General features: G+C 60.2%; 94 protein-coding genes (2 of these 94 only partly in view). 46 read left to right on the forward strand and 48 right to left on the reverse strand.

The window, feature by feature from the left end; genetic code table 11:
• Together AC1RMX_RS11250 and AC1RMX_RS11255 are read left to right on the forward strand one after the other, a co-directional pair.
• On the forward strand, window positions 1-928 hold the 3' portion of the coding sequence (locus AC1RMX_RS11250; RefSeq protein WP_102622216.1) for a low temperature requirement protein A. The gene continues 281 nt to the left of window position 1, outside the view; only the last 928 of its 1209 coding nucleotides appear in the window; the start codon falls outside the window, past its left edge; the stop codon is at window positions 926-928.
• A 53-nt stretch (window positions 929-981) separates the two neighbouring features.
• Window positions 982-1347: a 5-carboxymethyl-2-hydroxymuconate Delta-isomerase gene (locus AC1RMX_RS11255; RefSeq protein WP_192553054.1), complete on the forward strand. Its 366-nt coding sequence runs from the start codon at window positions 982-984 to the stop codon at window positions 1345-1347.
• A 3-nt stretch (window positions 1348-1350) separates the two neighbouring features.
• Here AC1RMX_RS11255 and AC1RMX_RS11260 read toward each other — a convergent pair whose 3' ends face one another.
• Window positions 1351-2286 carry a LysR family transcriptional regulator gene (locus tag AC1RMX_RS11260; RefSeq protein WP_096819391.1) on the reverse strand — a complete coding sequence of 312 codons (936 nt, stop codon included), beginning with the start codon at window positions 2284-2286 and terminating at the stop codon, window positions 1351-1353.
• A 212-nt stretch (window positions 2287-2498) separates the two neighbouring features.
• Entirely contained in the window at window positions 2499-3683 is a 1185-nt protein-coding gene (locus AC1RMX_RS11265; RefSeq protein WP_493071878.1) for a cyanate transporter, read from the reverse strand.
• A gap of 309 nt (window positions 3684-3992) precedes the next feature.
• Between AC1RMX_RS11265 and AC1RMX_RS11270 the strand changes: the two genes are divergently transcribed.
• From AC1RMX_RS11270 to AC1RMX_RS11285, 4 genes are all read left to right on the forward strand, one after another.
• Window positions 3993-5642 carry a phosphoethanolamine transferase gene (locus tag AC1RMX_RS11270; protein ID WP_096819389.1) on the forward strand — a complete coding sequence of 550 codons (1650 nt, stop codon included), beginning with the start codon at window positions 3993-3995 and terminating at the stop codon, window positions 5640-5642.
• A gap of 131 nt (window positions 5643-5773) precedes the next feature.
• A complete protein-coding gene (gene rnd, locus AC1RMX_RS11275; protein ID WP_096819388.1) occupies window positions 5774-6907 on the forward strand; it encodes a ribonuclease D in 1134 nt (377 codons plus the stop codon).
• Window positions 6904-7197, forward strand: a complete 294-nt coding sequence (locus AC1RMX_RS11280) for a YcgL domain-containing protein (RefSeq protein WP_096819387.1) — start codon at window positions 6904-6906, stop codon at window positions 7195-7197. The genes rnd and AC1RMX_RS11280 overlap by 4 nt, the downstream gene beginning before the upstream one ends.
• A gap of 106 nt (window positions 7198-7303) precedes the next feature.
• Window positions 7304-8236 carry a D-2-hydroxyacid dehydrogenase gene (locus AC1RMX_RS11285; RefSeq protein WP_102622219.1) on the forward strand — a complete coding sequence of 311 codons (933 nt, stop codon included), beginning with the start codon at window positions 7304-7306 and terminating at the stop codon, window positions 8234-8236.
• Between the two features lie 48 nt (window positions 8237-8284).
• Here AC1RMX_RS11285 and AC1RMX_RS11290 read toward each other — a convergent pair whose 3' ends face one another.
• Entirely contained in the window at window positions 8285-8878 is a 594-nt protein-coding gene (locus tag AC1RMX_RS11290; protein WP_085605592.1) for a nitroreductase family protein, read from the reverse strand.
• Between the two features lie 282 nt (window positions 8879-9160).
• Here AC1RMX_RS11290 and AC1RMX_RS11295 point away from each other — a divergent pair, with 282 nt between their 5' ends.
• Together AC1RMX_RS11295 and AC1RMX_RS11300 are read left to right on the forward strand one after the other, a co-directional pair.
• Window positions 9161-9610: a YcgN family cysteine cluster protein gene (locus AC1RMX_RS11295; RefSeq protein ID WP_025110643.1), complete on the forward strand. Its 450-nt coding sequence runs from the start codon at window positions 9161-9163 to the stop codon at window positions 9608-9610.
• Window positions 9611-9691: 81 nt separating this feature from the next.
• A complete protein-coding gene (locus AC1RMX_RS11300) occupies window positions 9692-10921 on the forward strand; it encodes a hypothetical protein (protein ID WP_493065445.1) in 1230 nt (409 codons plus the stop codon).
• Window positions 10922-10924: 3 nt separating this feature from the next.
• On the opposite strand, the gene AC1RMX_RS11305 is transcribed toward AC1RMX_RS11300, so the two are convergent.
• The 4 genes from AC1RMX_RS11305 to AC1RMX_RS11320 form a co-directional block, all read right to left on the reverse strand.
• Window positions 10925-11302, reverse strand: coding sequence for a YgaP family membrane protein (locus AC1RMX_RS11305; protein WP_493071881.1), 378 nt, complete (start codon window positions 11300-11302; stop codon window positions 10925-10927).
• Window positions 11303-11383: 81 nt separating this feature from the next.
• A complete protein-coding gene (locus tag AC1RMX_RS11310) occupies window positions 11384-11854 on the reverse strand; it encodes an RNA methyltransferase (protein WP_007958066.1) in 471 nt (156 codons plus the stop codon).
• A 125-nt stretch (window positions 11855-11979) separates the two neighbouring features.
• Entirely contained in the window at window positions 11980-12351 is a 372-nt protein-coding gene (locus AC1RMX_RS11315) for a YajD family HNH nuclease (RefSeq protein WP_007944009.1), read from the reverse strand.
• Window positions 12352-12401: 50 nt separating this feature from the next.
• The gene (locus AC1RMX_RS11320; RefSeq protein ID WP_493071883.1) at window positions 12402-13088 is read right to left on the reverse strand and encodes a spermine/spermidine synthase domain-containing protein; all 687 of its coding nucleotides are present in this window, start codon (window positions 13086-13088) and stop codon (window positions 12402-12404) included.
• 79 nt (window positions 13089-13167) lie between these two features.
• On the opposite strand from AC1RMX_RS11320, the gene AC1RMX_RS11325 reads away from it, so the two are divergent.
• A complete protein-coding gene (locus AC1RMX_RS11325; RefSeq protein ID WP_096819383.1) occupies window positions 13168-13452 on the forward strand; it encodes a hypothetical protein in 285 nt (94 codons plus the stop codon).
• On the opposite strand, the gene AC1RMX_RS11330 is transcribed toward AC1RMX_RS11325, so the two are convergent.
• Together AC1RMX_RS11330 and AC1RMX_RS11335 are read right to left on the reverse strand one after the other, a co-directional pair.
• Window positions 13449-13922, reverse strand: a complete 474-nt coding sequence (locus AC1RMX_RS11330; RefSeq protein WP_096819382.1) for a cyclic nucleotide-binding domain-containing protein — start codon at window positions 13920-13922, stop codon at window positions 13449-13451. The two genes, AC1RMX_RS11325 and AC1RMX_RS11330, sit on opposite strands and share 4 nt — an antisense overlap.
• 108 nt (window positions 13923-14030) lie before the next feature.
• Window positions 14031-16085, reverse strand: coding sequence for a S9 family peptidase (locus AC1RMX_RS11335; RefSeq protein WP_493071885.1), 2055 nt, complete (start codon window positions 16083-16085; stop codon window positions 14031-14033).
• Between the two features lie 99 nt (window positions 16086-16184).
• Here AC1RMX_RS11335 and AC1RMX_RS11340 point away from each other — a divergent pair, with 99 nt between their 5' ends.
• The 3 genes from AC1RMX_RS11340 to AC1RMX_RS11350 are packed head-to-tail and all read left to right on the forward strand — an operon-like array spanning window position 16185 to window position 18035.
• On the forward strand, window positions 16185-16685 hold the full coding sequence (locus AC1RMX_RS11340) for an MFS transporter (RefSeq protein WP_493071887.1): 501 nt from the start codon (window positions 16185-16187) through the stop codon (window positions 16683-16685).
• Between the two features lie 16 nt (window positions 16686-16701).
• Window positions 16702-17478 (forward strand): class II glutamine amidotransferase, encoded by a 777-nt coding sequence (locus tag AC1RMX_RS11345; RefSeq protein WP_003222625.1) that lies wholly within the window; start codon window positions 16702-16704, stop codon window positions 17476-17478.
• Between the two features lie 14 nt (window positions 17479-17492).
• Window positions 17493-18035 (forward strand): DUF2937 family protein, encoded by a 543-nt coding sequence (locus AC1RMX_RS11350; RefSeq protein ID WP_493071889.1) that lies wholly within the window; start codon window positions 17493-17495, stop codon window positions 18033-18035.
• Window positions 18036-18069: 34 nt separating this feature from the next.
• Here AC1RMX_RS11350 and AC1RMX_RS11355 read toward each other — a convergent pair whose 3' ends face one another.
• Window positions 18070-18981 (reverse strand): LysR family transcriptional regulator, encoded by a 912-nt coding sequence (locus AC1RMX_RS11355; protein ID WP_493071891.1) that lies wholly within the window; start codon window positions 18979-18981, stop codon window positions 18070-18072.
• Window positions 18982-19125: 144 nt separating this feature from the next.
• Between AC1RMX_RS11355 and AC1RMX_RS11360 the strand changes: the two genes are divergently transcribed.
• The 4 genes from AC1RMX_RS11360 (at window position 19126) to AC1RMX_RS11375 (ending at window position 22838) form a co-directional block, all read left to right on the forward strand.
• A complete protein-coding gene (locus AC1RMX_RS11360) occupies window positions 19126-20412 on the forward strand; it encodes an MFS transporter (RefSeq protein ID WP_096819377.1) in 1287 nt (428 codons plus the stop codon).
• Window positions 20413-20473: 61 nt separating this feature from the next.
• Window positions 20474-21226: a 5-oxoprolinase subunit PxpA gene (locus tag AC1RMX_RS11365; RefSeq protein WP_493071893.1), complete on the forward strand. Its 753-nt coding sequence runs from the start codon at window positions 20474-20476 to the stop codon at window positions 21224-21226.
• Window positions 21223-21927 carry a 5-oxoprolinase subunit PxpB gene (pxpB, locus tag AC1RMX_RS11370; protein ID WP_493071895.1) on the forward strand — a complete coding sequence of 235 codons (705 nt, stop codon included), beginning with the start codon at window positions 21223-21225 and terminating at the stop codon, window positions 21925-21927. The genes AC1RMX_RS11365 and pxpB overlap by 4 nt, the downstream gene beginning before the upstream one ends.
• Window positions 21924-22838, forward strand: a complete 915-nt coding sequence (locus tag AC1RMX_RS11375; RefSeq protein WP_493071897.1) for a 5-oxoprolinase subunit C family protein — start codon at window positions 21924-21926, stop codon at window positions 22836-22838. The genes pxpB and AC1RMX_RS11375 overlap by 4 nt, the downstream gene beginning before the upstream one ends.
• Before the next feature lie 37 nt (window positions 22839-22875).
• Here AC1RMX_RS11375 and AC1RMX_RS11380 read toward each other — a convergent pair whose 3' ends face one another.
• From AC1RMX_RS11380 to AC1RMX_RS11390, 3 genes are all read right to left on the reverse strand, one after another.
• The gene (locus AC1RMX_RS11380) at window positions 22876-24054 is read right to left on the reverse strand and encodes a vWA domain-containing protein (RefSeq protein ID WP_007956512.1); all 1179 of its coding nucleotides are present in this window, start codon (window positions 24052-24054) and stop codon (window positions 22876-22878) included.
• Between the two features lie 12 nt (window positions 24055-24066).
• Window positions 24067-24912, reverse strand: coding sequence for an AAA family ATPase (locus AC1RMX_RS11385; protein ID WP_007911294.1), 846 nt, complete (start codon window positions 24910-24912; stop codon window positions 24067-24069).
• Window positions 24913-25054: 142 nt separating this feature from the next.
• On the reverse strand, window positions 25055-26131 hold the full coding sequence (locus tag AC1RMX_RS11390; RefSeq protein ID WP_493071900.1) for a DUF748 domain-containing protein: 1077 nt from the start codon (window positions 26129-26131) through the stop codon (window positions 25055-25057).
• 128 nt (window positions 26132-26259) lie between these two features.
• Between AC1RMX_RS11390 and cysK the strand changes: the two genes are divergently transcribed.
• On the forward strand, window positions 26260-27234 hold the full coding sequence (gene cysK / locus AC1RMX_RS11395) for a cysteine synthase A (protein WP_493071902.1): 975 nt from the start codon (window positions 26260-26262) through the stop codon (window positions 27232-27234).
• A gap of 187 nt (window positions 27235-27421) precedes the next feature.
• Window positions 27422-28360: an aspartyl/asparaginyl beta-hydroxylase domain-containing protein gene (locus AC1RMX_RS11400; protein WP_096819371.1), complete on the forward strand. Its 939-nt coding sequence runs from the start codon at window positions 27422-27424 to the stop codon at window positions 28358-28360.
• A 251-nt stretch (window positions 28361-28611) separates the two neighbouring features.
• Here the strand turns inward: AC1RMX_RS11400 and AC1RMX_RS11405 are convergent, their stop codons facing one another.
• Complete coding sequence (locus tag AC1RMX_RS11405) at window positions 28612-29157, reverse strand: hypothetical protein (RefSeq protein ID WP_493072060.1); 546 nt, start codon at window positions 29155-29157, stop codon at window positions 28612-28614.
• 448 nt (window positions 29158-29605) lie between these two features.
• Here AC1RMX_RS11405 and AC1RMX_RS11410 point away from each other — a divergent pair, with 448 nt between their 5' ends.
• Window positions 29606-30469: a DMT family transporter gene (locus AC1RMX_RS11410; RefSeq protein ID WP_493071904.1), complete on the forward strand. Its 864-nt coding sequence runs from the start codon at window positions 29606-29608 to the stop codon at window positions 30467-30469.
• A 57-nt stretch (window positions 30470-30526) separates the two neighbouring features.
• Here the strand turns inward: AC1RMX_RS11410 and AC1RMX_RS11415 are convergent, their stop codons facing one another.
• Window positions 30527-31435 (reverse strand): DMT family transporter, encoded by a 909-nt coding sequence (locus AC1RMX_RS11415; RefSeq protein ID WP_493071906.1) that lies wholly within the window; start codon window positions 31433-31435, stop codon window positions 30527-30529.
• Window positions 31436-31519: 84 nt separating this feature from the next.
• The gene (locus AC1RMX_RS11420; protein WP_493071908.1) at window positions 31520-33145 is read right to left on the reverse strand and encodes a methyl-accepting chemotaxis protein; all 1626 of its coding nucleotides are present in this window, start codon (window positions 33143-33145) and stop codon (window positions 31520-31522) included.
• A 416-nt stretch (window positions 33146-33561) separates the two neighbouring features.
• Between AC1RMX_RS11420 and aceK the strand changes: the two genes are divergently transcribed.
• The 5 genes from aceK (at window position 33562) to AC1RMX_RS11445 (ending at window position 41643) form a co-directional block, all read left to right on the forward strand.
• On the forward strand, window positions 33562-35283 hold the full coding sequence (gene aceK / locus AC1RMX_RS11425; RefSeq protein ID WP_102620238.1) for a bifunctional isocitrate dehydrogenase kinase/phosphatase: 1722 nt from the start codon (window positions 33562-33564) through the stop codon (window positions 35281-35283).
• Between the two features lie 189 nt (window positions 35284-35472).
• The gene (gene hrpA / locus AC1RMX_RS11430; RefSeq protein ID WP_096819364.1) at window positions 35473-39384 is read left to right on the forward strand and encodes an ATP-dependent RNA helicase HrpA; all 3912 of its coding nucleotides are present in this window, start codon (window positions 35473-35475) and stop codon (window positions 39382-39384) included.
• Window positions 39385-39596: 212 nt separating this feature from the next.
• Window positions 39597-40718, forward strand: coding sequence for a beta-ketoacyl-ACP synthase III (locus tag AC1RMX_RS11435; RefSeq protein WP_096819363.1), 1122 nt, complete (start codon window positions 39597-39599; stop codon window positions 40716-40718).
• An 80-nt stretch (window positions 40719-40798) separates the two neighbouring features.
• Window positions 40799-41413: an RNA polymerase sigma factor gene (locus AC1RMX_RS11440; protein WP_102620240.1), complete on the forward strand. Its 615-nt coding sequence runs from the start codon at window positions 40799-40801 to the stop codon at window positions 41411-41413.
• Window positions 41407-41643: an anti-sigma factor family protein gene (locus AC1RMX_RS11445; protein ID WP_096819361.1), complete on the forward strand. Its 237-nt coding sequence runs from the start codon at window positions 41407-41409 to the stop codon at window positions 41641-41643. The genes AC1RMX_RS11440 and AC1RMX_RS11445 overlap by 7 nt, the downstream gene beginning before the upstream one ends.
• A gap of 135 nt (window positions 41644-41778) precedes the next feature.
• On the opposite strand, the gene AC1RMX_RS11450 is transcribed toward AC1RMX_RS11445, so the two are convergent.
• Window positions 41779-43110 carry a putative porin gene (locus AC1RMX_RS11450; protein ID WP_096819360.1) on the reverse strand — a complete coding sequence of 444 codons (1332 nt, stop codon included), beginning with the start codon at window positions 43108-43110 and terminating at the stop codon, window positions 41779-41781.
• 280 nt (window positions 43111-43390) lie between these two features.
• Between AC1RMX_RS11450 and AC1RMX_RS11455 the strand changes: the two genes are divergently transcribed.
• Window positions 43391-44515 carry a GNAT family N-acetyltransferase gene (locus tag AC1RMX_RS11455; protein ID WP_493071916.1) on the forward strand — a complete coding sequence of 375 codons (1125 nt, stop codon included), beginning with the start codon at window positions 43391-43393 and terminating at the stop codon, window positions 44513-44515.
• Window positions 44516-44530: 15 nt separating this feature from the next.
• Here the strand turns inward: AC1RMX_RS11455 and aqpZ are convergent, their stop codons facing one another.
• From aqpZ to AC1RMX_RS11480, 5 genes are all read right to left on the reverse strand, one after another.
• Window positions 44531-45226, reverse strand: coding sequence for an aquaporin Z (aqpZ, locus tag AC1RMX_RS11460; RefSeq protein ID WP_096819358.1), 696 nt, complete (start codon window positions 45224-45226; stop codon window positions 44531-44533).
• A 187-nt stretch (window positions 45227-45413) separates the two neighbouring features.
• Window positions 45414-47246 carry an ABC transporter ATP-binding protein gene (locus tag AC1RMX_RS11465; RefSeq protein ID WP_096819357.1) on the reverse strand — a complete coding sequence of 611 codons (1833 nt, stop codon included), beginning with the start codon at window positions 47244-47246 and terminating at the stop codon, window positions 45414-45416.
• An 88-nt stretch (window positions 47247-47334) separates the two neighbouring features.
• Complete coding sequence (locus AC1RMX_RS11470; RefSeq protein ID WP_096819356.1) at window positions 47335-47898, reverse strand: peptidylprolyl isomerase; 564 nt, start codon at window positions 47896-47898, stop codon at window positions 47335-47337.
• Between the two features lie 3 nt (window positions 47899-47901).
• A complete protein-coding gene (locus AC1RMX_RS11475) occupies window positions 47902-48705 on the reverse strand; it encodes an alpha/beta fold hydrolase (RefSeq protein ID WP_096819355.1) in 804 nt (267 codons plus the stop codon).
• A 14-nt stretch (window positions 48706-48719) separates the two neighbouring features.
• On the reverse strand, window positions 48720-49643 hold the full coding sequence (locus AC1RMX_RS11480) for a PA3225 family LysR-type transcriptional regulator (RefSeq protein WP_007956543.1): 924 nt from the start codon (window positions 49641-49643) through the stop codon (window positions 48720-48722).
• 49 nt (window positions 49644-49692) lie between these two features.
• On the opposite strand from AC1RMX_RS11480, the gene AC1RMX_RS11485 reads away from it, so the two are divergent.
• The 3 genes from AC1RMX_RS11485 (at window position 49693) to AC1RMX_RS11495 (ending at window position 51866) form a co-directional block, all read left to right on the forward strand.
• Window positions 49693-50007, forward strand: a complete 315-nt coding sequence (locus AC1RMX_RS11485) for a 3-phosphoglycerate kinase (RefSeq protein WP_085710332.1) — start codon at window positions 49693-49695, stop codon at window positions 50005-50007.
• A gap of 165 nt (window positions 50008-50172) precedes the next feature.
• Entirely contained in the window at window positions 50173-50772 is a 600-nt protein-coding gene (locus AC1RMX_RS11490; RefSeq protein WP_096819354.1) for an FMN-dependent NADH-azoreductase, read from the forward strand.
• 212 nt (window positions 50773-50984) lie between these two features.
• Window positions 50985-51866, forward strand: coding sequence for a carboxylate/amino acid/amine transporter (locus AC1RMX_RS11495; protein WP_102620243.1), 882 nt, complete (start codon window positions 50985-50987; stop codon window positions 51864-51866).
• Here the strand turns inward: AC1RMX_RS11495 and AC1RMX_RS11500 are convergent.
• Window positions 51811-52716, reverse strand: a complete 906-nt coding sequence (locus AC1RMX_RS11500; protein WP_102620244.1) for a LysR family transcriptional regulator — start codon at window positions 52714-52716, stop codon at window positions 51811-51813. The genes AC1RMX_RS11495 and AC1RMX_RS11500 overlap by 56 nt on opposite strands.
• A 169-nt stretch (window positions 52717-52885) precedes the next feature.
• On the opposite strand from AC1RMX_RS11500, the gene AC1RMX_RS11505 reads away from it, so the two are divergent.
• Window positions 52886-53530, forward strand: a complete 645-nt coding sequence (locus AC1RMX_RS11505; protein WP_085648570.1) for a hydrolase — start codon at window positions 52886-52888, stop codon at window positions 53528-53530.
• 62 nt (window positions 53531-53592) lie between these two features.
• Here AC1RMX_RS11505 and AC1RMX_RS11510 read toward each other — a convergent pair whose 3' ends face one another.
• Window positions 53593-54891, reverse strand: coding sequence for a mechanosensitive ion channel family protein (locus AC1RMX_RS11510; protein ID WP_096819351.1), 1299 nt, complete (start codon window positions 54889-54891; stop codon window positions 53593-53595).
• A gap of 191 nt (window positions 54892-55082) precedes the next feature.
• On the opposite strand from AC1RMX_RS11510, the gene AC1RMX_RS11515 reads away from it, so the two are divergent.
• Entirely contained in the window at window positions 55083-56423 is a 1341-nt protein-coding gene (locus AC1RMX_RS11515; protein ID WP_096819350.1) for a DEAD/DEAH box helicase, read from the forward strand.
• A gap of 63 nt (window positions 56424-56486) precedes the next feature.
• Here AC1RMX_RS11515 and AC1RMX_RS11520 read toward each other — a convergent pair whose 3' ends face one another.
• From AC1RMX_RS11520 to AC1RMX_RS11535, 4 genes are all read right to left on the reverse strand, one after another.
• A complete protein-coding gene (locus AC1RMX_RS11520; protein ID WP_096819349.1) occupies window positions 56487-57086 on the reverse strand; it encodes a hypothetical protein in 600 nt (199 codons plus the stop codon).
• Between the two features lie 12 nt (window positions 57087-57098).
• On the reverse strand, window positions 57099-57683 hold the full coding sequence (locus AC1RMX_RS11525; RefSeq protein WP_102620291.1) for a C39 family peptidase: 585 nt from the start codon (window positions 57681-57683) through the stop codon (window positions 57099-57101).
• A gap of 239 nt (window positions 57684-57922) precedes the next feature.
• Entirely contained in the window at window positions 57923-58198 is a 276-nt protein-coding gene (locus AC1RMX_RS11530) for a hypothetical protein (RefSeq protein ID WP_493071922.1), read from the reverse strand.
• A gap of 81 nt (window positions 58199-58279) precedes the next feature.
• Window positions 58280-59014: a DUF899 domain-containing protein gene (locus tag AC1RMX_RS11535; protein ID WP_493071924.1), complete on the reverse strand. Its 735-nt coding sequence runs from the start codon at window positions 59012-59014 to the stop codon at window positions 58280-58282.
• Window positions 59015-59190: 176 nt separating this feature from the next.
• Between AC1RMX_RS11535 and AC1RMX_RS11540 the strand changes: the two genes are divergently transcribed.
• Complete coding sequence (locus tag AC1RMX_RS11540; protein WP_096819344.1) at window positions 59191-59583, forward strand: transcriptional regulator; 393 nt, start codon at window positions 59191-59193, stop codon at window positions 59581-59583.
• Window positions 59584-59640: 57 nt separating this feature from the next.
• On the opposite strand, the gene AC1RMX_RS11545 is transcribed toward AC1RMX_RS11540, so the two are convergent.
• From AC1RMX_RS11545 to AC1RMX_RS11555, 3 genes are all read right to left on the reverse strand, one after another.
• Window positions 59641-60510, reverse strand: a complete 870-nt coding sequence (locus tag AC1RMX_RS11545; RefSeq protein WP_273536867.1) for a DUF6279 family lipoprotein — start codon at window positions 60508-60510, stop codon at window positions 59641-59643.
• Window positions 60511-60587: 77 nt separating this feature from the next.
• Window positions 60588-61304, reverse strand: coding sequence for a TorF family putative porin (locus tag AC1RMX_RS11550; protein WP_192560058.1), 717 nt, complete (start codon window positions 61302-61304; stop codon window positions 60588-60590).
• Between the two features lie 217 nt (window positions 61305-61521).
• On the reverse strand, window positions 61522-61710 hold the full coding sequence (locus tag AC1RMX_RS11555) for a PFL_1563 family small protein (RefSeq protein WP_016985943.1): 189 nt from the start codon (window positions 61708-61710) through the stop codon (window positions 61522-61524).
• Window positions 61711-62060: 350 nt separating this feature from the next.
• Between AC1RMX_RS11555 and AC1RMX_RS11560 the strand changes: the two genes are divergently transcribed.
• From AC1RMX_RS11560 to AC1RMX_RS11570, 3 genes are all read left to right on the forward strand, one after another.
• Complete coding sequence (locus tag AC1RMX_RS11560) at window positions 62061-62897, forward strand: CvfB family protein (RefSeq protein ID WP_493071926.1); 837 nt, start codon at window positions 62061-62063, stop codon at window positions 62895-62897.
• A 45-nt stretch (window positions 62898-62942) separates the two neighbouring features.
• Window positions 62943-63353 carry a DUF2177 family protein gene (locus AC1RMX_RS11565; RefSeq protein WP_493071928.1) on the forward strand — a complete coding sequence of 137 codons (411 nt, stop codon included), beginning with the start codon at window positions 62943-62945 and terminating at the stop codon, window positions 63351-63353.
• A gap of 151 nt (window positions 63354-63504) precedes the next feature.
• A complete protein-coding gene (locus tag AC1RMX_RS11570; protein WP_096819339.1) occupies window positions 63505-64437 on the forward strand; it encodes a DMT family transporter in 933 nt (310 codons plus the stop codon).
• On the opposite strand, the gene AC1RMX_RS11575 is transcribed toward AC1RMX_RS11570, so the two are convergent.
• Entirely contained in the window at window positions 64382-65563 is a 1182-nt protein-coding gene (locus AC1RMX_RS11575) for an MFS transporter (protein WP_493071931.1), read from the reverse strand. The two genes, AC1RMX_RS11570 and AC1RMX_RS11575, sit on opposite strands and share 56 nt — an antisense overlap.
• A gap of 104 nt (window positions 65564-65667) precedes the next feature.
• Between AC1RMX_RS11575 and ptrR the strand changes: the two genes are divergently transcribed.
• Together ptrR and AC1RMX_RS11585 are read left to right on the forward strand one after the other, a co-directional pair.
• A complete protein-coding gene (gene ptrR, locus AC1RMX_RS11580) occupies window positions 65668-66561 on the forward strand; it encodes a putrescine utilization regulator PtrR (protein WP_096819670.1) in 894 nt (297 codons plus the stop codon).
• Window positions 66562-66703: 142 nt separating this feature from the next.
• The gene (locus AC1RMX_RS11585) at window positions 66704-66832 is read left to right on the forward strand and encodes a PA1414 family protein (RefSeq protein ID WP_007914492.1); all 129 of its coding nucleotides are present in this window, start codon (window positions 66704-66706) and stop codon (window positions 66830-66832) included.
• Between the two features lie 106 nt (window positions 66833-66938).
• Here the strand turns inward: AC1RMX_RS11585 and AC1RMX_RS11590 are convergent, their stop codons facing one another.
• The 6 genes from AC1RMX_RS11590 to speB all read right to left on the reverse strand — a co-directional run bounded on the left by AC1RMX_RS11590 (window position 66939) and on the right by speB (window position 72454).
• Window positions 66939-67187: a phosphopantetheine-containing protein gene (locus AC1RMX_RS11590; protein ID WP_096819337.1), complete on the reverse strand. Its 249-nt coding sequence runs from the start codon at window positions 67185-67187 to the stop codon at window positions 66939-66941.
• 45 nt (window positions 67188-67232) lie between these two features.
• The gene (locus AC1RMX_RS11595) at window positions 67233-67958 is read right to left on the reverse strand and encodes an MBL fold metallo-hydrolase (RefSeq protein WP_096819336.1); all 726 of its coding nucleotides are present in this window, start codon (window positions 67956-67958) and stop codon (window positions 67233-67235) included.
• Between the two features lie 86 nt (window positions 67959-68044).
• Window positions 68045-69424 carry a sodium:solute symporter family protein gene (locus tag AC1RMX_RS11600; RefSeq protein ID WP_096819335.1) on the reverse strand — a complete coding sequence of 460 codons (1380 nt, stop codon included), beginning with the start codon at window positions 69422-69424 and terminating at the stop codon, window positions 68045-68047.
• Window positions 69425-69503: 79 nt separating this feature from the next.
• Entirely contained in the window at window positions 69504-71015 is a 1512-nt protein-coding gene (locus AC1RMX_RS11605; RefSeq protein ID WP_493071933.1) for a purine-cytosine permease family protein, read from the reverse strand.
• Window positions 71016-71070: 55 nt separating this feature from the next.
• Window positions 71071-71493: a YybH family protein gene (locus tag AC1RMX_RS11610; protein ID WP_493071935.1), complete on the reverse strand. Its 423-nt coding sequence runs from the start codon at window positions 71491-71493 to the stop codon at window positions 71071-71073.
• Between the two features lie 10 nt (window positions 71494-71503).
• A complete protein-coding gene (gene speB, locus AC1RMX_RS11615) occupies window positions 71504-72454 on the reverse strand; it encodes an agmatinase (RefSeq protein WP_003222717.1) in 951 nt (316 codons plus the stop codon).
• Between the two features lie 206 nt (window positions 72455-72660).
• Between speB and AC1RMX_RS11620 the strand changes: the two genes are divergently transcribed.
• Both AC1RMX_RS11620 and AC1RMX_RS11625 read left to right on the forward strand, forming a co-directional pair.
• Entirely contained in the window at window positions 72661-73554 is an 894-nt protein-coding gene (locus AC1RMX_RS11620; RefSeq protein ID WP_039772530.1) for a LysR family transcriptional regulator, read from the forward strand.
• 18 nt (window positions 73555-73572) lie between these two features.
• On the forward strand, window positions 73573-74166 hold the full coding sequence (locus AC1RMX_RS11625; protein WP_493071937.1) for a tRNA-uridine aminocarboxypropyltransferase: 594 nt from the start codon (window positions 73573-73575) through the stop codon (window positions 74164-74166).
• Between the two features lie 29 nt (window positions 74167-74195).
• On the opposite strand, the gene AC1RMX_RS11630 is transcribed toward AC1RMX_RS11625, so the two are convergent.
• From AC1RMX_RS11630 to AC1RMX_RS11640, 3 genes are read right to left on the reverse strand one after another with little or no spacing between them, the layout of a single operon-like run.
• Window positions 74196-75557 (reverse strand): HlyD family type I secretion periplasmic adaptor subunit, encoded by a 1362-nt coding sequence (locus tag AC1RMX_RS11630; RefSeq protein WP_096819331.1) that lies wholly within the window; start codon window positions 75555-75557, stop codon window positions 74196-74198.
• A 9-nt stretch (window positions 75558-75566) separates the two neighbouring features.
• The gene (locus AC1RMX_RS11635; RefSeq protein WP_493071939.1) at window positions 75567-77726 is read right to left on the reverse strand and encodes a type I secretion system permease/ATPase; all 2160 of its coding nucleotides are present in this window, start codon (window positions 77724-77726) and stop codon (window positions 75567-75569) included.
• Window positions 77727-77756: 30 nt separating this feature from the next.
• A complete protein-coding gene (locus AC1RMX_RS11640) occupies window positions 77757-79115 on the reverse strand; it encodes a TolC family outer membrane protein (RefSeq protein WP_096819329.1) in 1359 nt (452 codons plus the stop codon).
• A gap of 533 nt (window positions 79116-79648) precedes the next feature.
• On the opposite strand from AC1RMX_RS11640, the gene AC1RMX_RS11645 reads away from it, so the two are divergent.
• Window positions 79649-89830: a retention module-containing protein gene (locus AC1RMX_RS11645; RefSeq protein WP_493071941.1), complete on the forward strand. Its 10182-nt coding sequence runs from the start codon at window positions 79649-79651 to the stop codon at window positions 89828-89830.
• 67 nt (window positions 89831-89897) lie between these two features.
• On the opposite strand, the gene AC1RMX_RS11650 is transcribed toward AC1RMX_RS11645, so the two are convergent.
• Window positions 89898-90269, reverse strand: a complete 372-nt coding sequence (locus AC1RMX_RS11650) for a DUF6124 family protein (RefSeq protein ID WP_192560067.1) — start codon at window positions 90267-90269, stop codon at window positions 89898-89900.
• A gap of 476 nt (window positions 90270-90745) precedes the next feature.
• Window positions 90746-94834 (reverse strand): YncE family protein, encoded by a 4089-nt coding sequence (locus tag AC1RMX_RS11655; protein WP_493071944.1) that lies wholly within the window; start codon window positions 94832-94834, stop codon window positions 90746-90748.
• 416 nt (window positions 94835-95250) lie between these two features.
• Between AC1RMX_RS11655 and AC1RMX_RS11660 the strand changes: the two genes are divergently transcribed.
• The 3 genes from AC1RMX_RS11660 to AC1RMX_RS11670 all read left to right on the forward strand — a co-directional run bounded on the left by AC1RMX_RS11660 (window position 95251) and on the right by AC1RMX_RS11670 (window position 101750).
• Window positions 95251-97176 carry a hypothetical protein gene (locus tag AC1RMX_RS11660; RefSeq protein WP_096822246.1) on the forward strand — a complete coding sequence of 642 codons (1926 nt, stop codon included), beginning with the start codon at window positions 95251-95253 and terminating at the stop codon, window positions 97174-97176.
• Window positions 97177-97343: 167 nt separating this feature from the next.
• Window positions 97344-99272, forward strand: coding sequence for a hypothetical protein (locus AC1RMX_RS11665; protein ID WP_493071950.1), 1929 nt, complete (start codon window positions 97344-97346; stop codon window positions 99270-99272).
• 243 nt (window positions 99273-99515) lie between these two features.
• The gene (locus AC1RMX_RS11670) at window positions 99516-101750 is read left to right on the forward strand and encodes an autotransporter outer membrane beta-barrel domain-containing protein (RefSeq protein ID WP_493071952.1); all 2235 of its coding nucleotides are present in this window, start codon (window positions 99516-99518) and stop codon (window positions 101748-101750) included.
• 69 nt (window positions 101751-101819) lie between these two features.
• On the opposite strand, the gene AC1RMX_RS11675 is transcribed toward AC1RMX_RS11670, so the two are convergent.
• From AC1RMX_RS11675 to AC1RMX_RS11685, 3 genes are all read right to left on the reverse strand, one after another.
• Window positions 101820-106334, reverse strand: a complete 4515-nt coding sequence (locus AC1RMX_RS11675) for an Ig-like domain-containing protein (RefSeq protein WP_493071955.1) — start codon at window positions 106332-106334, stop codon at window positions 101820-101822.
• A 128-nt stretch (window positions 106335-106462) separates the two neighbouring features.
• Entirely contained in the window at window positions 106463-106858 is a 396-nt protein-coding gene (locus tag AC1RMX_RS11680) for a YbaN family protein (RefSeq protein WP_085710384.1), read from the reverse strand.
• Between the two features lie 10 nt (window positions 106859-106868).
• Window positions 106869-107456, reverse strand: coding sequence for a UPF0149 family protein (locus tag AC1RMX_RS11685; protein WP_096822240.1), 588 nt, complete (start codon window positions 107454-107456; stop codon window positions 106869-106871).
• A 277-nt stretch (window positions 107457-107733) separates the two neighbouring features.
• Here AC1RMX_RS11685 and recQ point away from each other — a divergent pair, with 277 nt between their 5' ends.
• From recQ to AC1RMX_RS11700, 3 genes are all read left to right on the forward strand, one after another.
• A complete protein-coding gene (gene recQ, locus AC1RMX_RS11690; protein WP_096822239.1) occupies window positions 107734-109863 on the forward strand; it encodes a DNA helicase RecQ in 2130 nt (709 codons plus the stop codon).
• A 134-nt stretch (window positions 109864-109997) separates the two neighbouring features.
• On the forward strand, window positions 109998-110432 hold the full coding sequence (locus AC1RMX_RS11695; RefSeq protein ID WP_007962151.1) for a MarR family transcriptional regulator: 435 nt from the start codon (window positions 109998-110000) through the stop codon (window positions 110430-110432).
• 127 nt (window positions 110433-110559) lie between these two features.
• Entirely contained in the window at window positions 110560-112356 is a 1797-nt protein-coding gene (locus tag AC1RMX_RS11700) for a motility hub landmark protein FimV (protein ID WP_493071963.1), read from the forward strand.
• A gap of 6 nt (window positions 112357-112362) precedes the next feature.
• Here the strand turns inward: AC1RMX_RS11700 and AC1RMX_RS11705 are convergent, their stop codons facing one another.
• Window positions 112363-114552, reverse strand: coding sequence for a patatin-like phospholipase family protein (locus AC1RMX_RS11705; protein WP_493071965.1), 2190 nt, complete (start codon window positions 114550-114552; stop codon window positions 112363-112365).
• Between the two features lie 71 nt (window positions 114553-114623).
• On the opposite strand from AC1RMX_RS11705, the gene AC1RMX_RS11710 reads away from it, so the two are divergent.
• Window positions 114624-114911, forward strand: coding sequence for an Rdx family protein (locus tag AC1RMX_RS11710; RefSeq protein ID WP_096822237.1), 288 nt, complete (start codon window positions 114624-114626; stop codon window positions 114909-114911).
• Here the strand turns inward: AC1RMX_RS11710 and AC1RMX_RS11715 are convergent.
• Window positions 114905-115343 carry the end of a DMT family transporter gene (locus tag AC1RMX_RS11715; RefSeq protein ID WP_493071967.1) on the reverse strand. Its footprint extends 455 nt past the window's final position, so 439 of the gene's 894 nt are visible here — the last part of the coding sequence; its start codon lies off the right edge, out of view; its stop codon occupies window positions 114905-114907. The two genes, AC1RMX_RS11710 and AC1RMX_RS11715, sit on opposite strands and share 7 nt — an antisense overlap.

Genomic DNA, 115343 nt, shown 5'->3' on the forward strand with positions numbered 1-115343 from the left:
GCTCTCTTCTTCGATCCCCAAGGCGTTCACCGAGCGCGGTCTGATGTTCGCGGCCGCGTTCGTGTTCATGCAGGTCGGGCGCACGCTGTTCGCGATCTGGGCGGTTCGCGGGGAGTCATTGAACATGACCCGCAACTTTCAGCGCATCCTCGCGTGGCTGACGTTGTCCGGGGTGTTCTGGATCGGCGGAGCGTTTGTCGAAGGCGAACAGCGGCTGTTCTGCTGGGCGCTGGCACTGCTGATCGAACTGATTTCGCCGTCGCTGTATTTCTGGGTGCCGGGACTGGGCCGATCGTCTTTGAGTGACTGGAACGTCGAAGGCAATCACATGGCCGAGCGTTGCGCGCTGTTCGTGATCATTGCCTTGGGTGAATCGTTGCTGGTGACTGGCGCGACCTTCGCCGAGCTGACCCCGGGCCGCGATGGACTGCTGGCGTTTCTGGTGGCGGTACTGGGTAGCATCGCCATGTGGTGGGTGTACTTCGACAGCGGTGCGGAGCGCGCGCACCACCGTATCGCCCATTCCGCCGACCCCGGGCGACAGGCGCGAATCGCCTACACCTACCTGCATGTGCTGATCGTCGCCGGGGTCATCGTCAGCGCGGTGGCCGATGAACTGGTGCTGGTGCATCCGGATCATGCCAGCGACGCCGGCATCGTCGTGATCGTTGCCGGGCCGTGGTTGTTCCTGCTCGGCAATGCATTGTTCAAGTGGGTCATGGCTGACCGACCGTTTCCACCGTTATCGCATGTGGTCGGGCTGATAGCGCTCACGCTGCTGCTGCCCCTGGCATTGAATCACTGGTTTTCGGCGCTGGCGCTCGGTGCGTTGACCACGGCAGCCGTGGTGCTGGTGGCGATCTGGGAAACCCTGGCGCTGCGTCGGGCGCTACCGGTTCCCGCGTCGGAAAAAGCCGCAGGAGAGTAGGGCGGGGCTGTGTTATATGTACGACCTTTCTGCCGACTGACTGGAGTCTCCCGATGCCACACCTGCACATGGAATACACCGCCAACCTGCCGCAACTGAACGCCGACGTGGCGTTGATCCGGCTCAATAACACCCTGGTGGGTTCCGGTCAGTTCGCGGCGGAGTTCGATATCAAGAGCCGTGCGGTCAAGGTGGAAACCTTCAAGGTTGGTACCGCCATGAGCGAGCGTGCCTTTGTAGCGGTGAGGCTGGCGCTGCTCAGCGGTCGTTCCCCGGAGATCAAGAAGCAACTCTCGCAAAACCTGTTGGCGGTGCTGCAGGACCTGTGCGAATGGCCGGCCGGTGTCGAAGTGCAGTTGAGTGTGGAACTGCTCGACATCGATCGCGAGTCCTACAGCAAAGTCGCCATCGGCGTGTAAGACTCAGGCCGCCTCCAGCTCCGCGCAGGTCTTGATGACCTGCTCGCGCAGCCACAGGTTGGCGCTGTCCTGATCGACGCTGTGGCTCCACTGCATGTCGAGGGTGAACCCCGGCAGGCCGTTCGGCGCCTCACAGTGATTGAACACCGCGTCGTTGGTCAGCAAACGCTGGATCCGCCGGGGCAGGGTAAGGATGAAATCGGTGCCGGTGATCATCTTCAACGCGGCGCTGTAGCTGTTGGAACGGGCGACGATCTGGCGCTTCTGCGCCTGACGCGCCAGCCAGCCATCGACCATGTTGGTGGTGGAAGTCCAGGGCGTCGGGAACACATGCCGGCGTTCGGTGAAGGCTTGCAGGCTGAGGCGTGGCTCCAGCGGCGTGGCGCGTTTATCGAAGACGCAGACCAGGTCATCTTCCAGCAACATCCGGGATTTAAGATCGGTATGGCTGCGATGGAAGTTGGGGCCGAAACAGACCACCAGGTCGAGGCTGCCATCGCGCAGTTCTTCAGCCGGCACGTCGGTTTCGAACTTGTGCATGTTGACCATCACCGGCAGATCGTCGAAGTCGAAACGCTTCAACAGCCGCGGCAGGATCAGTTGTTCGAAGTATTCCGGTGCGCAGATGTTGAACGTCACCGGTTGCGCCATCGGGTCGAAGGTCGGGGCGCCGGCGTGGCACAGGTTGATGCTTTCGAGGATCTTCTGCACATGGCCATACATGCTGCTGGCCTTGTAGGTCGGGCGCATGCCGGTGCGGGTGTTGACGAACAATTCGTCTTCGAAACTGGTGCGCAATTTTTTCAGGCAGTAACTGACGGTGGACTGACTGACAAACAGCGCCTCCGACACATCGGTGACGCTGCTTTGCTCATACACGGCGACAAACACCATGAGATCCTGCATGTCGAGCTTTCTAAGCAAGTTACTGTTCAGCATCCGTTCTGTCTCGCTGTGCTCCTTGCGCTGAATCCGCGCAAACGTGTGCGCATGATCGTAACGGAACGATGGTCCCAGGAGAAAGCCCTGTAGGATTTTTCACGGACAGTTGTGGGACAGAAAGTTTTAGGAATACGACGTGCCGAATCAAACCTGGCAAAGATGGCCAGAAGCCTTTAGCTAGAGGGGTGAGCCCCGTGCACAACGCCCGATCAGCGAAAGTGCCGGGCGTAATGCCGAGGGTCGAAGTGCCACACGATCAACAGCATGAGCACCATGATGGCTGTCAGTGACCACCAGGCCCATTCGAAGCTGCCCAGTCGATCGCGGATCATCCCGGCCAGCAGCGGTGAAAGGCCCGCAATCAGATAGCCGGTGCCTTGCACGAAGGCGGTCAGACCACCGGCTCGCTGCGGATTGTCGAGGTGATCGAGGGAGACGATCAGGCTCATCGGGAACAACCCGCCAATCCCCAGACCCAGCAGACACGGCCAGAGCAGGCTCAAGTGTTGCGGGCTGAGGATCAAGCCGCAAAAACCGCCAATGATCAGTACCAGCAGGGCGCCCAGCACCCGGCGTCGGTCACGGCTGCGGTTGGCGATAGCGGGAACCACCAGTCCGGAAATCACCTCCATGGCCGTCAGAAAACCCAACAGCAGACCGGCGTTCTGTTCACTCCAGCCGTTTTCCACGTAGTACGGCGCGAGCCACGCCAATACGCAGGTGTAGGACGCCGTCCCCAGGCCGAAGAAGATTGCGAGCAGCCAGGCGCGGGAATGGGTGAAGAAGGTTTCTTTCTTTGCCTTGGTGGCTGTGACAGGCGCTGTGTCGTTGCCTTGCAACAACCAGAACAGCAGCGCGAGCAACGCCAGTACCGCCCAGATCGCCAGACCTGCCCGCCAACTGCCGGTGTCGAGCATCACCCGTGGCGCAAAGGAGGCGGCCAGCGCGGCGCCGCCCATGATCGAGGTGACATACAGCCCCATGCACAGCGACACGTTGTCGGCAAAGCGCGATTTGATCAGGGCTGGCATCAACGCCTGAATCAGCGCGATGCCGATCCCCGCGAGTACGGCGCTGACGATCAGTTGCGCCGCCGAGTCGAGAAACAGCCGCGACAGGGTTGCCAGGCCGATGATCAGCAACGACAGCACCACCGTGCGCCGTTCGCCCAGACGCTGGCTGATGCCGATCCCGAAAAACATCGCCAGCCCCATCGCCATCACCGGCAGCATGGTCAGCAGCGAGGCGAGACTGAAGCTCAACGGTATGTCGCCGCGAATCGCCGACAGCAAAGGCCCGACGGCGGCCATCGACGGGCGCAGGTTAAGGGCGACAAGGACGATACCGAGCATCAGCCAGACGGCGGGGCGGGCAGTGGCGCGAACGTTTTCCATCTTCAGACCTTTGAATCAGAGGCTGTCGATTAGGCCGGTGTGGTGCGGGGGGCGGCAAATCAGAAAATCCCGAGGGGTATTTAAAAAGTCGATACGTCTCCCGAGCCCTCTGTGCAAGCCGGCGGCGATTTTTTACTGAATCAGGCCTGACGAATTTTCAAGTTTCATGGTTATTTCATGAGCTAACTAATCGTTGGCTTCTTTTTCACAAAATATTGATGGTTTTCTGCGTAGAGTTTTTGTCGCCTTAGTCAATGAAATTTTCACAATTGGCGACGGCGCTTCTTTTCAGGAAATCGCCTCTTCATCATGTTCAAGTTAAAAGCCGTGCGCCCGGAATGGGTGACGTTGTTTGCCAGCGCCTTTCTTTTGGCCGGATTCAATTTCGTACTCTGGGAACACCTTTTCGAGATCACCGCGGCCGACGGCAAGGGCATCGCCATGCGCATTGCGTTCGGGGTGATGATCTTCGCGGCGTACAACATCGTGCTGACGTTTCTGAGCTTTCGCCCGGTATTGAAACCGGTGTTGACGGTACTGTTTCTGATCAGTGCCGGCGTGGCTTATTTCATGAGCCAATATGGCGTGATGATAGACGCCGGCATGTTTCGCAACTTCGCTGAAACCAATGCCACGGAAGTTCGCGATCTACTGTCGTTGAAGTTGTTCGCTTATATCGTGTTCCTGGGTGTCTTGCCGTCCTGGTTATTGTGGAAGTTGCCCGTCAACTATCGTCGCTGGCACCGAGAGTTATTAAGCAAAGTTGTGGTGTGTGCAGCATCGGTCGCCGTCATTGGCGGTGTGGCACTGGCCAACTATCAGGGTCTGTCCTCGCTGTTTCGTAACCACCATGAATTGCGCCTGATGCTGGTGCCGAGCAATTACATCGGCGCGTCGGCCGGCTATCTGCGTGAACAGGTGGTTTCCGCCCAGCAACCGTTCATCAAGATCGGCGAAGACGCCCAGCGCAACCCGGCGCTGCAAAACCGTCCGCGCAAGTCGCTGACCGTGCTGGTGGTGGGCGAAAGTGCCCGGGCAGAGAACTTCGGCATCCTCGGTTACGGACGTGATACGACGCCGAAACTGGACAAGGAAGCCGGTTTGATCGCCTTCACCGACGTGCATTCCTGCGGCACTGAAACGGCCGTGTCGGTGCCGTGCATGTTCTCCAACATGGGCCGCAAGGATTACGACGCCAGCAAGGCGAAGAATCAAGAAGGGCTGCTGGACGTGCTCAAGCGCGCCGGCATCGACGTGATCTGGCGCGACAACCAGTCAGGCTGCAAAGGCACCTGCGATCGCGTCACCCTGCAGGACGTGAGCAATCTGAAAGATCCGGCGTTGTGCGCCAACAGCGAATGCCGCGACGAAATCCTTCTGCAAGGCCTGCAGAGCTTCATCGATCACCTGGACAAGGACACCGTGCTGGTCCTGCATCAGATGGGCAGCCACGGGCCGGAATACTTCAAGCGTTATCCGAAGGAATACGAACACTTCACCCCGGTGTGTGAAAGCAACGCACTGAACAATTGCAGCCGCGACAGCATCGTCAACGGTTACGACAACACGCTGGTGTACACCGACCATGTGCTGTCGAGCCTGATCGATGTCTTGCGCAGTAATCAGGAAAAAGTCGATACCGCCATGCTGTATCTTTCCGATCACGGCGAGTCGCTGGGCGAGTACAACCTGTTCCTGCACGGCACGCCTTACATGCTGGCGCCGGAACAACAGAAACATGTGGCGATGCTGGCCTGGTTCTCCGACAGCTATCAGAAGTCCTACTCGGTCGACACCCATTGCCTGCAATTGAGCCGCAACAAACCGTTGAGTCAGGACAACCTGTTCCATTCGATGCTCGGTTTGCTGGAAGTGCAGAGCAAGGTCTATCAGCACGATCTGGACATGTTTGCCGGTTGCCGCGGTGCGGTCATCGACGGGGTTCTGGCCAAGGACTGAGCCTGCGGAATCTTTCTGTAAGACTATTCTTGCTATCCAGCAGGAGATTTCATCAAAGCACTTGCCCTGCGGAGGCGCAGAAAGCGCCGGTGGCGATATATACTGCGCGCCATTCTTGAAGGGAGAGCCGTGTGGCCATCGATATTCACTGGATTCGCGACAACGATAGCCTCGCGCAGTTTTGCGCCGAGTGGCAGCAGCTGCCTTTCGTTGCCCTCGACACCGAATTCATGCGGGTCGACACCTTCTACCCGATTGCCGGCCTGTTGCAGGTCGGCGACGGCAAACGCGCCTATCTGATCGACCCGCTGACCATTGACGCCTGGCAACCGCTGGCGGCGTTGCTGGAAAACCCGGCGGTGCTCAAAGTCCTGCACGCGTGCAGCGAAGACCTCGAAGTCCTGCTGCGCCTGACCGGCAGCCTGCCGGCGCCACTGTTCGACACGCAACTGGCCGCCGCCTACCTGAACCTCGGGTTCTCGATGGGTTACTCGCGTCTGGTGCAGGAAGTGCTCGGCATCGAACTGCCGAAGGGCGAAACCCGTTCCGACTGGTTGCAGCGTCCGTTGTCCGACACGCAAATCAGCTATGCCGCTGAAGATGCCGTGCATCTGGCGGAGGTTTTCGTACAACTGCGTCCGAAACTGTCCGACGACAAATACGCCTGGGTGCTGGAGGACGGCGCCGAACTGGTCGCCAACCTGCGCCGTGAGACCGATCCGTACGAGGTGTATCGCGAGGCGAAGCTGGCGTGGAAACTGTCCCGCGCCCAACTCGCCGTTTTGCGCGAGCTGTGCGCCTGGCGTGAGCGCGAGGCCCGTGCCCGCAATCTGCCGCGCAACCGCATCGTCCGTGAGCATTCGTTGTGGCCGTTGGCGCGCACGCAACCGGACAACCTCAGCGCGCTGGGCAAGATCGAAGACATGCACCCGCGTACCGTGCGTCAGGACGGCGAGTTTCTGCTTGATCTGATCAAGCGCTCTGGCAGTGTGGGGCCAGATCAATGGCCGCCAGCCGTGCCGGAGCCGCTGCCGATCGAAGCCGCTGCGCTGATCAAACAGCTGCGGGCGCTCGGTCAGGCCGAAGCTGAACGCCTGAGCATCGCGCCGGAACTGATGCTGCGCAAGAAAACCCTCGAAGCGCTGGTCAAAAGCGGCTTCCCCGAGGGGCCTTACCAATTGCCTGATTCGCTGCGTGGCTGGCGCCGCGAATTGATGGGCCAGATGCTGCTCGACAGCCTGGCCACCGCCGGAGAACAGCCTTGAAACGTATTTGCTCGATTTACCAAAGTTCGAAACGCAGCGGCATGTACCTTTACGTGCTCAAGAGCGATGCGCTGGAGCGTGTGCCGGAAGCCTTGATGTTGGCGTTCGGCAAGGCCAGGCACTCCTTCGATCTGGTGCTGACCCCCGAGCGCAAGCTGGCCAGTGAAGACATCGTCGTCGTGCTGGAAAACCTCGACAAGCAGGGTTACCACCTGCAAATGCCGCCGGCCGAGGACGAGTACATCGAACACTTGCCCGAAGAGTTGCTGCGACGCAACGACCCGGTCTGACCTGCGAGGCCCTGTCCTGGGCCTCCTGTAATCCCTGGAACTGTTTTTACGGCGACGACCGCCACGAAGTGGGCGGCCGTCTGCACGGTTTGCGAAAGGTTTGAACATGCGCGTTCTGATTGCTGAACACGACCACGCGATATATGCCCGACTGCTGCGTCAGGCGGCCCCGGAGCTTGAAGTGCTGACCAGCGGCGACTCTGCCGAGCTGGCTCGCCAGGCAGTCGATTGCCCGGTGTGGCTCGGTCAGCCGGATCTGTTGGCGACTCTGCTGCGTCAGGGCCATCAGCCACAATGGCTGCAATCGACCTGGGCCGGCATCACGCCGCTCTTGGCCGACGGCCTGCGCCGGGATTACCGCTTGACCCGGGCGGTCGGCATTTTCGGTCAGGTGATGGCCGAGTACGTGCTGACCTACATGCTCGGTCACGAGCGCGAAGTGCTGGCCCGGCTGGTCAGCCAGGTCGAGCGCAAGTGGGACAGTCGCACCGGCCAGAGTCTGGTCGGGCGCAAGGTGCTGATCGTCGGCACCGGTGACATCGGCCAGAGCGTGGCGCAGTTTCTGCTGCCGTTCGGCGTCGAGTTGTACGGCATCGCCAGCAGCGCTCGCGAACAGGCGCCGTTTGTCGAAGTCGGTTCGATGGCGGATCTGCCACGGCTGGTGGGCGAGGTGGATTACGTGGTCAATCTGCTGCCCAACACCGAGCACACCCACGACATCTACGACGCGGCGCTGTTCAAGCAATTCAAGCCGACCGGGTTGTTCATCAACGCCGGGCGCGGTGTGGCCGTCGTCGATGCGGATCTGGTCGAAGCGTTGAAGGAAGGCCATCTGGCCGGCGCGGTGATCGACGTCTGCCGCCAGGAGCCGTTGCCACAACGTCATCCGTTCTGGACCGCGTGGGGCCTGCTGTTGACCGGGCACAGCTCGGCACCGACATCGCCGCCGATGATGGTGCAGTTGTTTCTGGATAACTTGCGGGCGTATCAGGCGGGCGAAGCGTTGCGTGGGGAAGTGGATTTCGCACGCGGTTACTGAGTTCAGAGATCGTTCCCACGTTGCGTGGGAACGATCAAGCAGTGTGGCTTAAAGGGTGAAATCCCCTTCAGCCGCCAGCTCGCTCAGCGGACGACGCGGGCTCGGTGTTTCTCGCGCTTGCAGGTAATCCGCCAGGGTTGCCTTGTCACCCAGCTTGCCTACCGCAACAGCGGCGTGCAGCGCATAACCTTCCGGAATGTTCAGCTCCTTGCGGGTCAGCTCCTGATCGAAGCCGGCCATGCCGTGGGTGTGCCAGCCGCTCAGGCTCGCTTGCAGCGCCAGGTGGCCCCACGCGGAACCGGTGTCGAAGGTGTGCCACAGCGCTGGCGTTTCTTCGGTCGCGCCCGGTGCGGTGAAGGTGGTTTTCGAAATCACGATCACCAGCGCCGAGGCGTGCTGCGCCCAGCTGCGGTTGAATTCGTTGAGCAGGCCCAGGTAACGCTCCCAGTTCGGCGTGTCGCGACGGGCGTAGAGGAAACGCCACGGCTGCGAGTTGTACGCCGATGGCGCCCAGCGCGCGGCTTCGAAGAAGCTCAGCAGGGTTTCCTCGGAAATCGCTTCGCCGGTGAAGGCGCGGGGCGACCAGCGATCGGTGAACTGCGGGTGAATGGCGTATTCGGCAACGCGAGGGTTGGCACTCATCGAGAGATTCCTTGCTACGTTTGAGGATAGGTTTGAAGCAAAACCCGGCGGGATCAGTTGGGCTGAACGATGGGGGCTGTATCTGAAGCCGTGCAGTTCACCGGAATGCAACGCGGTCGAGCGTTAATGGCACCCAGCCAAGGCTTCTTGAGACTGGCAAAGCTACTTGGCCGCGCAAAAACTGACAAGCCCCGCACAACCGGCAGTCGCCAGCGCTTGGCCCACGGGGCCTTGGGCACTAGACTGGCGGCCTTTTCACCACCTGATGTAGATGCTTGAGCCATGGCCGCCAAAGTCGAACCGTTCTGGATACGCAAAACCCTCGATCAACTGGATCACGAGGAATGGGAATCGCTGTGCGACGGATGTGGCCTGTGCTGCCTGCAGAAGCTCGAGGATGAAGAAGACAACAGCGTCTACTACACGCGCATCGCCTGCAAACTGCTGGACCTGAAAACCTGCCAGTGCAGCGATTACCCGAACCGCATCAAGTTTGTCCCGGACTGCATCCAGCTCACCCCGGGCCAGGCCGAAGAGTTCAAATGGCTGCCGCCGACCTGCGGTTATCGGCTGGTCAGCGAGGGCAAGGATCTTCCGTTGTGGCACCACCTGGTCTGCGGTGATCGCGACGCCGTGCACCACGAACGGATTTCCCAGTCCGGGCGCATGCTCGCCGAAGGCAGCGTGCCGGAAGACGATTGGGAAGATCACCTGATTTTCCGGGCCGGCTAAGTTCTGAGGGGCTAAGTTCTGAGGAGTTAAGTTCTGAGGAGTAAGCCCCGCCGAGGATTCAAGTTTCAACAAGGAGTGTGTATGGCTGTGGGATTGCGCCGGACGCTGATCGTCGGACTGCTGATGCTGAGCGCGCCGGTGTGGGCGGCGAAGAAGGTCGATCTGGATTACCACGTGCGTCTGTTGCCGCAAAGCGATCAGGCGGAAGTGCGCCTGACCCTTGCCAAAGGCGAAGCCGTGCGCAGTCTGGATTTCGACCTCGGCGACGGCAGCCACTACAGCGACTTCAAGGCCGACGGCCAATGGCAATTGACGCCGGGCCAGCAGGCGCGCGGCATATGGCGCCCGACGGCGGACAAGGCCAGCCTGACCTACCGCGTACGCATCAGCCACGGCCGCAAGAACGGCAGCTTCGACACGCGCATGACCCCGACCTGGGCGTTGATGCGCGGCGATGAACTGGTGCCGCCAGCCAGGCTCGATCAGCAGGACGGCATCGAACTGGTCTCGCGCCTGCACTTCGATCTGCCCGACGGCTGGAAAAGCGTCGAAACCGCCTGGCCGCGCATCGGCAAGAACAAATTCCGCATCGACAATCCATCCCGTCTGTTCGACCGGCCCACTGGCTGGATGCTCGCCGGGCACCTCGGCAGCCGCCGCACGCGGCTGGGGGAAACCGAAGTGACGGTGGCTTCGCCGCAGGGGCAGGGCATGCGCCGGATGGACGTGCTGACATTGCTGACGTTTGTCTGGCCGCAGGTGCAAGCGGTTTTTCCCCGCCATCCGACCAAACTGCTGATCGTCGGTGCCAACGACCCGATGTGGCGCGGCAGCCTGGCGGCGCGGGAGTCGATCTACCTCAACACGCGGTTGCCGCTGGTCAGCGAAAGCGGCAGCAGCCCCTTGGTCCGCGAGCTGGCGCAGGTGTTCGGACGGATCAACGACGAGCAGCGCAGTGACTGGATTAAGGAAGGTTTCGCCGAGTATTACGCCGTCGAACTGGTGCGCCGCGCCGGGGGCATGAGCGACGAGCGTTATCAGGCATTGCAGGTAAAACTGGCCAAGGACAGCCAAAAGGTCAGCACGCTGCGTGGCGAGCAGATCAGCTCGGCGCAGGTGTCCAAAGCGGTTCTGCTGTTACAGGAACTGGATCGCGAAATCCGTCTGAAGACCCGCAACAAACGGTCGCTGGACGATGTGCTGCGCGGGGCGATGCATCTGGGGACGGTGGATACCAAGGCGTTTGTACAACTCGCCGAGAGTGTCATCGGCGAGTCGTCCAAGGTGCTTGATAGCGGTTTGCTTCAGTAGCGATCAGACCCCGGCCTTCGGCGACTTCACCGAATCATTGCCGGTCACGGTAGCGGTTTTGGTCGCCGCTTCGGCATTGGCTTTCAGCTTGCTCAGCTCTTCACCGGCCCGCTCGATCTTTGTGCGCACGTGGTTCATGTCCTGACGGCTTTTCTCCAGCAGGCTTTTCACCGAACTGTGCCCGGTGATGCCACGGGCCATGGCCACGCCGCCAATCGCCACCTGAATCAAACCGAACACGCCGCCACGGCGCAGGCCCTTGCCGACCATGATCACGCCGCCGGCCAGCGAGCCGATGCGCTCCCAGCCTTCGACGTTCTGCTCGGAACGGGTCTGGAACGGGGTGGATTCGATACGCTCGACGCGTTTGAGCTCGGTCATGATCTTTCTCCAGGCATTGAGTAATGGATAAACAAGCTGACTGCGTGGGCGGTCAGCTCGTTCCATCGGATGTGCGGCGGTTCAGCGGAATTTCGGCCCGGAACGGGTGTTCAAGCCTTTGGCCATGCGGTCGTAAAGCACGACGTTGACTGTGGCGGCGAGGTTCATGCAACCGGTGGTCGGGATGTACACGACGTCTTCGCACCAGTCGCGGATCTCTTGATCCAGCGAGCCGTCTTCGGGACCGAAGATGTACAGGGCGCGATCCGGGTGAGTGTATTCCGGCAGCGGGCGGGCGCCGTCGACCAGTTCCACGGCGACCGGTACGCAATTGAGCGGCAGGATCTTTTTCAGGTCGTCGATGCCGATCAGCGGGATGTCGTAGTGCACGCGCTTGGTGTCGGTGACGAAATCGGCGGCGCGCTCATAGCGCTTGCCGGTGTAGAACACGGTCGACACGCCGTAACAGCCTGCGGCGCGCATCACCGAACCGACGTTTTCCGGTGATTTGGGGTTATACAAACCAATGCAGCTGTACCGTTTGTCTGCCACGAGCGGGGTGCCTTCGGGAAAAAGAGGGCGATTATACGGGGATTGGGGGAGGGCGGGCAGATTCAGGATCTGCGGTGACCGATGTGATCGTTCCCACGCACTGCGTGGGAAGGATCATGGCTGGTTCAGTCTTCTTTCTTCATCAACCCGGCCAGCGCCGCAAACGGGTTGTGCGTGGCCTTGGCGATTTTCGGCGTGCTCAGCGAGCCTTCGCCGAAGTACTGCTGGTCGGTGTAGCGCGAGTGTTCGTTGTCGTGGCAGTACAGGCACAGCAGTTCCCAGTTGGAACCGTCCTGCGGGTTGTTGTCGTGGTTGTGGTCGCGGTGATGCACGGTCAGCTCGCTCAGGCGCTTGCCGGAAAACTCACGGGCGCAGCGGCCGCACACATGCGGGTACATCTTCAGGGCCTTGTCACGGTAGCCCATTTCCTTGTCGCGCTGGTTGTCGGCGAGGATGCGATCCAGCTTCGAAGTGTTGGTCGGGGTGGACGAACTCATGGGTTCACCTTTGTAGAAAGACTAAATGACGGTTATGACGCAAGTTTAGCTCAGCCCTTGAGCTTCTCGGCAATCCAGATCGTGTGGCGGGTGCCCTTGTTGCCGTGGGCGAAGACCTGCACTTCCTCGGCCTTGAAACCGGCCTTCTTCAATTTGTCGGAAAACTGCCGGTCGGCGCTGGCCGACCACACCGCCAGCACGCCTTTGGGCCGCATCGCCTTGGCGCAAGCGGCCAGGCCAGCGGCGGAATACAGCCAGCTGTTGGCCTTCTGGGTCAGGCCTTCGGGACCGTTGTCGACGTCGAGCATGATCGCGTCGAAACCGTTCGGCTCGCTTTGCAGGACCTTGGCCACGTCTTCCTGACGGATCACGGTGCGTGGGTCGAGCAGCGGGCGCCCGGACTTTTCACCGAGCGGGCCACGGTTCCACTCGACTACACCAGGCACCAGTTCGGCGACCACCACTTCGGCGGTCTTGCCCAGATGTTTGAGCGCCGAGGCGAGGGTGAAGCCCATGCCCAGGCCGCCGATCAGCACGCGCGAGTTCGGTCGGCCGGCAACCTTGCGGCACGGGATCTCGGCCAGTGCGTCTTCGGAACCGTGCATGCGGGTGTTCATCAATTGCCCGCCGTCGCCGCCCTGGATCTTGATGACAAAGTCCTCGCCATACTCGAACAGGCACAGGGCTCCGCCGTTGTCAGGGATCGGCGTGGTGTCGAGCAGAACGAAACGTTTCATGGAAATCTCTAAAGAGGGGAAGGCAAGCAGGCGCGTTGGGAGTAGCCTGAACGCAGACTTCAGGCCAACGGAGCCCTTGATGAAGCGCACCATTCTAACGGTCATTACCCTGGCCGCGCTCTCGATAACTGCAGTGCAGGCCCAACAGACGATTCCCGTCAGCCCGACGCCGCAACCGGGTTCGCCCGGCACCGCGACGCCAACCCCGTATCCGCAGATCAGCCCGGTACCGATTCCCAAGACTGGTTCCGGCAGTGGCGGGCCACCGCTGGTGCCGATCGAGATGCCCAGCCCGCCGTCCAAGGATCAGCCATTGCCGGGCCTCGAACAGAACGACGGCAAGAGCAAATCCCCCGGCGGCTAGATCTGTTGCGCCGCCAGTTGGCCGTCGGCCATGCGCAGGCGTTTGGACAGGGAGACGGCGAGGGCGCGGATGATCTTGGCGGCGATTTTCGGCGCGTCGTTGAGCATTTTTTCCAGTGAATCCTTGCCGAGGTTGAGCAACTGACAGTTGCTCGCCGCCACGCAAGTCGCTGAGCGGCGTTCGCCATCCAGCACCGCCATTTCGCCGAATGCGCGACCGCTGCGCAGGGTGGCCATGGTCACGACCTGGCCGTCGCTGCCGGTTTTCTGCACGGCCACCTGGCCGGTGTGGATGATGCACATGAAACTGCCGGCGTCGCCTTCGCGAAAGATCGCTTCGCCTTCAGCCACGGTGCTGATGCTGAAGTAGCCCGATGCGGCGGCGAAATCCGCCAGTTGCAATTGATCGAACAGGCCGCAGTCCATCAGCCAGTCGCGGATTTCGTTGTTCAGCAGGGTTGGTTCTGACATGTCGTGCGGTCTTTTTGTTGTGTCGGTTTGCAGGCTCGCGAGCGGGCGCCGAGTTGATTATCGGCGCCCGGCGTCGGGAATTAAGACCTGACTGACCGGCGGAGTTCCTCAGGCGATACCCAGAACCTTGAAAACAAATGCATATTCGAGGGCTACGTCACGTAATCCCTGATAACGCCCGCTCATGCCGCCGTGGCCGGCGCCCAGTTCAGTCTTGAGCAGCAACGGATTGTCGTCGGTCTTGGTCGCGCGCAATTTCGCCACCCACTTGGCCGCTTCCCAGTACTGCACGCGGCTGTCGTTGTAGCCGGCGATCACCAGGGTGGCGGGATAAGCCTGCGCGGTAACGTTTTCGTACGGCGCGTAGGCCTTGATCCGCTCGTAGACGTCCGGCTCTTCGGGGTTGCCCCACTCGTCGTATTCGGTGACGGTCAGTGGCAGATCCGGATCGAGCATGGTGTTGAGCACATCGACGAACGGCACTTCGGCAATCGCCACGCCGAACAGCTCCGGACGCTGATTGAGCACCGCACCGATCAGCAAACCGCCGGCGCTGCCGCCGCTGATTGCCAGTTGCTGCGCGGTGGTGATGCCGTTGAGGATCAGGAACTCGGCGCAGGCAATGAAGTCGCTGAAGGTGTTGTGCTTGTGTTCCTGCTTGCCGGCGCGATACCAGGCTTCGCCCAGTTCACCGCCGCCGCGCACGTGGGCGATGGCGAACGCCATGCCACGATCCAGCAGACTCAGGCGTGCATGGGAGAACCAAGGGTCGAGGCTCGAACCGTAGGCACCGTAACCGTACAGGTACAGCGGCACCGGTTTGCCGACCATTTCCCGCTTCATCACCAGGCTGATCGGTACCAGCGTGCCGTCCGGTGCGCTGGCCCACAGGCGTTGGCTGACGTAGGCGTCGGCGTCGAACGGACCGAGTACCGGGGTTTCCTTGAGCACCTCCTGCGCGCCGTTGGCGAGGATCAGTTGCCGAACCTGAGCCGGACGATTCAACGCCTCGTAGCGCAGGCGGATACGGTCGCTTTCGAATTCCAGGCTGTTTTGCACATAGAGGCTGTAGGCCGCGTCCGGCAATTGCACGCGATAAGGCGCCAGACCGTGTGGGCGAACTTCGATGATCGGCAAACCGCCTTCGCGCAGGCTCAGGGTCAGGGCTTCGGCGTTGAGGGTCACGCCATCGAGCATCACCGAATCGCTGTGGGGAATCAGGTTCTGCCAGTCGGCTTCGCTCGGCGCGATGCCGGTGTCCGGCGCCTGATACAGGGCGAAGTTGATGCCGTCGCGGTTGGTGCGGATGAACCAGGTCCATTCGCCGTCGAGTTTGCCGTGGTCGACGTCGTATTCGTGATCCTCGACCCGAGGCGCCAGGCAAGCGAAGGGCAGGTGCGGCTGATTGGCGTCCAGCGCCCAGACTTCGCTGGTGGTCTTGCTGCCCAGGGACAGCAGCAATTGCTGCTCGGAGCTGGCGCGGTAGCAATGCAGGAAGAAACGCCCGTCCGGCTCATGGAACACCTCTTCGGCGGCAGTGCCGTCGAGGCGGTAGCGGAACAGTTTGTGCGGACGATGGGTGTCGTCGAGCTCGCCGAAGAACAACGTCAGGCTGTCGTTGGCCCAGGTCATGCTGCCGTCGCAGTCCTGGAATTCCAGTTCACTGACACGCTCGCTGGACAGTTCCTTCACGAACAGCGTGTAAATCTCGTCGCCCGAGGCATCGACGCTGTAGGCCAGACGCTGGTGATCCGGGCTGATGCTGAACGCGCCGAGGGAGAAAAAGCCGCCATTGGCCAAGGCGTTCGGGTCAAGCAGCAACTGTTCGCGGCTTTCGTCGAGGGTCAGGCTGTCGTCGGCCGGACGCGGGCAGCGGTAGTGGCGGGGGTATTCGTCACCCGCAGTGGTGCGCGTGTAATACAGATAAGGGCCCCATGGCGACGGCAGGGACAGGTCGGTTTCGAGAATCCGGCCCTTGATCTCTTCGAACAGGGTTTCGCGCAGTCCGGCCTGATCGGCGGTCTGCGCCTGCTGGTAGTCGTTTTCGGCCTTGAGGTAGTCGAGCACCGCGTCGGTGTCGCGTTCCTGCAGCCAGGCATACGGGTCGTGACCGGCATCCTTGCGGGCAATCGGGGCGCTGGTGACGTTGGCGGATACGGGCATGGAGGGCTCTCGAACATGACAAATGAGGACCGCACGGACGGCGGGGAAGCCTGATGTGCGAAAAGTCGTTACTATAAGCGCCTCTTTGCCTGCCTTGCCATGGACACCATGACCGAGAACGACTATCTGATCGCCTGGGGCCTCTACGCTTTTGCCGCCGTGGGCTGCCTGTTGGTGTGGATGCGCATGACCCGCTGGATGTGGCGCTGGCTGCGCGAGCCGCTGCGTGTGCTGATGGCGGTGCTGCTGTTCAGCCCGACCATCATCGACCCGGTGAAGGAAAAATTCGCCCCGTCCATCGCCATCACGGCGCTGGATCTGGCGTTCAAGGTGGGCAACAACGCCTTTCGTGCGATTTCCGAATTGCTCATGTACGCCATGATCGCGTTCGGCCTGTACCTGATTTTCGTGCTGATCCGCTTCCCGATCGAACGCGCTTCGAAGGCTCGCAAGGAACAGGCCGAGGCCGCCCGCGCTGCCGTCCGTGCCGACGACGAACGTGACGGCGATCAACCGTTCGGCGCCGCCGGCGATGATCGTTATGGCCGTCCACCGCTGCCGAACAATCCGCAGCGCATGCGCGTCGAGCCGCGTCTGTAATCACGAGAGTCCGCACATGTGTGAACTATTGGGCATGAGCGCCAACGTGCCGACCGACATCGTGTTCAGCTTCACCGGGCTGATGCAGCGCGGCGGTCGTACCGGCCCGCACCGTGACGGTTGGGGCATCGCGTTCTATGAAGGTCGCGGGCTGCGGTTGTTCCAGGACCCGGCGGCCAGCTGCGAGTCGGAAGTCGCCAATCTGGTGCAGCGTTATCCGATCAAGAGCGAAGTGGTCATCGGCCATATCCGCCAGGCCAACGTCGGCAAGGTCTGCCTGTCCAACACTCACCCGTTCGTCCGCGAACTGTGGGGGCGCAACTGGTGCTTCGCGCACAATGGCCAGCTCGCCGATTTCACCCCGATCAAGAGTTTCTACCGCCCGGTCGGCGATACCGACAGCGAAGCGGCGTTCTGCGATTTGCTCAACCGTGTACGTGCAGCGTTTCCGGAACCGGTCGATATAGAAGTGCTGCTGCCGGATCTGGTCGCCGCTTGCGCCGAATACCGCAGCAAAGGCGTGTTCAATTGCCTGCTCAGCGACGGCGACTGGCTGTTCTGCTATTGCTCGACCAAGCTTGCGCAGATCACCCGTCGCGCACCGTTCGGCCCGGCGCGGCTCAAGGACGTCGATGTGATTGTCGACTTCCAGGCCGAAACCACGCCCAACGACGTGGTCACGGTGATTGCCACCGAACCCTTGACTGAAAATGAAACCTGGACCCGCTACGAACCGGGCCAATGGAGCCTGTGGCGACGCGGCGAATGCGTCAGCCAAGGCACGACCGAATAAAGGATCTCTCCCCGATGTTGCTCAGTTATCTACGGCTGGTGTTGTTTGCGGCGGGCCTGTTGATCGGTGTCCAGGTGCCGGGATTCATCAATGACTACGCCAAACGGGTCGAAGCGCATCTGATCGAGGCGCAGACCGGTCTGCGCGGCTTCCAGGGCACTGCCGAGCAGTTTTTCAAAGGTGATATTCAGGCGCTGGTCGCTCATTATCGCGCCAGTGAAGACCCTGTGTTTCGCACCGATGCCGACAGCCTGAGCATTTTGCTCGCGCGTCAGACCGCACTGGATAAGCAGTTCCAGGCCATGCAGGGCCCGTGGTACATCCGTGTGCTGCAAGTGGCGCTGGCCGCTGATCCGGACATCCGCAAGGAGACCTGGAACGGCTACAGCTATCAGATTCTGCTGACGCCTGAGGCGATGATCTGGGGCATGAGTGGCGCGTTGTTGCTGTCGTTCGGCCTCGAATGCCTGTTCCGTCTGATCGACTGGGTGGTGCTGGGCGGCAAGCGCCTGCGCCAGAGCCGGCCGATCGAAGACCGGGATGTGCGCGGGCTGTAAGCTTCGATGCATCGTTCCCACGCCGTGGGAACGATCAACTCAGAACGATGTAATCCGTGCCGACCTTGCGCGTATACCCCTCCAGCACCTGCTGACACAACGTCACAATCTCTTCGACCCATTCCACACCGACCCGCCACGACACTACCACTTGTAGATCGGGTGGCCGTTGATCGATGTCGAGCAGGGTCAGTTCGCCTCGCGCCAGTTCCTCGGCCACCAGCACCGGAGGCAGTGCGCCAATACCGAAGCCATCACGCAACAACCGGGTGATCGCCGACACCGAATTCACACAGTTCAACCGTGGCGCCAGCACGCCCTGGGCCTGCATCAGCGCCAGAATGTCCTGATGTGGCCGGGAGTTTTTCGAGTAGGTGATGATCCGTTCCTGCGCCAAGTCGGCGAGGCTTTGGTAGTTGCGGTTGTAGATCGAATTGCTGGCGACGATCCAGCCGATGGGGTGACTGGCCAGTTCCAGGCTGCGCACGCTTTCATGGCGTACCAGATCGGTTTGCAGGATCAGATCGAGAAAGCCTTTTTGCAGCTGATCGCAGAGATTCAGCGACGTATCCGCCACCAGCTCGATTTCCACCCGTGGATACAGATCGGTCATCTGCGCCACCAGCGGGCTGAGCCAGGTGTGAATCACCGTGTCCATCACCCCGATGCGTACCCGGCCGACCTTGCTCGATCGGGTTTCGATCGACTGCTTCAGCGCCTGCATCGTGTCGAGCATCTGCTCGGCGTATTCCAGCACTTTCAGGCCTTCGGGGGTCAGGCTGACGCCGCGTGAGTCGCGCAGAAACAGCTTCACCCCAAGCTCGCCCTCGAGCACCGCGATCCGGCTGGAGATCGAAGCCTGGGTGGTGAACAGCTTGTCAGCGGTCAGGCGAAAACTCTTCAGCCGGGCGACCCAGACAAAGGTCTCGAGAAACTTCAGGTTCATGGCAACAAATTTTTCTTATGTCTTGGGCGGGTTTTTATTCGTTGGACGCGACCGGGTGACGCACCCAAAAATCGACGCATCCGGTCCCACGATAGGCGTCGTCGGGGCTACGAACAAGACCAATAATAATTGCGGAGATTTGCCATGAGTGCTCCCGACACCCTCCCTTTGTCAAAGGCCACGGCCCGTCCCGGACCGTTCGACTGGTATCGCAACATCAATCAGCAGGAGCGTCGCACCTTCTGGAGTTGCAAGATCGGCTACGGTCTGGACGGCATGGACACCCAGATGCTCAGCTTCGTGGTGCCGACCCTGATTGCGATGTGGGGCATCACCACGGGTCAGGCCGGGTTGATTCACACCAGCACGTTGATCGCCTCGGCCATCGGCGGCTGGGTAGCGGGGATTCTCTCCGACCGCATCGGCCGCGTGCGCACCCTGCAACTGACGGTGTTGTGGTTCGCCTTCTTCACCTTCCTCTGCGGCTTCGCCCAGAACTACGAGCAATTGCTGATCGCCCGCACCCTGATGGGCTTCGGTTTCGGCGGCGAATGGACCGCCGGCGCAGTGCTGATCGGTGAAGTGATTCGGGCCAAGGATCGCGGCAAGGCAGTGGGCATGGTGCAATCCGGCTGGGCGTTGGGCTGGGGCCTGACGGCCATTCTGTATGCGCTGCTGTTCTCGGTGCTGCCGCCGGAAGATGCCTGGCGCGCATTGTTCATCCTCGGCATCGTGCCGGCGGTGTTCGTGATTTTCGTCCGCCGTCTGGTGAAAGATCCGGAGATCTACCGCGAAGCCAAGGCCAGGCAAACTCCGGAAAGCCCGTCGAAGTTTTACGAGATCTTCGCTCCCGGCATGCTCTTCACCACGATCCGTGCTTCGTTGCTGACTACTGGTGCCCTTGGCGGTTACTACGCGATCACCTCCTGGCTGCCGACTTTTCTGAAGAACGAACGCGGCTTGAGCGTACTCGGCACTGGCGGTTATCTGGCGATGGTGATCGTCGGTTCCTACGTCGGTTACGTGATCAGCGCTTATTTGACCGATCTGCTGGGGCGCAAGAAGAACTTCATCCTGTTCGCGGTCGGCTCGTTCACCATCGTTCTGCTCTACACCCAGTTGCCGGTCAGCAATGGCGTGATGCTGTGGCTGGGTTTCCCGCTGGGCTTCTTCGCCTCGGGGATTTTCAGCGGCATGGGCGCGTTTCTCACCGAGCTGTTCCCTACGCGGATTCGCGGTTCGGGGCAGGGCTTTTGCTACAACATCGGCCGGGCGCTGGCGGCATTGTTCCCGCTGCTGATCGGGCTGCTCAGCCAGAAGGTGCCGCTGAGTGTAGGCATCGGTGCCTTTGCGGCAGTGTCCTACGGCGTGGTGATTCTTGCGGCATTGAGCCTGCCGGAAACCCGTGGCAAGCAACTGGACGCGCAGTAACTGATAACCTGCGACAACTGTCCTACAGCATAAAAAGATAACAGCTACAGGAGTGTTCACCGTGAGCCGCCTGCTATTGAACTGTGACATCGGCGAGAGCTTCGGCAACTGGACCATGGGTCTGGACGCGGAGGTCATGCCCTTCATCGATTGCGCCAACATTGCCTGCGGTTTCCACGCCGGCGACCCGAGCATCATGCGCAAGACCGTCAGCCTGGCCCTGAGCCACGGCGTGCAGATCGGCGCGCATCCGGCCTATCAGGATCTGGTGGGTTTCGGCCGGCGTTCCATGGCGTACACCGCCCAGGAACTGCAAGACATCCTGCATTACCAGATCGGCGCCCTCGACGGCATTTGCCGTGCCCAGGGTGGCAAAGTCAGTTACGTCAAACCCCACGGCGCAATGTACAACGACATGATGGCCAATCCGGCGCAGTTGCGGGCGGTGATTCAGGCCGTCGCGGCTTACGACCGGACGTTGCCGCTGATGCTGATGGCAACCCGCGACAACACCGCGGCGCAACAGTTTGGCGACGAATACGGTGTAACCCTGTGGTTCGAAGCCTTCGCTGACCGCGCCTACGACAGCGCCGGCCGACTGGTCTCGCGGCAACTGCCGGGGGCGGTGCATCACGACGCCGAAACCATCATCGGGCAAGCACTGACCATCGCCCGGGGCGACAGCCTCACCGCTAGCGACGGCAGCGCGCTGCACCTGCAAGCCAACACCTTGTGCGTACACGGCGACAACGCCAGTTCGGTTGCGGCCGTGCAACGCATTCTTCAGGCCTTGAACGAGCAGAGCGCGCCATGAATCCGCGGGTGGAAGTGGTGGCACTGGATTGCCTGATGCTGCGCCTGTTCGATGAAATCGCCGAAGCCAACATGCCGTGGATGCTCGCCGCCAGCGAGCGGCTGCGCGCGGTGTTCGGCGAGCATCTGATCGATCTGGTGCCGTCGTACACCACATTGATGGTGCATTACGATCTGACCGAATTGAATCCGAGTCAGGCTCGGGATTTGATTGCCGAAGCCTTGGTCGACCTTTCGCCCAATGCGCGAACCGGCGGCCAGTGTCACGTGCTGCCGGTGTGGTACGACTTGAGTGTCGGCCCGGAACTGAGCCTGCTGTCGCAGCGCAGTGGTTTGTCGGTGGAAGAAGTGATCCGCCGTCACAGTGCGCGTGAATATCAGGTGTTCGCCCTGGGTTTTGCACCGGGGTTTGCCTTCATGGGGCTGGTGGAAGAAGTGCTGGCAGCACCGCGTCTGAATACGCCGCGCAAGAAAGTCGCCGCCGGCAGCGTCGGCATCGCCGAGCGGCAGACAGCGGCGTATCCGGTGGTGTCTCCCGGCGGCTGGAACCTGATCGGTCGCACGCCGGCAAAACTGTTCGACCGTGAACGCGAGGGCTACAGCCTGATGCAGCCCGGCGATACCGTGCGTTTCGAAGTAGTGAGCCACGCCGAATTCATCCGTCTCGGCGGTGACGACACGCCTCTGGAGGCACTGGCATGAGCCGACTGACAATTGAAGCGAGCACACCGCTGTGTCTGTTGCAGGACGCCGGACGATTCGGCGTGCGGCATCTGGGCGTGACCCAGGGCGGCGCGGCGGACTGGCGGTCGATGGCCTGGGCCAACTGGCTGCTGGGTAATGGCCTGGATTTGCCGGTGATCGAAATCACCCTCGGCGGGTTTGCGGTGGTGGCTGAGGAGGACTGTCTGCTGGCGTTGGCCGGTGCCGATCTGGGCGCGCGGATTGACGGTGAAACGTTGGCGCCGTGGCGCAGTTTCAAACTGCGCAAAGGGCAGACCTTGAAGTTCCCCCAGCCGTTGTTGGGGGCTCGGGCCTATCTGGCGGCGCCCGGTGGTTTCACTGCGCCGAAAGTGTTGGGCAGCAGTGCCACGGTGGTGCGCGAAGAGCTCGGCGGCCTCGATGGTTTTGGCTTGCCGCTGGCCAAGGGTGCTTCGCTGAGTTATCAGGGCGAAACACTGTTGGTGCGTGAGGTTTCGGCACAGCATCGGCCGGATCTGCGCCTCGACGCGCCGCTCGATCTGGTGCTTGGCGCGCAGATCGGTCAGTTCAGCGGGCAGAGCCTGTTCGATGCATTCAACAGTGCCTGGACGCTGGACAGCCGTGCCGATCGCATGGGCATTCGTCTGTTGGGGACGGCGTTGCAGTATCAGGGCCAGCCAATGATTTCCGAGGGCATTCCGCTGGGCGCGGTGCAGGTGCCGCCGGACGGGCAGCCGATCGTGTTGCTCAATGATCGGCAGACCATTGGCGGGTATCCGCGATTGGGAGCGTTGACGCCGTTGGCGCTGGCACGCCTGGCGCAGTGTCTGCCGGGGGCGAAGGTCAGGTTGCGCCCGGTGGTGCAGGACGTCGCACACCGGGAGCATGTCGAGTATCTGAAGCGTTTTTGATCGTTTCCCCCGCCGCTGGCGGGGGAGTGATCCCGGATTACTTGGACAGAAACCGCATCCCTTCTTCCAGCCCGCGCAACGTCAGCGGATACATCTGATCCTCGATCAGATCCCGCACGATATTGGTCGATGAGGTGTAGCCCCACGTATCTTTCGGGTATGGGTTGATCCAGATGAGCTTCTTGTACTTTTCCATGAAGCGCTGCATCCACACGTAACCCGGCTCTTCGTTCCAGTGCTCGACGCTGCCGCCGGCCTGGGTGATTTCATAAGGCGCCATGGCGGCGTCACCGATGAAGATCACTTTGTAGTCAGCACCGTACTTGTGCAGCAGGTCCTGGGTCGAGGTGCGCTCGGAGGTGCGGCGCATGTTGTTCTTCCACACCGATTCATAAATGAAGTTGTGGAAGTAGAAGTACTCCAGATGCTTGAACTCGGTCTTGCAGGCCGAGAACAGTTCCTCGCAGATCTTCACGTGGGCGTCCATCGAACCGCCGATGTCGAACAGCAGCAACAGTTTCACCGTGTTGCGCCGCTCCGGGCGCATCTGGATGTTCAGCAGGCCGGCGTCCTTGGCGGTGTGGTCGATGGTGCCGTCGATATCCAGCTCTTCCGCCGCGCCCTGACGAGCGAATTTGCGCAGGCGGCGCAGGGCGACCTTGATGTTGCGGGTGCCCAGTTCCACGGAGTCGTCGAGATTCTTGTACTCGCGCTGATCCCAGACTTTCACCGCTTTGCCCTGGCGCTTGCCGGCATCGCCGACCCGGATGCCTTCCGGGTTGAAACCGCCGGAGCCGAACGGGCTGGTGCCGCCAGTGCCGATCCATTTGTTGCCGCCGGCGTGGCGTTCCTTCTGTTCTTCCAGGCGTTTCTTGAACTCTTCGATCAGCTTGTCCAGGCCGCCGAGGGATTGGATCTGTGCGCGTTCCTCGTCGGTCAGCGAACGCTCGAACTCCTTGCGCAGCCAGTCTTCGGGAATCAGCGCCTGCAAGTGGTCGTCGAGTTTTTCCAGGCCGTTGAAGTAGGCGCCGAACGCACGGTCGAACTTGTCGAAATGCCGTTCGTCCTTCACCAGAATCGCCCGGGACAAGTAGTAAAACTCGTCCATGTCGGCGAACGTCACGCGCTGTTTCAGCGCGTTGATCAGGTCGAGCAGCTCGCGCACCGACACCGGCACCTTGGCTGCACGCATTTCATTGAACAGGTTGAGCAACATGGCGTCAGCCTCTTAGCGGGTGCCGCGACGGCTCATGAACGCCAGGCGCTCAAGCAGTTGCACGTCCTGTTCGTTCTTCACCAGCGCGCCGGCCAGCGGCGGGATGGCTTTGGTCGGATCGCGCTCGCGCAGCACCGCTTCGCCGATGTTGTCGGCCATCAGCAATTTCAGCCAGTCCACCAGTTCCGAGGTCGATGGCTTCTTCTTCAGGCCCGGCACCTTGCGCACGTCGAAGAACACGTCCAGCGCTTCGCTGACCAGGTCCTTCTTGATGTCCGGGTAGTGAACATCGACGATTTTCTGCAGGGTGGTGCGGTCGGGGAACGCGATGTAATGGAAGAAGCAGCGGCGCAGGAAAGCGTCCGGCAGCTCTTTCTCGTTGTTGGAGGTAATGATGATGATCGGACGCTTCTTGGCCTTGATGGTCTCGTCGATCTCGTAAACGTAGAACTCCATCTTGTCGAGTTCTTGCAACAGATCGTTGGGGAACTCGATGTCGGCCTTGTCGATTTCGTCGATCAGCAGAATCACGCGTTCTTCAGACTCGAACGCCTCCCAGAGCTTGCCCTTCTTCAGGTAGTTGCGCACGTCGTGGACTTTTTCATTGCCCAGTTGCGAGTCGCGCAGACGGCTGACCGCATCGTACTCGTACAGGCCCTGATGGGCCTTGGTGGTGGACTTGATGTGCCAGGTGATCAGCTTGGCGCCGAACGATTCGGCCAGTTGCTCGGCGAGCATGGTCTTGCCGGTGCCCGGCTCGCCCTTGACCAGCAGCGGCCGCTCCAGGGTGATGGCGGCGTTGACCGCCAGCTTCAGGTCATCGGTGGCGACGTAGGCCTGGGTGCCTTCGAACTTCATCTGCTAATCCTCGAACGGTAACGCCGACCTGAACGGGCAGGGCGGGGGCGAAATAATCGAATGCCCGACTATAACGCGCGGCCCGGTCGACTGTGAACGCAGACGGCTTATTCAGTCTCTGAATGGGGCGTCACATGTTGACTCAACCCGCATCCGGCTTCGGACGCTCATACCGGGCATTGAATGCCTGGATGAATCCATTGCGCAAAATCTGCAAAAACGCTTCGAACGCGCTGATATCTTGCTGATGGACGCTGCCGCTGAGTTCAACTTTGGTCGCGAACTGGTTTTCGGCCTGGTTTTTCAGCACGGTTTCAGTACCGCCGACCAGTGCCTCCCAGACTGATCTGAAAATGCTTTTGTTCTTGTTTTCCACATCCTGTTGCCAGTTGAACACTTCAACGTCGCGCAGCAACGGCTTGATGTAGCCCGTCAGCTGGGCTTTTTTGGCCTGGGCCTCGATGACCACGTCGCCGTGGCCGGCGTTGAAGTCGAACTTGCCATAGGCCGAGGCAAAGTCGTTCATGCGCTTGAGTTCGAGGTCGCGGGCACGCAGGCGGAACTCGAAGTCTTCGAAGTTGCTCAGCGGGTCGAAGGTGGCGGAGGTTTCCAGTGGCGCCTGGCCCAGCAGCAGGGCCTTGCCTTCGAAGCGGGCATCACGCTTGCCCTGGGTGTCGACGACGTTGGTCAGGTTGTAAATGCTCGCTTCGACGTTCGTAGCGTTCATGTTCACGGGCGGTTTGGAGTTGAAGTTGCGGAAACTGATGCGACCATCATTGATCTGCACTTCGTCGAGGGTGATCGGCAGCAGCTTGCCCAACTGCGCGCGCCAGTCGGTGCCTTTACCGGTCTGGGAGTTCTGTTTGTTGGCACCGCCATCGACGAAATTGATTTCGGGTCTGAAGAACTTCACCTGCGCTACTACCGCGTGGTCGTACCACAGCGAATGCCAACTGACGGACAGATCGATCAACGGTGCATTGACGAAGGGCACCGGCACCTTGCCGTCGACCTTGACGATCTTCAGTCCGTTGATCTTGTACGCACCGCGCCACAGGGCCAGGTCCACATCGGTGACCTGCCCACGGTAGTCGCCCATGTTGGCCAGCTTGTCATTCAGATAGTCGCGCACGAGAAAGGGCAGGGCGATGTGCAGGGCGATCAGTAGCACAACGACAGTGGCGAGGATCCACAACGGCCAGCGGTAGCGACGCTTCATGGCGGCAATTCCCGAACGGTGTTAAGCGATGGACTGCCGCCTGTAGCAGACGTTCGACCCGACTGGACTGGCAGGAGCAACAGGCTTACCTTGGAGAGCTGAATTCAACGCTGCATAAGGACCCAGCCATGAGCCGCATTTTTGCTGACAACGCCCATTCCATCGGCAATACGCCGCTGGTGCAGATCAACCGCATTGCGCCTCGTGGCGTGACCATCCTGGCCAAGATCGAAGGTCGCAACCCGGGCTATTCGGTGAAGTGCCGGATCGGCGCGAACATGATCTGGGACGCCGAAAGCAGCGGCAAACTCAAGCCGGGCATGACCATCGTCGAGCCGACCTCGGGCAATACCGGCATCGGCCTGGCCTTTGTGGCGGCCGCTCGCGGTTACAAATTGATGCTGACCATGCCGGCCTCGATGAGCATCGAGCGGCGCAAGGTGCTCAAGGCGCTGGGTGCCGAGCTGGTGCTGACCGAGCCTGCCAAAGGCATGAAAGGCGCAATCGAAAAGGCCAACGAGATCGTCGCCAGCGACGCGGGCAAATACTTCATGCCGTCCCAGTTCGACAACCCGGCCAACCCGGCCATCCACGAAAAAACCACCGGTCCGGAAATCTGGAACGACACCGACGGTGCGATCGATGTACTGGTGGCGGGCGTCGGCACCGGCGGAACCATCACCGGTGTGTCGCGGTATATCAAGAATACGGCGGGCAAACCGATTCTGTCGGTGGCGGTGGAGCCGGTGTCTTCGCCCGTGATCACCCAGGCGCTGGCCGGCGAAGAGATCAAGCCGAGCCCGCACAAGATTCAGGGCATTGGCGCCGGTTTCGTACCAAAGAACCTGGATCTGTCGATGGTCGACCGGGTCGAGCGCGTGACCGATGAAGAGTCCAAGGTCATGGCGTTGCGCCTGATGCAGGAGGAAGGGATCTTGTGCGGCATTTCCTGCGGTGCTGCGATGGCCGTTGCAGTGCGCCTGGCGGAAACCCCGGAAATGCAGGGCAAGACCATTGTGGTGGTGCTGCCGGACTCCGGTGAGCGTTATCTGTCGAGCATGCTGTTCAGCGATCTGTTCACCGATCAGGAAAACCAGCAGTAAGCGTCCCGTTGATTCAGGTCAGCCAGGGTTCAGGACCGTTATGTTAATTAATGCTTTGTTGCGCAATTCTTAACACTGAATCTTGGGTCGGGCGGGTTTTTCCCGGAGCCGGTAGTGTTTATCATGGCCGGCCGCCATGTCGGGTAAATGACATTGCGTGGCGTTGTCTTTTTTCAAGGAGTTGTTGATGACCTTTTCGTTAGCCGCCAAGGTGTCGGTGTTGCTGCTGTTTGTGGGCAGCATCCTCTACGTGCATTTGCGCGGCAAGGCGCGTTTGCCGGTGCTGCGTCAGTTCGTCAACCATTCGGCGCTGTTCGCTCCGTACAACGCGTTGATGTACCTGTTCTCCGGCGTGCCGTCCAAGCCCTATCTGGATCGCAGCAAATTCCCGGAACTGGACGTGCTGCGCGACAACTGGGAAACCATCCGCGACGAAGCGATGCACCTGTTCGACGAGGGCTACATCCGCGCCGCCGAGAAGAACAACGACGCCGGTTTCGGCTCGTTCTTCAAGAAGGGCTGGAAGCGTTTCTACCTCAAGTGGTACGACAAACCGCTGCCATCGGCCGAAACCCTGTGCCCGAAAACCGTAGCACTGGTCAGTGCCATCCCCAACGTCAAGGGTGCGATGTTCGCGCTGTTGCCGGGCGGCAGCCATTTGAATCCGCACCGCGATCCGTTCGCCGGTTCCCTGCGCTATCACCTCGGTCTGTCGACGCCCAACTCCGACGATTGCCGGATCTTCGTCGACGGTCAGGTCTACGCCTGGCGCGACGGTGAAGATGTGATGTTCGACGAGACCTACGTGCACTGGGTCAAGAACGAAACCGAAAAGACCCGCGTCATCCTGTTCTGCGACATCGAGCGTCCGCTGAGCAATCGCCTGATGACCCGCATCAACCGCTTCATCAGCGCCTGGCTGGGTCGCGCCACCGCACCGCAGAACCTCGACGACGAACGCGTCGGCGGGATTAACCAGGCCTATGCCTGGACCAAGAACTTCAGCGACCGGTTCAGCGGTGTGGTCAAACAGTGGAAACGCCGCAATCCAAAGGCCTACCGCGTAATGCGGCCGGTGCTGGCGGTGGTGGTGTTGACGTTGCTGGGGTATTGGCTGTTTGGTTGAGGCTGAATGCAGAAATGAAAAACCGCTCACTTGAGCGGTTTTTTGTTTTCTGAATCAGGGACGGCCAGCGAGTAAGCTTGGTTCATCGATAGCGGTACCCGTTGCAATGATCTGTAGGAGCCGCCGTTGACTGGCTGTCAGTACCGTCGGATCAGCTTCACCCTTCATTGCATGCGGTTTTTTCTTTCTGGGGGACTTTTTTATTTCTTTGCGCATGTTCCCACCGTGGTTGATCAATATTTGAGCGTTTTTCACAATACTAGGCTCCCTACTGTTTTGACAGGACGACCATCGTTATCCAGACCGAAGCCGAGCTGTTCGTAAATTGGCACTGCTCCCTGGAATGGCTCTTGAACCTCGATCAAACTGCTGCCAATGATGCGGGCGTACTGCTCAATAGCCAGAACGGATAACGGTGCAACGCGGTTTTTCAATGGATGAGTTTCTCTTGGCCGCCCCTCCAGTCGTACGATTCGAATGCGTCGTCGACTTTTATTCGGGTTGGCAAAGCAAAGTCCGCACAGTTCAGATTCAAACCAGATTGCGATGTCGAGAGCGAGAGGTTCGCGTGCTTTCCATCCAATGACGTCTACCCATGAAAAGTGCGGGCTCTCCCAACATTCAAAAGCGCTCAGCGCCAACGAGTCGATAGGTTCGAAACGTACTTTCGATAGGTCAAGAGTTGTGGGGCCAGCCATCTCCAGATCAATCTGGAGTTGAGTAGTGGCAGCGCGGGCAAGTTTTCTGGCCTGCGACTTGTACAACTGATATCGCAGATGATTCCGTTCCCTTGGCATGTGATCTCGCGCATTCCATATCCCCATCAATGGTCGTTGCAATTGCAAACGAGCCTATGCGCCGACCCTCAGCCTGTCGCTACTGGCCCTTTGTCCAACTCATTGCAATCCATGTCGCAGGCTGGTTATAGTCGGCGCTTGTGAGTTCTACGGCTCACCTTTCAACCCTTTAAAAAAGATCAGCCCAATGCCTGCATCCCTCATCAACGCGGTAGCCGATTCAGCGGTCAACGCTGGCGTCGTGCCGTGCGGGAATCAGCAGCCTGTGCAGATCAGTCATTACCCCCCACCTGTCAGTAGCACGCCGGTGTGCGCAGTCGTATCACCGCCGGGCGTTGGCGTTTCGGGCTGATCAGCGTTTTCTGCTGACCCCTGTGCCTGCCTGAAAAAACCTACTGAATTTCAGCTTCGGCTGAGTTGGCTATTTGCCTGACTACAGGTGGTATTCATGTTTGTCCTTTCGAAAAAGTCCGCGCTCGCGGCGGCGTCCACGAGCCTGTTCGTTCTGCTGTGGAGCAGCGGGGCGATCTTCTCCAAGTGGGGGCTGGCCCACGCCTCGCCCTTTGCCTTTCTGCTGATCCGTTTTGTGATTGCCCTGTGCGGGCTGGTGCTGCTGGTGCCGTTGCTCAAGCTGAAACTGCCCAAGGGTGGCAGGCCGATGCTGTATGCGATGGCCACCGGAGTGGTGTTGTTGGGGGCTTACCAGATCTTCTATCTGCTGGCACTGGACCTGAAGGTCACCCCCGGCGTGATGGCCACCATCATGGGTGTGCAACCGATTCTCACGGTGGTGATCATGGAGCGTCAGCGCTCGGCGAGCCGCATTTTCGGTCTGGCGCTGGGACTGGCCGGTCTGATCATGGTGGTCTACCAGGGCATTGGTCTGGCCGGGATGTCTTTGGCGGGAATGCTGTTCGGTCTGCTGGCACTGGCTAGCATGACGTTCGGCTCGATCATGCAGAAGCGCATCACCGACAATCCTCTCGGCACGCTGCCGGTGCAGTATCTGGCGGGGCTGTTGTTGTGCGGGATCTTCGTGCCGTTCCAGCCTTTTCACTTCGAGCACAGCGCCGGCTTCATCGTGCCGGTGTTGTGGATGGGACTGGTGGTGTCGGTGCTGGCGACCTTGCTGCTGTACCGACTGATCGCCCGGGGCAATCTGGTGAATGTCACCAGTCTGTTCTATCTGGTGCCAGCGGTGACGGCGGTGATGGATTACCTGATCTTCGGCAATCGCCTGGCGGCGTTGAGCGTGTTGGGGATGCTGTTGATCATCGTCGGTCTGGTCTTTGTGTTCCGTAAACCGGCATAAGAAACGCGCATGAAAAAGGCCCGGGAGGAAACTCCCGGGCCTTTTTACATCTGCCGATCAGCGAGTCGCGACTTCTACCGGTTTCACCGCCGCCGGCTTCAACACCAGCCACAGCGCAATCGCGATCAATACCCCGCCATACACGTGGGCCATCGACAGCGGTTCATCGAGAAACAACGCGCCCCACAGCACGCCAAACGGCGGGATCATGAAGGTCACCGTCATCGATTTCACCGGCCCGATGGAGCTCAGCAGGCGGAAGTAGATGATGTAGGCAAATGCGGTGCAGCCCAGACCCAGGCCCAGCAGTGACAGCCAGACATTCCAGCCACCCCAGCTCACCGGCGGCTGAGTGATGACGCTGTAGCCGAACAATGGCAGCAGAAACAACGTCGCACCGAGCATGCTGCCCAGCGCCGAAAGACGGCTGTCGAGCCCGCCGGCCTGATCCAGCCAGCGCCGGGCGAGGAACCCGGCGAAGCCGTAGCAAGTTGTTGCGAGCAGGCAGGCAACAGCGCCCATCAACAGCGGCAGGTCGAACGCGACCGGGCCGGCGCGGGTCAGCACGCCCACACCAAGCAGGCCAAGGAAAACCCCGGCCAGTTTGGCCACTGTGAGTCTTTCACTGAAGAACAGCCCGCCGATCAACACGCCCATCAGCGGTGTGGTGGCATTGAAGATTGCGGAATACCCGGCCGGCAGCACCTGGGCGGCGACGGAATACAGGGTGGCCGGAACGCCGGAGTTGATCACACCCAGTAGCATCACGGTCTTGAGTTTGCCTTTGAAGTCCCAGCTGATGCGCATCAGGCCGAGGATCACCAGCAAACCGACCGCCGCGATCGAGACCCGGAAAAAACCGGTCGGAACGGTGCCGACTACAGGGGCGATGATGCGCATGAACAGGAAGCTCGCACCCCAGATCGCGGCCAGCGACAACATGCGGAAAATATCGACAGGGCTCACGGGCAACTCCTTCCTTGATGGGGACGAGAGTGTTGCCGAGCGCCCTGACGATGGCAACCGCTAAACGGGCATTTAATTTTTCGCTCAGAGCACGAAGCGCGTCACCAGGCCGTTCAGGTCGACGGCCAGGCGCGACAGTTCCTGACTGGCGGCAGACGTCTGGGTCGCACCGGCGGCGGTCTGGGTCGACAGGTCGCGGATGGTCACCAGGTTTTCGTCGACTTCCCGGGCCACCAGCGCCTGTTGTTCGGCGGCGCTGGCGATCACCAGGTTGCGCTGGTTGATCTGGGAAATCGACGCGGTGATTTTCTCCAGTGCATGGCCCGCGCTGTTGGCTCGGCGCAGGGTCTGGCTGGCCTGTTCGGCGCTGCTTTGCAACGCGCCGACCGTGGCGCCGGTGCCTTGCTGGATGCTGCTGATCATCAGCTCGATTTCTTCGGTGGAATTTTGCGTGCGTTGCGCCAGCGAGCGAACCTCGTCGGCGACCACCGCAAACCCGCGTCCGGCCTCGCCGGCCCGCGCCGCTTCAATGGCGGCGTTGAGTGCCAGCAGGTTGGTCTGCCCGGCGATGCCGCGAATCACTTCCAGCACCTTGCTGATGTCCTGAGCCTGGGTCGCGAGGCCCTCGGCCTGTTCGGAGGCGCCGAGCACCGCGCTGACCAGTTCCTGAATCGAGTTGATGGTCTCGCTGACCTGCACGTGCCCGTGCTTGCTGTCCTCGTTCGAGGCTTCGGACGCTTCGGCACTGGACACCGCATTGGCCGCGACTTCATCCACCGCCGTGCTCATCTCGGTAACCGCGGTGGCGGCCTGTTCGATCTGGTCGTTCTGCTGTTGCAGGCCGCGGGTGCTTTGTTCCATCACCGAACTCATTTCCTCGGCGGCGGAGGCCAGTTGCTGGGCTGACTCGCTGATGCCGCGGATGGTCGAGCGCAGATTGCCCTGCATTTCAGCCAGAGCGCTGAGCAACTGCGCGGCTTCGTCCCGGCCCTCGCTGTCGATGCGACCACTGAGGTCTCCCGAGGCAATGCGTCGTGCCACGTTCAACGCCTGATTGATCGGCGCGGTGATGCTGCGGGTCAGCAGCCAGGCCAGCAGCAGCGTGGCGATCAGGGCGATGACGATGATCGTGGCGACGATCCACAGCGCCTGCTGGTACATCGCCGCCGCAGACCTGGCAGCGGCATCCGCACCTTGCTGATTGAGGCTGATCATTTGCTCCAGCGTCTTATCGAGTACCGTGCCCTGCGGCGCCAGTTCATTGGTCAGGCGCGCGTAAGCCTGATCGTTTTGCCCGACGTCGATCTGCTTGAGGATCTGGTCGAGGATGCTCAGGTACTTGGCCGTGTCGGCGCCCAGACCTTCCAGCATCGCCCGTTCCTGATCGTTGGCGATCAAAGCTTTATGGTCGTCGAGGCGCTTGAGCAATTCCTGGCGTTGCGCGGTGAGAATGCCTTTGCTTCGTTCGCGAATGGCCGCCTGGGTGGTGGTGATCAGGCGCAGGGATTCGAGGCGGATGCTGGCGATGTTCGCTGCCGCGTCATGGATGCTTTCGATGCTGGGCATCCACGATTCTTCGATCACCGCCGCGCTCTCACGCAGGGTTTTCATCTGACCCAGGCCGAACAGGCCAACCACCACCAGCAGGCTGGCCAGAACGGCAAAACTCAAACTGGCGCGCAAACCTATGCGCAGATTCCGGATAGACATCAATGTGCTCCTTGGGCATTGGGGGAGAGGTCGTCCTCGTGGGCCGAGGATCTTGTTGTGAGGCGGGTGATGGCGGGCTGTATATCAAAGTGCCAGTATCTTGGTAAGGGCCGTTTTGACCGACGCCGCGAGGAATGGACAGGCGTGAACACCTCGTGCAAAGGCGCGGACTAGAGATGTCGTTGATAAATTGGATCCGAAACCCAGAGAAGACGCGGGCTGGCGCCGTGCGGGGGGAAGTGCCGTTCAGGATGTTTATTGACCGAACGGTCGATTCAAAAAACTTTGATAAAAACTGTGTCGTTGTACAACCCGGTCGAGGATTTGGCAGAAATTGCACTTCTCCTGCCCCCGCTTCCGTGGCTAAGCTCAGGCCTTCGAGCGCAGATTCTTCAATTCCCGCAGAGGTCTCATCTATGCCGCAGCAATGGCCAGCCACCGACATCGCCCGCATGATCCTCGATGGCTTTGACGATTACCGCGAGCATTTCCGGCGGATCACCGACGGCGCCCGGGAACGCTTCGAGCAGGCGCGCTGGCAGGAGACGCAAACCGCGTCGGCGGCGCGGATCAACCTCTACGAAGACAAGGTCAACGAAACCATCGCGCGCCTGCGCGAGTATTTCGAGCCGGACACGCTGATGGAGGTCAGTTGCTGGCCGTTGGTGAAAAGCGCCTACATCAGCATCATCGACCTGCGCTTCGACGATGAACTCTCCGAGACCTGGTACAACTCGATTTTCTGCGGCCTGTTCAGCCACGACCTGATCAGCGACGGCTGCATGTTCATTCACACCACCCGGCCGAGCCTGCGTCGCGCCCGGGCTGCGCAGACCCGCACCTACAAACCGCAAGGCCAGTTGTCGGGCATGCTCGCGAGCATCTTTGCCGATTACCGTTTCAGCGAGGCGTATGCCGACTTGCCCCGCGACTTGCAGCGCCTGGAAGCGCAACTGCGCGAGAACCTGCCGGACTGGGTGTGCAAGGACCCGGAACTGAGCGTCGAGTTGTTTTCCTCGGTGCTGTACCGCAACAAGGGTGCCTATCTGGTCGGACGCATCTACACCAACGACGATCAGTGGCCGCTGGTGATTCCGCTGCTACACCGCGAGGGGCGGGGGATACAGATCGACGCGCTGATCACCGACGAAGCCGATGTGTCGATCATCTTCTCGTTCACCCGTTCGTATTTCATGGTGGATGTACCGGTGCCGGCGGAATTCATCGGCTTCCTCAAGCGCATCCTGCCGGGCAAGCACATCGCCGAGCTGTACACCTCGATCGGTTTCTACAAGCACGGTAAATCGGAGTTCTACCGCGCGCTGATCAACCACCTGGCCAATACCGATGACCAATTCATCATGGCGCCGGGCGTGCGCGGTATGGTCATGAGCGTGTTCACGTTGCCGGGCTTCAACACCGTGTTCAAGATCATCAAGGACCGTTTCTCGCCGTCGAAAAACGTCGACCGCGCCACGGTGATCGAGAAGTACCGACTGGTAAAAAGCGTCGACCGCGTCGGGCGCATGGCTGATACCCAGGAGTTCGCCGACTTCCGTTTTCCGCTGAGCAAATTCGATCCAGCCTGCCTGGCGGAATTGCTGGAAGTCGCGCCGTCCACGGTGTCGCTAGAAGGCGAAACCGTGCTGATCCGCCACTGCTGGACCGAACGCCGGATGACCCCGCTGAACCTCTATCTGGACAACGCCAACGAAGCCCAGGTACGCGAAGCGCTGGAGGATTACGGTCTGGCGATCAAGCAACTGGCGGCGGCCAACATCTTCCCCGGCGACATGCTGCTGAAAAACTTCGGCGTCACCCGCCATGGCCGGGTGGTGTTCTACGACTACGACGAAATCTGCTTTCTCACCGAAGCCAACTTCCGCCACATCCCGGCACCGCGCACGCCGGAGGATGAAATGGCCTCCGAACCGTGGTACTCGATCGGTCCGCTGGATGTGTTCCCTGAAGAGTTTCCGCCGTTCCTGTTTGCCGATGCGGCGCAGCGCAAACTGTTCGATCAGTTGCATGGCGAGTTGTACAACGCCGATTACTGGAAGGGCTTGCAGGAGGCGATCCGGGCCGGGAAGGTTATCGACGTCTTTCCGTATCGGCGCAAGGGCCTCGATAACGAATAACTCTGCGAGCGAACACTCTGTGGCGAGGGAGCTTGCTCCCGCAGGGCTGCAAAGCAGCCCTGGAACCACCTGCCAGTCCGGGCCGCGATTGCTGCGCAATTGAGCGGGGGCAAGCTCCCTCGCCACAGTAGAAGCCAAATCTGCGACAATCGCGTCCTTGCGCCACTAGACGACCGAATTGCGTACCCGATGACCGACGAATCGCCCTCCATCGACAAACTGCTGAAAAACCTCGATCACGCCATGCTCGCCGACCGTCACCGGCTGCGGCGGCAGTTGCTTGAGCTGCGCAAGAAACCCGACGAGGCCAAGCTGGCCCAGTGGGTGGCGCGCATGCAGGCGTCCTGCGATCAAGTGCTGGCGCGCAAGGCCAGCCTGCCGGTGATCCGTTACGACGACAGCCTGCCGATTGCGGCCAAGCGTGACGAAATCAAGAAAGCCCTGGAAAAGCACCAGGTGCTGATCATCGCCGGCGAAACCGGCTCGGGCAAAACCACCCAGTTACCGAAAATCTGTCTGGAAATCGGTCGCGGCCAACATGGCCTGATCGGCCACACCCAGCCGCGTCGAATTGCGGCGCGCAGTGTGGCCAGCCGGGTCGCCGAAGAGCTCGGTACGCCGCTGGGCGCGCTGGTCGGCTATCAGGTGCGCTTCGAAGACCAGAGCGATTCCAACACCCTGATCAAACTGATGACCGACGGCATCCTGCTGGCGGAAACCCAGAACGACCGCTACCTCGAACGCTACGACACGATCATCGTCGACGAAGCCCACGAACGCAGTCTCAACATCGACTTCCTGCTGGGTTACCTGAAAACCCTGCTGCCGCGTCGTCCGGACCTGAAAGTCATCATCACCTCGGCGACCATCGATCTGGAGCGCTTTTCCAAGCACTTTGACGATGCGCCGATTGTCGAAGTGTCCGGCCGCACCTTCCCGGTTGAAACCTGGTATCGCCCGCTGACCCTGGAGCAGGACGAAGAGGGCAACCGCGTCGAGGACGACCTGACCGTGGATCAGGCGATCCTCGCCACCCTCGACGAAATCGCCGCTTACGAGCGCAGCGAACGTCGCAGTCCCGGCGACGTGCTGGTGTTCCTGCCGGGCGAGCGCGAGATTCGCGACGCCGCCGATATGTTGCGCAAGGCCCAGCTCAAACACACCGAAATCCTGCCGTTGTACGCGCGCCTGTCGCCGGCCGAACAGCAGCGGATCTTCCAGTCCCACCCAGGCCGTCGCGTGGTGCTGGCGACCAACGTCGCCGAAACGTCGTTGACCGTGCCGGGTATCCGTTACGTGATCGACAGCGGCACCGCGCGCATCAGCCGCTACAGCTACCGCGCCAAGGTCCAGCGGCTGCCGATCGAAGCAATTTCCCAGGCCAGCGCCAACCAGCGTAAAGGTCGTTGCGGCCGGGTCGAGCCGGGTATCTGCGTGCGCTTGTACAGCGAGGAGGATTTCCTCGGTCGGCCGGAATTTACCGATCCGGAAATCCTGCGCACCAACCTTGCTGCAGTGATCCTGCAGATGCTGCATCTGCGCCTCGGCGAGATCACGGATTTCCCGTTCATCGAGCCGCCGGACGGCAAGGCGATCAGCGACGGTTTCAACCTTCTGCAAGAGCTGTCGGCAGTGGATCGCAACAGTCAGCTGACGCCGCTCGGCCGCCAGTTGGCGCGCCTGCCCGTGGATCCGCGCATGGGCCGCATGCTGCTCGAAGCCGCCAAGCTTGGCAGTCTGCAGGAAGTGCTGATCGTCGCCAGCGCCATGTCGATTCAGGACCCGCGCGAGCGTCCGCCGGAGCGTCAGCAAGCGGCCGATCAGGCCCACGCCCAGTGGAAGGACATCGATTCGGACTTCGCCGGGCTGGTCAATCTGTGGCGCGGTTTTGAAGAGCAGCGCCAGGCGCTGACTGCCAGCCCGCTGCGCAACTGGTGCCGCAAGAATTTCCTCAACTACCTGCGCTTGCGCGAGTGGCGCGATTCCCATCGTCAGTTGAGCCTGATCTGCCGCGACTTGCAGCTGAGCCTCAATAAAGAGCCGGCGGACTATCCGAAGTTGCACAAAGCGGTACTGGTCGGTCTGCTCAGCCAGATCGGTCAGAAAACCGAGGACGGCGACTATCTTGGCGCCCGTCAGCGGCGGTTCTGGATTCACCCGTCGTCGGGCATCGGCAAGAAGCGTCCGCAGTGGGTGATGACCGCCGAACTGGTGGAAACCACCAAGCTCTATGCGCGGATGGTGGCCAAGATCGACGCCGACTGGATCGAACCGCTGGCCGGGCACCTGATCAAGAAGAACCACTTCGAACCGCATTGGGAGAAAAAGCGCGGCCAGGTTGTGGCGTTCGAACAGATCACCCTGTTCGGCCTGATCGTGGTCGGTCGTCGACCGGTGCATTACGGCCCGGTGGATCCGGTGGTCTCGCGGGAGCTGTTCATCCGCGAAGGCCTGGTGCGTGGCGAGATTCAGTCCCGGGCCAAATGCCTGACGGCCAACAAGCAACTGCTGGAACAACTCGACGAACTGGAAGCCAAGGCTCGCCGCCGGGACATTCTGGCCGACGAGGAAACCCTGTTCGCCTTCTACGATGCGCGATTGCCGGCGGAGATCCACCAGACCGCGACGTTCGACAGTTGGTATCGGGTCAACAGCCAGAAAGATCCGCAACTGCTGATCATGCGCGAGGAAGACGTGCTGGCTCGCGAAGCCAGCGAAGTCACCGCCCAGCATTACCCGGACACGCTGCACATCGGCGACCTGGAACTGGCGCTGAGTTATCACTTCGAACCGAATCACCCGCGTGACGGTGTGACCCTGCGCGTACCGGCACCGCTGTTGCCGATGCTGCCGCCGGAACGCCTGGAATGGCTGGTGCCGGGGCTGATCGAGGCCAAGTGCATTGCGCTGGTGCGTAACCTGCCCAAGGCCTTGCGCAAGAACTTCGTGCCGGTGCCGGACTTCATCAAGGCCGCGCTGCAACGCATGACCTTTGCCGAAGGTTCGTTGCCGCAGGCGCTGGGCCGTGAACTGCTGCGCATGACCGGTGCGCGGGTCAGCGACGAAGCCTGGGCGGAAGCTGAGCAACAGGTCGAAAGCCATCTGCGGATGAACCTGGAAATCGTCGACGGCCAGGGCAAGTTCCTTGGCGAAGGGCGTGATCTGGCGGAGCTGACGGCACGTTTCGCCGAAGCCAGCCAGGCTGCATTGGCCGTGCCGCAGAGCGCGAAAAGCCAGCAACCGGTGGAAGCCAAGGTCTTCGCAGCGGTGGCGGAAAAGACTCAGCAGAAGATTGCCGGGTTGTCGATGACGGTCTATCCGGCGCTGGTGGAGGAGGGCGGTACGGTCAAGGAAGGTCGCTTCTCGACCCCGGCCGAAGCCGAGTTCCAGCATCGCCGCGCCTTGCAGCGACTGTTGATGCAGCAACTGGCTGAACCGGCCAAGTTCCTGCGCGGCAAGTTGCCGGGCCTGACCGAACTGGGCTTGTTGTACCGCGAACTGGGCCGGGTCGATGCGCTGGTGGAAGACATTCTGCTGGCCAGCCTCGACAGCTGCATTCTTGATGGTGAAGATCCGTTGCCTCGTGACGGCGCAGGTCTGGCCGCGTTGGCCGAGCGCAAGCGTGGCAGCTGGACCGAGCACGCCGAACGGGTGGCGCGTCTGACCCTGGAAATCCTCAAGCTCTGGCACGGTCTGCAAAAACGCTTCAAGGGCAAGATCGACCTGGCTCAGGCGGTGGCGCTTAACGACATCAAGCTGCAGCTCAGCCATCTGGTGTATCCGGGCTTCGTCCGCGAAACGCCGATGCTGTGGCTCAAGGAGTTGCCGCGTTATCTGAAGGCCGTCGAGCAACGTTTCGAAAAACTGGGCGCGCAGGTGCAGAAGGATCGGGTCTGGAGCGGCGAACTCGCCGGGCTCTGGACGCAATACCAGACGCGCGCGGCCAAACATGCTCAGGAAGGCAAACGCGATCCGCAGCTCGAGCTGTATCGCTGGTGGCTGGAAGAGTATCGGGTTTCGTTGTTCGCCCAGCAGTTGGGGACGAAAGTGCCGATCTCCGATAAGCGCCTGAACAAACAGTGGACGCAGGTCGAGGCCTGACCTCCGATCCTGCAAAAGGCGCCAAATGCCAAGGTTTATGGCAAACTTCGCGCCTATAAACGCCGGCCCCGCGGTTTTGAGCCTTGTCAGCCGCGGGTGAGGTCGGAATAAAGCGATGCCAGGTTTTTGCGTCCCCTCTATGGGAATAGACCCTTTGCGTGTTGGCACGTCGGTGCCAGCACTTTCTGCCTGAACAGATTAGAGAAACGACCATGCATAACGTCGTCATCAGCGGCACCGGCCTGTACACCCCGGCCAACAGCATCTCCAACGAAGAGCTGGTGCAGTCTTTCAATACCTACGTCGCGCAGTTCAACGCCGACAACGCTGACGCCATCGCCAGCGGTGAAATCCAGGCCCTGACCGAATCCAGTGCCGCGTTTATCGAAAAAGCCTCGGGCATCAAGAGCCGCTTTGTCATGGACAAGGACGGCATTCTCGACCCTGCGCGCATGGCGCCACGCCTGCCGGAGCGTTCCAACGACGAGTGGTCGGTGCTTTGCCAGATGGCCATCGGTGCCGCCGAACAAGCCCTGCAGCGTGCCGGTAAGACCGCCGCCGACATCGACGGTGTGATCGTCGCCTGCTCCAACCTGCAACGCGCCTACCCGGCCATCGCCATCGAAGTCCAGGAAGCGCTGGGCATCCAGGGTTTCGGTTTCGACATGAACGTCGCCTGCTCGTCGGCGACTTTCGGCATCCAGCAAGCCGCCAACACCGTGCAACTGGGCCAGGCCCGGGCGATCCTGATGGTCAACCCGGAAGTCTGCACCGGTCACCTGAACTTCCGCGACCGCGACAGCCACTTCATTTTCGGTGACGCCGCCACCGCCGTCGTCATCGAGCGTGCCGATACGGCGACGTCGAAACACCAGTTCGACGTGGTCAGCACCAAACTGCTGACCAAGTTCTCGAACAACATCCGTAACAACTTCGGCTTCCTCAACCGCGCAGCGGAAGAGGGCATCGGTGCCCGCGACAAACTGTTCGTGCAGGAAGGTCGCAAGGTGTTCAAGGACGTCTGCCCGATGGTGGCCGAGCTGATCGGCGAGCATCTGGAAGAGAACAAGCTCAACGTTGGCGACGTGAAGCGTTTCTGGCTGCACCAGGCCAACCTGAGCATGAACCACCTGATCGTGCGCAAGTTGCTGGGCCGCGAAGCCACCGAAGAAGAAGCCCCGGTGATTCTCGACACCTACGCCAACACCAGCTCCGCCGGTTCCGTGATCGCTTTCCACAAGTACCAGGACGATCTGGCGGCCGGTTCGCTGGCGGTACTGAGCTCGTTCGGTGCCGGTTATTCGATTGGTAGCGTGATTCTGCGCAAACGCTGAGTCCGTGTTAAAAGATCGCAGCCTGCGCGCTTCTTCGGGAGCCGTCGCAGGCTGCGATTTTTTTTGCCCGTGAGGTATCGATGGCTGCAACGGATGACACTCAATTGCTCGAACGCCTGCTGGCTGGCGAGCAAAAGGCTTTCAAGGAACTGGTCACCACCTACCAGAGCGCCATGCGCGCGGTGGCCTATGCGATTGTCGGCCAGCGCCACGTCGAAGAAGTGGTGCAGGACGCCTGGCTGTCGGTGGTGCGCCATATCGGCAGCTTCGAGGGCCGCTCCAGTCTCAAGACCTGGCTGCTGACCATCACCGCCAACTCGGCCAAGGGTCGCTACAAGCAGAATCGCCGGGAAGTGCTGATGGATGATCTGCCGTCGCCCCACGGCACCATCGACGACGACCGTTTTTCTCCCGGCGACGGTCACTGGCTGGTCGCACCGTTCGCCTGGCATCAGGACACGCCCGAAGCGCTGCTCACCGAAAATGAACTGCGCGAATGCCTGGAGCACACGCTGCTCAGCCTGTCAGAACTGCAAAGCAGTGTGCTGTTGCTGCGCGAGCGTCAGGGCCTGGAGCTGGAAGAGATCTGTAATCTTCTGGAGATCTCGCTCTCCAATGTCCGTGTGCTGCTGCATCGGGCACGCTTGAAGGTCTTCGCGACCGTGGAACATTTTGAGGAGACCGGCGAATGTTGACCTGCAAGGAGCAAGTGGCACGATCCAGCGATTATCTCGATGGCCAGTTGAGCTTTCGCGAGAAGCTGATGGTGCGTCATCACCTGATGTTCTGCCCCAATTGCCGGCGTTTCATTCGCCAGATGCGGCTGATGCAGGCGACGTTGCGCAAGATGCCGGAGAAACCGGAAGGGGATCTGGACGCATTGGCCGAGCGCTTGGCCGAGCAGCGACGAAAAGACAATTCCTGAGGCAAAAAACAGCCCGGCACAACAGCGGCGAACGGATGATGGGGATCGCTGCTGCTGCGCCGGGCTGTAGGAGAAAAGCAGCTTCAAGCGACAAGTGAGGCATTCACTCGCGGCTTGAAGCCTGGCATTGCTGTTTTAGAACTTGGCTTCGGCATCCAGTTGCAGGGTGTTGATGTCGGAGTCAGTCTTCTTGAGGCTGGCGTTGGTGTAGTCCGAGTTAGCCATGAAATACGTGGCGCCCAGGGTGAAGTTCTTGTCCAGCTCGTAGCTCACTTTCAGCTTGCTGCCGCGCGAACCGGTGTAGCCGTTGGCGAAGTCGGAGTCGGTGAAGGCACCCACCACAGCGTTACGCTGTACGTCGCGGTAGTTGTAGTCGATCCCGAAGCCGTAAACCTTGGTCTTGACGCCGGCCAGCCAGCCAGTGTCCTGGTCGTTGCTGGCGTCGTTGTTGTTGACGTACTGACCGTAGATCGACAGCGGTACTGGCAGGTTGGCGACGTCCAGCTGACCAAAGCCTTCATACAGTTTGAAGGTTTCGTTCGGGCTGTTGCCGTTGACGGCCAGGGCGCATGGCGCGGTCACGGTGCCGGTGGTCGGGCAGGCACTGTCCTTGTCGTTGTCGTAGGAATAGATACTGCCGCCCAGGGTCAGTTTCAGGCTGTCGGTCAGTGCGAAACGACCGCCCAACTGGCCGGCGTACAGACGCAGGTCGTGCTTGAACTGCACGCCTTCGCCATCGACGTTGTCCTTGAGGGTGTAGTGACCGGCGCTACCGAACAGTTCGGCGCTGCCGTTCAGCGGGTACTTGTAGGTGACGGCCAGGCCTTCCGGGTTGATGTCGCTGTCCCAGATGATGTCGCCCATGCTCACCCAAGGCTGGTTCATTTTACCGGCGATCAGGTGCAGGTTCTTGATGGCGTCAGGGTGGTAGTCGACGTAACCCTGGTCGAGCCAGATCTGCTTCTTGTCGAAGTAGTTGTTCAGGTCCTGGTTGGTGGAGCGGGCGTCGTCGCTGCTGCCGGTGGCGATACGGATACCGGTGTCCACCTGCGGGTTGATTTCGGTGTAGGCACCCAGACGGGCACGAATGCGCTGACGGTCCTGGTCCTTGGCGTTCGGTACGCCATCGTTCTTGACGGTTTCCTGACGGAAACGCACGTCACCCTTGAACTGGGTCTTGGCAGCCCAGGCCAGTTTCTGGTCGAAGGTGCTCAGTTCGTTGGTTTTCTTCGCGGTCGCCGCGATCTGCTCGTTGGTCTCTTGCTGCGCCTGCTGCGCGATTTGCTGGGCCTTCTGATCCTGGGCCAGTTCAGTTTGCAGTTCTACGTACTGCGCCTGGGTAATGGAACCGTTGGCCTTGAGCATTTCGAGCAGTTTGGCGTCGACTGCGGCACTGGCCGGAACACTCATGGCCAGCAACAGGCCACCGCACAGGGCTGCCGCAGTTTTCGTGGAAGCAAGACGCATAGCAATCTCCGAAGATGAGAGGGATGGCTGAACCATCCTGGGCACAACCGACGATTTGAACGTCGGAAAACTGTGTCCGGGTAGAACCCGGCGCTCTAAAAACAGGCGCCAGTATCGCGATGGTTTATGACAGAGCAGTGGCACGGTGATGGCAGGTTGATGACGATACAAAACTTCCGTGAACTATTGATTTAGAGCGCTGTCGCGCAATTGGTCGTGTGCAAGATCAAGGCGATGGGCGATACTCGCGAGGCTTTCAGGCCCGGATGTGGAGAGGAAAATGCCGTTGCAGCGCCTGCAAAAACTGTCGGAAATCGAACCGGCGCTCTGGGATGCACTGGTGCCGGACAACCAGCCGTTTCTGCGCCATGCTTTCCTCGGCGCGCTGGAAGACAGCGGCAGTGTCGGCCCGCACACCGGCTGGCAGCCGGAGCATTTGCTGCATGTCGAAGACGGTCGTCTGATCGCGGCGCTGCCCGGTTACCGCAAGTGGCATTCCTACGGCGAATACGTGTTCGATCACGGCTGGGCCGACGCCTGCGCCCGCGCCGGCATTGATTACTACCCCAAGTTTCTGAGCGCCGTGCCCTTCAGCCCGGTCAGTGGTCCGCGGTTGCTGGCGGCGAACGTCGAGGACGGATTCGAACTGCTCAAGAGCCTGCCGGGCTATCTGCAAATCGAAGAACTCTCCAGCGCCCACATCAACTTCACTGACCCCTTCACCGACGCTGCCATGGCCGAACAACCGGGCTGGCTGCAACGCATCGGCTGTCAATATCACTGGCAGAATCGCGGCTATCGCGACTTCCAGGACTTTCTCGACGTGCTCAGTTCGCGCAAGCGCAAACAGATGCGAAAGGAGCGCGAGCAAGTGGCGGGGCAGGGTTTCGAGTTCGAATGGCTGGAAGGACGAGAACTGGACGAGGCGCAGTGGGATTTTGTTTACGCCTGCTACGCCAACACCTATGCGGTGCGTCGTCAGGCGCCGTATCTGACACGGGGGTTTTTCAGCTTGCTGGCCGAGCGCATGCCGGAATCGATTCGTGTCGTGCTGGCCAAACAGGGTTCAAGGCCGGTGGCGATGGCGTTCAGTCTGGTGGGGGGCGACAGCTTTTACGGTCGTTACTGGGGTTGCCTGGCCGAGTTCGACCGGCTGCATTTCGAAACCTGTTTCTATCAGGGCATGGACTACGCGATTGCCCAGGGTTTCCAGCGTTTCGACGCCGGCGCCCAGGGCGAACACAAACTGATTCGCGGCTTTGAACCGGTGATCACCCATTCCTGGCACTACCTGCGTCATCCCGGCCTGAAAGCCGCCGTGAAGGATTTCCTCCAGCAGGAACGCGCCGGTGTTCTGGCTTACGCGGAAGAGGCGAGGAGCGCCTTGCCGTATCGGCAAGCCTGATCCTCGCCGCTGCCCTCAACTGTCTTCCTTGCCCAGCCAGCGATAGACCACGCCGCCAACCACCGCGCCCAGCAACGGCGCGACCCAGAACATCCACAACTGTGCGATCGCCCAGCCACCGACCATCAGCGCCGGGCCCGTGCTGCGGGCCGGGTTGACCGAGGTGTTGGTCACCGGAATCGAGATCAGGTGGATCAGCGTCAGGCCCAGGCCGATGGCAATCGGTGCCAGTCCTGCCGGCGCGCGCTTGTCGGTGGCGCCAAGGATGATCACCACGAACATGGCAGTCATCACCAGTTCGGTGACGAACCCGGCGGCCATCGAGTATTTGCCCGGCGAGTGCTCGCCATAGCCGTTGGAGGCAAGGCCGGCGGCGATGTCGAAACCCTCCTTGCCGCTGGCGATGTGGTAGAGCAATGCCGCTGCCAGAATCCCGCCGATCACCTGGGCGATGATGTAGGCAGGCAGTTCTTTGGCCGGGAACCGACCGCCGACGACCAGACCGACCGACACGGCCGGGTTGAGGTGACACCCGCTGATGTGGCCGATGGCAAACGCCATGGTCAGCACCGTCAGACCAAACGCCAGGGCGACCCCCAGCACGCCGATTCCCATAGGTGAAGACGCGGCGATCACCGCACTGCCACACCCGCCCAATACCAACCAGAACGTACCCAACAACTCAGTGACTGAACGTTTGAACAGAGACATGAGAGTGTCCTTGATAGACGTGCTATCGAGACTGCATCGAGTTGTGCTTCCTTGCAGAATTACGACAGGTTCATCTCCAGAACCTTCGCTGATTACAGCAGGGATTCAAGGGATTTCCAGCAGGCGATAAAAAACCGCCAGAGCCCGTGGCAGAGGGGCTGTGGCGGTTTTTGTGTTTCGCGCAGGGTCAGTCGATGCCGACAAACCCTCCGGTCTGGTGTGCCCACAACCGCGCATACAACCCGCCATGGGCCAGCAGTTCGGCATGGTTGCCGCTTTCGGCGATCTTGCCGTTTTCCAGCACCACCAGCCGATCCATGCGGGCAATGGTCGAGAGGCGGTGGGCAATGGCGATCACGGTCTTGCCCTGCATCAGGGTTTCCAGGCTTTCCTGGATCGCCGCTTCGACTTCCGAGTCCAGCGCCGAGGTCGCTTCGTCCATGATCAGGATCGGCGCGTCCTTGAGCAGCACTCGCGCAATCGCGATCCGCTGGCGCTGGCCGCCGGACAGTTTCACCCCGCGCTCGCCGACATGGGCATCGAAACCAGTGCGACCTTCGGCATCCGACAGCAGCGGGATGAACTCATCGGCACGGGCCTTGCGCACCGCCTCCCAGAGTTCGGCGTCGGTGGCGTCAGGCTTGCCGTACAGCAAGTTGTCGCGGATCGAACGGTGCAGCAGCGAAGTGTCCTGGGTGATCATGCCGATCCGTGCGCGCAGGCTTTCCTGGCCGACTTCGGCGATGTTCTGGCCGTCGATCAGGATCCGCCCACCCTCCACGTCGTACAGGCGCAGCAGCAGGTTGACCAGGGTCGATTTGCCGGCACCGGACGGGCCGATCAGACCGATCTTTTCCCCCGGTTTGATGGTCAGGTTGAGGTCGCCGATGATGCCTTTCTTCTTGCCGTAGTGAAAATCCACGTGCTCGAAACGCACTTCGCCACGGGCCACGGCCAGCGGTTTGGCCTGTTCGTGATCGGTGACGCTGACCGGTTGCGAGATGGTCTGCAGACCGTCCTGGACCATGCCGATGTTTTCGAAAATCCCGGTGACCACCCACATGATCCAGCCGGACATGTTGACGATGCGAATCACCAGACCGGTCGCCAGGGCGATGGCGCCGACGGTGATCAGCGACTGCGACCACAGCCACAGCGCCAGCGCGGTGGTGCCAACGATCAGCAGGCCGTTCATGGTGGTGATCGCCACGTCCATGCTGGTGACCACGCGCCCGGCCATCTGAGCCTTTTCGGTCTGCTCCTGCATGGCTTCGCGGGCGTAGTGCTGTTCGAAATTGGTGTGGGCGAACAGCTTCAGGGTGGCGATGTTGGTGTAGCCGTCGACGATCCGGCCCATCAGCTTCGAACGCGCATCCGAAGCCGCGACCGAGCGATCCTTGACCCGTGGCACGAAGTAATAGAGTGCGCCGATGTAAGCGGCGATCCACGTGAGCAGCGGGATCATCAGGCGCCAGTCGGCCTCGGCGAACAGCACCAGCGAACTGACCGCGTAGATCAGCACGTGCCACAGGGCATCCACCGCCTGCACGGCGGAGTCGCGCAGCGAGTTGCCGGTCTGCATGATGCGCTGGGCGATGCGCCCGGCGAAGTCGTTCTGGAAGAAGTTCAGACTCTGCTTGAGCACATAGCTGTGGTTCTGCCAGCGAATCATGCTGGTCATGCCCGGGCTCAGCGTCTGGTGCACCAGCAAGTCGTGCAGGCCGAAGAAGATCGGGCGCAGCACCAGTGCAACCACCACCATCCAGGTCAGTTCGAAAGCGTGGTCGTGGAAGAAATTCGGGTTCGGCGTGCCCTGGGCCAGGTCGATGATGCGGCTCAGGTAACTGAACAGCGCCACTTCGATCAGTGCGGCGAACAGGCCGACCACCAGCAGGGCGGCGAAACTTGGCCAGACCTGCTTCAGGTAATAGGTATAGAAGGGCAGAACACGGTTCGGCGGAGCCGCCGTCGGGGCGTCACGGAATATGTCGATCAGTTGTTCGAAACGGCGATAGAGCATCAGATAACCGCCCGGAGTACGGGCTCTCCTTTTATCAGTGTGAGCGGCGCGATGGATAATCGACGCCGCTCGATACGCCCTGTAAAGCTTAGTCGATGCGCTTGGCCGACTTGATGATCACAGGGTCGACAGGCACGTTTTGCATGCCCTGTTTGGTGGTGGTCTGGGAGTTGACGATGATGTCGACCACGTCCATGCCCTTGACCACTTTGGCGAACACGGCGTAACCGGCGTCGCGGCCCGGATCGAGGAACGCGTTGTCGGCAACGTTGATGAAGAACTGGCTGGTGGCCGAGTTTGGATCGGAAGTACGGGCCATCGACAGGGTGCCGCGAACGTTGTGCAGACCGTTGCTGGCTTCGTTCTTGATCGGTGCCTTGGTGTCTTTTTGTGCCATCTGCTGGGTGAAACCGCCGCCCTGAGCCATGAAGCCCGGGATCACGCGGTGGAAAATGGTGTTGGTGTAGAAGCCGCTGTCGACGTACTCAAGGAAGTTCTTGGTACTGATCGGCGCCTTGACCGGGTCCAGCTCGATTTCGATGGTGCCGTTGGTGGTCACCAGTTCGACGTGTGGCGCCTTGGCCGGCGTGGCAGCCATCAGGTTGGCGGCGAACAGCACGGTGCCGGCGGCGAGGGCGATTTTTTTCAGCATGGTTCAGTGATCCTGAGGGTGAATATCGGCTGTGGCGAGAAACTCCAGCAGCGTTTGATTGAAACGTTCGGGTTGATCGAGCGGGGTGGCGTGGCGCGAATCGGCGATCACCACCAGCCGCGCATCGGGCAGCAGTCTGACATAGGTTTCTTTCAGCGAAACGGGGGTGTAGTCCCGGTCGGCGCTGACGACGAGCGTTGGACAGGAGATCCTCGAAAGTCGTTCCTGAACCCCCCAGCCAACAATCGCATCGAAGCTGGCGAGATAAGCACGTTTGTCGTTTTTTGCCCAGCGCTCGGCCATCTTCTGTCGCAAATCTGCCTGCTCCGGCTTGGGGAACAGCTTGGCGCCAAGGGCTTTGCCGATGGTGGCCAGGCTCAGCAGGCGCATCAGGCTCCAGCGCTTGAACCACTGCCAGTAATCGTCGCGGCTGCGCACCTTGACCTCGGGCGCGCTGTTGACGATGGTCAGGCTCTTGAGCATCTGCGGCTGATCGACGGCAAACTGAAAACCGATCATGCCGCCCATGGACAGCCCGGCGTAGTGCACCGGGCCGAGCTTCAGGTGTTCGATCAGGGCGACGATGTCGGCGCTGAACCCGGCGATGCTGTAGCGTTCGCGGGGCTTGTCGGAACGGCCATGGCCGCGCACGTCCGGGACGATCACCCGGTATTGCGCGGCCAGTGCCGGGATCTGCATTTCCCAGTCCAGCGTGCTGGAACCGAGCCCGTGAACCAGCAGCAACGGATCGCCGTGGCCATATTCCTCGTAGTGCAGGTTGCAACCTTCATGCTCGAAATACGCCATCGGTGAACTCCGTGTCAGGCTTGTTCGGGGGCGGCGAACGGTGCGTCCAGCGGCAAAGTGTCGAAGGTGCGCAACAGTTCGACGAGGATCTGCGAGGCCGGGCCCAGCGGTTTGTCCTTGTTCGAATACAGATAGAAACTCGGATTGCGGCTGCCGCCCTGATCCAACGGTAGCAGCTTGAGCAGGCCTTCCTTCAATTCACGTTCGATCATGTGCCGTGGCAGCCAGGCAAAGCCCAGGCCGCTGGAAACGAAATTGGCGGCGGTGGCGAGGCTGCCGACGGTCCAGCGCTGTTCGGCACCGAGCCAGCCGACGTCCCGGGGTTGCTGGCGGCCGGAGTCGCGGATCACCACTTGCATCTGGGTTTCCAGGTCCTGGAAATTCAGCTCGCGGTTCAGCCGATGCAGCGCGTGTTCGGGGTGGGCGACGGCGACGAATTCCACGTCGCTCAACTCCGCGCCGAGGTAACCGGGAATGCTCAGGCCGGTGATGGCCAGATCGGCTACACCTTCAAGCAACACTTCCTCGACACCCGACAGTACTTCTTCACGCAGACGCACGCGGCAGCCACGGCTCTGCGGCATGAACGCGGTCAGTGCGCGAACGAGGCGGGCGCTCGGGTAGGCGGCATCGACCACCAGCCGCACTTCGGCCTCCCAGCCTTGCTCCATATGATGGGCGAGGTCCTCCAGTTGGCTGGCCTGCTTCACCAGTTGTCGCGAACGCCGCAGCAACACGCCGCCGGCTTCGGTCAGTACTGCCTTGCGGCCGTCGATGCGCAGCAATGGCACACCGAGCTGGTCCTGCATGCGGGCGACGGTGTAGCTCACCGACGATTGCGAACGGTGCAGGGCCTCGGCGGCCTGGGCGAATCCGCCGTGGTCGACCACCGCCTGCAACGTTCGCCATTGATCAAGGGTCACGCGGGGCGCTTTCATCAATAGCTCCTCTTGTCCTAAGCTGGCTGTCCCTCATGGAGACTGCCGAATGAAAAAATTCTGTTGTGTGGTGCTGGCGCTGCTGCCGCTGACCGCGTTTGCGTATCCGATCGATGTGCAGAAGAATCTCAATGGCCTGAAGATCGACTACGAGTCCTTCGATACCGATAAAGACATCGGCTCCATCCGGGTCGCCAACTACGGCGAGGTCGACGCGGTCTGCAAAGTCGTATTCAGCAACGGCCCGGAGGCGCCGCGCACTCGCAATATCGAAGTGCCGGCCGGCAAACATACCAACGCCACCGCCAAGTTCTCCCGCGAGATCATCAAGCTGCGCGTCGAACTGAGCTGCAACCCGAAATAACACCCGCCTCGTTGTGGGAGCCCGTGTGCTCCCACAAGGTATGCGTCAGCTTATAAACGAATTTATCGATGCTTTATAGCAGTTATTTGCGCTTTTTCATCGATACGACTCTGTTTAACCTTCACTCCATCGACTTACAACATTCTCGGATGGAGGCTACACACCATGTCCCGCGTTCTGATCATCGAAAGCAGCGCCCGCCAGCAAGACTCGGTATCCCGTCAACTGACCCAGACCTTCATCAGTCAGTGGAAAGCGGCACACCCGGCCGATCAGATCACCGTACGTGACCTCGCCGTGAACCCGGTGCCACACCTGGACATCAACCTGCTGGGCGGCTGGATGAAATCCGCCGAACAGCGCAACGACAGCGAGCAATCCTCGCTGGATCGCTCCAACGCATTGACCGATGAACTGCTGGCCGCCGACGTGCTGGTGATGGCCGCGCCGATGTACAACTTCGCGATTCCAAGCACCCTGAAAGCCTGGCTCGACCACGTGCTGCGTGCCGGTGTGACTTTCAAGTACACCGAAACCGGCCCGCAAGGCCTGCTCAGCGGCAAGCGTGCCTACGTGCTGACCGCTCGCGGCGGCATCTACGCCGGCGGCCCGGCGGATCACCAGGAACCGTACCTGCGTCAGGTGATGGGTTTCATCGGCATCCACGACGTGACCTTCATCCACGCCGAAGGCATGAACCTGGGCGGCGACTTCCAGGAGAAGGGCCTCAACCAGGCCAACGCCAAACTGTCCCAGGTCGCTTGATATGTTAATCGCCAGATAATCGCCGATTGTTCTAGTGACCTGGCGCAACCCCTTCAAGGCTCTACGCGCATCGAACCTCCCTTTGCACTTGTTGCTCCTGAGTGCTGTAGCCCGATTGAACGCTTTAGCGAGATCGGGCTTTTTTTTGCCCGGGATTTAGCGATGGCCGGGAAAAACCGCTATCGTCGCCGCCATTCGAAATCGAGGCGACCATGGGCTATCTACTTATTGTCACGCTGATCCAGGCGTTTTCCTTCAGTCTGATCGGCGAATACCTGGCCGGGCATGTCGACAGCTACTTCGCGGTGCTGGTGCGCGTGGTGCTGGCCGGGCTGGTGTTCATCCCGCTGACCCGCTGGCGTTCGGTGGAGCCGGCGTTCATGCGCGGCATGCTGCTGATCGGCGCGTTGCAGTTCGGCGTGACCTACGTTTGTTTGTACCTGAGCTTCCGGGTACTGACGGTGCCGGAAGTGCTGCTGTTCACCATCCTCACGCCGCTGCACGTGACCCTGATCGAAGACGCGCTCAATCGCCGCTTCAATCCATGGGCGCTGATCGCGGCGCTGGTGGCTGTGTGCGGTGCGGCGGTGATTCGCTATGACCGGATCAACCCGGACTTCTTCATGGGCTTCCTGCTGCTGCAACTGGCCAACTTCACCTACGCCGCCGGGCAGGTGTTGTACAAACATCTGGTGGCGAAGCATCCGAGCGATCTGCCGCACTACCGGCGCTTCGGTTTCTTCTACCTCGGCGCACTCGCGGTGGCGTTGCCGGCGTTCCTGCTGTTCGGCAAATCCAACTTCCTGCCCGAAGCGCCGTTGCAATGGGGCGTGTTGGTGTTCCTGGGCCTGGTCTCGACCGCACTCGGTCTGTACTGGTGGAACAAGGGCGCCTGTCTGGTCAACGGCGGCACCCTGGCGGTGATGAACAACCTGCACGTGCCGGTGGGATTGCTGCTGAACCTGCTGATCTGGAATCAGCATGAGGAACTGGGGCGGTTGTTCCTCGGTGGCGGCGTGATTCTGGCGGCGGTGTGGATCAGTCGGTTGGGGATTCGCAAGCCGGCGCCAATTGCCCCACCAGAAACTCGATAAACGCCCGGGTCTTCTGCGGCACCCGCCGCGCCGACGAGTACACCGCGTTGATAGTGATCGCCGGGGCTTGCCATTCGCACAGCACCGGCACCAGTCGCCCGGCGGCCAGCGCTTCTTCGACGATGAAGTCCGGCAGCAGCGCAATGCCCATGCCGGCCTCCGCCGCTTGCGCCAGCAAGTCGCCGTTGTTGGCGTGCAGCGGCCCGGTCACGTTGACCCGTTGGGTTTCCTTGCCATTGCACAGTTGCAGGCTCACGCCGCTCTGCAGATAGCCGTAGTTCAAGCATTGATGCGAACGCAGATCCTGCGGGGTCTGCGGCGTGCCCGCGCGTTCGAGGTAAGCAGGGGAGGCGACCATGATTCGCGGCGCTGGCGCCAGTTGTCGGGCGATCATGGTCGAGTCGGGCAGGCTGGCAATGCGGATGGTCACGTCGAACCCGCCGCGCACCGGATCGACCTGCTGATCGCTGAGCACCAGTTGCAGCTCGATGTTCGGGTGCTGCTCGTGGAACAGCGGGATCAGCTTGCCCAAGCGCCGCAGGCCGAACGACATCGGCGCGTTCACCCGCAACACACCACGCAATTCGCCAACCCCGTCCCGGGCTCGCTGCTCGGCCTCGTCCAGTGCCGCAATCACTTCCCGCGCCGCTTCGAAATATTCGGCGCCAGCCTCGGTCAGGTGCAGGCTGCGGGTGGTGCGTTGCAGCAGTTGTACGCCGATGGCTTCTTCCAGCGCCTGAATCTGTTTGCTGACTTTCGACCGGGGCACGTCCATGGCCCGGGCGGCGGCCGCAAAGCCGTTCTCGCCGACCGTCACCACGAAGGCGCGCATGCATTCGATGCGATCCATGATTGTCCCTTTTTTAGAATCAATGATTCTCGATTTTAGGGAATTGTCCCTTTATCGGCTAGCCCCTAAAGTGACATCCAAGCCGAGACAACAACGCCGAAGACGGCAAGCGACTCGACTCACCCATTACCTAATCGAAACTCTGAATCGACATAAAAAGGAACGCGCCATGTCTATCCGTGAACTGCTGAACCCAACCAACTCCGCCCTGATCCTGATCGACCACCAGCCGCAAATGGCTTTCGGCGTGCAGTCGATCGACCGTCAGACCCTGAAGAACAACACCGTCGGCCTGGCCAAGGCAGCGAAGATCTTCAACGTGCCGACCATCTACACCTCGGTCGAAACCGAAAGCTTCAGCGGCTACATCTGGCCGGAACTGCTGGCGGTGCACCCGGAGCAGAAGCCGATCGAGCGCACCTCGATGAACTCCTGGGAAGACAAGGCGCTGGTTGACGCGGTGAAGGCCACCGGCCGCAAGAAGCTGATCATCGCCGCGCTGTGGACCGAGGTCTGCCTGACCTTCCCGGCCCTGGAAGCCCTGGCCGAAGGCTACGAGGTGTACATCGTCACCGACGCGTCCGGTGGCACCACCAAAGAAGCCCACGACATGTCGGTACAGCGAATGATTCAGGCCGGCGCCGTACCGGTGACCTGGCAGCAAGTGCTGCTCGAGTACCAGCGTGACTGGGCGCACAAAGACACTTATCAGGCGGTGATGGACCTGGTGCTGGAACACAGCGGCGCATACGGAATGGGCGTCGACTACGCCTACACCATGGTGCACAAGGCACCGCAGCGGCAGGCCAAGTAAGTCGGCAGGACAAAAAAAGACGCAACCGGGGTTGCGTCTTTTTTGTTGTCCGCGAGAAAGGTCTACATCCGGTGTTTTTCGGCCTCGGGAATGTGGCTAGCGCCAAGGACTGCCGGCAACAATCCGGAGCGCAAATCCCCACCGCTCGGCTGCTGATACAAGCTCAAGCCAAACTCCGGCAGCACCGCCAGCAGGTAATCGAAAATATCCCCCTGAATCCGCTCGTAATCGGCCCACACCGTGGTGGTGGTAAAGCAGTAGATTTCCAGCGGAATGCCCTGAGCCGTGGTCTGCATCTGGCGAACCATGCAGGTCATGTTCGGCTGGATCTCCGGGTGGCTCTTCAGGTAGGCCAGCGCATAGGCGCGAAAAGTGCCGATGTTGGTCATGCGCCGACGGTTGGCCGACATCGCCGCGACGTTGCCCTGCGCTTCGTTCCAGGCCTTGAGTTCGGCTTTCTTGCGGCCCATGTAGGCGGTCAGCAGGTGTACCTGGGAGAGTTTTTCTTCTTCATCGTCGCGGATGAAACGCACACCGCTGGCGTCGATGAACAGGCTGCGTTTGATCCGCCGCCCGCCGGACTGCTGCATGCCGCGCCAGTTTCTGAACGACTCGGACATCAGGCGCCAGGTCGGGATCGAGACGATGGTTTTGTCGAAGTTCTGCACCTTGACCGTGTGCAGGGTGATGTCGACCACATCGCCATCGGCGCCGACTTGCGGCATTTCGATCCAGTCGCCGACCCGCAGCATGTCGTTACTGGTCAGTTGTACGCTGGCGACGAACGACAGCAGGGTGTCCTTGTAGACCAACAGGATCACCGCCGACATCGCACCCAGACCGGACAGCAGCAACAGCGGCGAACGGTCGATCAGGGTGGCGACGATGATGATCGCGCCGAACACGTACAAGACCATTTTTGCCAGTTGCACGTAGCCCTTGATCGAGCGGGTGCGGGCGTGTTCGGTGCGGGCGTAGATGTCCAGCAGGGCATTGAGCAGGGCGCTGACCGACAGCAGCAGGAACAGAATGGTGAACGCCAGCGCGACATTGCCGAGAAACACCGTGGCGGTCTTGCTCAGTTCCGGCACCAGGTGCAGGCCGAACTGGATCACCAATGACGGCGTCATCTGCGCCAGACGCTGGAACACCTTGTTATGCCGAAAGTCGTTGAGCCAGTGCAGCGCGGGCTGGCGACCGAGCATGCGGCTGGCATGCAGGATCAGGTAACGCGCCACTCGTCCGAGGACCAGCGCGATCACCAGCAGCAGGATCAACGCCAGGCCGGCGTGCAGGAGCGGGTGCTGATCGAGGGCACCCCAGAGGTCTTGGGCGTTGAGCCAGAGCTGTTTGAAATCCATGAGAGAGACGATTCTTCTGTAAGACGCGACGGGCGATTAGAGCATTTAAGACGCTGTGTATTACCGTTGGAGACAAATCGAGCAACAAAAAAGCCACTGATTACGGCTGATTTCACAAAGAAACTCGGCCTGAGCGCTCGAAACCGGTAACCTATGCAGCTGATTTTTTGCATATCTTCGAGGTAGCACCCGTGTTTTCCCAATTCGCCCTGCACGAACGCCTGCTCAAAGCCGTGGCCGAGCTGAAATTTGTCGAGCCAACGCCTGTGCAAGCCGCGGCCATTCCGCTGGCGCTTCAGGGGCGTGACCTGCGGGTGACGGCGCAAACCGGTAGCGGCAAGACCGCCGCGTTTGTCCTGCCGATCCTCAACCGCCTGATCGGCCCGGCCAAGATCCGCGTCAGCATCAAGACCCTGATCCTGCTGCCGACCCGCGAGCTGGCCCAGCAGACCCTGAAGGAAGTCGAGCGCTTTTCGCAGTTCACTTTCATCAAGTCCGGCCTGATCACCGGCGGTGAAGACTTCAAGGTCCAGGCCGCCATGCTGCGCAAGGTGCCGGACATCCTGATCGGCACCCCGGGCCGGATGATCGAGCAACTGAACGCCGGCAACCTCGACCTGAAAGAAGTCGAAGTGCTGGTGCTCGACGAAGCCGACCGCATGCTCGACATGGGTTTTGCCGAAGACGTGCAGCGTCTGGTCGACGAATGCCCGAACCGTCAGCAGACCATGCTGTTCTCCGCCACCACCGGCGGTTCCGGCCTGCGCGAGATGATCGCCAAGGTGCTGAACAACCCTGAGCACTTGCAGCTCAACGCGGTCAGCCAGCTGAACTCGACCACTCGTCAGCAGATCATCACCGCCGACCACAACCAGCACAAAGAACAGATCGTGAACTGGCTGCTGGCCAACGAGACCTACCAGAAGGCCATCGTCTTCACCAATACCCGGGCCATGGCCGACCGCATCTACGGTCGCCTCGTCGCCCAGGAATACAAGGCGTTCGTGCTGCACGGCGAGAAAGACCAGAAGGATCGCAAACTGGCGATCGATCGTCTGAAGCAGGGCGGTGTGAAGATTCTGGTCGCCACCGACGTGGCGGCCCGTGGTCTGGACGTTGATGGTCTGGATCTGGTGATCAACTTCGACATGCCACGCAGCGGCGACGAATACGTGCACCGTATTGGTCGTACCGGCCGTGCCGGCAACGACGGTCTGGCGATCTCGCTGATCTGCCACGGCGACTGGAACCTGATGTCGAGCATCGAGCGTTATCTGAAGCAGAGCTTCGAGCGCCGCACCATCAAGGAAGTCAAAGGCACCTACGGCGGACCGAAGAAGGTCAAGGCCTCGGGCAAAGCCGTCGGCGTGAAGAAGAAAAAGACCGACGCGAAGGGCGACAAGAAGAAAACCGCCGCCAAGACTCCGACCAAGCGCAAGAGCGCCAACCGTCCGAAGCCGGATTCTCTGGTGAGCAGCGACGGCATGGCTCCGCTCAAGCGTCGCAAGCCGGTTGCACCTGCGGCCGAGTAAGGCGTTTCAGGCAGGCAATAAAAAACCCGGACACTGTCCGGGTTTTTTTATTCCCTGAGTTTGTCAGCTGCCCATCTGCCCACGGGTGTCGGCATCAAAGCGCTGCTTGGCCTGATCCGCTTTTGGTTTGAGCTGCGCGAGCAGGGCTGCCTCGCTGTACAGCCCGGGCAGCGCCAACTCCTTGGGCGTTGGCTCGATCGGGATCAGCACATCTTCACCTGCCGCGTGCAGCCAGATCGCTACGACATGCAGCGCCGAAACGAACAACACTCGCAGCTCAACGGTTTTGCCCTGCAACTGTGGCGATTGCTCGGCCAGTTTCAGTGCATCGACCGTGGCCGCCGCCAGGTTGCCGTGGTTCAACGAGGCGAACTCGACGTGACCACGGACTTCGGCCAATTGCGCATCGGCAATCGACACACCGTCGGCAAACACCAGGTAATGCCAGTCGCCGAGCCGGGCGTCCTTCAGGCCTTTGCCCTGGCTCAGGTCATCCAGGCTGAGCGAGTAGCCGCGATAGGCCTCGCTCAAGCTGATTTTCGCCGGTGCAGCACTGGCGAACTGGCGATTGATGCCAAAGCCCTGGGTTTGCAGCGCGGCTTGCAACACCGGACGCAAGGTCTGTACGCCGTTGGAAGGCGCCTTTGGATAAGTCAGTTGCATGATGTCGCCCTCCTAGTTTTTCGCCGTGAAGTAAGTGTGAGTCCAGTTGCCGCCACCGTTGTAGGAACCGGGGAACGAGTTCAGCGCGCGGGTCGAATAGCCGTAGATCGAATCCGCGACCAGCACGTAGTTGCCGTTGGTGCCGTAGATCGTCAGGAAGTGCGCACCGCCGCCGTACCAGGCGCAACGCAGACCGACAGGCCGGCCCATGTTGATCTGGTTCTGGATGGCCGACATCTGCAACGAACCCTGATTCATCCCGTTGTAGCTGCGGGTGGTTTGCAGGGCCGAATCCAGATAGCCGTAGACGTTGCACGGCCCCGGCTGGCTGCAGCAGTTGCGGTTCAGTTGGGTGCTGGCAACGCCGCACTGGGTCCAGGACCCGGTGCCGTAATAGTTGCCGACCGAAGCGGAAACCGCGGCCCAGCACCAGTTGGTCTGGGTCTGTTGCTGCATCGTGAAGTTGAGACTCGAGGCGGCCAGGGCCTTGGCCTGTGGGGCCGCTTCGACTTCGACCAGTTGCGCATCGAGCAGATGGCCGGTCAGGCACCCGGGCAACGTGTTGCCGGTGAATTGCGTTGTTTCAGTGGTTAACATTTTTCAATCCTCCATGAATGAAAACAAACGTCCAACGTGTGGATGTTGCGAGCGATCGGTGGTGAATGGGTTGCCATCTCCGATGGCCGGTTCCGATCAGGCTCGAGGTAACCCTAGGTCTGAATATGCATTGATGCAAATATAAAAATGCATTAATGCAAATATCCAGACGAAAGGACGCGGGCTTTGGCATCGATTCTGACCGGTTGATGCCGAAGCCTGCGGCGTTGACCGAGATGTCAGCCCTCGGTTTTCTTCTCGGCCGAATCCAGTTCCTTCAGCCGCTGATCGATCAGTTGGCACTTGTCCGGCAGGTCGGCGGCTGCCGTGCCAAGATCCATCTTCTGCAACTCGGCGTTGATTTCCTTGGCCTTGGCCGGGTTTTGCTCGGTGAGCTTGGCGACTTCCCTGGCCAGTTGCTCGCGCTTGACGGTGGCTTCTTCCGGGGTACAGGCCCAGACGGGCAGGGCGCAGGCGAGCGTGGCGGCGAGTGTGAGGGTGAGCAGGGTTTTCATGGGGGCAGGCCTCAGATCCGGTTAAGGCGGGTTAACCGGTTGAGGGCTGTGGCCAATGAAAAGTTCAGGATCTTTGTTGGCTCAGTCCCCGTGACAGCAACTGGATTTTTGTTCTCCGTCATACCGATCGTGATACCGCACCCACTCCATGATCTCGTCCTCGTTCCTGCCTTTTGGCGTGAGATCGAGGTAGTTGTAGGCACCAACCAGCATGTCCAGGCCTCGAGCGTAGGTCGAGTAGGTGTGGAAAATCTCGCCGTTGCTGGCGCGATAGAACACGCTCAGCCCCGGCATTTCCTCTTCGCCACTGTCAGTTTTTTCGTAGTTGTATGTAGCCTTTCCGGCTTCGGCATCATCAGCGCGGGCGCAAACGCCGAAGTCGTAGTTGAAATCGGAGCCGTCCGACGACACCCAGTCGAATTTCCAGCCCATCCGCCGCCTGAAGGCCTGGAATTCGGCGAACGGCGCATGGGACACCGCCACCAGCGCAATGTCGTGATGGGCCAGGTGTTGATTGGCGCCGTCGATGTGGTCGCTGAGGAACGAGCAGCCCGGGCAGCCTTCCTCCCAGCCTTTGGCAAACATGAAGTGATAAACGACGAGTTGGCTGTTCTGGCCGAACAGGTCAGCCAGTTTCAATTCGCCGTTCGGCCCCATGAAGCGGTAGTCCTTGTCGACCCTCACCCAAGGCAGAGCGCGACGTTTGGCGCTGAGGCGGTCGCGTTCTTTGGTGAAGGCCTTTTCATCGGCCAGATGCTGCTTGCGGGCGGCGAGCCATTCTTCGCGCGACACCACCGGATGATTCTCAACGTTCATGATGATTTCTCCTGCGGGGGTTGAAACCGTCTGTCTCAGACTAGTCGCTCAACGCTGTCGGAAATCGACAGACCGCCGGTCGGCCGGGGCGGTAAATGAAGCTGAACGGCTCTTGTCCGCTCAGGTCACAACCTTTGAAGGCGCCATTAATCACGCGCACCGGAGGTTGAATCAGGATGACGACTTATAACTGGGATTTGATTGAACGCCTGCTGCATGAAGTACAGAACGGCGCAGGCCACAGCTTCGCACCGCGCTCTTACGCAGAAGACTATGCGGCGGAAAAAGCGGCGGCGGGCGAGCCGATCGAGAATCTGGATCATCTGAAAACCATCGCCTGCCAATATGAGCAACTGTTGCTGCTGCGCGGTTACATCGGGCCCCGCGGGGAGGATGAGGGCAGCACCGGCAACAATTTCAGTCTGACCCCGCGCGGATCGAGCCTGTTGAGCCTGATCGACAGCAGCATTCCCGGTAATGATCATCCGCGTCAGGTGCTGGATGAGCAGCAGGATGCGCTGGATGAGGCGACGTTCGATCGTGTGGCGTCCAAGGCGCAGATTGCCTGAACGCCTTATGCGATCCTGCGGGAGCCGAGCTGTTCGGTTCCCGCAGGTTCTGTGAACTCAGCCTGCCTTCGCGGCCTTCAGGCACTTCAAATCATTGAAGTCCTTGCGCACCCCTTCGATTTTCTTCAACAAGCGCTGGCGTTGTTGCGGTGTGCTTTCAGCCATCAGATCCACCGCCAGCGAGCGCGCCTGGGCTTCGGTGTCGGCGTAGGCCTTGCGGTAATCCGCTGTCCATAAACGCTCGCGATAGACCAGAAGCGTCTCGATCCGCTGTGGGAATTCCGGACTTTTACGCTGGGCGACGGCTGCACTGAACTGTTGTTGCCAGTGCGCACGGTTGGCGATCCATTGAGTGTTCTGGTCGCCCAAAGCTGTCGACCACGCCATCACGCGTTGTTCTTGCGTGGGACTCAGCGGCCCGAGCCAGTCGTTGAGGCGCTTGTCCATGCGTGCGCCGCGTTCGGCAATCTGCTGGGCCAAGGGTGGCTTCACATATTCCTGTTGGCGTTTGCGCAGATCCTTGGCAAACGCGTCGTTCATTTCCGCGACCTGTTTGTCATCCAGTCCTTGCAGCAACTCAATGGCCGACGGCGTGATCTCACGTGCGGTCTCGGCAATCGCCTGCTTGGCCTCCAAGGTACGGGCCTGGAGCGCGGCGTCGGTGACCTGATTGGTCTCGACCATGGTTTGCAGGCGATCGAGCCAGTCCAGATAACCCGGCAACTGCGTGCTGCAGTGCCAGCTCAGGTGTTCCTTGAGGCGTTCGTTGAACCAGCCTTTCTGCTCGCCGTTCATGTCCAGGTAGTCGCTGAGCGTCCACGGAATGATCACGTCGAGATTGCGATAGGCGAGGCCTACACGGCTGCAGGCGCCGAGGGCGAGGGTGAAAGCCAGCAGGGCGGCAATCTGTTTGAACCAGCGAGACATGGGCGAATCCTTGCGTGAGCCTGGCTTCGAAGTCTGATGCTTATGTGAACGCAGGATGAGCCCGGCAGTTCAGCCAATCAATAGAACGCGCGTTCGGCCTTGAGCGTGACCAGCCCGTCGCACTGGCTGTTGTGGCCGGAATAGGCGGAGCAATCGCTGCCGCTGAGGCTGGAGTTGCTGTAGATCAGGTCGAGGTCGACGCCCATCACCGGGCGGGAAAATTTCACCGACCAGTCGGTAAAACTGCTGACATACCCGCCGTCCACCGAGACCGGTGTATTGAGCTGATGGGTGGTGTATTTCATGCTGATCCCGATGCCGAACGGCTGGTTGCCGCGCAGATCGGCAAACAAGGTGTTGTTCTGTTTGTCCGGATCGTTGCTCAGTGCGATGCCGAAACGGCTGCCGAGCAGGGTCAGGCCGCCGAACAATTCCTGGCTGTCGAGGGTGTCGACCTTGGGATAGCTGTAGTGGATCATCCCGACTTCGTAGCCGAGGGTTTGATCGAAGGGTTGTTTAAAGCCGACGTAGGAATCGATCTCCAGATTCTTGCCCGGCGTCAGTCCCATGCTCGGCGCGTACTGGCCGACGTAGAGGCCGCTGTCGTGGCTCAGATCGAGGCCGCCGTGGAACGAGCCGGCGGCAGAAGGTTTGACCAGTCCCTGGGCCATGCTGCGGCTGGGCGAGGTGCCGAGCTTGAGGTCGAAGTCGCCGAGTTCACGCTGGAATATCTGCGCGTGCGTCATCGGGCTCGCCAGCAGTCCTGCAAGAAATAAACAGAGGGGTTTGAGCATGCGTCACTCCTTGAACAGCGAGCGCAGTGCGATAAAGACTGCTGAAACGCTTGATCCAGACGCGTGCAAGGATACCGGCGAATGATCGGCATCGAGGGCCGTTCGTCGATTTCTGTTGTTTTGTTGAGTTTGATTAAACGCGAGAGAGGTCTTGCGAGGGTTCCGGTCCAGACGCTTCGAAGCTCAAAGCGCCTTGGGACTGGTGTGTTGCGGGGTGTTACTTCTTGCCCAGGCTGATCTGCTTGGACGGGCCGAACGTCTGGCCGCTGACGCCCTTGGCAATTTGCTGGATTTCGCCGCCGGACTTGAGGAATGCCGCGATCTGATCGTTGATCGATTCGCTGGTTTCAACGGCTGGAGCTGGCTTTGCTTTGCTGGTGGATGCTTTTACACGCATGGCGGCCATTAACCTGTAGAAAAGTAACTCGGCCAGGCATCGTACAGGAATAACTTGACAATTGCTTGGTAAATATCCCCCGGAATAACCCAGCGTGCGGGTGGATTATTCTCGATTAATTATTCGAAATATCCCGCTAACCTGCTGTTTTAAATAACAAGATTTATCGGGAACGGTGGCTTTTTCGAGGGGGCGGCGCGCCGGGGAGTCCTCCAGGTAGTCTGACGAGTGGCGCCCGCTCGGCGGCAAACCAAGGAAAATCAAGGCTTCGCGCAAATTTCCGTCGGCGGGAGGATCTGCCGGCCAACGAACCCGGCAAAACCGGGTAGAATGCCGCCCACGCAATGAGGGTATTGGAAATGGCTTTAGTCGGGCGCTACAACAGTTTGCAAGTGGTTAAACACACTAACTTCGGTTTATATCTGGACGGCGGTGCCGACGGCGAAATTCTTTTGCCCAACCGTTATATCCCTAAAGATATTCCCAGCGAAGATGAAGACTGGCTCAATGTTTTCATTTATCTGGACAGCGATGACAAACTTATTGCCACCACTGAAAAACCAAAAGTTCAGGTCGGTGAATTTGCCAGTTTGAAAGTTGTTGAAGTCAACAGCATCGGTGTGTTCCTCGATTGGGGCCTGCCGAAGGATCTGCTGCTGCCTTATTCCGAAGAAAAACGCCAGATGACCGCCAGCGAGTACTGCGTGGTGCATGTCTACCTCGACAAACACACCCGCCGCATCACCGCCACCGCGCGTCTTGATCGCTACCTCGACAAGACCCCGGCCAACTACAGCGTGGGCCAGGAAGTTGATCTGCTGGTGGCCGAATCCACCGACATGGGTTTCAAGGCTGTCATCAACAACAAGCACTGGGGTTTGATTCACAAGAACGAAATCTTCAAGTTCATGCGTTCCGGCATGCGCGAGAAAGGTTTCATCAAGGAAGTGCGTGCCGACGGCAAGATCAGCCTGAGCCTGCAACCGGTGGGTCAGGAAGCGGCCAGCAGCCTGAATTCGAAGATCCTCGCCAAGTTGCGCGAAAACGATGGCACCCTGGCCGTCAGCGACAAGAGCGACCCGGCGCTGATCAGCAGCCTGTTCGGTGTCAGCAAGGGCAACTTCAAGAAGGCCATCGGTTCGTTGTACAAGGAAGGCAAGATCGTCATTCATGCCGATCGCATTGAACTAACCTGAGCCTGACGTGGCCCATGTTGCATGGGCTCACTTGAGGTCGGGCAGATGAAAAAAGCGTTGATTGCCTACGTCGCCACGCTGCTGACGTTTCTTCTGCTCGACGGCGTCTGGCTCGGCGTGCTGATGGCGCCGACCTATCGCGAACTGCTCGGTTCGCTGATGCTCGAAAAACCGTTGCTGGTGCCAGCAGCGGTTTTTTATTGCCTGTACGTTTTCGGCTGTGTGGCGTTTGTGGTGTCGCCGGCAGTGAGCTGGCAGCGAGCCGCCCGCATGGGCGCGCTGCTCGGGCTGGTCGCTTATGGCACTTATGACCTGACCAATTGGGCGACGTTGCGCGGCTGGTCGGTGCAGGTGACATTGATGGATTGGGCATGGGGGACGTTTGCCACGGCGCTGGCCTGTTCGGTCGGATTTGTCGTGGCCAGCCGCTTTGGCAGATCAGCCCTTCACCGCTGACGTTTGAGGAGCATGAAATGTCTCTTCCAGACGGCTTTTTCTGGCTGGCTGGTTAATAATCCACGCATCATTTTTCGCCCCGGACGAAGAGCCGGGGCTTTGTTTTGACCTTTGGAAAAACTGCCATGTTGTGTGTGTTCGAGGTGTTGCGGTGAGCGTCAGTCGGCGCAGTGCCGACGGGTTTGCCCTGCAAGTGATGGTTGGCCTGTGCCTGATCTGGGGCGTGCAGCAGGTGATGATCAAGTGGGCGGCGACCGATATCGCGCCGGTGATGCAGGCGGCGGGGCGGTCGGGGATTTCCGCGTTGCTGGTAGGACTGCTCATTTGCTGGAAGGGTGGCTGGGATCAGGTCGGTGCTACATGGCGCGGCGGCTTGCTGGCCGGTGCCTTGTTCGGTCTGGAGTTCCTGTTTATCTCCGAAGGCTTGCAGTTGACCACGGCCGCGCACATGTCGGTGTTCCTTTACACCGCACCGATCTTCACCGCGCTGGGTGTGCATTTCCTGTTGCCCAGCGAGCGTCTGCGACCGGTGCAATGGCTGGGGATTTTCATGGCGTTCGTCGGGATCGCTGTGGCGTTTGCCGGCGGCGTGTCGTGGGACAACCTCGATCACCGCATGCTGCTGGGCGATGCTCTCGGCGTGCTGGCCGGGGCCAGTTGGGGCGCGACCACCGTGGTGGTGCGTGCCTCGCGCCTGTCGGAAGCGCCGGTGACGTTGACGCTTTTTTATCAACTGATTGTCGGCTTCGTCGGCCTGCTGTTGATCGCACTGCTCAGCGGCCAGATCACCCACGTCAGCCTGACCGTCGTGGCGGTGGGCAGCGTGCTGTTCCAGGGCCTGGTGGTGTCGTTCTTCAGTTACCTGACCTGGTTCTGGCTGCTGCGCCGTTATCTGGCGGCCAATCTGGCAGTGTTTTCCTTCATGACGCCGTTGTTCGGCGTCACGTTCGGCGTGGTGTTGCTCGGTGAAAAGCTGAGCATGAACTTCATCATCGGTGCCGTGCTGGTGTTGCTCGGCATCACCTTCGTCAGCGCGGAACAGTGGGTGCGTCGGCGTTTGCGCAAAGCGCTCGGCCAGTCGTAAGCGGTTTCCACGCCAGGCCACCGGCAATCAGCAGCCCGCTGCCGGCGATCACCAGCGCCGGTTGCAGGCCGCCGCTGAAGTGGCTGCTGACCGCCGCCAGCAGCGGCCCGCTAAGCTGACCGACGGCGAAGCACGCGGTAAGCAGACCGGCGTTGCGCTGGGTGGCGTGGGGCGCCATTTCCCGGGAGCGTTGCATCACCAGTTGCATGCAGGCCAGGAACGGCGTGCCGCACAGGATCACGCCCAAAGCCAGACCGAGGCCGCTGCCCAACAGGCAGGCAAACACCCCGGCGGCCTGCAGCCACAACGTCGCCATCAACCAGTGACGGGTGGTGTCCGGATCATGCCGACGCAAACTCACCAGCAACACACCGATTGCGGCGCCAAGGCCGAAGCACGGCCAGAACAGATCGGCCTGCCATTGCCCGTGAAACTGCGCGTTGGCCATCTGCGACAGGAACGTGGCCGGGATGATGTAGCCCACGCCGTACAAGGCATACACCACCGCCAACCGCGCAATGCCGCGATTCGAATGATTGACGGCGGAAGGTGTGACGGTTGCGCCGACGCCCGGTTGCGGCAGGATCCGCACGATTCCCAGCAACATCACCAGTGCCACGGCGGCATAGATCAGCCACAGGGTGGCGGAAGTCTGCTGCGCCAGATGTGAGAACAGCGCCAGCAACCCCGTCAGAAAAATCCCAAGACCCGGTCCGGCAAATACCAGCGCTCCCAATCTCGGACGACCCGCCGCCGCAGCCAGCGGTTGACTCAGTGCGGTGATCATCACCAGCACCCACGCGCTCGCCACGCCAGTGCCGAAGCGCAGCAGCAGATGCGACCAGAAACCATTGGCCCAGAACGACGCCAGCGTCAGCAGCACGCATAACCACAAGCCACCGTGCAGACGCCGTTGCACCTGATCGGGCCGGCGAGAAAACATCGCGTCTATCGCGCCGAGCAGATAGCCGAGGTAGTTGGCTGCCGCAATCAGACCGGCGGCGGTCAGGTCGATCTGCCCTTCGCTGATCAGGTGGGGAAGTTGCGGTGTAAGGGCGAAACGCCCGATGCCCATGGCCATCATCAGGGCAATGAAACTGGCGGATAAGCGAATCAGCGGCGACATGGTCTGGATTCCGTTGGAGGTTCAATGACCGTCAGGCTAGGACTGATTGACTTTCTTTAAAATTGAATAATAGTGAGTAACTTGTTCAGTTCAGGAGAATGGTTGTGGAGTTCAGCCAATTGCGGATCTTCCAGGCCGTGGCGGAGGAGGGCTCGATCACTCGCGCCGCCGAACGCCTGCACCGCGTGCCGTCGAACCTGTCGACCCGGCTCAAACAGCTCGAAGAGCAATTGGGCGTCGAACTGTTCGTCCGCGAGCGTCAGCGTTTGCAGTTGTCGCCCGCGGGAAAAGTCCTGCTGGACTACACCGGCAAACTGTTCGCCCTGCGCGATCAGGCCAGTGCGGCGGTGATGGGCGGGCAACCGGCGGGAGATTTCGTGCTCGGCACTCTGTACAGCACCGCCGCGATTCATTTGCCGGCGTTGCTGGCGCGGTATCACAAGCGATATCCGGCGGTGAATCTGCAGGTGCAGTCCGGGCCCAGTGGCGAATTGCTGGAAGGCCTGCTCACCGGGCGCCTCGATGCGGCGCTGGTGGATGGCCCGCCGCAACTGGCCGGGATCGACGGGGTGCCGCTGTGCAATGAGCGGCTGGTGCTGATCAGCGAGCCGGATCACCCACCGGTACGCAGTGCCAAGGATGTCGAGGGGCGGGCGGTGTTCACCTTTCGCCATGGCTGCGCTTACCGTGCGCGGCTGGAGTCGTGGTTCGCGCACTATCAGGCGGCGATGGGCCGGGCGATGGAGATCGAGTCTTATCAAGGGATGCTGGCTTGCGTGATTGCCGGCAGCGGCGTGGCGCTGATGTCGGAGTCGATGCTCGCCAGCCTGCCGGGCCGCGAAAGTGTCGCGGTGCATCCGCTGGCCGAGCCGTTTGCCAGTGCGACAACCTGGCTCATGTGGCGCCGGGGCATGGTCGGCGCCAATCTCAATGCGTGGATTGAACAGCAGCAGGCGCTCTATCCCGTGGCTGGCGAAGACACCCGGGAAATCGCTTGAGCGATCGGTCAGGGATTCTGATCAATCTGGTAACAGATCATTGCGGATTTCACCGAGCATTGCGTAGGACTTCGGACTATTATCAGTGCGAAGCGGCCTCAGAATTCCGGACGCTCAGCACCACCCTGAAGGGGGCATGACGATGAAAGAGAAAATTCAAAACTGGCTGCACGATTTGGGTGTTGCCCTCGGCTTGATCGAACCGCCTCTGCAACCGGTCCCGATTCGCACTGATGACGAACAGCGTCGGCGTCAGCAGCGTCGGCGCTAATGCCCCGATCTGAATAACAAGGATTTGAAGATAGAGAGATCGCAGTCTTCGTCAGCGCCTGCATGAAACCGTGCAGGTGCTGACGAAGACTGCGATCTTTTGCTTTTCAGTGTCGCCCGATCTCGATCAGAAACCGGCTCAAGTCGTTCGCGGTTTTCGCGGTCTTGAGCATGTGATCTTCTTCGGCGGTGAATGCCGTCAGTCCGAATTCATCTTCCAGATGGAAGATCAGATCCTCGATATCCGCCTTCTCCAGACCCAGCTCCGCCAGGCTGGTGCGGTCATTGAATTCGCGGTTTTCCAGCAGACGCTTGATGAACCTGTGCACAGCGGCACGCACGGCAGCTCTTCTCATGGCAGATTTTCAAAAGTGGTGGGTCTGACTGGAGTACAGCAGGCCTCAGGCGTGCCGGCGCAACCATTCGTCAATCATCGAACGCAGATGCTCCCCTGAAAAACTGCCGAAATGCCCGCCATGCACGGTGCGGATCTTCAGAGCCTGCAAACGCTGCAGGCTGGCGGCGTAATCCTCAAGATTCGAGTGGTAGGCATCTTCAATCAACGGCCCGTCGTAGATGATGTCGCCGCTGAACAGGGTTTCGCTGGCCGCTTCATAGAGGCTGATCCCGCCCGGCGAATGCCCCGGTGTGTGCAGCACTTGCAGCGTGCGATTGCCCAGGTCCAGCACATCGCCGTCCTCGACAAATCCGGTGGCCGGCGCAGCCTTGACCCGGTATTCGGCGTAGCACAGCGGGCAATCCGGGTGGGCTTCGAACATGTCGTCGCCGACGAAGGCACGGCTCAAGTCATTCTCGCCATCCGGCGCCGCCAGAATGTCCGCCTCGGCAGGGTGTACCAGCCGTTCGGCAAATTCGTGATGCCCGGCAATGTGGTCGAAGTGGCAATGACTGGCCACCGCCACCAGCGGCCGCTCGGTCAGCCACGGCAGTTGTTCGCGCAGGCTGACCAGGCCGGAACCGCTGTCGAGCAGCAGATCCTTGTCACGCCCCTGAACATGCCAGAGGTTGCAGCGGTAGAAGGGACGGATGTACGGCTCGTGAATCAGGCGAATGCCGTCGCTCAGGTGCTGCACTTCGAACCACTGATCGCGAGAAACAATCTTCATAAAGCATTTTCTCCAGACGAAAAAAAACGGGTGTGGCAACCGACGCCACACCCGTCGAAGAAAGCATCAAGTCGTTATGTTTCAGCTTAGATCGCGCTGGCCACCACGTTTGGGCGGCGGGACATCAGGCTGACCACCACGAAACTCACCAGACCCACAGCCAGGCTGTAGTAGATCGGGGTGTTGGCGTCCAGACCGTCCTTGACCATGAACAGCAAGGCGGTGGCAAAACCAGTGCCCATGCTGGCGATGGCGCCGGCGGTGGTGGCGCGCTTCCAGAAGATTGCACCGATCAGCGGGATCAGCATGCCGCCCACCAGCAGGTTGTAGGCCAGGGTCAGGGCGCTGATCACGTCGTTCACAACCAGAGCGATACCCAGCACCACGACACCGGTCAGCAGAGTGAAGAGGCGGTTGATGCCCAGGCTCGACTGTTTGCCGCCACGCAGTTTCGGCAGCAGGTCTTCGGTCAGGGTGGTGGCAGCGGCGAGCAGGCCGGCGCTGGCGGTGGACATCATCGCGGCCAGGGCAGCGGCGATCACCAGACCACGGATACCGTCCGGCAGCGACAGTTTGACGATCGCGGCGAAGGCGTTGTTGACGTTGTCCAGATCCGGGATCAGCACGTGCGCCGCCATGCCGATCAGGGCACAGGCCAGGCCGTAGAGAATGCAGTAGATGCCCGCGATGCTGCCGGCGTATTGAGCGACTTTAGCGGTCTTGACGGTGAACACCCGTTGCCAGATGTCCTGACCGATCAGGATGCCGAAGAAGTAGATCATGAAGTAGGTGATGATCGTGTCCCAGCCGATGGTGGTGAAGCTGAAGGCGGTGGCCGGCAGTTTCAGCACCAGCTCGTCCCAGCCGCCGACGCGGTACAGGCAGATGGGCAGGAGGATGAACATCAGGCCGACAGTCTTGATGATGAACTGGACGATGTCGGTCAGGGTCAGCGACCACATCCCGCCGATGGCCGAGTACACCACTACCACGCCACCGCCGAGCAGTACCGAGATCCAGAACGGCAGGCCGAACAGCACTTGCAGCACGGTGCCGATGGCGAGGATCGAGGTCACGCCGATCATCAGCGCGTAGGCCAGCATGATCGCCGCGCTCGCCGAGCGGGCCATCGGGTTGTAGCGTTTTTCCAGCACCTGGGTAACGGTGTAGATCTTCAGTTTCAGCAGCGGCTTGGCCAGGAACAGGTTCAGCGCGACGATGCCGCAACCCAGTGCCGCGCACAGCCAGAAACCGGAGATGCCGTGCACATAGCCCAGGCGGACGGTGCCGACGGTGGACGCGCCACCGAGAACGGTCGCAGCCATGGTGCCCATGTACAGGCTCGGGCCGAGGTTACGCCCGGCAACCAGGAAGTCCTCGTTGGTCTTGGCCTTGCGCATGCCGAAGTAGCCGAGCAAGAGCATGCCGGCGGCGTAGATGAGGACGACGAATAAATCCAAAGCCATGATGGCGTGTCTCCGATTGTCTTTTTTATGGGGTGGAACTCTGTGGGAGAAGGCTGACCCCCACAGGCGATTCGTTTATTCAGGCAGCCTGACGCAGCGCCGCTTCAGCCGGCGCATGCGCGCCTTTGCTCCGGGGATCCTTCGGGCCGTAGACCAGCGCCGGTTCCGGGAACAGGCTCAGCAGCATCAGGTACATCACCGAGGCCAGACCGAGGGTCACCAGCAGGCTGATGTCGATGCCGCCGGCCAGTTCACCCAGCGGGCCGACGAACTGCCCCGGCAGGTTGACGAAGCACAGGCCGACCGCCGCGCTCGGGATCCACGCGCCCAGGCCGCGCCAGTTCCAGCCGTGGCTGAACCAGTAGCGTCCGCCTTGCTCGCCGCGCGTGAACACTTGCAGGTCGTCCGGGCAGTAGAAGCCGCGACGCACCACCAGGCCGATGATCATGATCACCATCCATGGGGTGGTGCAGGTGATGATCAGCACGGCGAAGGTCGACACGCTCTGCACCAGGTTTGCCGCGAAGCGCCCGATGAAGATGAAGGCAATCGACAGCACACCGATCAGCAACGTCGCCTTTACTCGCGACAGCAGGCGAGGGAACACGCTGGACATGTCCAGCCCGGTGCCATACAGCGACGTGGTGCCGGTGGACATGCCGCCGATCACCGCAATCAGGCACACCGGCAGGAAGAACCAGCTCGGCGATACCGCCAGCAGGCCGCCGACGTAGTTGTTGGCCGCGATGTAGTCCGGTGCCTGGATCGCTACGATGGTCGCGGTGGTCAGGCCGAACAGGAACGGAATGAACGTGGCGATCTGCGAGAAAATCACCGCTGCCATGATCCGCGGACGCGAGGTTTCACGCGGGATATAGCGGGCCCAGTCGCCGAGGAACGCGCCGAAGGAAATCGGGTTGCTCATCGCTACCAGCGCGGCGCCGATGAACGCGGCCCAGAAGCCCGGCTGGCCGAGGCTGACGGTGCCGGCGTAGTGCGAATCGAAAGGACCGGCGAAAGCGAAGATGCCCAGCAGGAACAGCAGGCTCGCGCTCCACACCGCCACCTTGTTCACCCACAGCAGGAAGCGGAAGCCGTAGATGCACACGGTCAGCACCAGAATCGCGAACAGACCGTAGGCCAGACCCAGAGTCAGGTCGGTTTCCGGCAGGCCGATCAGGCGTTTCGCACCACCAATCAACGCATCCCCCGAACTCCACACCGAGAGCGAGAAGAAGGCGATGGCGGTCAACAGCGAGAGGAACGAACCGACGATCCGCCCGTGCACGCCGAAGTGCGCACCGGACGACACCGCATTGTTGGTGCCATTGATCGGGCCGAACAGGCCCATCGGTGCGAGGATCAGCGAGCCGAGCAGTACGCCCGAGACAATCGCCCAGACGCCCGCCTGAAAGGACAGGCCGAACAGCACCGGGAAACTGCCGAGCACGGCGGTGGCAAAGGTATTCGCGCCGCCAAAGATCATGCGGAACAAATCCACGGGACCGGCGGTGCGTTCGTTGTCCGGGATCTGTTCGACCCCGTGGGTTTCAATCTGCGTAAGGCTTTGGTCTTTGTTGTTGTTATTCATGATCTGCTCCGATCATAAAGGCGCGCTCATCGTGCGTGAGCGTCACCTGTCTTGGCTAAGGGGATGGCAGCCCTTCCGGCATTGCGGACAAATGTTCGTGGCAGGCCAGCCAATGGCCTTGTTGTTCTAGGCTCGACGCTCGTTTCCTGAAAACAATCGTCTCGCGCTCCTGGCTGAAGTGTTGCTCCCCTTGCATGCGCAGCTCGGTGGCCACGTCATGGATGAAAATCGCCACGTCACCCTGCAGGCTGACGAAGGCGTTGCTCGAGATGCAGGACAGCACCTCGAAGCCATCCTCGGCGCGCCAGCTGTCCCACAACGCCTGATAGGCATCGCGCGACAGCAGGGGCTGTTCGAGGGTGTAGAACACGAAGCTTGCATCGGCGCTGAACGCGCCGAAGTAGGCTTCGCGATCGTTGCGGGCGAAGGCAGACACCAGATCGGCGGCCGCTTTCAGAACCTGATCACGTTCGTTCATGACCCGACCCTCAGCGGTGGACGACGCCCGGCAGTACGCAGAGCATTTCGTACAGCAGGTTGGCGGCCAGCAGCGAGGTGTTGCCGGTGGTGTCATAAGCGGGCGAGACTTCTACCAGATCGCAACCGATCAGGTCGAGGCCCTGGCAGCCGCGAACGATTTCAATCGCCTGAATGGTCGTCAGACCACCGATTTCCGGGGTGCCGGTGCCAGGCGCCCAGGCCGGGTCGATGCCGTCGATGTCGAAGCTCAGGTACACCGGGCCGCCACCGACTTTCTCGCGCACTTCGGCCATCAGCGGTGCCAGCGACTTGTGCCAGCACTCTTCGGCCTGCACCACGCGGAAGCCCTGATCGCGGCTCCAGTTGAAGTCGTCAGCGGTGTAACCCTGCGCCCGCAGACCAATCTGCACCACACGGTCGCAGTCCAGAAGGCCTTCTTCGACGGCGCGACGGAAGGTCGTGCCGTGGGCGATCTTCTCGCCGAACATGTGATCGTTCACATCAGCGTGAGCGTCGATGTGCACCAGACCGACCTTGCCGTGCTTTTTGTGGATCGCACGCAGGATCGGCAGGGTGATGGTGTGGTCGCCACCCAGGGTCATCGGGATGACGTTGTGCTCGAGGATGTTGTCGTAGGCTTCTTCGATGATGCGCACGGCGTCGAGCAGGTTGAAGGTGTTGATCGCCACGTCACCGATGTCGGCAACCGACAGCGAGTCGAACGGCGCAGCGCCGGTGGCCATGTTGTACGGGCGGATCATCACCGATTCGGTGCGGATGTCGCGTGGCCCGAAGCGGGTGCCGGGGCGCAGCGAAGTACCGATGTCCAGTGGCACGCCAACGAAGGCAGCGTCCAGACCGGCAGCGGTCGGTACATGGGGGAGTCGGAGCATGGTGGCGATGCCGCCGAAGCGCGGCATTTCGTTGCCGCCCAGTGGTTGGTGAAGAATCTTGTCCACGGGTAGGGCCTCATCGTCTTTGTTTTATTTATGTCGGCGCGCCGCATTCGCAAGGTCACGGGCACCGCTGTGGGGCCGATTCTGCGAAATGTAGTGAGGCGAAAGAATCGCTACGGGCAAATACTTAGTTCAGATTTTTCTAAACTAATGGAATGGCTGGAGATAGACTTCTCGCCCATGCTCGTTGCCCGATCAGTGGAGTCCCCATGGCCAACGCTTTACCCGACCTGAAACTTTTGCGCATCTTCGTCAGCGTCGTGCGCCATCAGGGGTTTGCCAACGCGCAGCAGGAACTCAACCTGTCGACCTCGGCGATCAGCACCTACATGAGCCAGCTCGAAGCCGCGCTCGGTCTGGTGCTTTGCCATCGCGGGCGCGGTGGTTTCAGCCTGACCAGCAAAGGCGAGCTGTTCCATCAGGAAACCCTGCGTCTGCTGGCCGAACTCGAAGGTTTCGAGCAATACGCCGCGGCGCTCAAGGGCGAATTGCGCGGTACGCTCAACCTCGGGGTGATCGACTCCACCGTCAGCGACAAGGCCCTGCCGTTCGCCGAAGCCATCGGCGCCTACAGCCAGGAACACCCGGCGGTGCATTTGCACCTGTCGGTGATGAGCCCTTACGAACTGCAACTTGGCGTGCAGGACAACCGCCTCGATCTGGCCATCGGCGCGTTCTCCACGCGCATGAGCGGTCTGGTGTATATGCCGCTGTACCGCGAGCAGCACTGGCTGTATTGCAGCAACCGTCACCCGTTGTTCAACGAACGGCGGATTCCCGAGCAGGTCATCACCCAGCAACGCATGGTCGGGCGCGGCTACTGGAGCCAGGCGGAACTGGCGCGTCACGGTTTCAAACACAGCGCCGCGACTGTGGAAAGTATGGAAGCGCAGCTGATTCTGGTGCTGTCGGGTGCTTACATCGGTTACCTGCCGGAGCACTACGCCCAGGCCTGGGCCGACAAGGGCGATCTGCGGGTGCTGCTGCCGGCAACCTTCGGTTATCAGGCGCCGTTTTCCATGATCATGCGCCGTGGCCGCAGCCGCGAGCCGCTGATCCAGACCTTTCGCGATCTGCTCAAAGCGCAGCTCAATCAGGCCTAGCTTTCAGGAACAAGAAGTATGTCCAGACCTCAATGCCCGCGCTGCCTGCGCCCACAAACCCACTGCCTGTGCCCGCTGATCCCCAGCCTCGACAGCCGCACTCGGGTGTTGCTCTTGCAGCACCCGAGCGAGGTCAATCACGCGCTCAACACTGCACGGCTGGCAGCGCTCGGTTTGAACAATGCCGAACTGATCGTCGGCGAAGTGTTCGAGGATCTGTCTGCGCTGCTGAATCGGCCGGGGTATCGGGCGCGGTTGCTGTTTCCGGCGGACGATGCGCAGCCGATGCAGGCTTATGCTACGCCCGATGAACCGTTGTTGCTGGTGGTGCCGGACGGCACGTGGCGCAAGGCGCGCAAGATGTTGCATCTGAATCCGCTGCTGGCGGCATTGCCTCGCGTGACTTTGGCGGAGGGCGGGGTCTCACGGTATCGGTTGCGCAAGGCACCGGGGCCGGGTGCGTTGTCGACTATCGAGGCGATCGTTCAGGCGTTGCAGACCCTGGAAGCGCCGGCTTCTTTCGATCCGTTGCTCAAGCCGTTCGAGGCGTTGATCGAGGGGCAGATTGCGGCGATGGGGGAGGAGACCTTCCAAAAGAATCACGGAGGCTGATCGTTCCCACTGCGTGGGAACGAGTGCGACTACCGCTCACGCATCGCCTCGGTCCGTGCCTTGAGCACCGGTTTGAGCAGGTAATCCAGCACACTTTTCTCCCCGGTGATGATGTCCACCGTCGCCACCATCCCCGGAATGATCAGCAGCGGTTTCACATCCCCGCCCAAATGGTTTTTGTCGGTGCGCACCTGGATCAGGTAGAAACTGTTGCCCTTGTCATCGGTAATCGTGTCGGCACCGATCAGCTCAAGTTTGGCGCTGAGTCCGCCGTAGATCGTGTAGTCGTAGGCACTGAACTTGACCATGGCTTTTTGGCCCGGATGCAGGAACGCCACGTCCTGCGGACGGACCTTGGCTTCGATCAGCAGGTTGTCTTCCAGCGGCACGATTTCCACCATGTCGCTGCCCGGCTGGACCACGCCGCCGATGGTGTTGACCTTCAACTGCTTGATCACCCCGTGTACCGGCGAGGTCACGGTGGTGCGGCTGACGCGGTCGTCGATGGCGATGCTCGACGCCGTGATTTTCGACAGGTCGGTGCGCTTCTGGTTGAGGTCCTTGGCCGCGTCGGAGCGGAAGGTCTGCTCCGATTCGTCGATCTTGCTCTTGATCTCGTTGATCGCCGATTCGGCCCGGGGAATGGCCAGGGTCGTGGCGTTCAACGAGCCACGAATTTCCACTGCGCTACGACGTAGACGGAGGATCTCCACGGGCGACACCGCACCGGTTTTCACCAGTGGTTCCGACATGTTCATTTCCTGTTGCAACAGCGCCAGGCTTGAGCTGTATTGCCCCTGTTTCGAACGAAACTCCGCCAGCTCCTGGGTCTTCTGCCGCAGTTGTTCGCTGAGGGTGCGCTGTTCGCTGGCCAGCCGCCGTTGCCGTTGTTCATACAGCGAGCGCTCGTCCTCGGCGACTTGCGGAGCCTTGGCAATCACCTCGTCCGAGAGCTTGAACGGCCGGCCTTCGGCTTCGGCGGACAAGCGTTCGACCTGCGCGGTCAGGGCATAACGATCCGCCTCGCTCTCACCCTTGTTCGACAGAAACCGCGTGTCATCCAGGCGCAGCAGGGTGTCGCCCTTGTTCACCATTTGTCCTTCACGCACAAAGATCTCGGTGACGATCCCGCCCTCGAGGTTCTGGATCACCTGGACCTTGCTCGACGGAATCGCCTTGCCTTCGCCCATGGTCACTTCTTCGAGCACCGCGAATTTGGCCCAGACCAGCGCGCTGATCAGCAGTGCCGCCGCCAGCCACACGGTGATGCGCGACCAGCGCGGCGAATCCTGCAACGAAGCGCCGGCAGTTTCCGGCATGAATTCGGCTTCGGCGCTTTTGCCGAAACTGTCGAAGTAACCGCGCTGTTTTGACGATGAGGAAGCAGACATGGGCAACTCCTAGACCGCCGCCGAGCCGACCCGGCCCTTGCGCAGTGCATCGATGACCGCTTCTTTCGGACCGTCGGCGACGATCCGGCCGTTATCCAGCACCAGCAACCGGTCCACCAGGCTCAGCATCGAGGTGCGGTGCGTGACCAGCAGCAAGGTTTTGCCCTGCACCCAGCCGTGAAGTTTCTGGCGCAGGACGTCTTCGCTGCTGTTGTCCATGGCGCTGGTGGGTTCGTCGAGCAGCATGATCGGCGGGTCGAGCAACAGCGCTCGCGCCAGCAGGACTGCCTGGCGTTGACCGCCGGAAAGCAATTGCCCGCGTTCGCCCACCGGCCGGTCGAAGCCTTGCGGGTGCTGGCGGGCAAGTTCGGTGACGCCGGTCAGTTCGGCGACTTCGAGCATCCGCGAATCGCTGACATAACGGGCGCCGAGGGTCAGGTTGTCACGCAGGCTGCCGGCCAGCAGTGGCAGATCATGGGCGACATAACCGATCTGCTGGCGCAGGTCGGCGACATCCAGTTGCCGCAGGTCGAGGCCGTCGAGCAGCAATTGGCCTTCTTCCGGTTCGTAGAAACCCATCACCAGTCGCGCCAGCGTGCTTTTGCCGGAACCGCTGCGACCGATGATGCCGATCCGCTCGCCGGGCTTGACGCTGAAACTGATATTGCTCAGGGCCGGGGCGTTCTGGCCGTTGTAATGGAAGGTCACCGCATTGGCGTCCAGCGCGCCTTGCAATTGCGTGCGCTCCAGCGGCCGTTGTTTGCCGTCGCGCTCCTGGGGCAAAGACATCAGGGCGTCGGTACTTTTCATGGTCAGTTGCGCTTGCTGGTAGCGGGTGATCAACCCGGCGATCTGGCCCAGTGGCGCGAGCACGCGGCTGCCGAGCATGTAACTGGCCACCAGCGCACCGACGCTGAGGTTGCCGGCAATGATGCTGTAAACCCCGGCGACGATGGTCGCCATCCCCGAGAACTGCTGGATGAACAGCGTACCGTTGGTGGCCAGCGCCGAGAGGTTGCGCGCATGGCTGTCAAGGCGGGTGAGGGCGCCGTGGGTGCTTTCCCACTTGTGCTGGCGCTCGCTTTCGGCGCTGCACGCCTTGAGGGTTTCCAGTCCGCCGAGGGTTTCGATCAGCAATGCCTGACGCTCGGCACCGAGGCTCAGGCTTTTCTGCACGGTGTCGCGCAGGCGAACCTGAATGATCATCGCGAACACGATCGTGATCGGAAACGCCAGCAGCGGAATCACCACCAGCCAGCCGCCCAGCAGGCCGATCACTACCAGCATCAGCACCACGAAGGGCAGGTCGATCAGGCTGGTCAGGGTCACGGCGGTGAGAAACTCCCGCAGGCCTTGAAAGTCGTGAATGCTCTGGGCGAAACCGCCGATGGTCGCCGGCCGGGCCTTCATCGCCATGCCGGTGATGCGCTCGAATAAAGTCGCGGAAAGGATCACGTCGGTCTTCTTGCCGGCGGTGTCCAGCAGGTGCGCGCGCACCACCCGCAGCACCAGTTCGAAACCGGTGCCGATCAGCAATCCGATGGCCAGCACCCACAGGGTCGACGTGGCCTGGTTCGGCACCACGCGGTCGTAGGTCTGCATGACGAACAGCGGCACCATCAGGCCCAGCAAGTTGATCAGGAAACTGGCGAGGATCGCGTCGCTGTACAGCCATTTCGACAGCTTCAGGGTGTCGCGAAACCACGCTTGCACCCTTGGCACCAACGGTGAACGCAGGTCTTCCAGTTCATGCCGTGGCCGGGCGAACAGGGCCTGGCCGGTGTAGTGTTCGGTGAGTTCTTCGTGGCTGACCCACTGTTCGCCGCCATCGGCTTCACTGGGCAGAATCAGGGCTTTGCCGTCATCGGCAAAACGCCGCAGCACGGCGGTGCGGCTATTGCCCAACAGCAACAGCACCGGCAGGTTGAGTGGGGAAATGTCCTTGAGGTCACGACGCAGCAGCCGCGCCTGCAAACCGGCCCGGGCCGCCGCACGGGGCAGCAGGTCCAGGCTCAGGCGTTGTTTGTCCAGGGGCAGCCCGGCACTCAGGCTGGCGCGACTGACCGTCGCGCCATGCAGTTTGCAGAGGATCAACAGACCGTCGAGTAACGGATCATCGAAGCTCAGCCGCGGATCGACCCCGGAAACACCGGGTTCCATGCTGGTCATATTGATCGCTCCCTGGCTACATCATCGGGACTACTTCAGTTCGGGCAAGCGCGCCTCGTTCTTCACTTCGGCAGCGGCAATCGCGTCGGCCGGCAGCACCACCCGTTGCTTGCTCAGCAACTGACCCATGTTCGCCAATACGCGGTACATCGAAAACTCCTCGGTGTAGCGGATTTCGGTGTAGCGGCGATTGGCGTTGTACAGCTCGTTTTCACTGTCGAGCAGGTCGAGCAGGGTACGTTGGCCGAGGCCGAACTGATCCTGATACGCGGCGCGTACACGCTTGGTGGTTTCGGCGTATTCGCGGGCGGTCGGGGTCTGCTTCTTGGCGTTGACCATGGCGTTCCAGGCCAGGTGAATGTTCTCGTTGAGCTGGCGCAGGGCGTTGTTGCGGATGTCCATGGCCTGGTTGATCTGGTGCGCATCGGAGGCCAGTCGCGCCTTGTCGCTGCCGCCACGGAACAGGTTGTAGTTCATCACCACGCCGACGCGCCATTCATTGTCGTGGCCCTCGTCGCCCTGCACGTTGTTGTTGGCGCCGACCGCCGCTTCCGCATCGAAGCGCGGGTAGAACGGCGACTTGGCGACTTCGTACTGACTCTCGGCCGATTGCACGTCGGCCTGGGCGGATTTCAGATACGGGTTGTTCTCGACCATGCTCTGCTGGGCTTCGGGCAGGCTGGTGGGCAATTCACCACGGGTCGAAGCCGGCGCTTCCAGTTCATCGGGCATGCGCCCGACCACGGCGTAGAAGTTCGATTCGGCATCCGCCAGATCGACTTCGGCGGTGTCGAGGTTGTTCTGCGCCAGCGCCTTACGGGCGACCGACTGATCGGAGTCGGCGGTGCTGCCGATGCCGCGCTGGGTGCGCAGGCCGATCTGGTCATTGACGCGCAAATGCGCCTGCAGGTTGTTCTTGGCCAGGGTCACCAGTTCGCGGCGCTTGAGCACTTCGAGATAGACCTCGATGGTGCGCAGGGCCAGGTCCTGGGCGGTGCCTTGCGCGTAGTACGCGCGCGAATTGGAAACGCCTTTGGTGCGCTCGACCTCGTTGGCGGTGTTGAAACCGTCGAACAGCATCTGCCGCAGACGCAGCTCGGACTGGGTGTAGTTGAGAATTTCGGTGTGGTGGTTACCAAGGGCCCGGGTGTTGGTGTTGTCGCTGTAACCGCGCCCATAAGCGGCGTTCAGATCCACCGATGGATAGAAGCCGCCCTTGGCGACTTTCACCTGTTCATCGGCCGACAGTTTGGCGTCTACGCGCGAAGCCAGTTCCGGGTGGGTCGCGATGGTGCTTTGTATCGCTTCGGTGAGGTTCATGGCCTGGGCTTGAGAAGTGCAAGCCATGGCCAGCAAAACCGCACTGCAAAGGGGGGTTAGAACGCGCATGGGTGCATCTCCCTGAGTCCTGATGGTGTATTGCTGTCGCCAATTTATTGACGATATTTTTTAGGTTTGGCGTTTCATCGCTGTTACAACAGAGCTAAGAACATCCTGAAGCGTAGCTAAGAAAAAATTTTCATATGGCTTATGCCAAAAAAAACTTATGCGCTTCGCCAAATCCAGCACATTGTTCCTCTCGAAAGCCTTTGTTTTATGTGCTTTAGGGAGTGCAGAAAGGCTTGAGGAAAGTTCCACTCACTTTGCGACATACGGGCGAAGTACTGCTAAAGGGGAGGGACGCGTAGCGGCCAATGAGCGACAGTTTTTTGTCACTCGGGTGATTCACCACCGTTACGTAGCGCTAGTGGGCGTGCTGCATCGATTAGGGATTCCAAGTGCTTGATGGCGCTGGGGTTTCTGAATTTGCATACCCTGCGAAACGAACTGTCGAGGTGCGAGCGTCGCCCCGACAACCCGCTTGAGCCATGGGCTGCTTCGCGAACCAGTGCCGACGGTGGTCGGCAGCGGAGGAAATGCACATGGCAACGCTCATCGGGATCGTCACTAAAGTCATCGGTCAGGTTTTCGCTCAATCGGCTGACGGAAGTCGGCGCGCATTGGTTGAAGGCGATCGACTGTTTGCCGGAGATCAATTGATCACGGGTGCGGAGGGGGCGGTTGCCGTCCATCTGCAAAACGGCCAGGAACTGACCCTGGGCCGGGACAGCAGCCTGACCATGACCGGACAATTGCTGGCCAACCATGCGCCGCATGTGGATGCCCCGGAAGCGCTGACCCCGAGCGATGCTCAACTCACCGATGTCGCCCAGATCCAGAAGGCCATCGCCGCCGGTGAAGACCCGACCAAATCTGCTGAAGCCACTGCCGCAGGCCCCGATGCCCCCGGTGACACCAGCGGCGGCAAGGGTGGCGGCCACAGTTTCGTATTGCTGACCGAAGTGGGTGGCCGGGTCGATCCGGTCATCGGTTTCCCCACGGCCGGTTTTGGTGGCATTCCCGAGTTTCCGGAAGAACGCCACAACGCGGTCATCGACAACGGTGACAACACGCCTGCGCCGGTTATCCCGCCACCGGTCAACAACCTGGTCACCCTTACAGGCCTCGATGTGCCCGGGGGTGAACTGACGCTCAACGAAGCCAATCTGCCGGATGGCTCTGCCGCCAATCCCGGCGCGCTGACCCAGGCTGGCAGCTTCAGCATTTCGGCGCCTGACGGTCTGACCAGCCTGAGCATCGGCGGCATCAGTGTGATCGTCGGCGGCGTGCCCGTCGGTTTCCCGCAATCGATCACCACGCAATTGGGCAACACCTTGACCATCACCGGTTACAACCCGGCGAACGGCACGGTCAGCTACAGCTACACCCTCAACGGCAACGACGCTCATCCGGCAGGTGACGGCGCCAACAGCCTCAGCGAACATTTCACGGTGATTGCTGGCGACAGCAATGGCGACACCGCCACCGGCTCGCTGGATGTGAACATCACTGACGACGTGCCCAAGGCGGTGGATGACAGCAACGCAAGCGCGGCTTCGGAAACCAATCTGACGCTGACTGGCAACGTCCTGACCAACGACGTACAAGGCGCCGACCGCGTACCGACCGGCCCCAATGCCGGCCCGATTACTGCGGGCACTTTCACCGGGACTTACGGCACCCTGGTGCTGAATGCCAATGGCACTTACACCTACACGCTGAACACTAACGATGCGGACTTCAAAAACCTGCACGGCGGTGGCAACGGCACCGAGAACTTCACCTACACCATCACCGATTCGGACGGCGACACCAGCACCGCGAATCTGGTGTTGCAGATCCACAACAACGACGATCCGGTGCTCATCAACGGCTTGAACGTCGAGGGTGGCGAACTGACGGTTTTCGAGAAAAACCTTTCCCTTGGTAGCGCCCCGGATTCGGCGGCGTTGACTCAGAGCGGCACGTTTACCATCACAGCTCTCGATGGCGTCACTACGCTGACCATTGGCGGAATCGCCGTGGTCACCAATGGCGTGGCTGCGGGTTTTCCGCAATCGGTCACGACTCCGTTGGGCAGCACGCTGACGATTACAGGTTTCAACGCTACGACGGGTGTCGTGAGCTACAGCTACACCCTGGATCACAACGATGCTCATCCGACTGCCAGTGGCGCCAACACGCTGAGCGAGCAGTTCGCTGTCACCGTGGTGGACGATAACGGCACCACCGCGAATGCATCGCTGGATGTGAACATCGTCGATGACCTGCCGAAAGGCGTGGACGACAGCAACGCTGGCACGGCATCGGAAACCAATCTGACGCTGACTGGCAATGTCCTGACCAACGACGTGCAGGGCGCCGACCGCGTCCCAACCGGCCCTGATGCCGGCCCGATCACTGCGGGTACTTTCACCGGGACTTACGGCACTTTGGTGCTCAATGCCAATGGCACTTACACCTACACCGTCAACCCTAGCGACGCGGACTTCAAAGCGCTGCACGGTGGCGGCAATGGCACAGAAACCTTCACCTACACCATCACTGATTCCGACGGCGACACCAGCACCGCGAATCTGGTGTTGCAGATCCACAACAACGACGATCCGGTGACAATCAGCGGCCTCGACGTCAACGGCGGCGAGCTCACTGTTTTCGAGAAAAACCTCAGCACCGGCAGTGCGCCGGACGCCACCGCATTGACCCAAAGTGGCACGTTCACCATCACTGCACTGGACGGTGTCACCACGCTGACTGTTGGCGGCATCGCCGTTGTCACTAACGGTGTAGCCGCAGGCTTTCCGCAATCGGTCACGACTCCGCTGGGCAGCACGCTGACCATCACCGGCTTCAACGCCACGACCGGCGTCGTCAGTTACAGCTACACCCTCGACCACAACGATGCCCATCCGACGGCCAACGGCGAGAACAGTTTGAGCGAGCAGTTCGCTGTCACCGTGGTGGACGATAACGGCACCACCGCGAATGCATCGCTGGATGTGAACATCGTCGATGACCTGCCGAAAGGCGTGGACGACAGCAATGCCGGCACGGCTTCGGAAACCAACCTGACGCTGACCGGTAACGTCCTGACCAACGACGTTCAAGGCGCCGACCGCGTACCGACCGGCCCCAATGCCGGCCCGATTACTGCGGGCACTTTCACCGGGACTTACGGCACCCTGGTGTTGAATGCCAATGGCACTTACACCTACACCGTCAACCCTAGCGACGCGGACTTCAAAGCGCTGCACGGTGGCGGCAATGGCACAGAAACCTTCACCTACACCATCACTGATTCCGACGGCGACACCAGCACCGCGAATCTGGTTTTGCAGATTCACAACAACGACGATCCAGTGACCATCAGCGGCCTCGACGTGAACGGTGGTGAACTCACCGTCTTCGAGAAAAACCTCAGCACCGGCAGTGCGCCGGACGCCACCGCATTGACCCAAAGTGGCACGTTCACCATCACTGCACTGGACGGTGTCACCACGCTGACTGTTGGCGGCATCGCCGTTGTCACTAACGGTGTAGCCGCAGGCTTTCCGCAATCGGTCACGACTCCGCTGGGCAGCACGCTGACCATCACCGGCTTCAACGCCACGACCGGCGTCGTCAGTTACAGCTACACCCTCGACCACAACGATGCCCATCCGACGGCCAACGGCGAGAACAGTTTGAGCGAGCAGTTCGCCGTCACCGTGGTGGACGATAACGGCACCACCGCGAATGCATCGCTGGATGTGAACATCGTCGATGACCTGCCGAAAGGCGTGGACGACAGCAATGCCGGCACGGCTTCGGAAACCAACCTGACGCTGACCGGTAACGTCCTGACCAACGACGTTCAAGGCGCCGACCGCGTACCGACCGGCCCCAATGCCGGCCCGATTACTGCGGGCACTTTCACCGGGACTTACGGCACCCTGGTGTTGAATGCCAATGGCACTTACACCTACACGCTGAACACTAACGATGCGGACTTCAAAAACCTGCACGGCGGTGGCAACGGCACCGAGAACTTCACCTACACCATCACCGATTCGGACGGCGACACCAGCACCGCGAATCTGGTGTTGCAGATCCACAACAACGACGATCCGGTGACAATCAGCGGCCTCGACGTCAACGGCGGCGAGCTCACTGTTTTCGAGAAAAACCTCAGCACCGGCAGTGCGCCGGACGCCACCGCCCTGACTCAGAGCGGCACGTTCACCATCACGGCGCTGGACGGTGTGACCACGCTGACCGTGGGCGGAATCGCCGTCGTCACCAATGGCGTGGCCGCAGGCTTCCCGCAATTGGTCACGACTCCGTTGGGCAGCACACTGACGATTACAGGCTTCAACGCTACGACCGGCGTCGTCAGCTACAGCTACACCCTGGATCACAACGATGCTCATCCGACTGCCAACGGCGCGAACACGCTGAGCGAGCAGTTTGCCGTCACCGTGGTGGATGACAACGGCACCACCGCCAATGCGTCGCTGGACGTGAACATCGTCGACGACCTGCCGAAAGGCGTGGATGACAGCAACGCCGGCACCGCCTCGGAAACCAGCCTGACGCTGACTGGCAACGTGCTCACCAACGATGTGCAAGGCGCCGACCGTGTACCGACTGGCCCCAATGCCGGGCCGATCACCGCCGGCACTTTCACCGGGACTTACGGCACCCTGGTGCTGAACGCCAACGGTACTTACACCTACACGCTGAACACCAACGATGCAGACTTCAAAAATCTGCACGGTGGCGGAAACGGGACTGAAACGTTCACCTACACCATCACCGATTCCGACGGTGACACCAGCACCGCGAACCTCGTGCTGCAAATCCACAACAACGACGATCCGGTAACCATCAGTGGCCTCGATGTGAACGGTGGTGAACTCACCGTTTTCGAGAAAAACCTCAGCACCGGCAGTGCGCCGGACGCTACAGCTTTGACCCAAAGTGGCACGTTCACCATCACAGCTTTGGACGGCGTGACCACGCTGACCGTGGGTGGCATTGCCGTCGTCACCAACGGTGTAGCCGCAGGCTTCCCGCAATCGGTGACTACGCCATTGGGCAGCACGCTGACCATCACCGGCTTCAACGCTACGACAGGTGTTGTGAGCTACAGCTACACCCTGGACCACAACGACGCACACCCAACAGCCAACGGCGCCAACACCCTGAGTGAGCAGTTCGCCGTCACCGTCGTGGATGACAACGGCACCACTGCCAACGCCAACCTCGACGTGAACATCGTCGACGACCTGCCAAAAGGCGTGGATGACAGCAATGCTGGCACCGCCTCGGAAACCAACCTCACCTTGACCGGCAATGTCCTGACCAACGACGTGCAGGGCGCCGACCGCGTCTCAACCGGCCCTGACGCCGGCCCAATCACTGCGGGTACTTTCACCGGGACTTACGGCACTTTGGTGCTCAATGCCAATGGCACTTACACCTACACCGTCAACCCTAACGACGCGGACTTCAAAGCCCTGCACGGTGGCGGCAATGGCACAGAAACCTTCACCTACACCATCACCGATTCCGACGGCGATACCAGCACCGCGAATCTGGTTTTGCAGATTCACAACAACGACGATCCGGTGACCATCAGCGGCCTCGACGTGAACGGTGGTGAACTCACCGTCTTCGAGAAAAACCTCAGCACCGGTAGCGCGCCGGATGCCACCGCCCTGACTCAGAGCGGCACGTTCACCATCACGGCGCTGGACGGTGTGACCACGCTGACCGTGGGTGGCATTGCTGTCGTCACCAACGGTGTAGCCGCAGGCTTCCCGCAATCGGTCACGACTCCGCTGGGCAGCACGCTGACCATCACCGGGTTCAATGCCACGACCGGCGTCGTCAGCTACAGCTACACCCTGGACCACAACGACGCCCACCCAACAGCCAACGGCGCCAACACCCTGAGTGAGCAGTTCGCCGTCACCGTGGTCGATGACAACGGCACCACCGCCAACGCCAACCTCGACGTCAACATCGTCGACGACCTGCCAAAAGGCGTAAACGACAGCAACGCCGGCACCGCCTCGGAAACCAACCTCACCTTGACCGGCAACGTCCTGACCAACGACGTGCAAGGCGCCGACCGCGTCCCAACCGGCCCCAACGCTGGCCCGATCACCGCCGGCACTTTCACCGGGACTTACGGCACCCTGGTGCTGAACGCCAACGGCACCTACACCTACACCCTCAACACCAACGATGCGGACTTCAAAAACCTGCACGGCAATGGCAATGGCACCGAGACCTTCACCTACACCATCACCGATTCGGACGGCGATACCAGCACCGCAAACCTCGTGCTGCAAATCCACAACAACGACGATCCAGTGACCATCAGCGGCCTCGACGTGAACGGCGGCGAGCTGACGGTTTTCGAAAAAAACCTCAGCACCGGCAGTGCACCGGATGCCACCGCACTGACCCAAAGCGGTACCTTCACCATCACCGCGTTGGATGGTGTCACGACGTTGACTGTCGGCGGTATCGCCGTGGTTACTAACGGCGTAGCCGCAGGGTTCCCGCAATCGGTGACTACGCCATTGGGAAGCACCCTGACCATCACCGGCTTCAACGCTGCGACAGGTGTCGTGAGCTACAGCTACACCCTGGACCACAACGACGCCCACCCAACAGCCAACGGCGCCAACACCCTGAGTGAGCAGTTCGCCGTCACCGTGGTCGATGACAACGGCACCACCGCCAACGCCAACCTCGACGTCAACATCGTCGACGACCTGCCAAAAGGCGTAAACGACACCAACGCCGGCACCGCCTCGGAAACCAACCTCACCTTGACCGGCAACGTCCTGACCAACGACGTGCAAGGCGCCGACCGCGTCCCAACCGGCCCTGATGCCGGCCCGATCACTGCGGGTACTTTCACCGGGACTTACGGCACTTTGGTGCTCAATGCCAATGGCACTTACACCTACACCCTCAACACCAACGATGCGGACTTCAAAAACCTGCACGGCAATGGCAACGGCACCGAAACCTTCACCTACACCATCACCGACTCGGACGGCGACGCCAGCACCGCGAACCTCGTGCTGCAGATCCACAACAACGACGATCCGGTGATTCTCAACGGCCTGGACGTAAACGGCGGCGAGCTCACCGTCTTCGAGAAAAACCTCAGCAACGGCACTGCGCCGGATGCGACGGCGTTGACTCAGAGCGGCACCTTCACCGTCACCGCCCTCGACGGTCTGCAAACCCTCACCGTCGGCGGTATCGCCGTGGTGACCAATGGTGTAGCCGCAGGCTTCCCGCAATCGGTCGTCACGCCGCTGGGCAGCACGCTGACCATCACCGGTTACAACCCGGCCACGGGCGTGGTGAGTTACAGCTACACCCTGGTGGATCACGAAACCCACCCGACCGGCATCGGCGCCAATAGCATCACCGAGAACTTCAATGTGGTGGCCACCGATGGCGATGGCAGCACCGCGTCCGGGCAGATCAACGTCAACATCGTCGATGACCTGCCGACCGCCAAAGCCGACACCGGCTCGGTAGTGGAGGGCGGCACCGTCAATATCAGCGTGCTGGGCAACGACGTCACCGGTGCCGATGGCCCGGCGGCGGGCGGTGCGGTGGTGGGCGTGCGGGCCGGCAGCAACACCGCGACTTCGGCCATCGGCGGCCTCAACAGCAACATCAACGGCACCTACGGCTACCTGACCCTGGATGCGGCCGGCAACGCCGTTTATCACAGCAACCCGAATTCGGTGAGCCCAGCGGGCGCCACTGACACCTTCACCTACACCATCCGCGACAGTGACGGTGACGAAAGCACCACCACCATCACCGTCAACGTCGCCGACAGCAAACTCGTGGCCTCGGTCGATCAGGACGTGACCGTCTACGAAAAAGCCCTCGACCTGACCAAGGACGGGCAAGACCTGGCCCCCGGCACGGTCACCGGCAGCGACCCGACCAACACCGGCGAAACCGCAACCGGCACCCTGGTCGGCGCGGTCACCGGCGGCAGCGGCGCGATCACCTACACCCTGGTCGGCAGCGCCACCGGCACCTACGGACAGATCCTGCTCAACCCAGACGGCACGTACACCTACACGCTGACCTCGGCGCCGAAAACCACGCCGAACGCCAACGACGGGCCGAACACCCTGAGCGAAAGTTTCACTTACAAGGCCACCGATGCGCTGGGCAACAGCACCACCAGCACCATCGTGGTCAACATCGTCGACGACGTGCCAAAAGCGGTGGCGTCGGATCGGTCGGTGGCGGCGGTGGAGATCGACTCCAACATCCTGATCGTGCTCGACATCTCCGGCAGTATGGCCGACGCCTCCGGCGTGCCGGGCCTGTCGCGGCTGGACCTGGCCAAGCAGGCGATCAGTGCCTTGCTCGACAAGTACGATGATCTGGGCGATGTGAAAGTGCAGCTCGTTACCTTCAGCAGCAACGCCACCGACCGCACGACGGTATGGGTCGATGTGGCGACGGCAAAGACCCTGCTCGCCGGCCTCAGCGCCGGTGGCGGCACCAACTACGATGCGGCCGTGGCGACCATGCAGACCGCGTTCAACACCTCGGGCAAACTCACCGGGGCGCAGAACGTCGGCTACTTCTTCTCCGACGGCAAACCTACCACCGGCCAGGAAATCGGCACCGCCGACGAGACCGCGCTGAAAAACTTCCTCGATGCCAACAACATCAAGAACTATGCGATCGGCCTGGGCAACGGCGTCAGCAACGCCAACCTCGATCCACTGGCTTACGACGGCATCAGCCACACCAACACCAATGCAGTGGTGGTCACCGACCTCAATCAACTGAACTCGGTGTTGTCCGGCACCGTGGTCGGCGCGCCGGTCACCGGTTCGCTGCTGGGTGACAGTGGTTCGTTCGGCGCCGATGGCGGTTTCATCAAATCCATCGTGGTGGACGGCACCACCTACACCTACGACCCGAAAGCCAACGGCGGCCAGGGTTCGCTGACGCCGAGCGGCGGCACCAACCACGGCACCTTCGACACGGTGAACAACACCCTGAGCATTGCCACCAACAACAGCGGCACCCTGGTGATCAACCTCGACACCGGCGACTACAGCTACACCTCGCAGAAAACCACCACCACGGTGATCACCGAGAACATTGGTTTCACCCTCAGCGACAACGACGGAGACCTCGCCAGCTCGACGCTGACGGTGAAAGTGATCCCCAACTCGCCTCCGGTGGCGGTGGACGACCACATCATCACCAACGTGCTGTCGAGCAATGTCGTGGTGCCGGGCGAGTTGCTGCTGGCCAACGACACCGATCCGGACAACGACACACTCAACGCCTCGCCAACCACCTTCAACACCGGTTGGGTCGCCAAGGGGGCGGACTTCACCGGCAGCGGCGCGATCAGCTTCACCGGCACCAGCAACACCGCCGCCAACCAGAACCTGGCGGATGTACGCAACGCCTTTGCGGCCAACACGGCGGCGATGACTGCAGTGCTGGTGGTCAGCGGTTACCTCGGCGCGGTGACCAACGCCAATGCCAACGATGAAGACCTCATCACCGTCAAACTGAAACAAGGCGAGACCCTCAACCTCGACCACAACCTGGCGGCCGGCCACATCACCATGGAGTACTCGGTGAACGGCGGGGCGTTCGTCAGCATCGCCGATGGCGGCACCATCACCGCCAGCGCCGATGGCACGTACCAGATCCACATAACCAACATCACCAACACCAGCGGCAGCAACACTAATGCTGCGGAAAACTATCAACTGACCATGACGGTCAACTACGCCGGGGCCCACGACATCACCCCGGATTTCCACGGCACCTACACCGCCAACGACAACCACGGCGGCAACGACACCGCCAACGTGACCATCAGCTATCAGGACGGCCACACCCTCACCGGGACTTCCGGCGATGACGTGCTGGTGGCGGGCAGCGGCGACAACATCCTCAACGGTGGCGACGGCAACGACGTGCTCACCGCCGGCTCCGGCAACAACGAACTGCACGGCGGCGCCGGCAATGACTTGCTCTACAGCGGCCCGGGCAATGACATCCTCGATGGCGGCACCGGGATCGACACGGTCAGCTATGCCCACGCGACGGCCGGGGTTACGGTCAACCTGAGCCTGCTCGGTGCGCAGAACACCCTCGGCGCTGGCATCGATACCATCAGCAACGTCGAAAACCTCGTCGGTTCGAACTTCAACGACACCCTGACCGGCGACAACAATAACAACGTGATCAACGGCGGACTGGGCAACGACATCCTCAATGGCGGTGGCGGTGACGACCTGCTGATCGGCGGCATGGGCAACAACACCCTGACCGGCGGGCCGGGCGCCGACACCTTCCAGTGGCTCAAGGGCAACAGCGGCCACGACACCGTCACCGACTTCACCCCGGGCACCGACAAGCTGGATCTGTCGCAACTGCTGCAAGGTGAAAACGGCACCGCGGCGTCACTGGATGACTACCTGCACTTCACCGTCACGGGCAGCGGCGCTTCGGTGGTCACCACCATCGACGTCAGCGCCATGGCCGGCGCCACGCCGAACCAGACCATCGACCTGGCTGGCGTGAACCTCGCCAGCCATTACGGCGTGACACCAGGGGCGGGTGGGTTGATTGCCAGCGGGCATGACACGGCGACGATCATCAACGGGATGTTGAATGATCATTCGTTGAAGGTGGACACGGTGTAAGCCCGAGCGGAAACGACAAAACCCGCCGCCCCGAGTGATCGGGGCAGCGGGTTTTTCTTTGCTCTGGCTACAGCGGTGCCTCAGTCTTCAGTTCCAGATTATCCAGCACCCGATTTACCGCCAGTTCCGCCAGCATGATCAGCTGCCCGATGCCCAACAGCACATGCCGCTGCGGCGTATCGATCATCCCGGCGAAATCGCTGGCCATGGTTTTGGCCGAGGTCAGGGTTTCGCAGGCGTCGGCCAATAGTTCTTCGCTTGGGATGCCGGGGGCGATCAGGTAGCGGGTGTTGGGTTTGAGCAGCGGTTTTCTGGGGTGGAACGGATTGAGGTAGTGATCGAGGGCGCGTTCGGCGGCTTCGTGGAATTTCTTGGAGTCGAGGGTTTCGTAGGGGGAAGTCGAATCGACTTCCGGCGGGTTTGGCGTTGGTTTGATCATGGCGAATCTCCGTGATTGGATTTAGCCGCCACGACTCATCGCTAAACAAGTAAAGGTGGCGGCTGTACGCAGGTTAGCGATCCGGGTCACAGAAACCCCGGGTAGACCCGAAGGTCTCCCACGCACAGCCACCATTACGCCAAGTGCAGAAAAGAGACTGCCATCGGAATTGGGCGTTGTTGCGTCTGTAGGGAGCCGGATCGCTAAACCCGATCGCTGTTTTTCAGCGACCGCCAAACAATAGAACCCGCCCCCAAGGCGTACAAGCCGGCGGATTCTGGCGGATGCGTAGGCAAAGGCGCAAGGTTGCGTGGCTTTGCGGACATAACCTTAAACACTCTTCAACGTTGACTATCGATATTGTTTAAACGACAAAAACCGTCCTCCCGGTTGAAGGGGAGGGCGGGTTTTCGTGGTTGGGACTGGTAAATAAATACGTCCCGCTTTTCGGCCTTTTCCCGCTTTTCTGGGAATGTTTATTTGATAGGGATCGCATAGAGCAGGTTTTCCAAGTAGCTACAGCCATAAAGGGTTTTTTTATCCGGGGATAGGCAGATTTCCCACAAAGGCTCTTTTTCGAAAATAGTTACGCTATTAAAAGTAGTAGTATCCATTCTCATGATTTTTCTCCCGACGCTGATATATATGAATCCGCCATCCGCATCGAGTGCAAGGGCAATGCCTTCGGCCTCCAACGAAATATTACGAGTAACGGTCAAGTTTCTGGAATCAATCACGACTAACACACGATCGAGTGTCCGGAGTGCATACACGAAGTTCCCGTCCCGACTCACCGCCATTTTGCTGGGGTTTGAGCCAACATCGATGTGTTTAAGCAGACTGAAACTGCGAGCGTCAATGACCGAAACCGTCCCTTTTGCATTGCCCTCGCCCTCACCGTTAGCGTTGCTGACATAAATCCGGTTGGAATCCGGACTGACAGCAATGCGGCCACCGCCTCGTTGCAAGGAAATGGTTGTAATCGTCTGAAAATTTGAAGGGTTGATGATTGTTAGTTGGTTGGTTGAGTTAGTTGTTCCGGACAGGTATGCCTGCTGCCCAGTGGGGCTGAATGCAATGTCGTCTATTGCAAGGGAGGCCGTTGGCACGTTGCGAAGAACGGTTAAGTTACGTGCATCCATTACAGAAAATTGAGAATTTTCAATCCTGAAGTAAACGTAATTTTCATCAGGACTTACGGCAATAGGCCAAATATATTTGTCCGAATGAACCTTGATCACAGTCCAGGTGACGAGATCAATGACCGTTACCGTTGAAGTGGATCCGGTCGGGCTATGTGTAGTGACAAAGAGTCGCGTTCCGCTGGAATTTATAGCCATTCTACTGCAGTAGGGAACCGGGATTGTTCTGATGTTGAGCCTCACGGTCAAATTCCATGCGAGCGACACTTGGCCTGGGCCATACAAGGCCTTGGCGGTGAAGCTGTGTGCTGTTGCGGTCAGTCCGGTAACCTTCAGGGTCCAGATGCCGGTCGTCGGATCGGCAACGGGCTGGTCTTTGGACGTCGTGCCATCAAGCACATCGACCTTCTGGCCCTTGGCGGCGGCGCCGGTCAGGATCACGCTGGTTTCGACGGTGTAACCGGCGTTAGGGATTTCCACATTGCTCGGCAAGCCCTTGACCGAGGTGATGGTCGGCTCCGTGGCTTCCGTTACCGTCAATGAGCGCGGGTCGGATGTCAGTCCTGAACCGTACAACGCTTTTGCAGTGAATGTGTGCAACGTGAGTGTCCGGCCGTTGAGTGTGTGCCGCCAGATGCCGGTGCCGGGATCGGCTGTGGGTTGGCCATCGGGCGTCGCGTCATCGCGTAGCTGAACCTTCTGGCCCTTGGCGGCCGTGCCGATAAGCGTCACGCTGGTATCGACGGTGTAGTCACCGGGCAGGATTTCGTCGCCTTTGGAATCCTCAGCTTTTGTGATGACCGGTTTTACATCTGGAATTGCCTTGACTGTGTAGGTCCGCAACGGAAAAGGTACCGCCTCGGCTTCGTTCGGGCTGCCTCCCAACGCGGCTTTGAATTCGACGACCAACGACGTGGCATCCTTGAGCCCTTGAAGCTCGTTCAGGACCGCAACCGGAATGTTGTAATCGTAATAACCACCGGGAGCGACCCAATTTGGGTTGGTAACAGAGGTCGGTGCCGTGAAGAGCGTTTTCTCGTAGTCACCACCACTGGCCAATGTGCCCTTGAGGCGCAGCCATACGTACTGTCGCAAGGCAATCAGATCCCACCTTGGGGCATGAACTATGGCGGCAGTTTTGATCAGACTCAAATCGAGCTCGGTGCCATCACCGTTATTGGCGGCCTGAACGATCTTCGGCACGTTGGAAAGATCCAGCGCCAGCGACTGTACCGCCAGGGTGCGGATGCCCGAAGGCAGCGGTGTCGCACTCCCGCGTTTCATTGTGTAGCTGACCGTCACCGCTTTGTTCAGGTTGAAAGCCACCACGCTGTTGGCCAGTGGAATCTCCTGCGGCCCGAGCACGGTGACGGTTTTTTTCGGCGCCGTGTGTGAACCTCCCGCCGGCGCACCCGCCGCGCCCGTCCAGGTGACAATGATTTCGTCCTGCAACTTCATGCCGACAAAGTCAACGATAGCGGTCAGGGCATCCTTCGCGGCATTCGGGACCAGGCTGGTGTCGTTCGGCGCTTCCTTGATGTGCGGGGCCGTCAGGTCCAGTGCCACGCCCACACTGAATGTCTTCACATCGGAATAGCTGGTAGGTCGCCCATCCGCCCATTTGATGTAGTAGGACGCCTCGATCGTCCCGCCTTCATTGCCCTTGATCAGCTCCGCCTTGATGGGGAACGGCACCGGTTGGCCGGCGGTAAACGAGGACAGCTTGATCCAGTCGCTGTCCGGACCGGTTTTCGAGCCATTCCAGAAGTAGGTCACCTCGTCATCCTTGACGGTATTCAGGTATTCCACAGTCAGCGTGGTGCCGTCCGTGTCTTCCGGCAATACGCCGTCAACCACGCCGTCTACTTTCGGCTCTGGCAGTTCTTTTTTCGGATCGCCGACGTTCAGGATCTCGGCATGGATCGACTCGCGAATGGCATGGGTGGCGTTGACGCGGTTCATCGTGCCCAGCACCGCGTCCTCGCTCAGCAAGTGGTAATACAGTTCCAGCTTGCCACCTTCGATCTGTTTGAGATGAAGGCCCGGGACGTTGATCCGCAAGGGCACGCCGTCCCTGATATCGCCATCGGTAATCGGGCGCAACAGCAGGTCGGGCAAATAAGTGCTCAGGTCGGGTCGGGTGCCGAGCCAGAACAGTCTGATCGCCTGGCCGGCAACGAAGGACTTGTCGAATGGAATCTCGATGCGGGCCTGTGGCAGGTCCGGATCGAGGGCGCCTTGCAATGCGTCTCGGGCGACCGGAGCCAGCAGACGCTTGATCTCGCCAATGACATTGATGAACTGGGTCTTCGACAGCAGGTCGGCGGAACCGTCGGCTTTTTTCAGGCGAAAGGACAAGCCGATCTGGGTCTTGGCCAGTTGCCGCAGAGCGGCATTGGGTATCTTGATTTCGGGGATGCTCGGCACGTTGACCAGCGGCTCGCCGGTGACCTCGATGTTGATCGGTGCCCCTTCAACCGGTGTGCCCTTGAGCCGGACGATGGGGGTGTCACCGACCTTGAACTTGCTGCCGTCCACGGCCAGGATCTGCGCCGTGCCATCGGCATCTCCCAGTTTGTCGGCGTCCAGCACATTGTTCAGCGTTTCCTTGCACAGTGGTGCACCCAATCTGTCGGCGTCGACGGCCACCACCACGCGTTGCTCGTGACTCCAGTCTTCGGAGCGGTTGTCGACAGCGTCATAGACCTCGAAGGCCACGGCGAGACCGGCATCCCCGGAGTCCTCGGCATCGCGAATGTCCTGCTCAGTGACGTGCACGACAACCGGCACTTTGCCGTCGGCCTCATCCTGAGTCAGCGGTCCGTAGAGCACGAAAACCCCGCCCCAGGTCACCTGAATCCAGTCGCCGGCCGCAGCGTTGAGGTAAGGCTCTGGCCCGTCGTCAGAGGGACCGATCGTGATCCACACGCCGGCGGCAACGTTGTCCTTGTCGATGCCGCCCTCGAGAATCTCCTTGGGGATGGTCATTTTAAGGTTCGGGTGGCCTGGGCCTCCGTCGCTGTCATGGCCGCCGGGGCGGGTGAGCTTGACCCGTACCTGCATCACTTCGGACGGTTCGGGCGTTCCGCCCTGTCGGGTGACGGCGTAGGACAGCGTGGACGAGCCATCACTGAAGCGCGCGGCGGGCACAAACATCGACAGCGTCGTGTTGACTTCATGCTCGTCGACGGTTTTGTTGAATACCGATTGCCCGCCCAGGGAAATCACCAGCTTGTCACCTTGGCTCATGACCCCCCACGGCCCGGCGCGACACAGCAAGCCCTGTCTGGGAAAGTTGTCCTGCACGGCCGCAATGTTGAGCCCCCACACATCAGGGTTTTGCGAAACGGGGCCGGTGCGGCCGGGAACGTCGAGTTCGGCGAGCACCAGCGGTGATGAGCCAGCGGGGTTGTTGACAGCCATGGCGCGTACTCCGATCGAATGGTGGGACGATGGAGGCATTGAACGGTGAGGTGGCGGAGTTGGCTACTGTCAGAAATTACAGGTGCGTGTGGGTTTAGGACGAGTGGTTGGGCCTGAGCGCTGAGACAACAGAACCCGCCGTCCCGATCAATCGGGACGGCGGGCTTCTAGGGTGGGGCTGGTAAATAAATGCGTCCCCTTTTCCCCTTTTCCCCTTTTCCCCTTTTCCGTAATGACGTTCTGCCAAGTTGACAGTGGCCGCCAATCTCCGACGAGCGGTAGCAAAACCTGTAATTTCTGACAGTAGCCAGCGAATGTGCAACGCCGTTAAATCACGTCAGAGCAACGAATCCTCAACCTGCAGATAACGTGCAGTTGTTCAGGGAGCGTGACCATTTCGTGAGAGGGCGTCTGTAATGCCGATTACTCAAGACCAGATCGACCTTGTAGTTCCAAAGCTGGAAAAACCCAGGGTTCCGGTCATTCTCAAGGATGAGTACGGCGATGAAAGTCCCGATGGGCTGCTGCCGCGCAGTGCGTTGAGCGATGATTTGCAAGTGATTGTCCCCAACTGGATACCGCCCCCCGTCGCTGATCCCATCCCCTACATCATTTCCATCAGTTGGGTGCTGGAGGGCGGACCGTTCACTCCGGTGTACAAAGAGACATTCGATACGCCGGGTGAGAAGGTCTTGAAAGTCCCGCGGGACAAGCTGGCGCATGGCATTTACGCCTTGTCCTACGAGTTGAATTACGGTGGGAACAAGCAATATTCCTTTGATACTCGAGTGACGGTTGATCGGCTGCCCCCGGATGATGGGCAAAGCCCAAGAGCCTTGGTCATGCTGAACGTTCCCGGCGACATCACCGACGACTATCTCACCCGTTTTGGCGAGGTCAGGTTTCAAGTCACGTTCTATCCGGATGCCAGGGCCCGGGACCGTGCGATCTATTTCCTGACCGACAACGACAACCCGCCGGACTCCGAGCAGGAAATTAGTGAGCAAGCATTCAGCCAGCAGGACATCGATCAGAGGCAACTGATCATCACGATTTATGAAGTGGACATTCGGGCCAAGGAACACGGCCAACGTTACGTTTATTACAGGTTGCGGGACTGGGCGGGCAACATCGGACCGAACTCTATTCTGTTGCCGGTGTTCGTCGATCTGAAACCCGGGCCCGGCAAACTCAAGCCGCCACGTGTGCCTTTGTCGGCCAGGGGATTGATCGACCGCGAGCATGCCCGCGAAGGGGCTACGAACCAGAAGGCTGTTACGGTCGAAATCGATAACTATGACAATCCGGATGCTTTCGATCAGCTTTTGATCCAGTGGAATGGTCATGATCTTGCACCGCTCGATGTCGATCCTTCGAAGCCGGTACAGACCGCGACCGTGCCTTGGGCAACACTGACGGCCGACGGGCTCGGTCCCATGGACGCGCGTGTCGACTACCGCGTCAGTCGGGGCGGGACGCCGACGCCGCCGTCACCCGAAACACGCGTGTCCTGCAACTTTAAAGTCGCAGGTCAAGACCATCCCGACGCGCCCGCACTGTTGAACACCAGACTGGCGAAAATCGAGATTTACGGCGCCGTTTCAAAACAGCTGAACAAGCTGCTTCCGGATGACTACGAATTGCCCGCCGAAGGGCAACTGGCGCTCCATGACAATCCCGTACCGGGGGAAAAAGTCTTTCTGTATTGGGGGGCCATCAGTGCACCCGTCGCGGAGTATGAGGTTCAGCCCGGTGATACGGCCGGGAAAATCATTCCCTTCAGCATCCCTTGGGAGTCTATCGACCAGGACAAGGAAAATCCGGCGCTGCCTGTGCGGTACTTCACCGATAACGGTGTGAACCAGCAGTTGGCGCCGACAACCCTGGTGAACGTGGCAATCATCATCATCAGGAATCTGCCCGAGCCGACCTTCCCGGATGGCGGGCGACAAGGGCTACTCAATTGCTGCGCCAACCCGCGGTTGTGGGTGCATGTAAAAGTCCATGTCAAAGGGAATGACGCGTTCGACAAGAACGACGTTGTCGAGCTGCATTGGCAAGGGTGTCTGGGCCCCAACGGTACTTCTCCTATTCCCGGCGTCGCGGACTCTTTCGAAACGACGCTGACTCTTGATCAGGCACGCAATGGTTTTGACGTGTTGGTGACGAACTATCAAAAGTTGATTGAGCCCATGGTCAATAACGGATCGGCGCTCTGTCGTTACTTTTTGAGAAAGAGCAATGGTGGACGGGGTGAGTCGAGGCCGGATTTCGTGGTCATCAATAGAACCATGCCCAGCGGGGAAGTCTGTGGGCCGGATAGTGATCTTTGTGATCAGTGATTTCGCCGAAGGGGCAAGTGTTTCAGGAAGTTGGTGCGTGTAATAACTGCTGATGCGCACAGTCGTGCCAATGCAGTGTTTTTTGATTTGCGGTTGGTTCCAGGTGTTCTGGCACGGGGCTGCAATACCCTTTGTCATTTAATCAAGTCATTGAAAGGATGAACAAGATGAACAATGTCATTAAGTTGACCCCGGTACAAAGTCGTGAGCGTTATTTGAGTATTCTCCGAAATTCACCGAAAGCGGACTTTGCAGCGCCTGTGCTGGATGATGACAATCCTCTGCTGGCTGATGAGGTGGACGATGAACCGAATCAATTGCACAAACAGTATCAGGGTTTTGAATTGAAAGTGAATGTCCTCAGGTTCGACGGGGCTGACGATGATCCTCCCGTTGACGGGTTTATACATCTGACTTGGGATGGCACTCGGCAAGGCACCCGGTATACCTACCAAACCCCTCTTGATCCTGCGCTTCTTGAAATTCCAATGGTATTGCCAGCAGGGCTTACGAATGTCTCAGGCCCCCACTTGTTGAGCTATGTACTCAATCATGGCGGGAACACTAAAGATATTCCGGATCTGCTCATCAATATCGACACTACGCCACCTGATGTCAGCGGTCTCGTTACCCTTCCTGCCGAGGTGGATGCCAACGGGATTACCAAGCCTTATCTGGATGCCAACGGTTTTGTCCTGATTACCATGCCAACAGTCGCCGATATAAAAATAGGGGACAAGTATGAATGTTATTTTGGCTCGACATTTCCGACCCCGGTATTCGTAGGGGAATTTACTGTTGTCGATCCTCTTCTTCCCGTTACCTTTAATCTGACGACCGTAATGGTCGGAACTGAAGAGGGTGAGAAAGCGATTTTTTACTATCGTACGGATCGGAAAGGTAACCGAAGTCCAAATTCGCCTTTCAAACGAGTGAGCGTAACATTAACGGACCCTCCAGCGAATTTGGAGGGTCCAAGTATTCCGCTGTTTGATAACGACACGGCACCGAAGAAGATCGACCTCGCCGACGCTCGGATGCGTCCAGGAGTAGGGATCAAAGCTGAGTACGACAATTTTGTGGAAGGTGATGAACTTGAGGTCACCGTCGATGGCGTTGTAGTGCCAGCACAAAAAATCGCTGGCTTCCCTACTTATGTAAAGATTCCTTATTCGTACTGGCATAACGGTAATCTCGGAGAAAAAACCATTGAGGTCAGCTATCAAATAAAACGTGGAACGGTTCGACATCCTGCCAGTAATCCCCCCAAAAACGACGAAGTACTAGTCGATCTGCGCCGGCCAGGGGACGGCGAAGGTCCAGATGATCCAAATCCCGATTTTCTTGCAGTCGATGTTCAAGGGGCGGGCGGCAATCCGATAAACGTTTTGACGGCGCTGGACAAGGATCAGGATGTTGACGTAACAGTGGCCGCTTACCCGGGTATCAAGGATAAGGATATTGCCACTCTGATCTGGAACGGAGTTGAAGTAACAGACGCTGAAGGCGGTGTTCTTCAGTTGGATGGTACGGAGACTGACCTGGATTGGACAATTGATTGGTCAGTTGTAGATGCTGGTGGGAACGGCACTGAAGTTCCAGTGACTTATAAGGTCACCAATCCTGATGTGAACGATAACGAAGAGCGCTCACTGCCGCGGGATGTAGATGTGTTCATCAGACCGGGGAGTGTGCCTCAGGCAACCTTCCAGCATCTCGATCCGGATTTTGGTTATTTGAATTGCCCTTCATTGCAAAGCCATCCAGTGCTTATAAAATGTATCGAGGTTTTTGTTCCGGGGGGAGAGCCGCAACTGGACGGTCAGATGTTGACTTTTACTTATCAGGGCTACAGTGATTCCACTGGTAATACTGTGATACCGAATAATAAGGACGAAGTTACATATCAGCCGGATGCTTCGGATGTGCAAAATGGTTTTACCATACGCTTTCCGTATCAGCAGTTTCTTAATACAGGAAATGCATGGGGGGCGGTGAGCTATAACGCCGTGATTGATGGGCGGCCTACACCTTCAGTGCGTCACCTGGTCAGGGTGCTCATGAGGAATGGTGATACGACACCTTGTAGTATTTGAAAGAAAAAACGGGAGGCTGTTGCCTCCCATTTTTTTATAAAATCAGTGTCAGGGATTTTTCTTCCTTGTTTATCGGACTTGTCCTACATTTTTTTGTGAGGAATCCGATTAGCTTCCGCGCTCTATTTTTTCACGCAAATGCATTTCGCACTTTTGCACGGGTAAATCAGAGGTGGGTAAGTCATGAGAATATTTGGCGGGCGGCTTGAACGTCTTTCTGTAAAAAACGCGTTGAGTATTCTGATGGTCATGCCAGCCATTTCCATTTCCAGCGGCGGAATACTGGCAGCCACCATTGTCGATAACACGACGCTGGATATCGATTCGACGACAACGCCGATCGATTATCTGGTGCGTAACAACGCAGTGTTGAATGTCAATGATGCCACCACCCAGTCAATTACCATCCAATCCGGATCGACGCTGACCATCAATGGCGCTACGGTCGTCAGCAATCCCGGCGTCGAAGGCATTCTGGTCACCAGCAGCCGGGGCACCATCAACCAGGCCACTGTGACCAGCGATGACATCGGTCTGGCCGTCAACCGTTCTTCGATTGCCGCTGGCGGCTCCACTGTGGATGTTTCCAACAGTCAAATTCGCGGTGACGTCTTTGGCGCACAGGTCACCGGGTTGAGCACTTTGTCGTTGGTCAATACGCAAGTGACTGGCGCGGGTACGAGCGGCATCGGCGTGAACATTCTGGGAGGGCAGGTGAATGCCTCCGCCGGGACACAGATCACCGGACAGACCACAGGCGTGCGCATGGTCAACGATACGGCCAATGTCGGCGCTCGTGCGCTCACTCTGGATAACGCCACTGTTCAAGGCATCAACGGTTCTGCGGTTCTGGTTGATCGCGGGACCAATGCCACCATCAACCTGTCGAACGGCGCCCGGCTGTTTGCCGGGAACAACAATCTGCTCGACGTCCAGGGAGCCTCCACCGCTGCCATGACCGTCGGCAACAGCGAGTTGCAAGGCAACATCAACATCGCTGGCAACAGCACCGGCAACCTGACCTTCGATCAAGGCCGCATGACCGGCGATGTGCTGGTCGAAAACGGTTCGACCGCCAACGTCTCCCTGCAGAACAGTTCGCAATTCACCGGCCGTCTCGACAAGGTCAACGGCGTGACCGTCAACAGTGGTTCGATCTGGACCCTGACGGGCAACGACACCGTAGGAACGCTCGCCATGGTTGTTGGGACGGTTCGCTTTGGTGCGCAGGATGTGCCGAATACCTTCTATCAGTTGAATGTCGGTACGCTCGCTGGCTCGCCGGATGGTTCCAGTACTTTTGCCATGAAGGGCAACTTCGCCACGGGGCAGCATGACTTCCTAAACGTTACCGGTGTGGCGACCGGGCAGTTTGGTTTGCTGGTGGCGGCGTCCGGCCTTGATGCGCTGAATCCGCAGCAACTGACCCTGGTGCACACGGCTGCGGGCGATGCGCACTTTGCACTGAAGGGCGGGCGAGTGGATCTCGGTACCTGGTCCTATGACCTGGCCCAGCGACAAAGTGGAACGGGCGGCACTGAATGGTTCCTCGATCCGACCACCCAGGTGATCAGTCCCGGCGCCAGTACGGTACTGGCCTTGTTCAACTCTCCGATTACCTTGTTGTACGGCGAAGCCAGCTCATTGCGCAGCCGCATGGGCGAGTTGCGGTTCAACGGTGGCCAGTCGGGTGCCTGGATTCGCACCTATGGCAATCAGTACAACGTGGCCCAAGGTTCCGGTGTGGCGTACAAGCAAAATCAGCAGGGGCTTTCCCTCGGTGCCGATGCCCGGTTGGGTGACAGCAATGTGCTGCTGGGTGTGATGGGTGGTTTCAGCGAGTCCGATCTGAATGTCGAGCAAGGGACGTCGGGTACGGTCAAGAGTTACTACTTCGGGCCCTACGTGACGTGGATGGACCGCGACACCGGTTACTACGTTGACGGTGTGTTGAAATTCAACCGTTTCCGCAACGAGGCCAAGGTCGGTTTGAGCGACGGCACACGTGCCAAGGGCGATTACGATAACTGGGGTGTCAGCGCATCGGTGGAAGGCGGTCGTCATATCAAGTTGAGCAACGATTACTTCATTGAGCCGTTCGTTCAGTTGTCGGCAGCGCAGATCCAGGGCAAACGCTTCAGCCTTGACAACGACATGGAGGCCGATGGCGATCGCACCCGCTCATTCCTGGGCAAGGCAGGCGCCACGGCCGGCCGCAACTTCGACATTGGCAACGGTGCTGTTGCGCAACCTTATGTACGTGCGGCGATAGCTCACGAGTTTGCCAAAAACAACAAAGTGAAGGTCAACAACAACGTGTTCAACAACGACCTGTCGGGTTCACGGGCGGAGTTCGGCACGGGTGTAGCGGTGGCACTGTCAGACAAATGGCAAGTGCATGTCGATCTGGATTACGCCAATGGCGAGCATATCGAGCAGCCTTGGGGGGGGAATGTGGGGGTGCGGTATAACTGGTAAGTCGCTGAGTCTTTTAAAAGCGCCTCATGAACAATGAGGCGCTTTTTTCGTTCTACAATCGCAGCCGTTTTATCTTATGCCCACCCCGTTTGCGTTACCGTAATGTTGAACGTGAGCTTCCGTTCCGGTGACGAGGTTTTTCATGTAATAACGGGTTATGGGAAACGAGGCCGCCAGGTCTGTTGACCAGTAATAATAATTCCCCATGGGCCAACGGCTTCCGTAAAGGTTATGGATCTCCCTGAGTTCGCCCAGGGAGGGTAATCGGGCGCCGTTGTTGGCAGCATTGTTTCTCATGGTTGTCCAGTTACCCTGTCCGAGCCCTATGCAATGGATGACGCCTGTCACGTTTACGGTATAGCTCTTTGACTGGTTGGCAGCATCCGTGGCTGTAATGCTTGCTGTACCTCTTCCCCTTACGGTTACCAGACCGTTTCCATCAACATGAGCCACCGCAGCGTTACTGGATGAATACCTATAACCGGGTTGGCCGCCAGATGCTTGATGCTGAACGTAGGTTCCTGGGCCGAAAGCAGGAAGGATCTGCGGGTTGCCGGGAATCAGGTAGATCTTGCCGTTCAAAGTGACTGGGCTGGTATTGAAATTCAGTGGCGGAATCGGCGATATGACCCTGAACGTGCGCGCCCCCGAGAATTGTCCGGTACTCACGGCCTTCGCCGTGATCGAATGAGGGCCCAGCCCGACGCCCAGTGTTGTGTTCCAGATATTGCTGATGGCACGCACCGTGTGTTTGGGCGTGTTGTTGTCGTAGATTTGTACCTCGTGGTCGGGGGTGACATTACCTCGCAGTGTGACGGAGGTGCTTTTGGTTTCCGCACCATTCAGCAGCTCACTGATGCCATCGTGCACAAACGTGATTGTCACCGGGGTGTGGGCGGCAACATTGAAGTTGAACGGCTGACTTTCTACCGGATCAACGGGGTAGAGCGCCTTTGCGGATAGGCTGTGTGACGTCACTCCCAGCCCTGTAGCAGTTGAGCGCCACTCCCGATTGGCACCGACAGTGACAGGCGCGCCGATAGGCGTGCCTTTGTTGTAAACCTGGATCTGTTCTTTGGGCGTCGCCTGTCCCAGCAGGGAAACCGTTGAGTCATAGGTGGTTCCGCCGGGATTGACCGGCCCTCTGCTGTCAGTCACCGAAGTGATGGTCGGGGAAATGAAGGCGGCAACCGTGAACACTCTCGGCGGAGCCGATACAGGCTCGCTGCCGTATTCGGCTTTGGCCGTCAGGTTGTAGGTTTTCAGCGACAGGTTGCTGTAGATGTAATCCCATTCACCATCGGATTTCACGCTCACGGTATCGATTGGGCTGACCCCGTCGATCAGTGTGATCTCTTCATCGGGACTGGCTTTGCCTCGCAGGGTGACACTTTTGTAGTAGGTCGTCCCACCCGGCTCGACGTCGCCTTTGGCATCGACCACACGAGAAATGGTCGGTGTGACGGCTCGCTCGACGCGGAAAGGATAGGGTGGGCTCAGTGGTGGCTGAATGTCATAGAGCGCCTTGGCATTGAGTACGTAACTTTTTACCGTCAATCCGGAAAGCGTATGACGCCAGATTCCGTTTGCGTCGACGGGGAGGTCGATGATCGGCGTGGTGCTTTCTTGAAGCTGAATCCGCTCGTTGGGTGTAGCGCTGCCTTCGATCACGACACTGTTGTCGTAGGTAATGGAACCAGGTGTGACCGGACCTCTGGAGTCGGTAACTGTATTGATCTCCGGGGTTTCAGCGAACTTGACCTCGAAGGTTCTGGGATTGCTGGTCACCGGATCAGCGTCGTACAACGCCTTTGCAGTAATGCTGTAGGTTTTCTCGGTCAAACCGCTGATGATGCGGGTCCATTCGCCTTTTGCATCCACGGGCGCGGTGCCCAGGGATGTCGAAACTGCATCAAAAAGCTCAACCGTTTCATCGCGAGTTGCAGTGCCTTTGACGGTGACTTCCTTGTAACGGGTCTTTTCGCCTTCGGGGACATCGCCGCGGGCATCTGTCACACCGGTGATGTCAGGCGTCACCCAGTCGTATCGGGTTCTGATCGTAAGCGACAATCTCGGGAACTCAATTGCATCGACTTCTTGAGCGCTGCCATCAAACGAAACTTTGCAAATCAAGTTTGCCGGTGTGGAATGTCCCAGTTTCATCAACTCGCTTCGGAGCAGCACTTCATTCAACCCGCTGCCGAATTGCGCGGAGGTGATTTCCACGCCATCGAGCATCCGGATGATGTAGTCGCTGCCCGTTGCTGTCTTGCCTTCCAGCCTTAGCCAGAGGCATTGCTTGAGTGCAATGAACGGCCATTTCACTACGAGAGCGCTCGCATCACCGCTGAACGTCATCAGATCAAGAACATCGCTGTTTGCCAAAGGTACTTGCGGACGGGGCCAGTCGTTTTCAGGATCCTCGAAGTTGGAAACATACAAGTCCAGTGACTCGGAGGGAGTGGTGAAGCCATAGCGTGTCACGCCATAACCGACGCTCACTCGTCGGTCGATGTTGGCGCCGATAACCGAGCCATCTATATGAAAAGTGACGGTTCCACTGGCATCCCCCGGTAATTCAAGATCAGTCGAGGTGCCAGCACCCGGTGTGCCGATCCAGCTGAGGTTGATGTTATCCAGAACGGGTTTCATGTTTTCGTAACTGACGCGTACGTCGACGCCGTTGAGGCCGTCTTTGGGGTTCAAAATGTCATCAGGGGCCTGAATCACTTTGGGCGGGAGCAGTTCGCCAACCAATTCACCAATTAACAGATTGAGCGTTGCGGAATATTCGTAGCGCTGAGTGGAGGGGCGCCGCAGCACATATCGCACCTTGACGTACTGCCCGATATTGCGCGTGACGTACTCTTCGGGCACTCGAAAACGCAGCGGTTTCCCGGCGCTCAGCGAAGTGATGGGCACCCAGTCGCTGATGCTGCCGAACGGATGGGTCGCTTGCCAGTACCAGGTCACGATGTCGTGTGTTTGCGTCGGCGGATTTTCGATGAATATGTGGACGACATCGAAGACTTTGGAAGGGTCGAGCACATCGGGGTTTTTGTCGGCTTCCTCCACCTCGGGCCTGGGCAGTGTCGCGGTGACGGCTTGCACCTTGACCAACAGATGCTCTGAATCACTGACGCCGTAGAGCTCCGGCTTGTCATTGGACACGGAGTACCAAAGATCGAGTTTGCCCTTGTCGAGCACGCTGATGTGCTCTTTGTCGACGTAAGCAGTGAAAAAGCCTTCTTTTGCCTCACTGTCACTGACGGTGTGGGTGAACTCATGGACATAGGTCTGACCGTTGGACTTTTCACCTATCCAGTGACCGGCGACCAGATCGCCATTGGCGATGGTCAGGTACTTGATCAGTACCGTGGCATAGGGCCTGTCCGACTCGAGTATGTCACCCAGCAACTCGACAATCGTCGGTGCGTCCGGCATCGAAACGTCACCCACCACGTCGGCGAACTCACGTTTGGAGGATAACGGCGGACTTCCGTCTGCTTTCGTCAGCACGTACGAGGCATCGGCCCGGCCCATGGCGATGGCGCGGACTTGCTCGTACGCCACCTTGAATTCCATGACACTCGGGATGTTCGCCACCGGTTTGGTTTCCGTGTGAATCAACGGCTTGCCAGTGAAAGGGGTGCCGATCCAGGTCATTTTTACTGAGTCGTTCAGCGCGAAATCCGAGCCCTGGATATGAACCTGGACCGTGACGTCCCGCTGGTTCAAGTCGATGATCGTGATGATCCCATTGACCGATTCCTTGATAATCGGGGCAGCCAGACGCCAGGCGCCGGCGTCGACGGCGATTCGTGTGCGTTTGGAGTGCCGGGAAGACCAGTTCCATACTTCATCGTGAGGGTCGTACTTGATTTCCAGTGCCGCGCTGTCGCCACCGGCCAGAATGTCTTCCTGTCCGGCGACGATCACGATGGGGTCCCTGCCTTCCGCCTGCGGTTGTGTGACGAGGTGCGGCGCGAGGGTATGGCTGCCCCAGCGCATCAGAATCGTGTCTCGCACCCTGATTTCCGGATAGGCACGAACCGTCAGGGGAACCCCTTTTTTTGCCCACGCCGCGTCGATCACTCCCTGATCGATGATTTCCTGCGGCAGTTGCGCAATATGCAGTTCGGAGTGCCCGTCGGGTAGATGGGGTTCCCTGTCTCGGCCACCGGGGCTGGTGAGTTTGACGAAAAACAGCGACACCACAGAGGGATCGTCCGGCGCAGCTGCGCCGAAGCGGGTCAATTCGTAAAAGCATTTATGCAGACCGGGAGTGAACAGCTCTTTGGGCAGGTAAAAAAACAGATGCCTGTCTTTTTCCCCCGATTCAACCATTCGGGTGAATACTTCAACGTCGTCCCAATAAACAACATTTTTATCCCTTTCCAGCATGTCGAGATACGCCACGATTACGCACAGCACACCGCTGGCGCTTTCCTCGACCACTGCAATATTGATCCCGCCATCGGCATCCTCGACTGGCGTGACTGCGCCGCTGATCTGCATGGGTCGAAGCGCCAGGGTGACGGGCTGGTTGAGATCGGGAAACAGAAGCGGACTGTGGGTGGGCATGACGAAACTCCTGGACGAGCACGCTATGGGATCGCAGACGGTTTTTTATTGAACCTGAGGGGAGGAGGCAGGGGTACTGTCAGATTTGACAGGTGAGCAGGGTTTTTCGACGAAAGGCTGCTGTGCGCTCAGCGTTTGTGCAGGGTTTTCTGTCGCAGAATGTAGACCGTCACCAACACGGCACTGGTCAGCATGAACCCCCGCGCCCACGGCAGCGGCACCAGGTAGCACGAGAACAGAATGCTCGCCCACATCAGCCCGATCGCGTAGACCTTGCCCTTGAGCGGTATGCCGTTGCCATCGAGGTAATCGCGGATCCATGGCCCGAGCCGGGGATGCTCGACCAGCCATTGATAGAAGCGCGGAGAGCTGCGGGCGAAGCAGGCGGCTGCCAGCAGGAGGAAAGGGGTAGTGGGGAGAACAGGCAGGAATATCCCGATCACCCCCAATGCCACGCTGAGCCAGCCGATGGCCAGCAGGATGTAGCGCAACATCAGGGGGCGGTTGCCTATGGGGTTGTCCATAGGCCGGATCTTAGTGGTGACGTGGCTTGAGGATCGCCGGTTTTTCGTCGGGTGCCTGGCACAGCAGGTACAGCGCGGTCAGGGCTTCCGGGATCTGCACGATCATGTCGTCCATCAGGTTGGCGTCCCTGGCGATGTCTTCGAACTCTGGCTGTTCGTCGAACAGGCCCGAACCGACCATGATCGGCAGCAACATTTCGCTGACTTCTTCTTCGGCGGTTTCGAACCAGGCCGCTTCGCGCAGGAATACGCCTTCCATGAAGCCGATGCACCAGCCGCGCAGTTCGGAATCGTCCGGCTCGTCGCCCAGGTCCAGTTCGCACGGCAGCTCGAATTCTTCATCGGAGGCCAATTGGCGGGCGATGTGGGCCTTGAGGCCGATCAGCGTGGCTTCGATCTCTTCACGCTGGGCTTCGCTGCTGTAATGCGGCTCTTCGGCGAACAGGGCGTCGATCCACTCACGGTCCGGCACCTCGTCGGCGCAGATCGACAGCGCGGTCAGGTAACCGTGAGCGGCCACGTAGTCCAGCGCCTCTTCATGCAGCTCGTCGGCGTCGAGGAAGACTTGCAGGCGGGTTAGTTGCTCGGCGAAGGACATTAAAGGGCTACCTTGGGGGAATAAACAATGCGGGAATTCTAGGCCTTCTTGAGCCCTCAAGCCAGCCGCACGGCAGATTTGCGCCCACAAGCTTCTTATCGGCGGTGCCCTTTGCCGGGGAGGGCTCGGGTATACTGCCGCGCTTTGCGATCCCTGCCGGTGTCGCGGCTGAATCTGTACGGCGTCATGCAATGCGCCCTTACGTTTTGTTTAAAGCAGCCTCGGCTGTCTTGAACCAGCCTGTGCAGGGATGTTTCGGTGGATTTTTGGAGTTTTTATGCTCGAACAGGCTCAACGCGTCCTCAAGGACATCTTCGGCTACGACAGTTTCCGTGGCCGTCAGGGTGCAATCATTGAGCGCGTGGCCAGTGGCGGTGATGCCCTTGTCCTGATGCCGACCGGCGGCGGCAAGTCCCTGTGCTTCCAGGTGCCGGCGCTGCTGCGCGACGGCCTGGCGGTGGTGGTGTCGCCGCTGATCGCGCTGATGGACGATCAGGTCGCCACCCTCGAAGAGCTGGGTGTGGCCGCTGCCGCGTTGAACTCCACGTTGAGCGCCGAACAGCAGCGCGACCTCGCCAACCGGATCAAGCGCGGCGAAGTGAAAATGCTCTATCTGGCGCCCGAGCGTCTGGTGCAGCCGCGGATGCTGTCGTTCCTGCAAGGCTTGAACATCGCCCTGTTCGCCATCGATGAAGCGCACTGCGTGTCGCAATGGGGCCACGACTTCCGCCCGGAATACCTGCAACTGGGGCAGTTGGCGGAAATGTTCCCCGACGTGCCGCGTATTGCCCTGACCGCCACCGCCGACAAGCGCACCCGCGAAGAAATCGTCACCCGTCTGCATCTGCAGAATGCCGAGCGTTTCCTATCGAGTTTCGACCGGCCGAACATCTTCTACCGCATCGTGCCCAAGGAGCAGCCGCGCAAGCAGTTGCTGGCGTTCCTTGCCGAGCGCCGCAGCGATGCCGGCATCGTCTACTGCCTGTCGCGCAAGAAGGTGGAGGAGGTGGCCGCGTTTCTCACCGAGCAGGGCTTCCCGGCGCTGCCGTATCACGCCGGTCTGCCCAACGATCTGCGCGCCTATCACCAGAAACGCTTCCTCAACGAGGAAGGCCTGATCATGGTCGCCACCGTGGCGTTCGGCATGGGTATCGACAAACCCAACGTGCGTTTCGTCGCTCACCTCGACCTGCCGAAATCCCTGGAAGCCTATTACCAGGAAACCGGACGCGGCGGTCGTGACGGTCTGCCGGCGGACGCGTGGATGGCCTACGGTCTGCAAGACGTGGTGATGCTCAAGCAGATGCTGCAGAACTCCGAAGGCGACGAGCGCCACAAGCGTCTGGAGCAGCACAAGCTCGACGCCATGCTCTCGCTCTGCGAAGAAACCCGCTGCCGCCGACAGGCGCTGCTGGCGTACTTCGACGAAGACATGCCCGAGCCGTGCGGGCACTGCGACAACTGCACCGACGGCGTGCAGACCTGGGACGCCACCGAGCCTGCACGTCAGGCGCTGTCGGCGATCTATCGCACTGGCCAGCGTTACGGTGTCGGCCATCTGGTGGACGTGCTGCTGGGCAAGGACAACGAAAAGGTCCGCAGTTTCGGCCATCAGCACCTGTCGGTGTACGGCGTGGGCAAGGCGCTTAGCGAGAGCGAATGGCGCTCGCTGTTCCGCCAATTGGTTGCTCGCGGCCTGGCGGATGTCGATCACGAAGGCTACGGCGGGCTGCGTCTGAGCGACACGTGCCGGCCGCTGCTCAAGGGTGAAGTGAGCCTGGAGCTGCGCCGCGACCTCAAGCCGCAAGTCACCGCCAAGAGCGGCAGCAAGAGCCCGGCCAGTCAACTGGTGCGCTTTGAGGAACGCGAACAGTGGGAAGCGCTGCGTGCCCTGCGCCGCAAACTGGCGGAAGAACACGGCGTGCCGCCGTACGTCATCTTCCCCGACTCGACGCTGCTGGAAATGCTCCGCAGCCAGCCGACCTCGCTGGCGGAAATGGCCCAGGTCAGCGGCGTCGGCGCACGCAAGCTGGAGCGCTACGGCGAGGCCTTCCTCGAAGTGCTCGGCGGCGAGGCCGAGACACCGAAAGTGGTGGCCGACGTACGCCACGAATTGATTACCCTGGCCCGTGCAGGTATGACGCCGTTGCAGATTTCCGGTCAGTTGCAGTGCTCGGAAAAGAACGTCTACACCATGCTTGCTGAAGCCATCGGCAAGCAGCAATTGTCGCTGGAACAGGCGCTGGACTTGCCGGAGGACCTGATGGGCGAAGTCCAGGACGCGTTCCTCGACGGCGAAGGCGAGTTGCCGTCGGTCGCTGAAGTGGCGGAGCTGTTTGCCGGTCGTGTACCGGAAGGCGTGCTGTATTGCGTAAGGGCTGCGCTGCAATCTGAATTCGAGATGTGAGCCTGGGCTTACACAAACCGTTGTACAGATGTAACGATTCAGTACAGGGCGGCTCTTGCCTATAGCCAAATGTCATGCTTAGCTGACTAATAATTAGTTTTTCTCTATTTCTTCAGTCTAACCATGAGTGTTTTATGCCGTTAACCGATCAACACCGCTTTGGCATGCAACTGGCCCAGATGTCCCGTGGCTGGCGTGCCGAACTGGATCGCCGGCTGGCCGGCCTGGGTTTGTCCCAGGCGCGCTGGCTGGTGCTGCTGCATCTGGCGCGTTTCGAAGACGCCCCGACCCAACGGGAGCTGGCGCAAAGCGTTGGCGTCGAAGGGCCGACCCTTGCCCGCCTGCTCGACAGCCTGGAAAGCCAGGGCCTGGTGCAACGCCAGTCCGTGATGGAAGACCGTCGGGCGAAAAAAATCGTGTTGTGCGCCCCGGCACTGCCGCTGATCGAACAGATCGAGACCATCGCCACGCAACTGCGTCACGAATTGTTCGAAGGCGTCGACGAGGCGGATTTGAAGGTGTGCATGCGGGTTCACGGGCACATTCTGGCCAACCTGGAAAAGTCTTGAGGCACAACCGCGTGCCGTTTTTTTGAGAGATCGCGCTGGGCAGACTATAAGAACTACTGGGCAATATCGTGTTCGTACCGGATGTGCGAACCCATAGAAGTCGGTTTTGCTTATTTAAGGGATGCTCATGCTCGACAGTCGGCACGTGGTACTGCGTTGCGCCAACTCACTGCTGGTGGCCGGTGTTCTCACCTGGTCCACGGCGTCACTGGCGCTGGGGCTCGGTGACATCACCGTGCACTCGGCCCTCAATCAGCCGCTCAAGGCCGACATCGCGCTGGTGGATGTCGCCGGGCTCAGCGAAAGCGAGCTCTCGGCCCGTCTGGCCACGGCGGACGAATTCGGCCGTGCCGGGGTCGAGCGGGTGTTCTTCCTCAACGACCTCAAGTTCACCCCGATCCTGCGTGGCAATCGCAACCTGATCCGGGTGACCTCCAGCAAACCGGTCAACGAACCCTTTCTGAATTTCCTTGTGCAGCTCAATCAGCCCAACGGCCACCTGCTGCGCGAATACACGGTGCTGATTGATCCGCCGGGTTCGCCGGGCATCGTGCCGGCCACCGACGAGCCCGACGTCCGCGCGCAATCGTCGGAGTTTCCAACGCCTGAGGCACCTGCTGCCGGCACCCAAAGCAAGCCTGCTGCGCCACCCGCCGCGCCAGTGCCGCAAACGGCTGCGACCAACGACGCGCAAGCCGAGCAGTTGGCCGCCAGCGTGCTGCAGAACCAGCAACTGCAGAAAACCATCGATGAGCTGAACGTGAAGCTTCAGGCGCAGGAAATCCTGATCGCCGACGGCAAGAAACAGCTGGGTGATTTGCAGGCCCGTCTGGCGGAAGTGCAACAGGCGCCGCCGGCTCCGGTAGCACCTGTGCAAGCCCCGGCTCCGGTTGCTGCGCCGGTAGAGTCGCAGGAAGACTCCGTCAGCTGGCCGCTGCTTGGCGGTTTGCTGGTGTTGTTGGGCCTGTTGGGGGCGGTGTTGTATGTACGCCGCCGACGCCAGTCTGAAGCGAATCTTGTCGGGCCTGCGGTGCTGGCACCCCAGCGCAGCGAACCCGCGCTCAATGAACCCGAAGTCGTTCGTCAGAACGTGGTTCAGGAGGCCGTCGAGCACCGTGACGAACAGGCCGCAGGCGATGTACTGGAGGCGGTCGGCATTTATCTGGCATATGGGCGGCTCGGTGAAGCGCTCGGTCTGCTGCGCGACGCCTTGCAAAAGGAGCCGGAGCGCATCGATCTGGGTGTGCAGATGCTCGAGGTGCTGGGGCGCCAGGGCGATCAGTCAGCCTATGACGAACAGGAAAACCACCTGCGCCAGCTCGGTGTCGAGGAACAGCGATTGCTCGATATCCGGGCCCGCTACCCGAAACTGACCAGGACTGAACCTCCGGCTGCGGCGGCTCCGGTCATTGCCGCACTGCCTGTTGAGCAAGCTGCACCTGCCACACCGTTGGCCGAGGATGATTTCGAGCTGAATCTGGAGCAGCTGTCGATGGATTCCAGCTGGGATCTGGAAGACCGTCGCCCGGCAACGGACACACCTTCGTCGACCCCGTCGGCACTGGGTTCCAGCCTGCAAGTGCTGCCACAGGATTTCGAGCTGCCGCAAACCGCCAACGATGACGCTGAGGCGACGGAGCTGGAGTGGATCGCCGAACCGGATGTGCAGCCGATAGACGATGACTTCCTCAACGAATTTGGCGATCCCGGTCAGTCGCTGAAACTGGAACCACTGGATCTGCAATTACCGGAAGCCGAGCCGGGCCCGACCGAGGCGGCCAACGCCGGAAAGCTCGAGCAGGCCCAGACCTGCATCGACGACGGCGACCTCGACAGTGCGATCGCCTTGCTCAATGAGCTGCTGAAGGAAGGCGATGAGCCTCTCAGGCAAACGGCCCGAACCCTGTTGGCCGGGATTCGCTGATCCGGGTCAGAAGGTCTGCCCCAGATTCAGGTAAACCGCCTGTTCGTTGGCATCGTTCAGGCCATAACTAAAGTTCAGCGGCCCCAGCGGTGTGTCGAAACCGATGAATACGCTGGCGGCATTGATGTAGCCGCTGTCGAACTCGTTGTCGTTGTTCCAGGCCCGGCCGCGCTCCAGCGAGCCGCCGGCATACAGCGGGAAATCCAGCGGCAGATAAGCGCGCGGCGTCAGACGGCGGTAATACACCGCCCGCATCAGGCTGACGTTCTGCCCGGAGATGGCATCTTCGCGGAAACCGGACAGTTGTCGGGCGCCGCCCAACAGGAAGCTCGACGTCACCACATTCGCATCGTCCAGCGTGCGCCCGTAACGACCGCCCAGAATCAGCGTATTCGGGCCGCTGCTCATGGCCTTGTCCAATTTGAACTCCCATTGCCGGTAGCGCGTGTCGGAACCCAGGCTCGGTTCGAATTGCATCAGGGTCAGGCTGATGTCCTTGCCGTCGTGGGGGAAGTACACATTGTCCAGTGAGTCGAACGAGTATTTCAGCGCATAGAAGCCTTCGTTGAAGTGTTCGCTCGGCAGATTCTGATCGCCGATTCGCACATCCGCTTTGCCCCAGGCCTCGCCGACACCAAAGCGGATTTCACCGTTGTTGCCGATCTGGCGGCCGACATTGAGGCCGAAGCCATAGCGCTCGACGCGATATTGGGCGATCGGGTCATTGTCGAGCACCGAGTCGACGTTCTGGGCTTCAAACGCTGCATACGGTGCGACGAAGTAGCGCGAGCCGACGTCCAGCGGCTGATAGAACTCGGTATAGAGCTCCTGCTTGTCGCCGATCTGCGCCCGGGTCAACCATTCAGCGCCGAGGCGGTTGATGCCGTTCATTCGGTAACTGGCACCGAGGTTGAAGGCGCTGTCGCCGCGCATGTCGTCCGACAGGTTCAAGCCAACCCGCAAGTAATCGGTGCCGCTGCGCTTGCCCCGGGCGCTGATCACCAGCGTATGTTCCTGGCCCTTGTGCACCACGCGGTATTGCACCTGTTCGAAGTAATCCAGGCCGTACAAGGTGCCCATGTCAGAGTGCAGACGCCCGAGGTCGAGCGGCTCGCCGATGGGCTGACGGATGTAGTAACGGATCACGTCGTCGCCGACTTTCGAGTCGTTCTCGACCCTGATCGCGGTGATGATCGGCGTGCGCTGGCCCGGTGCGCGGGCGGCATTGAGCTCGGCGTCCTGAGACATGGCGGGTTTCAATCGGGCGAGGCGGGCGTCGAGGGCCTTGGCGGCGCGGTAACCGGCATCGATCATTTCCTCGGCACGACCGAAATCGGTGGCGCCGAAACTGGCCAGCGGCGGCTGGATCAGGACGTCATTCGGGTGCAGCGCCGCCAATTGTTCTTCGGAGTTGCGCCGGGTCATCAGGGTGATCGACTGGTTCAGTACATCGACCACGGTGGTCAGTTGCTTGCGGTTGCGCAGCGGGGTGCCGATGTCGACCACGATGGCCACGTCGACGCCCATTTCCCGGGCCACATCGAGGGGGATGTTATCGGTCATGCCGCCGTCCACCAGCAGCCGGCCATCAAGCTCGACCGGGGCGAACACGGCCGGGATCGACATGCTGGCGCGAATCACCTGGGGCAGGTGGCCTTTGCGAAACACCACTTTTTCGCCGTTGGCGATGTCGGTGGCCACGGCGCGGAACGGGATCGGCAGCTTGTCGAAATCACGGGTGTCGCTGGTGTGGGCCAGCAGGCTTTCAAGCAGCAACGCGAGGTTCTGCCCTTGAATCACCCCGAGCGGCAGGCCGAGGCTGCCGTCGTCGCGAAAGCTCAGTTTCTGCTTCACCAGAAAATCGCGGTCATCCTGTTTGCGTCGAAACGGTACGTCTTCCCGAGGTGGAGCATCGGACAGGGCCTGCTGCCAGTCGATGCTCAGGGCGAGTTTTTCCAGTTCGTCGATCTTGTAACCCGAGGCGTAGAGGCCACCGACCACTGCACCCATGCTGGTGCCGGCAATCGCATCGATCTTGATGCCTTGCTCTTCCAGCGCCTTGAGCACGCCGATGTGCGCCAGCCCACGGGCCGCACCGCCGGACAGCACCAGGCCGACTTTCGGTCGCGGCGCTTCACTGGCATGAACGAACAGAGGAAGGAAACCAAGCAAAAGGCAGATCAGCAGACGACGCATTGTGAGTCTCGGGGCAAGCGTTAAAGCCGGCTATTATAGCGGCGCCCTCTGGCTCAGGAGTTTCAACGATCATGACCGCCACAAAACCGGAAATCGTCATCACTTATTGCACGCAGTGCCAGTGGCTGCTGCGCGCGGCGTGGCTGGCGCAGGAGTTGCTCAGTACCTTTGGCGACGACCTTGGCAAAGTGTCACTGGTGCCGGGTACCGGCGGGATCTTTCACATCAGCTGCGACGGCGTGCAGATCTGGGAGCGCAAGGCCGACGGTGGTTTCCCCGAGGCCAAGGTGCTCAAGCAGCGAGTCCGCGATCAGATCGACCCTGAGCGCGACCTCGGCCACAACGACCGCATTCAGTGAGATGCAGCCTCGGCCTCCACCGTTTTTTTGCTGGAGCTGCCTGACATCTGGCTCGACACAACGATGGCGACGATGATCAGCGCGCCGCCGAGCAGCATCCGCAGGGTCGGGTTTTCATCGAACAGCAGCCACGCGACGGTAATGCCGTAAACCGGCTCCATGGCGAACACCACCGCCGCAGTTCGCGCCTTGATCACGGCGAGACTGGCGACGAACAGGCTGTGGGCGACGCCGGTACAGAACACACCGAGCAGGGCGATCCACAGCCAGTCGATGGCGCGCACTTCACTCAGTTGCGGCGCCGCCACCGGCAGCAGACACAGCACTACCACCACGTTCTGACACAGCGCTGCCTGCACTGCCGGGATGCGCCCGGAACTGGCACGGTTGGTCAGCGACAACAGTGAAAACAGCAGGCCGGAAAGAATCGCC

Source organism: Pseudomonas sp. GW822-FHT03F04, from assembly GCF_058801405.1.

Coding starts and splice junctions, on each gene's coding strand:
- hrpA (WP_096819364.1), top strand. CDS start 35,473: ATGACCGACGAATCGCCCTCCATCGACAAACTGCTGAAAAACCTCGAT.
- AC1RMX_RS11500 (WP_102620244.1), bottom strand. CDS start 52,716: ATGGATCGCATCGAATGCATGCGCGCCTTCGTGGTGACGGTCGGCGAG.
- AC1RMX_RS11710 (WP_096822237.1), top strand. CDS start 114,624: ATGACCGCCACAAAACCGGAAATCGTCATCACTTATTGCACGCAGTGC.
- AC1RMX_RS11590 (WP_096819337.1), bottom strand. CDS start 67,187: ATGAGAAGAGCTGCCGTGCGTGCCGCTGTGCACAGGTTCATCAAGCGT.
- AC1RMX_RS11285 (WP_102622219.1), top strand. CDS start 7,304: ATGCGCGTTCTGATTGCTGAACACGACCACGCGATATATGCCCGACTG.
- AC1RMX_RS11340 (WP_493071887.1), top strand. CDS start 16,185: ATGGACACCATGACCGAGAACGACTATCTGATCGCCTGGGGCCTCTAC.
- AC1RMX_RS11470 (WP_096819356.1), bottom strand. CDS start 47,898: ATGCTGAAAAAAATCGCCCTCGCCGCCGGCACCGTGCTGTTCGCCGCC.
- AC1RMX_RS11560 (WP_493071926.1), top strand. CDS start 62,061: ATGGCTTTAGTCGGGCGCTACAACAGTTTGCAAGTGGTTAAACACACT.
- AC1RMX_RS11320 (WP_493071883.1), bottom strand. CDS start 13,088: ATGAAACGTTTCGTTCTGCTCGACACCACGCCGATCCCTGACAACGGC.
- AC1RMX_RS11420 (WP_493071908.1), bottom strand. CDS start 33,145: ATGTCTATCCGGAATCTGCGCATAGGTTTGCGCGCCAGTTTGAGTTTT.
- AC1RMX_RS11345 (WP_003222625.1), top strand. CDS start 16,702: ATGTGTGAACTATTGGGCATGAGCGCCAACGTGCCGACCGACATCGTG.
- AC1RMX_RS11330 (WP_096819382.1), bottom strand. CDS start 13,922: ATGTCAGAACCAACCCTGCTGAACAACGAAATCCGCGACTGGCTGATG.
- AC1RMX_RS11650 (WP_192560067.1), bottom strand. CDS start 90,269: ATGATCAAACCAACGCCAAACCCGCCGGAAGTCGATTCGACTTCCCCC.
- AC1RMX_RS11450 (WP_096819360.1), bottom strand. CDS start 43,110: ATGCGTCTTGCTTCCACGAAAACTGCGGCAGCCCTGTGCGGTGGCCTG.
- AC1RMX_RS11355 (WP_493071891.1), bottom strand. CDS start 18,981: ATGAACCTGAAGTTTCTCGAGACCTTTGTCTGGGTCGCCCGGCTGAAG.
- recQ (WP_096822239.1), top strand. CDS start 107,734: ATGCTCGAACAGGCTCAACGCGTCCTCAAGGACATCTTCGGCTACGAC.
- AC1RMX_RS11680 (WP_085710384.1), bottom strand. CDS start 106,858: ATGGACAACCCCATAGGCAACCGCCCCCTGATGTTGCGCTACATCCTG.
- AC1RMX_RS11305 (WP_493071881.1), bottom strand. CDS start 11,302: ATGACCGAGCTCAAACGCGTCGAGCGTATCGAATCCACCCCGTTCCAG.
- AC1RMX_RS11260 (WP_096819391.1), bottom strand. CDS start 2,286: ATGCTGAACAGTAACTTGCTTAGAAAGCTCGACATGCAGGATCTCATG.
- AC1RMX_RS11390 (WP_493071900.1), bottom strand. CDS start 26,131: ATGAAGCGTCGCTACCGCTGGCCGTTGTGGATCCTCGCCACTGTCGTT.
- AC1RMX_RS11505 (WP_085648570.1), top strand. CDS start 52,886: ATGTCTATCCGTGAACTGCTGAACCCAACCAACTCCGCCCTGATCCTG.
- AC1RMX_RS11520 (WP_096819349.1), bottom strand. CDS start 57,086: ATGCAACTGACTTATCCAAAGGCGCCTTCCAACGGCGTACAGACCTTG.
- AC1RMX_RS11255 (WP_192553054.1), top strand. CDS start 982: ATGCCACACCTGCACATGGAATACACCGCCAACCTGCCGCAACTGAAC.
- AC1RMX_RS11495 (WP_102620243.1), top strand. CDS start 50,985: ATGGGCTATCTACTTATTGTCACGCTGATCCAGGCGTTTTCCTTCAGT.
- AC1RMX_RS11475 (WP_096819355.1), bottom strand. CDS start 48,705: ATGGCGTATTTCGAGCATGAAGGTTGCAACCTGCACTACGAGGAATAT.
- AC1RMX_RS11405 (WP_493072060.1), bottom strand. CDS start 29,157: ATGCCAAGGGAACGGAATCATCTGCGATATCAGTTGTACAAGTCGCAG.
- AC1RMX_RS11360 (WP_096819377.1), top strand. CDS start 19,126: ATGAGTGCTCCCGACACCCTCCCTTTGTCAAAGGCCACGGCCCGTCCC.
- AC1RMX_RS11480 (WP_007956543.1), bottom strand. CDS start 49,643: ATGAAAGCGCCCCGCGTGACCCTTGATCAATGGCGAACGTTGCAGGCG.
- AC1RMX_RS11550 (WP_192560058.1), bottom strand. CDS start 61,304: ATGCTCAAACCCCTCTGTTTATTTCTTGCAGGACTGCTGGCGAGCCCG.
- AC1RMX_RS11295 (WP_025110643.1), top strand. CDS start 9,161: ATGGCCGCCAAAGTCGAACCGTTCTGGATACGCAAAACCCTCGATCAA.
- AC1RMX_RS11315 (WP_007944009.1), bottom strand. CDS start 12,351: ATGAGTTCGTCCACCCCGACCAACACTTCGAAGCTGGATCGCATCCTC.
- cysK (WP_493071902.1), top strand. CDS start 26,260: ATGAGCCGCATTTTTGCTGACAACGCCCATTCCATCGGCAATACGCCG.
- AC1RMX_RS11695 (WP_007962151.1), top strand. CDS start 109,998: ATGCCGTTAACCGATCAACACCGCTTTGGCATGCAACTGGCCCAGATG.
- AC1RMX_RS11265 (WP_493071878.1), bottom strand. CDS start 3,683: ATGGAAAACGTTCGCGCCACTGCCCGCCCCGCCGTCTGGCTGATGCTC.
- AC1RMX_RS11630 (WP_096819331.1), bottom strand. CDS start 75,557: ATGTCTGCTTCCTCATCGTCAAAACAGCGCGGTTACTTCGACAGTTTC.
- AC1RMX_RS11300 (WP_493065445.1), top strand. CDS start 9,692: ATGGCTGTGGGATTGCGCCGGACGCTGATCGTCGGACTGCTGATGCTG.
- AC1RMX_RS11645 (WP_493071941.1), top strand. CDS start 79,649: ATGGCAACGCTCATCGGGATCGTCACTAAAGTCATCGGTCAGGTTTTC.
- AC1RMX_RS11410 (WP_493071904.1), top strand. CDS start 29,606: ATGTTTGTCCTTTCGAAAAAGTCCGCGCTCGCGGCGGCGTCCACGAGC.
- AC1RMX_RS11640 (WP_096819329.1), bottom strand. CDS start 79,115: ATGCGCGTTCTAACCCCCCTTTGCAGTGCGGTTTTGCTGGCCATGGCT.
- AC1RMX_RS11380 (WP_007956512.1), bottom strand. CDS start 24,054: ATGTTGCTCAACCTGTTCAATGAAATGCGTGCAGCCAAGGTGCCGGTG.
- AC1RMX_RS11555 (WP_016985943.1), bottom strand. CDS start 61,710: ATGGCCGCCATGCGTGTAAAAGCATCCACCAGCAAAGCAAAGCCAGCT.
- AC1RMX_RS11385 (WP_007911294.1), bottom strand. CDS start 24,912: ATGAAGTTCGAAGGCACCCAGGCCTACGTCGCCACCGATGACCTGAAG.
- AC1RMX_RS11600 (WP_096819335.1), bottom strand. CDS start 69,424: ATGGCTTTGGATTTATTCGTCGTCCTCATCTACGCCGCCGGCATGCTC.
- AC1RMX_RS11485 (WP_085710332.1), top strand. CDS start 49,693: ATGAAAAAATTCTGTTGTGTGGTGCTGGCGCTGCTGCCGCTGACCGCG.
- AC1RMX_RS11455 (WP_493071916.1), top strand. CDS start 43,391: ATGCCGTTGCAGCGCCTGCAAAAACTGTCGGAAATCGAACCGGCGCTC.
- AC1RMX_RS11350 (WP_493071889.1), top strand. CDS start 17,493: ATGTTGCTCAGTTATCTACGGCTGGTGTTGTTTGCGGCGGGCCTGTTG.
- AC1RMX_RS11605 (WP_493071933.1), bottom strand. CDS start 71,015: ATGAATAACAACAACAAAGACCAAAGCCTTACGCAGATTGAAACCCAC.
- AC1RMX_RS11270 (WP_096819389.1), top strand. CDS start 3,993: ATGTTCAAGTTAAAAGCCGTGCGCCCGGAATGGGTGACGTTGTTTGCC.
- AC1RMX_RS11625 (WP_493071937.1), top strand. CDS start 73,573: ATGTCCAGACCTCAATGCCCGCGCTGCCTGCGCCCACAAACCCACTGC.
- AC1RMX_RS11545 (WP_273536867.1), bottom strand. CDS start 60,510: ATGTCTCGCTGGTTCAAACAGATTGCCGCCCTGCTGGCTTTCACCCTC.
- AC1RMX_RS11400 (WP_096819371.1), top strand. CDS start 27,422: ATGACCTTTTCGTTAGCCGCCAAGGTGTCGGTGTTGCTGCTGTTTGTG.
- AC1RMX_RS11665 (WP_493071950.1), top strand. CDS start 97,344: ATGAACAATGTCATTAAGTTGACCCCGGTACAAAGTCGTGAGCGTTAT.
- AC1RMX_RS11610 (WP_493071935.1), bottom strand. CDS start 71,493: ATGAACGAACGTGATCAGGTTCTGAAAGCGGCCGCCGATCTGGTGTCT.
- AC1RMX_RS11445 (WP_096819361.1), top strand. CDS start 41,407: ATGTTGACCTGCAAGGAGCAAGTGGCACGATCCAGCGATTATCTCGAT.
- AC1RMX_RS11595 (WP_096819336.1), bottom strand. CDS start 67,958: ATGAAGATTGTTTCTCGCGATCAGTGGTTCGAAGTGCAGCACCTGAGC.
- AC1RMX_RS11335 (WP_493071885.1), bottom strand. CDS start 16,085: ATGCCCGTATCCGCCAACGTCACCAGCGCCCCGATTGCCCGCAAGGAT.
- pxpB (WP_493071895.1), top strand. CDS start 21,223: ATGAATCCGCGGGTGGAAGTGGTGGCACTGGATTGCCTGATGCTGCGC.
- AC1RMX_RS11490 (WP_096819354.1), top strand. CDS start 50,173: ATGTCCCGCGTTCTGATCATCGAAAGCAGCGCCCGCCAGCAAGACTCG.
- AC1RMX_RS11565 (WP_493071928.1), top strand. CDS start 62,943: ATGAAAAAAGCGTTGATTGCCTACGTCGCCACGCTGCTGACGTTTCTT.
- AC1RMX_RS11290 (WP_085605592.1), bottom strand. CDS start 8,878: ATGAGTGCCAACCCTCGCGTTGCCGAATACGCCATTCACCCGCAGTTC.
- AC1RMX_RS11465 (WP_096819357.1), bottom strand. CDS start 47,246: ATGCTCTATCGCCGTTTCGAACAACTGATCGACATATTCCGTGACGCC.
- AC1RMX_RS11540 (WP_096819344.1), top strand. CDS start 59,191: ATGACGACTTATAACTGGGATTTGATTGAACGCCTGCTGCATGAAGTA.
- AC1RMX_RS11660 (WP_096822246.1), top strand. CDS start 95,251: ATGCCGATTACTCAAGACCAGATCGACCTTGTAGTTCCAAAGCTGGAA.
- AC1RMX_RS11525 (WP_102620291.1), bottom strand. CDS start 57,683: ATGTTAACCACTGAAACAACGCAATTCACCGGCAACACGTTGCCCGGG.
- AC1RMX_RS11435 (WP_096819363.1), top strand. CDS start 39,597: ATGCATAACGTCGTCATCAGCGGCACCGGCCTGTACACCCCGGCCAAC.
- AC1RMX_RS11585 (WP_007914492.1), top strand. CDS start 66,704: ATGAAAGAGAAAATTCAAAACTGGCTGCACGATTTGGGTGTTGCCCTC.
- AC1RMX_RS11700 (WP_493071963.1), top strand. CDS start 110,560: ATGCTCGACAGTCGGCACGTGGTACTGCGTTGCGCCAACTCACTGCTG.
- aceK (WP_102620238.1), top strand. CDS start 33,562: ATGCCGCAGCAATGGCCAGCCACCGACATCGCCCGCATGATCCTCGAT.
- AC1RMX_RS11655 (WP_493071944.1), bottom strand. CDS start 94,834: ATGGCTGTCAACAACCCCGCTGGCTCATCACCGCTGGTGCTCGCCGAA.
- AC1RMX_RS11530 (WP_493071922.1), bottom strand. CDS start 58,198: ATGAAAACCCTGCTCACCCTCACACTCGCCGCCACGCTCGCCTGCGCC.
- aqpZ (WP_096819358.1), bottom strand. CDS start 45,226: ATGTCTCTGTTCAAACGTTCAGTCACTGAGTTGTTGGGTACGTTCTGG.
- AC1RMX_RS11510 (WP_096819351.1), bottom strand. CDS start 54,891: ATGGATTTCAAACAGCTCTGGCTCAACGCCCAAGACCTCTGGGGTGCC.
- AC1RMX_RS11375 (WP_493071897.1), top strand. CDS start 21,924: ATGAGCCGACTGACAATTGAAGCGAGCACACCGCTGTGTCTGTTGCAG.
- AC1RMX_RS11685 (WP_096822240.1), bottom strand. CDS start 107,456: ATGTCCTTCGCCGAGCAACTAACCCGCCTGCAAGTCTTCCTCGACGCC.
- AC1RMX_RS11325 (WP_096819383.1), top strand. CDS start 13,168: ATGAAGCGCACCATTCTAACGGTCATTACCCTGGCCGCGCTCTCGATA.
- AC1RMX_RS11635 (WP_493071939.1), bottom strand. CDS start 77,726: ATGACCAGCATGGAACCCGGTGTTTCCGGGGTCGATCCGCGGCTGAGC.
- AC1RMX_RS11675 (WP_493071955.1), bottom strand. CDS start 106,334: ATGCCCACCCACAGTCCGCTTCTGTTTCCCGATCTCAACCAGCCCGTC.
- AC1RMX_RS11440 (WP_102620240.1), top strand. CDS start 40,799: ATGGCTGCAACGGATGACACTCAATTGCTCGAACGCCTGCTGGCTGGC.
- AC1RMX_RS11705 (WP_493071965.1), bottom strand. CDS start 114,552: ATGCGTCGTCTGCTGATCTGCCTTTTGCTTGGTTTCCTTCCTCTGTTC.
- AC1RMX_RS11670 (WP_493071952.1), top strand. CDS start 99,516: ATGGTCATGCCAGCCATTTCCATTTCCAGCGGCGGAATACTGGCAGCC.
- AC1RMX_RS11620 (WP_039772530.1), top strand. CDS start 72,661: ATGGCCAACGCTTTACCCGACCTGAAACTTTTGCGCATCTTCGTCAGC.
- AC1RMX_RS11575 (WP_493071931.1), bottom strand. CDS start 65,563: ATGTCGCCGCTGATTCGCTTATCCGCCAGTTTCATTGCCCTGATGATG.
- AC1RMX_RS11535 (WP_493071924.1), bottom strand. CDS start 59,014: ATGAACGTTGAGAATCATCCGGTGGTGTCGCGCGAAGAATGGCTCGCC.